Genomic DNA, 115343 nt, shown 5'->3' with positions numbered 1-115343 from the left:
CGCGGGACGACCGCCGCGACGAGCCGGGCAGTACCTTTATCGGCAACAAGACCACCTGGTACCTCGATGACGATTCGAGCATCCAGAGCGGCCTTGTCTACCACGACTACCCCATGGACTTGCGTGAGGGGCCCAACCGCCTGAAGGTGGCGTACACGGACGTCAGCGGCACGTTCGACTACAAGCGCCGCGACACCCTCTGGGGCCTGCAAAGCCAGAGCACCCTGGGCCTGCGGATGACCAAACACCTGCCCAACTCAGGCGCAAGCGAGTTCGTGCGCATCCCCACCGGCAACACCGCCGGTTACGCACCGGGCACGCTGATGCGCAACTTCACCTACCAGGGCTCGGACACGGTCCTGCATGTCGGCAACGACCTGGAGATCGCCGACGACCTGTGGCTGACCACCGGCCTGGCCGCCATTTACACCCGCCGTGAAAGCGACGTCACCTATCCGCAGGAAGGCGGCAAGACCAGCCTGCACGACTGGGACTATGCCCCGCGTGTGGGCTTGCGCTACCAGCTGACACCTGACCTGCAACTGTTCGGCAATCTCAGTCGCTCGGTCGAGGCGCCGCACCCCTGGTCGCTGATCTATAGCTCCAACATTCGCTTTCCCGCCGGCAGCGGCCCCGCCACAGGCGCCCAGCGCGATCCGGTCAAGCTGCAAAACCAGACCGCCACCACCCTGGAAATCGGTGGTCGCGGTGACAGTACCCTGGGCCAGTGGAGCCTGGCCTGGTACTACGCCCAGGTGCACCACGAATTGCTCTCGGTGTTGCCGGACGCCAACGCCACCACGCCGTACGAGCTCAACGCCAGCCCCACCGTGCACCAGGGCGTCGAAGCCAGCCTGCTGAGCCCGCTCTGGTCGCCGGGCGATGGCGGCCAGTTGAGCCTGCGCCAGAGCTATACCTTCAGTGACTTCCACTACCGCGACGATGACCGCTTCGGCGACAACCGCCTGCCCGGCCTGCCGATGCACTATTACCAGGGCGAACTGCGCTACGACTGGCCACAAGGCTTTTTCGCCGCGGTCAACACGCAATGGGTGTCCAAGGTGGCGGTCGATTACGCCAACAGCTACTACGCCGATCCCTACGCCCTATTTGGCGCGACCCTGGGCTACAACGCCCCCAAGGGCGACTGGCAGACCTGGCTGGACCTGCGCAACCTGACCGACAAGCACTATGCCGCCACGGTCACGCCGGGCTACGACGACAAAGGGCTGGACGCGGCACGCTCCACCCCCGGCGAGGGCATGGCGATGTACGTCGGGGTGTCGTGGAGCCTGCTCTGAGGCGTACCTCTACACGGACCTTGTAGGAGCTGGCTTGCCAGCGATAGCGATATGCCGTTCAACATTTCTGTTGAATATGTAAACGCCATCGCTGGCAAGCCAGCTCCTACAGGGGTTGCTGGTTGTTCACGGAATCGATTCACCTTGATTATTCGGCAAATATAGATAGCTGACTAATTACAAGCTCAACTATGATGAGCTAACTCCTCCGCAGCAGATTTCACCATGACCGACATATTGACCCTTGGTTTTGCCCTGCATGACAGCGCCCGGCTGATGCGCAAGCGGTTCGAGCAACGCGCGCGGCATGTCGGCCTCACTCGCTCGCAGTGGCAAGTGTTGGCCATGTTGTCGACCCATGAAGGCATCCATCAGAAGGGGCTCGCGGACCTGCTGGAACTGGAGTCGATCACCCTCGTGCGCCTGCTGGACAAGATGGCCGAGCGCGGTTTGGTCGAGCGACGTCGTCACCCCACGGACCGGCGCCTGTCCCTGCTGTTTCTGACGGAACAGGCTCACCCGCTTCTGGAGCTCATGCGCGACATGGGCCGAACGACTCGCCAGGAAGCCACCCGCGGATTCTCTGCCGAGGAGGAACAACTGCTGCTGCAGATGATGAAGCGGATGAGGTCGAATCTGATCGAGGCCTGCAGTCTTCCCGTCGAAGAGCCGGAGTCATCGTCATGATTGAGAGACGCCAGCTCGTGCGCACCACGCTCTTTGCCTTGTTGCCCATCGCGCTGGTGGTCGGCGGTTACCTGTATGTCACCGGCGGGCAGGTCATTTCCACCGACAACGCCTACATACAGGCCGATCATGTCGGCGTCTCCACCGATGTCTCGGGGCTGGTCGCCTCGGTGGATGTGAAGGACAACCAGCGAGTCGTCAAGGGTCAGGTCCTGTTCACCCTGAAGCCCGAGCCCTTTGAGATTGCGCTGGCCAGTGCCAGGGCCCAGTTGAACAACGTGCGCAATCAGATCCTCAATCTCCAGGCCAATTACAGGCAAGCCCAGGCCGAGATCGACCAGGCGCAAATCGACCTCGCCTACTACCAGGCCAGCTTCCAGCGCCAGCAAACCCTGCTCAGCGTCTCTGCGGTGTCCAGAACCAACTACGACGATGCCAAGCACGCGCTGGACAGCACCCGGCAGAAAATCACAGTGGCCAGGGCCACGGCGCAAATGGTGCTTGCGCAACTGGGCGGAACCATCGACACCCCCGTCGAGCAACAGTCCACGTATCTGATCGCCCAGGCCGCCGTCGACGAAGCCCGGCGCAACCTGGACAACTCGGTGGTCAGGGCTTCGTTCGACGGTGTCGTGACCAACGTCGATTCGCTGCAGGTCGGCTCCTACCTGCAGCCACCCCAGTCGGGCATCAGCCTGGTGTCGGCCGATCACCTGTGGGTCGCTGCGTCCCCCAAGGAAACCGAGCTGACCCACATGAAACCCGGTCAGCCCGTCCAGATCAGCGTCGACAGCTACCCCGGCGTGCAGTGGCACGGCACCGTCGACAGCATCAGCCCGGCGTCGGGTTCAAGCTTTTCGCTGCTGCCCGCGCAAAACACCACGGGCAACTGGGTCAAGGTCGTGCAACGGATTCCCGTGCGCATCAGCATCAATGATGCCGGGGAAAAACCGCCGCTGCGCACCGGCATGAGTGTGCAGGCCGAGATCGACACCGGCTCGGCCCGTGGCCTGCCGCACCTGTTCTCGGGGCTGCTGGCAAGCAAGGCCCCGGCCCTGGCTCATGAATAACCCGGCGCCGATCGAACCGGTGGCCCATCGCGCGATGATCACCGCCTGCGTCGTGCTGGCGGTGATCATGCAAGCGCTCGACACCACCATCGCCAACGTCGCCCTGCCCTACATGCAAGGCAGCATCTCGGCCAGTTCGGACCAGATCAACTGGGTGCTGACGTCCTACATCGTCGCCGCGGCAATCATGACCCCGCCGTCGGCCTTCCTGGCCCGGCGCTTCGGGCGCAAACGCGTGCTGTTGTGGGCGATTGTCGGTTTCGTGATCTCGTCGATCCTGTGCGGCCTGGCGCAATCGCTGGAAGAAATCATCCTCGCCCGACTGCTGCAGGGCCTGGCGGGCGCGGCGCTGGTGCCGCTGTCCCAAGGCATTCTGCTGGACATCTACAGCCTCAAGGAACGCGGTTCAGCCATGGCGCTGTTCGGCGTGTCGGTGATGGTCGGTCCGGTGCTGGGGCCGATGCTCGGCGGCTGGCTGACGGAAAACTTCAGTTGGCGCTGGGTGTTCTTCATCAATTTGCCCATCGGTATGCTCGCGCTGGCCGGCATCGTCTATTACGTCAGCGAAACCACCACCGACACCTCGAGCCGCCTGGACTGGCTCGGCTTCGGTTCGCTGAGCGTGGCGATCATGGCCCTGCAACTGTTTCTCGACCGGGGCGAACAACTGGGCTGGTTCGCTTCCGGTGAAATCCTCGTCGAAGCCATAGTGGCCGCTGTCGCCCTGTATGTATTTCTGGTCCACACCTTCACCACCGACACGCCCTTCATCAGCCCGAAGCTGTTCAAGGACCGCAACTTTTCGATCAGCGTCGTGTTTATTTTTATCGTCGGCATCACCTACCTGGCTTCACTGGCGCTGATGACCCCTTACCTGCAAACCCTGATGGGCTATCCAGTGCTGACCGCCGGCATGGTGATGGGCCCCCGTGGCCTGGGCACGATGCTGACCATGTTCCTCGCCGGCCGCCTGTTGGGCAAAGTCGATACCCGCCTGTTACTGCTGATTGGCCTGGGCTTGTCCGCCCTGTCGATGGGGCTGATGACCGGCTGGACACCGGATGTGTCGATGCAAACCGTGATCTGGGTCGGCTTCATCCAGGGCACCAGCCTGGGCATGCTGTTCGTGCCATTGACCACGGTTGCCTTCGCGACCCTGCCCGCCTCCTTGCGCGCCGAAGGCACCGGGCTTTACAGCCTGTCGCGCAACGTCGGGTCCAGTGTCGGGATCTCCATCGTCACCGTGCTGCTGACCCAGAACATCCAGGCCAACCACGAGCAGATCGGCGCCTACGTCACGCCTTTCAACCGCGCCTTCGATGCAGGGTCGATCAAGAACTACCTGGACCCGATGGCCGCCTCCGGCCGCGCCGCCCTGGACGCGATGGTCAATGTGCAAGCCAGCTGGATCGCCTACGTGAACGACTTCAAGCTGCTGATGCTGTTGTCACTGGCGGTCATGCCGTTGTTGCTGATCATCAAGACCCCAAAAGCCCAGGCACATGAAGAACCGGCACCGGTGATGGAGTAATCCCGGCTCAACACGCCACCGCCCGCGACGACTAAGCTTTTTGTAACCCCACCTCGTCCCTCAAGGAGCTATCCATGAGTGCCGCTGCCCTGTCCGAACTCGATGCCGCCCTGCCCGGCCTGACCCGCAAGATCCGCGTGCTCGATGCGCTGTCCTGGCCCGATGGCGTCGAGGAGGACTTCCTGGCGAAATGGCGCAGCGGACGTGCCACGCTGCCCGATGTCAAGTTGCAACCCCGCGACCACAGCGCTGACATCGCCGCCCTGGAAACCTTTATCAGCCATTGCGATGTAGGGCATCCGGCCGGGAATTTCCTGGCCCTGACCGCCCGTAGCTATGCCACGGCCGGGCACATGCTGGGGGCCATCGGGACTCCCGCCTTTACCCAATACTCGTCAGCGCTGTACCGGCGTCCGGACTTCTATTATTCGCGCCTGCAGCTGAGCATGCTCGACGCAGCCCGATTCTTCCTCCAGACCACCGACGCCCTGTTGGGGGGTGCACGCATTCCACCCAGCCCCGCCGAGATCCCGGCCAAGGTGTTCGCCGCCTGGATTCAACCGGAACTGGACCGTTTCTTCGGCGCCGGACAGATCACGGTCGTGCTCGATCCGAACCTGGCCGCCAAGGCCATCGCCGGATCGAGCCGCATTCGCCTGCGGGCCAGTGCGCTGTTCACGGAGCTGGACAAGCACCAGCTGTTGCAACACGAGGCCTTCGTGCATGTCGCCACCGCACAGAACGGCGCGCGACAGCCCAACCTCACAAGCCTGGGCCTGGGAGCGCCCCGCACAACCCAGACCCAGGAGGGCATTGCCACCCTGGCCGAACTGTTCACCGGCAGCATGGACATCAACCGCCTGCGGCGCCTGGCCCTGCGCGTGCTGGCCGTCCAGCAGGCGCTGGAGGGCGCCGACTTCATCCAGGTCTTCGAAGGTTTTCTGGCGGCCGGGCAGACGCAAGAGGAATCCTTCCGCTCAACCCAACGGGTGTTCCGCGGTGCCGATCTGCGGGGTGGCTCAGCGTTTACCAAGGATGCCGCTTACCTGACCGGGCTGCTCGGCGTCCACACCCTGCTGCGCATTGCAATCCGCGATAACCGGCCGGAACTGATCGGGCATTTGTTTGCAGGGCGCCTCAGCCTGGCGGATACCGTGCGCCTGGCGCCACTGTTCGAATCCGGCTGGCTCAAGGGACCGTCCTACCTTCCGGCCTGGGCCTCTGATCTGCGTCTGCTGGCGGCGAACCTGGCCTTCTCGGCGTTCATTTCCCGGATCAGGCTGGATGTGCTGGACCTGGACGTGTTCATGGCATTTGCCGAAGAACACGAAAGCGATGCCAGCGCACACTGATCGGAATCAGGACCTGGATCACAGCGTTTCAAAGCCAGCCGGGGTCCTTCAAATGAGCTGCTACCATTAGGAAGCGGTGTCGAGGCGCAGCTCTGTGGCTTGCAGGGTCGGCTCTCACCTGCCAGGGATTGATCCACTCATTTCAAGCCTGCCTGACCACATGGGGGGTGCAATGCACATTCCATTTCTTTACGCGTTGTCGGCCGTATTGTTGTTGAGCGGATCTTCCAGCCTGGCACTGGGTGCGAATGAGACCGCTGCCGCACCCGCCCCGATTCCGGCACCCGCCGCAGCCCCCGCACCGGCAAGCGCGGCCGATGCGGCGCCTGTCGTCCCGGCGACCAAGGATCCGGTGTTTAACCAGGAACAGCTGGATCAGATGCTGGCGCCCATTGCGCTTTACCCGGACCCTCTGTTTGCGCAGGTGCTGATGGCCACCACCTACCCCGGGGAAGTCGGCGAGGCCGTCAGCTGGTCCAAAGCGCACCCGGACGCCAAGGGTGACGACGCGGTCAAACAGGTTGCGAACCAGCCCTGGGACCCGAGCGTGCAGGCACTGGTCGCCTTCCCGCAGGTTCTGGCAACGCTGGGACAGGATCCCGTCTGGGTGCAACGCCTGGGTGATGCCTTCCTGGCGCAGCCCGACGATGTCATGGAAAGCGCGCAACGCTTGCGTCGCCAGGCACAGGCGGCCGGCAATCTGCAAAGCAACCAGTATCAGAACGTGACGATCCAGAATGTCGCGGCGCCAGCACCTGCAACCACGAATGCGGCACCGGCTCCAGCGCCAGCGCCTGCTGCGGAACCGGCGCCGGCCAGCAGCTCCACCATCATCATTCAGCCCGCCGATCCGCAGGTGGTGTACGTCCCCACGTATAACCCGACAACCACCTACGGCACCTGGCCCTACCCGGCGTCGCCGCCGGCGTACTATCCACCGCCACCGGCCTATTACCCGGGTCAGGCCCTGATGGCCGGACTCGCGTTTGGCGCCGGTGTGGCGATCGTTGGATCGTTGTGGGGTGAATGTGACTGGGGCAATAACGACGTCGACATCGACGTCAATCGCTACAACAACATCAACGGCAACAACCGGATCACCAACAACAAATGGCAGCACAACCCGGTGCACCGCAATGGCGTGCCCTATCGAGACAACGCGAGCCGCGCGCAGTACGGCCGCCAACTCAACGGTGCCAGTCAGCGTGAAGCCTATCGCGGGGACACTGCCCAGCGCGCCCAGGCCCGTGAAAATGCCCGCAGTTCAATGGACAAGCACGGTATCGAACGACCCGCCACCAGCAACCGCGAAGCCCGTGATCAAACGCGCAAACTCCAGTCCGCAGCGGCGGACGGCAATCGGTTGCAGGGCGGTGCGGACAGGCCCAAGACGGCTGACAGAGGCCAGGGTACCGCCAGAAATACCCGGGAAAATCAGCAGCCGAGGAACCAGGCCCGCCAGGAACCCAGAAACCAGACCGCCCAGTTGAATCAGCGCAGAGAAGGTGCGCCGAACAAACGGCCGGCCGCCAGTGCCGGCAGTGCCCGCAACAATGCCTTCGCCGGCGCACGCTCACCGTCCCAGGCCAACGTCCAGGCCAATCGTGGCCGGGCCAGCCAGGCATCCGCCCATCGCCCCAGTGCCGCCCGTTCGGCCGGTCACCAGGTCAGTCGGCCGTCCAATCCACCAGCGCGTCAAAGGGGGGGCCGTCGTTGAAAAACCATCCTCGAGTGAAAGGACTCATGGGCTTGCTGCCTCCTGTCCTTGCGGTAGCTGCCGGCTTGTTGTGGTCGTGCATGGCGACGGCGCAGCAGGCCTTTCCAACCCCGGAAAAGGCTGCAGAAGCCTTGGTCCAGGCACTGGGCACGGAACACGCCGACCAGGCACGCCTGACGGAACTGCTCGGCAGTGACTGGCACAACTACATCCCGCGTGAAGGCGTGCAGCGCAAAGACGTCGATGCGTTTTTGCAGCAGTACCGCGAGCAACACCACATTGAAAAAAGCGGTGACAACAAGGGCATCCTGGCGGTCGGCCCCGAGAACTGGACACTGCCGATCCCCTTGGTCAAAGTGGCGAGCGGCTGGCGCTTCGACATGAAGGCCGGCAGTGCCGAGATCCACGCACGCCAGATCGGCCGCAATGAACTCGACGCGGTGCAATCGGTGCTGGCCTATCACGACGCCCAGATGGACTATGCGTCAGTCGATCGGGACGGTGATGGCGCACTCGAGTATGCGCAGAAAATCTTCAGCACCCCCGGCAAGCACGACGGACTCTATTGGGCACCGGACGATAGCGGCCAGATCAGCCCGCTGGGGCCTTCGTTCGGCAAAGCCATTGCCGACGAAGAATGGCATGGCTACCGCTTCCGCATCCTTCATGGCCAGGGGCCGTCGGCACCGGGTGGTGCCTACAGTTACCTCATCGGTGACAAGATGAGCCGCGGCTTTGCCCTGATCGCCTGGCCGGCGAAATACAACGACACCGGGGTGATGAGCTTCATGATCAGCCACGAAGGCCAGGTGTTCGAAAAAGACCTGGGGCCCGAAGGTGAAAAACTGGCGCTGGCGATGAAGCGCTTTGATCCGGATGACAGCTGGCAAGAGGTGGCGGCAGATCAGGAGTAGCCCGCAGCAACCTGCTGCGGGCTTGCAGAACTATTGAAACGAAAGGACGAATCGCTCTTCCCTGCCCGTACTGTCGTCACGGCAAGGTTGCTCAAGCTTGAACCCGCACCGGTCCAGTACCTTTCTGGAGCCCAGGTTTTCCTTGTAGGCATAGGCCACCAGTTGCGCAAGTCCCCAGCGCACCCGTGCCTGCTGGATCAGATGCCTCAGCGCCAGAGTTGCCAGCCCCTGCCCGCACGCGCGCTGATCGATTCGATAGCCCACTTCGGCAGACCCCATCGCCAGGTCGATGCTTTTCAGATTGGCTCGACCAACGATTGTCTGGCTTGAGTCCTCGATGACAAACGGGTGCCAGGCGCCGCTGGCCAAACCCGACAGATAGCTGTCGATATGATCGACGACACCGCGCAACGAGTAAAACGAAGGGTCGCGCGCATCGATATGCGATTCGAACCATTCACGGTTGCGGATTTCGAACGCCAGTAAAGCTTCAGCGTCAGTGATTTTCAGCTCGCGAACGTTAAACGATTCCATGCACTGCATCTCCTTTGCCTTGTGTCGAAACAGCGCAAGTCTATCGCATACCTGAACAACCTTGCCCTTTTCGAGTACGAGCGACTTGCCTACAACATATGGATAAACGTATATTCGAATAACCATATGTACAGAGCCACGCCAATGCTCAACCCTGCCACCGTATTCAAATGCCTGTCTGACGAAACCCGCGCCCGGGCCACTTTACTCATCGCCCGTGAAGGCGAGTTATGCGTGTGTGAGCTGGTCTGTGCCCTGGACGATAGCCAGCCAAAAATTTCCCGCCATCTTGCCCAACTGCGCGGATGCGGCCTGCTTCTCGACCGCCGCCAGGGGCAATGGGTGTATTACCGGCTCAACCCCGATCTGCCCGCGTGGGTGCGTGATGTTCTGCAGACCACGCTGGTTGCGAACGCCGACTGGCTCGAGGACAACAGCACCCGCCTGAACGCCATGGGCGACCGCCCTCTCAACACTGCCGCCTGCTGCTGACCCTTCAACCGTCGAGAATCCACATGCTGACTGCGTTTTCCATTTTCCTGCTCACCATGGTGTTGGTCATCTGGCAACCCAAGGGCCTGGGCGTCGGTTGGAGCGCCGCCCTGGGCGCCGTTCTGGCCCTGCTGGCAGGCGTCGTGACGCTGCACGATATTCCGCTGGTGTGGGCCATTGTCTGGAACGCCACCGCGACCTTCATCTCGCTGATCATCATCAGCCTGTTGCTCGATGAGGCCGGGTTCTTCCAGTGGGCCGCCTTGCATGTGGCACGCTGGGCCAAGGGTGACGGGCGACGCCTGTTCGTCTTCACGATACTGCTGGGGGCCGGCGTCTCCGCGCTGTTTGCCAACGACGGCGCCGCCCTGATCCTGACCCCCATCGTTGTTTCAATCCTGCTCGCATTGCGTTTTTCGCCAGCGTCCACCCTGGCGTTCGTCATGGCGGCCGGCTTTATCGCCGACACGGCGAGCTTGCCCCTGGTGGTGTCCAACCTCGTCAACATCGTTTCGGCGGACTACTTCGACCTGGGGTTCAGCGAATACGCCGCCATCATGGTGCCGGTCAATCTGGTTGCCGTGGCGACCACCCTCGTGGTGCTGTACCGGTTTTTCCGCCGTGACATTCCCCGGCACTACGCGCTCGATGACGTGATGGATCCGCGACGCGCCGTGCGTGATCCCCTGACCTTCCGCGTCGGCTGGATCGTTCTGGCCCTGTTGTTGGTCGGGCTGTTTGCCCTGGAACCCCTGGGCATTCCGGTCAGCGCCATCGCAGCCGTCTGTGCCGCGCTGCTGTTCGCCGTGGCGGCGCGCGGGCATGTGATCTCCACCCGCCGGGTGCTGCGTGAAGCGCCCTGGCAGGTCGTGATCTTTTCCCTCGGCATGTACCTGGTGGTGTACGGGCTGAAAAACGCCGGACTGACCACCTACATGACCATGGCCCTGAACCGCATGGCCGAGTTCGGCGTCTGGGGCGCCGCGCTGGGCACCGGCCTGCTCACGGCCTTGCTGTCATCGGGCATGAACAACATGCCCACGGTGCTGGTGGGCGCACTGTCGATTCAAGCCAGTGACGCCACAGGCGTGGTGCGTGAAGCCATGATCTACGCCAACGTCATCGGCTCTGACCTGGGCCCCAAGATCACCCCCATCGGCAGCCTCGCCACCCTGCTCTGGCTGCATGTTCTGGAGCGCAAGGGCATCCGCATCACCTGGGGTTACTACTTCAGGATCGGCGTGATCCTGACGCTGCCGATCCTGCTTATCACCTTGTCTGCCCTGGCCTTGCGCCTGAGCGTCTAGCCCTGTGCGACCGCAAAGAGGAGTCACCATGCGCGTTCTGTTTATGTGTACCGCCAACAGCTGTCGCAGCATCCTGTCCGAAGCCATGTTCAACCATCTCGCGCCAGAGGGCTTCGAGGCGATCAGCGCCGGCAGTTTCCCCAAGGGACAGGTGCTGCCCCGCAGCCTGAGCACCTTGCAAGAGGCCGGCATTGCCATCGACGGCTTGAGCAGCAAAGGCAACGAGGCTTTCGAAGCCAACCCGCCGGACATCGTCATCACGGTCTGCGACAAGGCTGCCGGCGAGGCGTGCCCGGTGTACTTCGGACCGGCACTGAAAGCCCATTGGGGCCTGGAAGACCCCTCGGACATAAAGGGCGATGAGGCACGGATAGCGGCGGCGTTCCACTCAACCCTGGCGCGTATCGAAAGGCGTTGCCGGGCATTCCTCGAACTGCCTTTTGCACAACTTGACCGCGATGCATTGAAGCGCGAACTCGAACGCATCGGCACGCTTTGACCGGAGCCCTTATGACCCATTCCTTGCCCAATCTCGACACGGCACTGACCCAACCCATCGCCCATGGACGCAACGACCAGCACAAGCCGCGCATCCTGTTGTTATACGGCTCGACTCGTGCGCGGTCGTTCAGTCGCCTGCTGGTCGAGGAGGCAGCCCGGTTGCTCGAACACTTCGGCGCCGAGACGCGGATCTTCAATCCATCCGGCCTGCCGCTGCCGGACGACGCGCCCTCCGATCACCCGAAAGTCCAGGAACTGCTCGAACTGATGCAGTGGTCTGAAGGACAGGTCTGGTGTTCGCCAGAGCGCCACGGCTCGATGTCTGCAGTGTTCAAGGCGCAAATCGACTGGGTGCCGTTGGCGTTGGGGGCCATTCGCCCAACCCAGGGTAAAACCCTCGCAGTCATGCAAGTCTGCGGCGGCTCCCAGTCCTTCAATGTGGTGAATCAGCTTCGTGTGTTGGGACGCTGGATGCGCATGTTCACCATCCCCAATCAATCTTCCGTGCCAAAGGCTTTTCTGGAGTTTGACGACGCCAATCGCATGAAACCCTCATCGCTGTACGACAGGGTCGTAGACGTCATGGAGGAACTCGTGAAATTCACCCTGCTGCTACGGGATCGCCCCGATCTGGTTGACCGCTACTCGGAACGCAAAGAGTCCGCGCAAGCGCTGACTCAGCGCGTGAATCAGCGCTCGATCTGACTGTAGAAATGCTTGGCTCAATAGCCGAAAAAAAGTCGCAAACCCCATGACGTTCCAGGGCTTGCGACTCTTTGCCGATACGTCCCTCAAGCTCCCGGGACGATTTCTACGGTATGCCTGCTGTGTTCCTTGCCGAACGTGCAGGCTCAGTTCTCTACCTCAACCGCGTCGAAATCCGCTTCGTCCGGAGCATCCGCCACATCCGCTCTGGCGTCCTTCGCCTCAACTTTGGCGGCCTCTCTGGCTGCCTTCGCGTCGGCTTTGGCGGCGTCCCGAGCGGCATCCGCGGTAGCCCGGGCAGCATCCCTGGCGGCATCTGCGTCGGCCTTGGCCGCGTCCCGAGCGGCATCTGCAGCGGCACGGGCAGCGTCTCTGGCTGCGTCTGCGTCATCGTCCGCTACGCCAGCCGCTTTTGCGGCATCCCGGGCGGCATCTGCTTCAGCCCTGGCGGCGTCCCGGGCGGCATCTGCAGTTGCTTTTGCCGCATCCCGGGCGGCATTGGCATCAGCCCTTGCAGCGTCCCTGGCCGCATCCGCGGCATCGTTGTCCGCGTCGTCCGCGTCGTCCGCGTCGTTGTCATGGGCATTGCCCGGGCCTTTGTTCCCGGCTACACCACCATGGTCAGCGTCGCCGCGTCCCGGACCTCCATGACCGTCACCGTCATGGCCTGCAGCACCATGATCGGCACCCTCTCCACCATGGCCGCCGGCACCGTGACCGCCGTCACCACCACCGTGGCCGCCGCCGTCACCGCCACCGTGACCACCACCGCCTCCACCGCCTCCACCGCTGCCGCCATCCTTGGCATACACGCTGGAGAAACTACCGATGTAATCGGGCACCAGGACAGTCGATGCCGACAGGACGCCACCGATTGCCAGAGCCAATAAACATTTCTTGAGCAGCATGATGCACCTCCGCATGGAGTTGCGAACTCATCTCCGTATCGAACGCAATGTCCAGTGAGTTCCCGGCCGCCCATTGGAGCAGCCTGCCAACCGGCACGGCCATCAATCTGCAACATTGACGAGCTACTGCGGTATCCGCACGCTCCCTCAGAGCCAGTTGGCATCGTTGCGTGGGAAACATTCCCACATATTTTTTGGATAAGTGCTTTCAGCCCGAGTTCAAAAAAAATCAGCACTGACGCATGGGTTGAGCTAGCGCCTTGGGTGATTGACAGCCATGAGTCGAGAGCTGGCAAACAGCAACAGGCGGGTGCGATCAGCGAGTCGCAATGCGCTAGCCGGTGTCACCCCTTGGTCAGATCAACCAACGGCGTCTGCCGCACCTCAGTCTCCCGCCCGCCCTGAATCTCGCTCACCTGCTTCAAGGCCTTGTCCACAGCCACCTTATCCGCCAACAAGCTATAGCTGATGCGGAACTGCTTGTGTTCCTTCGGCCCAATTGTCGGTACCAGGTTCAGCGGCCGTTGATAACGGCGGTTGTAGGAAAAACTTGTCCCCGGTTCCAGCCCCGTGACATAGCCCTGGCCTTGGGTATCGGTGTTTTTCCACAGGGAAAACACGGGCAGTGTCTGAGTGTTGAAGCCGACCGAAACGCCCAGGCTGCCGGCCTTGTTATGCAACACGGTCAACGTATCGCCCTTGGCATCGGCATACGGCACCACGTTGTAAACCGTTTCGTCGTAGTCCTTGGTCGGTGCGCGGTAGGTTTGCCAGTCGGGCAGATCGCCCTTGGCCTTGTCGTTGAACGGCGACACCTGTTTCACCGGCGCGGCGAAACGAGCGCCCTGCTCCAGGAACGGAGTACTGAAGTTGCTGTGGTACAGCGCCTGGTATTCCTTCGGATAGTCGCCGTTGTTGGTCAGGGTGTCGTTGAGGGCGAACACTACGCTGCCAGGTTCGGTGACCAGTTCGGTCGCGACGGAGAAGTCGACCTTCTTGAACGCCTGCTCTTTCAGTTCGCCGCGCAGGGTGATGGCGTACGGTGGTTTTTCATCGATGTGCAGGGTGACTTTGTTCGCCGGAATGTTGGCGGCCCGACCGTGCAGGGTCAGCAGTTCGCCATTGTCGACGCCCGGGTGGCCGACCCATTCGTATCCGCAGCGGGTGACCAGTTCATTGAAACCTTCCAACCAGCCCAGACCACCTCGGCCATTGAGTTCGATGAAGGACGGATTGACCACTTCCTTGACCGGCGAATCCCAGCCCATGCGCACATTGCCGATCGAGGCCTGCAAGACGTTCATTCCGCGAGTCGGCACTACCGAAAGTTTCATCGTGCCGTTATCGATGTCGACGATGCTGACACCCTCCTGCCGACCGCCGTGCAAGGTGCGCAGGGTAACGCTGAAGGGTTTGTCGGTTGTTATGCCAAGTTGCTGGCTGGTGATCTGCCAGTTCTGGGCGGCTTTGTCGGTGTCGAGCAGAACATAGTCCCAGGCCATGGCGTGGGAGGCAGCGGACAGTGCGCTGAGGGCAACAAAGAGTTTGAGCGGGGTCATGGCAGCAGCCTTTCTTGGAGTTGTGCCAATTTTATAGACTTGATGAAACGTTTCAGCAAGCTTAAAAATCGCCACAACTGCCAGAAAAATTTGCAACAAATCGGAAAATCGAGTCGATGCCATCGCGCAGCCCGATGTCGCTTGGCAGTCTTCAAAATGATGTCGTAGTAAAGGCACCCCGCGCCAACAACCAACGCAGACACGTATCCACCCACAAATTCCCTCCTTGCCAGCGTGATAAATAGCCAGCTATTGGTTGAGGAAAGTCTGAAGTATTCATTTGAACTTTCGGATTCTTTCGCCACTCGGCCTGTGCCTAACATCGGCTCCACAGCGAACCAGCCTCGGCATCGCTCAGTGGGACCGAGTTACGCAGGGATCCAGATCCAAAGGCCTCTGCCACCACCGACCATTGATCGCTTCGCCGCCTGGTGCCGTCGAAGTGCTTTTGCAGCAGGCCCTGGGATTTTTGAGGATCACCGATGAAGCTGGAAATTTTCCGTACGCTGTGGGGTTACACCGCCAGCAAGGCTCAGGCGCTCGAGGAGTTGCTGCAAGCGGGCTTTGATGGCATGGAAGCGCGCCTGCCACTGGACGCCCGCGAACGGGCTGAGTTTGGCGCCTTTCTCCAGGCCAACCGCCTGGGCTATATCAGCACCGTCTTCAGCGCCTACGACGTGCTGCCGGATCAGTCGGCAACGCCTGCCGTCCACCTCAATGACCTCGACCAGAAGCTCGCCTGGGCTGCTGAACTCTCCCCGCGCTTCGTCAACGTGCTGGCGGGCAACGACCGCTGGTCCTTGGCGCAACAGGTGGAGTTTTTTGGCCAGGCGCTGGAGCTGGCGCGCAAACACGGTCAGGTCTGCAGTTTCGAAACCCATCGCTCGCGTTCGCTGTTCAACCCCTGGGTGACCCTGGAGTTGATTCGGCAACTGCCCGATCTGCTGTTCACCAGTGACATCAGCCATTGGGTCGTGACCTGCGAGCGACTGTTGAATGATCCGGCCGACGACCTGAGCGCGTTCATCGAGCGGGTTCACCATATCCAGGCCCGGGTCGGTTATGACCAGGGACCACAGGTTCCGCACCCGGCGGCGCCCGAATATGCAAAAGAACTGGCCTTTCATCAGCAGCACTGGGAAAGCATCTGGCGCTCGCAGCAGGCCCGCGGCTACCAGGTCAGCACCCTGACGCCGGAATTCGGTGCCGACGGCTACCTGCATCACCTGCCCTTCACCAATGTCCCGGTCGCCGACCTGTGGTCGTTGAACGTGTGGATGGGCCAGACCGAGCGCAAACACTTCGAGCGTTTCCACCACTCAAGCCATCCTTAGGGAGCCGATGCGTCATGCCTGACAATAAAAACAACAGCGCCAGCACTGACACACTCAAAGCCAACTTCAACAGCATCCCGGTGATCAACATCGCCGGTCTGTTCAGCTTTGAACTGGAACACCGCCTGGCCGTGGCCGAACAATTGGGGCGCGCCGCCAGCGAAGTCGGGTTTCTCTATATCACCAATCACGGTATCGACCCGCAACTGATCGCCAACCTGCGCAAGGCGGCCAAGGACTTTTTCGACCAGCCCCTCGACACCAAGATGCGCCACTACATCGGCACCTCGCAAACCCACAAGGGTTTTGTGCCCGAAGGCGAAGAGGTCTATTCCAAGGGCAAGCCGGACCACAAGGAAGCCTTCGACGTCGGCTTCGAAGTCCCGGCCGATGACCCGCTGGTGCTGGCCAACACCCCCTTGCTGGGGCCCAACGACTGGCCGCAGCTGCCAGGTTTCAAGGCGTCGGTGCAGGCCTACTATGAAGCGATCTTCGCCCTGGGCCGGCGTCTGTTCAGCGGCTTCGCCCTGACCCTGGGCCTGGAAGAAAACTATTTCGACAGCCTGGTCACCCGTCCGCCGTCCAAGCTGCGCCTGATCCACTACCCGTTCGACGGTGCCGCCCATGACGCACCGGGTCTTGGCGCCCATACTGATTACGAGTGCTTCACCATCCTCCTGGCCGACAAACCCGGCCTTGAGGTGATGAACAATCTTGGCCAATGGATCGATGCACCACCGATTGCCGATGCCTTTGTGGTCAACATCGGCGACATGCTGGAGGTGATGACGGCAGGCGCATTCGTTGCCACTGCGCACCGGGTGCGCAGCGTGAAGGAGGAGCGTTATTCCTTCCCGCTGTTTTATGCCTGTGACTACCACACCCAGATCAAACCGCTGCCCGGCTTCGCCCAGGCTGGTAACGACTACGAAGAGATCACGATCGGCGAACACATGTATGGCCAGGCGCTGCAGACCTATCAATATCTGCGCCAGAGGGTGGCCAACGGGGACGTTCAACTGCCAGGCAAGGCACGCAAGCCCGCCAGTTTCGGACATTTGAAAAATCAGGCGCAACCGTCCTGACTGAAGTTTTCAGCTAAACCCCTACCTACGCCGGAGTCAGTAAAAATGAAAAACAATAAAAAGAACCTCTTGTGCCTGGCTGTATTGGCAGCCGGCATGTTCGGTGCCTCGGTGAGCATGGCCGCGTCAGATACGTTCAAGGTCGGCATGGAGATCACCTACCCTCCTTTCGAATCCTATGACAAGGACAAGAATGTGGTGGGTTCGGACCCCGAACTGGCAACGGCACTGGCCAAGCACATGAACGCCAAGGTGGAGTTCGTCGACACCAAGTTCCCGAGCCTGATCCTGGGCCTGAACTCCGGCAAGTACGACGCGATCATTTCCGGCATGTACATCACCCCGGAGCGCCAGACCCAGGCGCAGACCATTGCGTATGCCAACACCGGCGCCGCGGTCATGGTGCCCCAGGGCAGCGAGATCAACGCGAAAAAACCTGAAGACCTGTGCGGCCTGAAGCTGGGCCTGGAACAGGGCACGACCTGGGTCAAGGAATTCAGGAAGCTGTCCGACGAATACTGCGTGCCGAACAACAAGGGCGCCATCACCGTCAGCGAGTACCCTTCGGCGCCCGAAGTGACCCAGGCCCTGCTGTCCAAGAACATCCAGGCCCAAGTTGAAATCGCCGGTGCTGCCAAGATGATCGCGGAAAAGACCAATGGCCGGGTCGTGATCACCACCGAGCACCCGATCTATCAGCAAACCCTGGGCATCTTCGTCAAGAAAGGTAACGACGCAACCTACCAGGCCGTGCAAAAGGCCTTCGAGGAAACGAAAAAGAGCGGAGAATACGCAGCAATCCTCAAGAAATACGGCCTGGAAGAACCGACCGCCAACTAAGAACCTGTCCTAGTAGTCTGGTTATCTGCCGCCCCTGCGCGGGGGCGGCAGATCGAGGTGTCCCATGCAATTCGATTGGTCGTATTTCTTCTCCCTGTTCTCCCTGCCGGACTTCTGGAATGCCTGCGTCACGGTCATCCAGCTCAGTGCCCTGGCCTGGTTCATCGGCATGTTGCTGGGTTTTGTCCTGGCCACGGCCAAGCTGTCCCAATCGCCCTTGCTGCGCATTCCCGCAGCGGTCTACATCTGGTTTTTCCGCAGCATCCCGTTGCTGGTGCTGGTGGTGTTCGTCTACAACCTGCCGCAGTTGTTTCCCGGTAGCGGACCGATTCTGTCCAACCCCTTCTACGCAGGGTTGCTGGCCCTGGTGGTCACTGAAGCGGCGTACATGGCGGAGATCCATCGGGGCGGCCTGATTTCCGTGGCCAAGGGCCAGAGGGAAGCCGGACGTGCGCTGGGTGTCGGCGTGCTCGGCATGCAACGCCTGATCGTGATCCCCCAGGCTTTCCGTATTTCGCTGCCCACCCTGATCAATGAATACATCACAGTGGTCAAGCTGACTTCGCTGGTCTCGGTCATCTCCCTGACCGAAATCCTCACGGTCGGCCAACGCCTCTATGCCACCAACTTCCTGGTCATGGAAACCCTGGCGGCGGTGGGTGTCTACTACGTGTTGATCGTCACCGTATTCGGCTATTTCCTGCAGCGCCTGGAGCGCTACCTGGACCTCAACTTCCGCAAGCCGCACACGCTCGACGCCGCCACTATTGCCAGGTTCAAGGCCAGCGCCGAAGCCTTGCCGGACATTGCGCGCAAAACCGCGGGCAACAACACCACGCCGATCCTGCAACTGAACAACATCCAGAAGAGCTATGGCACCCACAAGGTGCTGCTGGGTATCGACCTGAATGTCGATTACGGCCAGGTGGTCTCGATCATCGGCCCATCCGGTTCCGGCAAGACGTCGCTGATCCGCACCGTCAACGGCCTGGAAAGCATCGATACCGGCGACATCAAGTTGTTCGGCGAAACGTTCATCGAAGCCTCGGACAAACCCAACGGCTCGCGCCTGCGCAAAGGCGTGCGGCACATCGGCATGGTGTTCCAGAACTTCAACCTGTTCCCGCACCGCACCATCCTCGACAACATCACCCTGGCACCGCGGTACCACGGCCAGCCGGGCGAGCTGAGCGAGCATCGCGCCTATGCGCTGCTGGACAAGGTCGGCCTGCTGGCCCATGCCCACAAGTACCCGCACCAGCTCTCCGGCGGCCAGCAACAGCGCGTGGCGATCGCCCGGGCCCTGGCCATGGAGCCGCAGATCATGCTGTTCGACGAGCCGACCTCGGCCCTCGATCCGGAACTGGTCAACGACGTGCTCAACGTGATTCGCGACCTGGCCAGGGAAGGCATGACCATGCTGATCGTGACCCACGAAATGGACTTTGCCATGTCGATCTCCGATCGGGTGATCTTCATGGAGAACGGCAATATTCAACTCGATGCCGCCCCTGAAACCATTCGCTGCGAAGCTGAAGGTGAGAGGGTACGGCGCTTCATGGGCATCGGTGCCCGATCGCCAAACCTGTCTACAGTGGTGGATCACGCATGAATCTTGGCATTGCAGGACGTTGGGCGCTGGTGTGTGCCGCCAGTAAAGGCCTGGGTAAGGCCTGCGCACAGGCACTCGTCACCGAAGGCGTGAACGTGGTGATCACCGCACGGGGCGAGGACACACTGAATGAAACAGCCCGTCAGCTCAGGGCGATCAATCCTGAAGTGACGGTCATCGCCGTGGCTGGAGACATTTCCACGCCCGAGGGTCGGGCAGCAGCGCTCAAGGCCCATGAGCATTTCGATATCCTGATCAACAACGCCGGCGGCCCTCCTCCCGGGGATTTCCGCGAATGGAATCGCGACGCCTGGCTCAAGGCGCTGGATGCCAACATGCTGACCCCTATCGAGCTGATCAAGGCCAACGTAGACGGCATGGCGGCACGGGGATTTGGCCGGATCATCAACATCACCTCGAGCGCCGTGAAGTCCCCGATCGAAAGCCTGGGCCTGTCCAACGGCGCGCGCAGTGGTCTGACGGGGTTCATTGCGGGGCTGGCCCGGCAAGAAAACATTGCCAGCCGCAATGTGACGATCAACAACCTGCAACCGGGCTCGTTCGACACCGATCGACTGCGCGACAACCTGGTCGCCGCTGCCCACGAAATGGGGCAAGACAGTGAGGCATTCCTTGACGAATGCCGTCGCGAAATTCCTGCCAAACGCTTCGGCTCACCCGAGGAGTTTGGTGCGCTGTGTGCCTTCGTCTGCAGCAGCCATGCAGGCTACCTGACCGGGCAGAACCTGTTGATTGACGGAGGGGCCGTTCGCTCCAGCCAGTAATAACCGCCGGTACCCCGGGAGCGGATGGCACAGAGACTTTCGCCATCCGTCCCGCCCTCTCGACACCCCCCCTCCCCCCAAACAATCTTTTTTTGGTGCTTTCACTGGTTTGGAGGTCACTTCATTTTCTGCGTGGGCACGTTCCCTTGTGGGAGCTGGCTTGCCAGCGATGGTCTTCAACGATAACGCGTGCGAACCGGATAAACGCGGTCCCCTGTAGGAGCTGGCCTGAACTGGCCTAATGATCCCGGACACCTCTTAAGGGCGATATGATTCGTCCAATCAGGAGGTTCCATGCAAGAACGAAAGACCTACACCCGCGAGTTCAAGCAACGTGCTGCGAGCATGGTTCTTGATGACAACTGCTCAATTACTGATGTCTGTGCGTCGATGGATGTCGGCCCTACGGCTCTGCGCCGCTGGGTTGATCAGGTTCGCAAAGAGCGTCAGAAAGGCCAGCCACTAGCCGGTACCAAGGCCATCAGCGACGAACAGCGAGAGCTCCAACAGCTGCGAGCCAAGGTCAAGCGTCTGGAGACCGAGGCTGAAATCTTAAAAAAGGCTACGGCTCTCTTGATGTCGGATCCCGATCGTTTTTCCTGATCGAGGAGCTGAGGGAGTCAGGCTCGTATCCGACTAGCCTGCTTTGCAGTGCGCTGAACGTATCCCGTAGCGCGTTTTACGACTGGCTTCGCCGCCGTTCAGCGCCGAATACCAAGCGTGACGTGCTCAGAGCCAAAGTCGTGCAATTGCATATTGAAAGCCGGGGAAGCGTAGGCGCGAGAATGCTCTCTGAGCATTTGAAGGCCCAGCAGCTCAAGGTAGGACGGTATCTGGCCGGAAAACTCATGGAGGAGGCAAATCTGGCCAGCCGACAGCGCCGCAGGCATCAGTATCGCTCCAGAGGCGTCGAAGCTTTTGTGGTCAAGAACCTGCTCGAGCGCAACTTCGAGCCGACCTCAATAAACCAGGTCTGGTGCGGCGACGTTACCAGCTTGTTGGTCGCAAAGCGCTGGTACCACCTGGCAGTCGTGATTGATCTGTTCGCCCGCCGGATCGTTGGTTGGGCGTTTTCTCTGATCAATGACGCCAACCTGGTTAGCAGGGCGTTGAGAATGGCGGTGGGGGTTCGAGGCAAGCATACGGGCTTGATGTTTCATTCAGATCAAGGCTGCCAATACACCAGCCAGCGCTTCCAGTCCGAGCTGCTTGAGCACGGGATAACGCAAAGCATGAGCCGCAGAGGGCAATGCTGGGACAACGCTCCAACGGAGCGATTCTTTGGGACACTCAAGTCAGAGTGGGTACCCACCAAGGGCTACAAGGAAATTGAAGAAGCCAGGCGAGATATGACCAGCTTCTTCATGCGATACAACCGAATTAGGCTCCATAGCTACAACAAATACCTGTCGCCGATAGCCATGGAGCAGCAGGCGGCTTGATCACCGTAAATGGTGTCCGGCAAAACTTGACCAGAACAGCCTGCCAGCGATGGTCGTTAACGATAACGCGTGTGAACCGGTTAAACGCGGCGCACTGAAGTCCATCGCCAGCAGGCTGGCTCCTACAGTTTCAGTGTGAGCCCACCCCTTGTAGGAGCTGGCTTGCCAGCGATGGTCGTTAACGATAACGCGTGTGATCTGGATAAACGCGGCGCACTGAAGTCCATCGCCAGCAGGCTGGCTCCTACAGTTTCAGTGTGAGCCCACCCCTTGTAGGAGCTGGCCTGCCAGCGATGGTCGTTAACGATAACGCGTGTGAACCGGTTAAACGCGGCGCACTGAAGTCCATCGCCAGCAGGCTGGCTCCTACAGTTTCAGTGTGGACACACCCCTTGTAGGAGCTGGCTTGCCAGCGATGGTCGTTAACGATAACGCGTGTGAACCGGTTAAACGCGGCGCACTGAAGTCCATCGCCAGCAAGCTGGCTCCTACAATTTCAGTGTGGGCACACCCCTTGTAGGAGCTGGCCTGCCAGCGATGGTCGTTAACGATAACGCGTGTGAACCGGTTAAACGCGGCGCACTGAAGTCCATCGCCAGCAAGCTGGCTCCTACAGTTTCAGCGTGGGCACACCCCTTGTAGGAGCTGGCTTGCCAGCGATGGTCGTTAACGATAACGCGGGTGAACCGGTTAAACGCGGCGCACTGGAGTCCATCGCCAGCAAGCTGGCTCCTACAGTCACGACCGAAACTGATATGTTTTTTTTCAGTAATCTTGCATATAGATTTTTATTGTGTCATTTATAGCCTCGCCGATCACAGGACTGATCCACCGCGCCAACCCGGATGGCGGGCAACCGTTCCCCCCAATGCCCTCCAGGGAGTCAACAATATGAACAAGACAGAACTTCTAGGTGCTCTGGCGCTATGCGCTTTCAGCTTTCTGGCACACGCCGACGAAGACAGCCTGCGTATCGGTATCGAAGCCGCCTACCCGCCCTTTTCCTTCAAGACACCGGAGGGCAACGTCAGCGGGTTCGACTACGACATCGGCAACGCCTTGTGCGAAGAAATGAAGGTCAAGTGCGAGTGGGTCATTCAGGAGTTCGACGGCATGATCCCGTCGCTCAAAGTGCGCAAGATCGATGCCGTGCTGTCGTCGATGTCCATCACCGAAGACCGGATGAAATCCGTGGACTTCAGCAAAAAGTACTACCACACGCCGGGCAAGTTCGCGATGAAGGCCGGCAACGTGATCAACGACCCTCTGGTCGACCTCAAGGGCAAGAAACTTGGCGTGCAACGCGCCTCGACCTACGATCGTTTTGCCACCGAGCAACTGGAAAAAGCCGGCGTCGTCGTGGTGCGCTACTCCTCGCAGAATGAAGCCTTCCTCGACCTCGCCTCGGGTCGTCTGGACGCCACCCTCGCCGACATCGTCAACACCGACGAAAGCTTCATCAAGACACCGGCGGGCCAGGGTTTCGCATTGACCGGGCCCGACATCAACGACCCGAAATATTTTGGCCGGGGCGCCGGGATCGCCGTGCGCAAAGGCGACAGTGCCAACGTTGCGCGCCTGAGTGCCGCGATCGACGCCATTCGCGCCAACGGCAAGTACCAGCAAGTGATGGCCAGGTACTTCGCGTTCGATATCTACGGCGAGTAAGCCTGTGCCCTGAAACCTGAAACCTGAAACCTGAAACCTGACCCCGGCGCCGGCCCCTGCAGGCGTCTACCGGGGTTTGTCCTGCGCGCCTCGCGGCGCTCGCTTGAGGAACTTCATCATGCTCCACGGCTACGGATCGAGCATTCTCGATGGCGCCTGGCTGACCATCAACCTGGCCTTGACCTCCATGTCCCTGGCGATTGCCCTGGGCCTGATCGGTGCGGCCTTTCGCCTGTCACCGCTCAAATGGCTGGCCATGCTCGGAGAAAGCTACACCACCCTGATTCGCGGCATTCCAGACCTGGTGCTGATCCTGCTGATCTTCTACGGCGGCCAGGACCTGGTGAACCGCCTCGCCCTGGCGCTCGGTTACACCCGCTATATCGATATCAACCCCTATATCGCCGGCGTCTGCACCATGGGCTTCATTTTTGGCGCCTACCTCTCGGAAACCTTTCGCGGCGCCTTCATGGCGATCCCCAAAGGCCAGGCCGAGGCCGGCGTGGCCTATGGCATGGGCGGTGCGCAGGTGTTCTGGCGAATCCTGGTACCGCAGATGATTCGTTTCGCCATTCCCGGGTTCACCAACAACTGGTTGGTACTGACCAAATCCACCGCGCTGATCTCGGTGATCGGCTTGCAGGACATGATGTTCAAAGCCAAGAACGCAGCGGATGCCACACACGAGCCCTTCACGTTTTTCCTCGCGGTGGCGGCGCTGTACCTGATGCTCACCAGCCTGTCCTTGCTGGTGCTGCGCTATCTGGAAAAACACTATTCGGTCGGCATCAAAGCCGCCGAATTGTGAGGGGAGCCACCCATGATTCTCGACTACAACCTGATCTGGGAAAACCTGCCGCTGTACTTCAACGGCGCCTTGTTGACCCTCAAAGTCCTGCTCATTTCCCTGGCTCTGGGTCTGGTGTTGGCGATTCCGCTGGCGCTGATGCGGGTATCGCGATCGCCGCTGATCAACTTCCCGGCCTGGCTCTATACCTACGTGATTCGCGGCACGCCGATGCTGGTGCAGTTGTTCCTGATCTATTACGGCCTGGCGCAGTTCGAAGCGGTGCGCCAAAGCGTGCTCTGGCCGTACCTTTCCAGCGCCACCTTTTGCGCCTGCCTGGCCTTCGCGATCAACACCAGTGCCTACAGCGCAGAGCTGCTGGCCGGTAGCCTGAAATCCACCAACCATGGCGAGATCGAAGCCGCCAGGGCCATGGGCATGTCCCGCCTGACCCTGTACCGGCGCATTCTCATGCCGTCGGCCTTGCGCCGGGCACTGCCGCAGTACAGCAACGAAGTGCTGATGATGCTGCAAACCACCAGCCTGGCCTCCATCGTCACCCTCGTCGACATCACCGGGGCGGCGCGGACTGTCAGCTCACGGTTCTACCTGCCGTTCGAGGCGTTTATCACCGCCGGCCTCATCTACCTCGCCCTGACCTTCATTCTGGTGCGTCTGTTCAAGCTGGCCGAGCGCCGCTGGCTGGCGTATCAGGCACCGCGCAAGCACTAAGGAGCTGACATGGAGCACATTCAATACCTGTTGCCGTGGAGTGCCTCGGGCACCGAACGCACGCTGTCGCTGTTCCGCTTTGGCAGTGGACCACGCAAAGCCTACATACAGGCGTCATTGCATGCCGACGAGTTGCCGGGGATGCGCGTCGCCGTGGAACTCAAGCGCCGTCTGCTGGAACTGGAGACTCAAGGCCGCCTGACCGGGGTGATCGAGTTGGTGCCCATGGCCAACCCGATCGGTATCGCCCAGATGTTCCAGGCCACCCATCAGGGGCGCTTTGAGTTCTCCAGCGGCAAGAACTTCAATCGCGACTTCCCGGAGTTGGTCGATGCCGTTGCACCGCTGCTGGAAGGCAAATTGACAGACGATGCCGACGCCAACATCGCCCTGATCCGCCGCGCCATGGGCGATGCCCTCGCAGCCATGCCGGCACCGGCCTCGGAACTCGACGGCCTGCGCCGCCTGTTGCTGCAGCATGCCTGTGACGCCGATGTGGTGCTGGACCTGCACTGCGACTTCGAATCGATCATGTTGCTGTATGCGATGCCGCAACACTGGCCACGCTTGCAGTCCCTGGCCGCGCGCCTCGGCGCGCAAGTCACGTTGCTGGCCGAAGGTGCCGGCGGCAGTGCCTTCGACGAAGCCTGCGCCATTGCCTGGCTGCGCCTGGCCGAGCGGTTTCCCGAAGCCGATATTCCCCTGGCGTGCGCAGCCACCACCATCGAATTGCGCGGCATGGCTGACACCGGGCGCGAACAATGCGTCGACAGCGCCCAAGCCATTCTCGGCTATCTCGCCGAACAGGGCCTGATCAGCGGTGACTGGCCAGCGGCACCACCGAGCCGTTGCCAGGCCATGCCATTCGCCGGCGCCCAGTACGCCTGTGCGCCCCATCCCGGCGTGGTGAGTTTTCTGCAACCGCTGGGCGCCCAGGTCAAGGTCGGCGATCCGCTGTTCGAGGTCATCGACCCGCTGACCGACCGCCATAGCGTGGTAAGCGCCAGCACCGACGGCATTCTCTATGCCCGCGAACGCCTGCGTTTTGCCCAGCCTGGGTTGTGGCTGGCCAAAGTGGCAGGCGTCACCCCCATTCGCCAGGGTCGCTTGCTCAGCGACTGATTCCAGAGAGTTCAAACCATGTACAAACTTGAAGTTCAGGACCTGCATAAAAGCTACGGCGCACACCAGGTACTCAAGGGCGTGTCCCTGCAAGCGCAGGCCGGCGACGTGATCAGCATCATCGGCTCCAGCGGCTCCGGCAAGAGTACCTTCCTGCGCTGCATCAACCTGCTGGAGCAACCCAATGCGGGCGATATCGTGCTCAATGGCGAACCGCTCAAGCTGGTGGCCAACAAACTTGGCGGGCTGAAAGCGGCCGAACCCAGGCAGTTGCAGCGCATGCGTTCGCAGCTGTCGATGGTGTTTCAACACTTCAACCTCTGGTCGCACATGAGCGCTCTGGAAAACGTCATGGAAGCCCCGGTGCATGTGCTGGGCCAAGGCAAGAAAGAGGCACGGGAAAAGGCCGAGCACTACCTGGACAAAGTCGGTGTGGCGCACCGCATGCACGCCTGGCCAGCGCACATGTCCGGTGGCGAGCAGCAGCGCGTGGCGATTGCCCGCGCACTGGCGATGGAACCGCAAGTGATGCTGTTCGATGAGCCGACGTCGGCCCTCGACCCCGAACTGGTCGGCGAAGTGCTCAAAGTCATGCAGGATCTGGCACAGGAAGGCCGCACCATGGTGGTGGTGACTCACGAAATGGGCTTTGCCCGCGAGGTTTCCAACCAACTGGTGTTCCTGCACAAGGGTGTTGTCGAAGAGCGCGGCGACCCGCGTGAGGTGCTGGTCAACCCGCAGTCCGAACGCCTGCGCCAGTTTCTGGCCGGGAGCCTGAAGTAAGACCACCACCCGCCCTCTGCTCGGCGCTGCCCTGACCAGGCAGGCTTGGGATACACTCCGGCCAAACCTGTCAGGGCATCAGGCACAGCCCTTCTCTCACCTTCAGGAAACGTTGAGCCGGATATGCCAACCCCATCGAAAGACACCACCGTCTATGCCGCGCCGGTCATGCGCAAACTGACGGAAATCGTTTCCGAACTGCCACCGTCACTGCGCAAGGTGGCGGACTTCATCCTGCGCCATCCGCTCAAGGCTGCGACGCTGACCATCGAGGAGATGGCTCACGAAACATTGACCTCGCCCGCCGCCGTCAACCGCCTGGCCAAAGCGCTGGACCTCGGTGGCTACAGCGGCATGAAGGCCGAACTGGTCGCAACCTTGCAGCAGATGGTCTCGCCGGTGGACAAACTGCGCAACGAACTGGCCCATCGCCCGGGCGGCGCGTTTGGCCTGCATGAGCAACTGCAGAGCGCCAGCAGCAACCTGGCCACGGCGGTGGCCAACAACCACGCCGACACCTTTGAAGCCTTCGTCACTCGTCTGACCACGGCACGCAAAATCTACATCCTGGGGTTCGGCAACAGTGTTTACTTCGCCGGCCTCGCCGCATCGACCCTGATGCCCTTCTGTGCCGAAGCCACGGCCATCAGCATGGAGGGAGGCAACGAAAATGCCGCGTACCGCCTGGCCGCGATCACCGATCAGGACGTGTTGCTGGCGATCTCCCTGCCACGCTACTCACTCGACACCCTGCAACTGGCACGCTTCGCCAACGAACGCGGCGCCTCCGTGCTGGCAATCACCGACTCACCGGCCTCACCGCTCACCGGCATTGCCGAGCACACGCTGTTTGCCCCTTGCGACCACCCGGTGCTGACCAGCTCCAACATCGCCGTGCTGGCCCTGATCGAAGGCCTGGTGGCCGGTGTGATGGCGCGTAATAAGGAAGCGGTCAAACTGGCAACCGAACTGACTGAAAGCGTGATGTCGTACCTGCACATTCCAGCCAGCGGTAAACCTGCGAAGAAGTGATTACGTTGTGGATTTGCCTTGCAGACCTGGGCCGTCACTGACAGCCATGGGTTGAATCCACAGTGGTTTTCTGCGTCTCGCGACCGGTAGAAAACGGCCAAAAGCTGCCATTTGTAATGGCTAGCTATCGAGCAACATCAGGCGTTCAAATCATCCACTAAAGACCGTGCGCGGCGATGAACATGGCGACGGCCGACCGGCAATAGGATTCGATTTCGTTGTCGTCCTCTGCTCTCGCCTCATCGAAGCGCGCGATAATCAGGAGATCGGATCCTTTGAAAAGCGCGGCAAACAAGCGGGCGGACTGGAGAGGATCGGGCACGTTCAGAACCGCCTTCGCGTGCAACTGACGCAACAGGGCCTCGATTTGGGCGATGACATAGGCGGGGCCGGCTTCGTATTGGCGCTTGCTTAACGACTTTTGATTCGTCTTGTCGGCCATGATCATGGCTTCGACACTCCGCACATCCGGGCTCAACAGCGTGCGAAGCAGGGTTGATCCCACCGCCATGAGCTGATCTTCGGCCGAACCGTCGAAGCCTTCAAAAAGAGCCTGTGGTGCAAACTGCTGGCAGTGGGCCGCGATGGCCGCGCTGAACAGCGCCTCCTTGTTCTCGAAGTGCCGATAGATGCTTAGCTTGGATATCTTCGCCCGCTGGGCGACCTTGTCCATGGTCGTCGCTTGAAAACCCAATTCCACAAAAAGTTCGCACGCGGCGTCGACTATTGTTTGGCCAAGCGCCTCGTTGGCGGGCCGGCCGCGCCGGCCCTGACTGTTTTCGCTCATAAAAAAATTCCAGTACTTGACAGTATTCTAATTCTTGAATTATGGTACTTCAAAGTATCTTAAAAGTGCAAGCCAATCTCCCTTCATCCACAGACGGAGCCCATCACCATGAATGACGTCATCATCATCGGCGGCAGCTTTGCCGGGCTTGCCGCCGCCCTGCAGCTTGGCCGTGCCCGCCGAAAGGTCACCGTTCTCGATACCGGCCTGCCGCGCAATCGCTTCGCCGACCACTCGCATGGCCTGCTCGGCCACGACCACAAGCCACCGCTGGAGATCCTGGCAGAGGCGCGGCAGCAGCTGGCGCGCTATCCCACGGTCAGGCTGGTCACTGCCCGGGCCGAGAGCATCTCCGGCGCCATCGACGATTTCTCCGTCCTCACTGGCGATGGCGAAAGCCTCAAGGCGCGCCGCCTGATCCTGAGCTATGGCGTCGCCGACCAGATGCCTGAAGTTCCCGGCTTTGCCGAAGGCTGGGGCACCTCCATCGTGCCCTGCCCCTATTGCGACGGCTTTGAAGTTGCTGGCCGGCATTGGGGCCTCGTCTGGTCCGGCCCGCCGTCGCACAACTACGTCAGGCTATACCACGACTGGACCGACACATTGACGGTCTTCGCCAATGGTCACGACATTCCACCCGACATCCGGGCCGATCTGGCGCGCCGCGGCATCCCTGTCGTCGATGGCCGGATCACCGAAATCGACCATGACGAGAGCCATAACACCACCGTCAGGCTCGACGCCGGCCCCCCTGTCGCGGTCGACATTCTGTTCGCGCATCCGCGCAACAAGCCATCCGCAAGCCTGCATGAATCGCTGGGCCTCGCCACGGTCGATACGCCCCTGGGCATCGCCCTCAAGGTCGACGAGCGCCGCGAAACCAGCATGCCCGGCGTCTACGCCGCCGGCGACCTCGCCAATCCCCTCATGGCCTCGGTCACCACGGCATCATGGCAAGGCGCGATGGCGGGCATCTTCGCCCAGCAGTCGATGCTGGTTTGAGAGCACAGATTCCCTTCTTCGGTTGTCGCAGGCTTCTAAAGGTTGCGCCATTGTAGAGGCGGGTTTGGTCGAGACGATGCGCGCCTTGGCATCGGTTCAGCCTCCCCTTGCCTAGTTCAAAGGGTAGCTAGTTAGGAACGAATCAAAACGAGGAGATGTCATGACAGAGCAAAATGCCTATCAGGTCGCCGACTGGAATGGCCAAAGCGGAGAGTACTGGGCCGCCAATCAAGCCCGGCTCGACGCCATGTTTGCGGTGTTCGGCCAGGCCGCGATAGAAGCCGCCGCGCCCGCGACGGGTGAGCGCGTGCTGGACGTCGGCTGCGGCGCGGGCGCGTCGAGTCTGGCTCTGGCCGCCCGTGTCGGCCCGGGCGGCCATGTGCTGGGTGTGGACATATCTGAACCGCTGATCGGCCGAGCGTGCGCGCTTGCGCCACAGGATACCCCGGCCCAGTTCCAGGTAGCCGACGCCAGCAGCCTCGAACTGCCCGAGGGCGCGTTCGACATCCTGTTCTCGCGTTTCGGCGTGATGTTTTTCGACGATCCGACAGGGGCGTTCGCCCATATGCGACGCGCGCTCCGGCCGGACGGACGGGTCGCTTTTGTCTGCTGGCGCGGCGTGGCCGAGAACGATTGGGTCCGCCTGCCGATGGGCGCGATCAAGGGCATCGTCGCGCCGACCGCACCGCCCGATCCCGAAGCGCCCGGCCCATTCTCGTTCGGCGACCGGGGACGCGTGACACGCATCCTGACAGCGGCCGGCTTCACCGATATCGCTATCGCGCCCTTCGATGCATCCATCCCGTTCGGCGAGGGCGGGACACGGGAGGCTGCGATCGACGACGCGGTGAAAATGGCGTTCGAGGGCGGCCCGCTGTCACTTATGCTCGCTAATCAGCCCGACGACATCCGCGCCCACGCCTCGGCCGCGGTTCGCGCCGCCTTCGCGGGCCTCCCCGGCGAGCGGTCGGTGATGATCGACGGCGCGGCGTGGATCGTCATGGCACGCAATCCGGCAGCTAGCAGCTGTTAACAGGGATGACGCCCCCGCTCAGCGGAGTGGGGCAACTTTGGCTAATCAGATTGATGTCCCTTTTGGCTTGGTGATCCGTCCCTGGCAAAAGCGAGCACTCGCTAATGGCCCAAATCGGCCGATTCTGTCTGTCGCCACCGTCAGCTTTGGGTTGTGGATTGCGGCCCTTCGTGGCAGGCAGCAAGTGGCCGATTTCTGCCTGTCGCCACCGGCAGCTTAGGGTCGAAAGTAGCCCTTCGTGACAGGCAGCAGTCGGCCAAAAGCTGCCAGTGGTAACGGGCTGAAAACGGCCAAAAGCAGCCAGTCGGTTGCTGTACTGGCGTTAGTACTCGAAATTATTTTTCACGCCTGGAAAGTCGAATTACTCTCTCGGCACTGCTGTCAGAAATCCCCCTTGTGAAGTCTGTCTCCCCTGGGCACCCGCCATTGAACGCCGGTGCCTTTCTTTCGCAGATTAACGGGCAGCTACTTGAGACTTCCGGCCAGGAACTGCTGCAACCGCTCGCTTTGCGGCTGCTCCAGCAGCGTGCCTGGCGCGCCCGACTCCTCCACCCGCCCCTGATGCAGAAACATGACGTGGTTCGACACCTGCCGGGCAAACGCCATTTCGTGGGTGACGACCACCATCGTCCTGCCCTCTTCGGCCAGTTGCTGCATGACCTTGAGCACCTCACCCACCAGTTCAGGGTCAAGGGCGGAGGTCGGTTCGTCGAACAGCATCACCTCGGGTTCCATCGCCAGCGCACGGGCAATGGCCACCCGTTGTTGCTGGCCGCCGGACAAATGCACCGGGTACTGGGCCTCGACTTTTTGTGGCAGCCCCACCTTGGCAAGGTAATGACGCGCCCGCTCCAGTGCCTGCGCCCGACTGATACCAAGCACGCTCATCGGGCACTCGATGATGTTTTCCAGCACGGTCATGTGGCTCCACAAATTGAAGTGCTGGAACACCATCGACAACCGACTGCGCAGGCTCCGCAGCTGCCCGGGGTCAACCACACACAACTCACCCCTCGAGTTTCTGCGGGTGAGCAACTCTTCGTCATTGACGACAATGCGCCCGGCCGACGGTTGTTCAAGATGGTTGATACAACGCAGGAAGGTACTTTTCCCGGAGCCGGAGGAGCCGATGATGCTGATCACATCACCCGCCCTGGCCTTGAGCGAAACCCCTTTCAGCACTTCATGGTTGCCGTAGTTTTTATGGATATCTTCAACGATCAATTTATACATTCGAACAAATCCGATAGGGGTCAGTGCGTGCGCGGTTTGAGGTAGGCCAGCCAATGCAGTTCGCCGCGTCGAAACAGCCAGATCAGGAAAAAAGCACAGGCGGCGTACAACACGCCGGCAATGCCAAAAGCAGTGAAGGATGCATAGGTCGCCGAGTTGACATCCCGGGCGATCTTCAGCAAATCGGGCACGGTGGCGGTAAAGGCCACCGAAGTGGAATGCAGCATCAGGATCACTTCATTGCTGAAAAACGGCAGCGCGCGGCGCAACGCCGACGGCAGGATAATCCGCCGATAAAGCGTGAACCGGCTCATTCCGTAGGCACTGGCGGCCTCGACTTCACCATGGGCGGTCGCCCTGATAGCGCCAGCAAAAATCTCGGTCATGTAGGCGCAGGTATTGAGCCCGAACGCGAGCACCGTGCAGTTGAAGCCGTCACGGAAAAACGCGTTGAGAAAGTCCTGGGACCGCACCACATGCAAGCTGTACACCCCGGTGTAGAAAAACAGCAGCTGGATGTACAACGGGGTGCCACGAAACACGTAGGTGTAGCACCAGACCGGCAGGCGCAGCAGCGGGTTGCGGCTGACGCGGGCCATCGACAACGGCACCGCCAGCAAAAAGCCCATCGCCACCGCCAGAATCAGCAGCCACAAGGTCACCACCAGCCCGGAAAAGTGCGGTCCGTCACTCCACAGGTAAGCCTGCCAGTAACTTTCGAGAATGGCGGTCATAGCGCAGCCTTCCTGACGCCGACCGAGTAGCGGCGCTCAAGCCACAGCAACACGCCATTGGAGACCGTGGTAATGGCGAGGTAAATCAGGCCGCCGACCAGGGTGAAGTAAAAGAACTGCATCGAGCCCTTGCCCGCATCCTGCGTGGCCTTGACCACATCGGTCAGGCCGATGATCGACACCAGGGCCGTCGACTTGATCAGCACCTGCCAGTTGTTGCCAATGCCCGGCAAGGCGTGGCGCAGCATTTGTGGAAAGAGGACCTTGCGAAAGGTTTCCCCACGGGTCATGCCGTAAGCCCTCGCCGCTTCGATCTGCCCCGCCGGGACGGCCTGGAAGGCGCCGCGAAATGTCTCGGTAAAGTAGGCCCCGTAAATGAACGCCAGTGTCACGACACCGGCCAGAAACGGGTCGATGTCGATCTGGGTGATGCCCAGCCAATCGGTCATCCGGTTGAGCAACATCTGCAGGCTGAAGAACAGCAGCAACATGATCACCAGGTCCGGCATGCTGCGGATCACGGTCGTATACCCCGCCGCCAGTGCGCGCAACAATCGATTGGACGACAACTTGGAACTGGCGCCAATCAGCCCGGCCAGGACGGCGATCAGCAATGAACAAAGCGCCAGTTTGACGGTAGCCAGGGTGCCCAGCAGGATCTGCGGGCCAAAACCTTCCAGAAACATCTCACTCTCCTTGTTGTTAGGGTGAGGTGAAGGGCGCAACAGAGCGCTCGAACGAGCGCCCTGCTCAAGGTCACGACGACGCCTTACCTAGCGCCGTAGACGTCGAAATCGAAGTACTTGTCGTTGATCCGCGCGTAAGTACCGTTGGCGAGAATGGTTGCCAGGGCTTTGTTCAGGTCTTCGCGCAACGCGACATCTTCCTTGCGCAGACCAAGGCCATCGCCGACGCCGAAGAAGCCCGGGTCCTCCAGGGTGGCACCGGCAAACTCATAGTCCTGACCCGCCGCTGTTTTCAGGAAGCCGTAGCTGGCTTGAATGGCACCCTGCAACGAGGCATCAAGTCGCCCCACTACCAGGTCGGCGTACACCTGGTCCTGATTCTGATAGGAAAGAACGTCCACGCCCTTGGAACCCCAAACCGCTTTGGCATAGGACTCCTGGGTCGAGCCCTGCTCCACACCAATGCGCTTGCCCTTGAGCGATTCGAGGGTCGGCTGTAATCCCGATCCACGTTTGGCCACCAGGCGTGCCGGTGCATTGGACACCTTGTCGGTAAACGCAATCTGCTCAAGGCGTTTGGGGGTGATGGTCATCGAAGACGCCACCGCATCGAACTTGCGCGCCAGCAGTGCCGGGATCATCCCGTCCCAACTGCTTTCCACCCAGACGCAGCGGGCTTTCAGTTCGGCGCACAATGCTTCGGCGATATCGACCCCGAAGCCGGTCAGCGTGCCATCCTGGTTCTTGTATTCCAGCGGTGGGTACGTCGGGTCCACTCCCAGCTTCAACACTTTGCCGGACCAGTCGGCCGCCACCGCCAGGCTCGAGGCCGTCAGGAACACCAGGGAAACGGCTGCAATCATCTTGTTCATTTTTATGCCTCTCAGACCGTAGATTTTTTACCGACACAACGGGTGAACATGCGCCGTCTCAACTCAGAAAACGTTCGACCAACTTGACCCAATAGCTCGCGCCTACCGGCAGGCAGCCGTCATTGAAGTCATAGCCGGGGTTGTGCAGCAGGCACCCGCCTTCGCCCTCGCCGTTGCCGATCACCAGATAGCTGCCAGGGCACTTTTCCAGGACAAAGGCAAAGTCCTCGCTGGCCGTGAATGGCCGCAAGTCATCGATCAGGTGTTCATCTCCCAGCCACTCGCGGGCGACTTCATGGGCAAATGCCGTCTGTTCTGGATCGTTGATCAACACCGGATGGCAATGCTGGTAATCGATGTGGACCCGGGCGCCGAAACTCTCGGCCTGGCCCTTGACCAATTCGGTGATCCTGACCTCCAGCAACCGGCGAACCTCGGGGGTCAGGGCGCGTACGCTCAGGCTCAAATCGGCGCTGGACGGGATGACGTTCGAGGCGCTCCCGGCATGCAGGGAGCCCACGGTGATGATCGCCATCTCCTGCGGGTTGACGTTGCGCGAGACGATGCTTTGCAGGGCCATCACGATCGAGGCGCCGACCACCACCGGGTCGACGGCTTTGTGCGGCACCGCGCCATGGCCACCGTTGCCGATGATCTTGATGTTCACCGTGTCGGCAGACGCCATGAACGGTCCGCTGTAAAAACCCAAATGCCCGACGGGGTAACCCGGCACGTTATGCATGGCGAAGATCGCGTCACACGGAAACCGTTCGAGCAGCCCGTCTTCCAGCATTTTCCTGGCACCGCCCAGTCCCTCTTCCGCCGGTTGGAAAATCAGGTGCACGGTGCCGTTGAATGCCCGTGTCCGCGCCAGATACTGACCCGCCGCCAGCAGGATAGCGGTATGACCGTCATGACCGCAGGCATGCATGACACCGTCTATCCGGCTGGCATAAGGCAAACCGGAGGTTTCCTGGATCGGCAACGCATCCATGTCGGCGCGCAGGCCAATGGACCGACCCTCGCCATTTTTCAGGGTGGCCACGACCCCGGTCTTGCCTACCCCGGTGCTGACCTCAAAGCCCCACTGAGTCAGACACGCGGCAACCCGCTCACTGGTGGCGAATTCTTCAAAACCCAACTCAGGGTGCGCGTGAATGCTGTGACGTATCGCGATCATTTCATCTTGCGTCGCGGCAATACCAGGCAGGACCAAACCGGCATTCATGAGTGTTCTCCTTCGACAGGGTTGTGCGGCAGCGAAAGCGCTGTTGGGCTCGATCTTAGGGAACTGGCGCTGGGCTGGGGAGGCGCAGTTTGGTTATGATGACAACCATGAGTTGTCACCAGGGTGAGCAGATGAAACTGCATCAATTACAGGCGCTGATTGCCAGCGCCGAAACCGGCAGCATTCGCGCGGCCGCTCGTTCGCTGGAAATTTCCCAGGCTGCGGTGACCAAAGCGCTGCGCGAGCTGGAAACCAGCCAGCAGCTACCACTGTTTACCCGAACCTCCAGCGGTCTGAACTTCACCGAATACGGCAAAGTGCTGCTGACTCATGCCCGACTGGTGATCAAGCAACTGGAGCACGCGCAGACCGAGCTTGATCACATGCGCGGGAAGGCCCAGGGCCGGCTCTGCGTCGGGATCACCCCATGGGTCGCCCTGACCTTCCTGCCCGAAGTCGTATCGGTTTTTCGCGAGCGTATGCCACAAATCAGGCTGGAACTGTTCGAGAGTCTGATGGCCGTTGCCCAACCGCTGTTGCGCGACGGCAGCATGGACTTCGCGATTGGCCAACTCCATCCCACCCAATCGACCCAGGAGTTCGCCTGCGAAACCTTGCTCGATTACCAGACCTCGGTGCTGGTCCGCGAGGGTCACGCCCGACAGCATGCGCGATCGATCCACGAGTTACTGGAAGAAAACTGGACCCTGAACTACGCGCCGGACGGGCACGATGGGCTGATGCAGGAACTGTTCTGGAAACACGGCGCGCAGATTGACGAAAATCGAATTGTGCGTGCTCATTCACTGGCCATTTTGCAGATGATGGTCGAGCGGGCCGACATGTGCACCTGGGGGCCTTCGATCGTGAGCACAGCCCCGCCATTTCTGGGGCGTCTGGTATCCCTGGGGCTGGCCGAGCAGTTCGAGCCCCGGCAGCTGAGCATCGTGACGCGCCGCAATGGCGCACTGAGCAATCCGGCAGTCTGCTTCACCGAGTGCCTGTTGCAGGTCATTCGGCGCCATGCGCGCTCGGCCAAAAAAGAAGACCGCGCGCTGTTTGAAACCTTGCGGCTGCGGTGAGGTGAACCTGGCCGCGCTCAAGGCGTCATCGCAGACTATTCTTGATCTGGGTAACCAACCGGTCGCACCGAAGGAGGCCATTCGTTTATGCACTGTGTCCTTTTCAAAATCCGCTGATCCAACGGTCTGGGGCACGGCCCCAGGCACCTTTGCCTGCCCCCTGAAACGGAGACACCAGCATGAGCACCTTGCAACTTCACCCTGCACTGGACAATGGCATCCAGCCCGCCGCCGCGAATTTCACAGGCGGCACCCTGCAATGCCTGTGTGCGACCGACAAGGTCGAGGTCAGGATCGACGCACAAACCCTGCATAACCACGCATGCGGCTGCAGCAAATGCTGGAAACCACAAAACGCGATATTCGCCGTCATCGCCGTGGTGCCTCGAGATAAGGTCAGCGTCATTGCCCACAACGAAAAACTGGAGATTGTCGACGCAGCCGCCACCATCCAGCGCCACGCCTGCAAGCAGTGTCACGCCCACCTCTTCGGGCGCATCGAGAACAAGGACCATGCGTTTTATGGCCTGGACTTCGTCCACACCGAGCTTTCGCCACAGAGTGGATGGGCGGCGCCGGGATTCGCGGCGTTCGTGTCCTCCATCATCGAAACCGGCACACCGCCAGCGCAAATGAAGGCTATCCGCGAGCGCTTGCGCTCAATCGGCCTGGAACCCTACGACTGCCTGTCCCCGGACTTGATGGACGCACTGGCGACCCATGTCGCCAAACAGAGAGGCCTGCTGCCCGCCGCCTGATTGATGAGTCGCCGCGGTTTCTTTTCCGGACCGCGGCGCCGATTCACCTTGAGATTGAATCCTGCCCCCCCACCCCGGATGGACTCATTTATCGCCCCATCCGATGTAACGAACTATTTCGTGGATATTTACCTATAGAGAGGATCCTTATACGATGAGGCCCGCATCCACTGCTCTCCCTCAGGCGCGAGTAAGCCATCTAAATTTAGTGCATGACAAAGCGACTTGAAAATTGAGCTTTACAGACGAAAAACCTTGCGCGGGCAAATACGCGAAACCGGACACGGACTCAATCGCCCCCACCTATAAATACAATATCATTGAGCACCCGAACAATGAACAGTACTAGCCCTCCGACTGAATTCCCCAATAATTTCAGCATCGTCATAGTGAATTACAAGACACCGGAAATCACCAAGATATGCTTAGAGTTATTGCACCAGCACGTGGGTGGCCACAACGTCCCAATCTGGGTGGTCGACAACTACTCGGCCGATGAAAGCACTCAATACTTGCGAACACTGGACTGGATCAATTTAATCGAACGATCCGTTTCCGAACCGGAAGCAGGCCATATCGCGCACGGCAAGGCACTCGACATGGTGTTGGAGCGAGTCGAAACCGATTATTTAATCCTGATGCATACCGATACGTTTGTTTTCGATAAAAATATTTTTCCGATGATACTGAACAAGTGCATCAACAATAAAAAAGTTGTAGCCGTCGGGTGTGTAGAGCAATTAAATCGTGGCACCGCAAGAACGCTGTGGCGTTTTAGCTCGCGGCTGTTCAAACACCACTATCGACGCCTTAAAATCTCCATGGGATTACGCTCCAGAGAACCAAAACCCTACAAAGAAGTCTACTTGAAGAGCTTCTTTACATTGTGGAACTGCAAACTCGTCAAACAGCATGGCATGCACTTTTCGATGGATGATCGCGTACCTGGATATACACTTCAAGACCGAATGACCCAACTTGGTTATGTCGTTGAAACTTTATCGCCACGTAAAATCTTCAGCTATCTTGATCATATCCAGGCGGGGACTGTTGCAGCGGCTGGCGGCTATGGAAAGACTCATAGACGAACCAAAATGTACAATAATATACTTAAGCGCCTGAACAAGGGTGACGGCAAGGCCTAAGCTACGTCGACACGTATGAGCCCGTCACCCACAGGTCGTTATATCAAGTTATCGGAGCAATAATGGCAGTCATCACTCAGGCACTACCCATCACCCTCTCACCGGAGCTTGATTTCGACCAGAACGACGCCAGCGCCTTTGGTGAGTCATTGACTGGCCAATATGTTCAGGCTACGCCATTTCCGCACATCGTCATCGACAACTTCTTGCACGAAGACCTGATTGCAAGCATTTGCTCGAATTTCCCGGTCGAGCCAACCAACAACGAAATGCTCTACGAGCGCGGCTATAAAGGGCAACGAAAACGTCAAATCAGTCCAAACGAATGCTCTCCATTTTTGAAGACTGTTTTCAATGCTTTCAATTCGGCCCCCATGTTGCAGTTTCTTGAGAAGTTAACAGGCATCGAAGGCTTGATACCTGACCCCTACTTCACCGGTGGCGGCTTGCATGAAACGAAAAATGGTGGTTTCCTGGGGGTGCACTCGGACTTCAGGCTCAACAAAAAGCTTAACGTCGAGCGCAGGCTGAATATCATTATTTATCTAAACGAAGACTGGAAAGACGAGTATGGAGGCAACCTGGAACTTTGGGATGTCAACATGAAAACCTGTCTTAAAAAGATCTTGCCCATTTACAATCGCTGCGTCATTTTCAATACAGACAAAGACAGCAACCATGGGCACCCGGAGCCTTTGACGACCCCAGAGCACATCACTCGCAGGTCTATAGCGCTTTATTACTATACCGCCGGCACCTTGGCGATCGATCCTGCGCAAAGAAACAAAACCCACTACAAACCAAGACCCAAAGATCGTTTCAGCCTCAAGTACTACATGAACAAATTAATCAAGAAGAAAAACTGAGCCATACCGCCAGACGATTGAGTTCGTGCTTTTCAGGCTTTAGCTCAGTCGCGAGCAGCTCCGTCGGGCACCAGCACTTGGTGCACCGTCGCGCGCCGGCAAGCCGAAAGCCTCTGGATCGCACCTGCTGCAAGGGTAACGGAACGGAAACGCGAACGAGGGTGTCAGCTGTTTAGACACCCCTGTTTCTTCCCTCAACCCAAATGAAGCGGTGAAGTCATGAACAATATTATCTACCTCGTTGGCGCCGTCGTGATCGTCCTGTTTATCCTGTCGTTTGTCGGCATGGTCTGATCCAGCCAGCCGTGGTCAAAACAGATTGAGAGGGTGCGTTTGCCAGGAACGCCCCTCAAACGGCTGCGGTGTTCAGCCCTCCCGTCACCGCCCTGCATGACGTCTGTATGCATGGGGATGACCAGGCTGCCCGAGCGAAGATCGGCCTCCATCAGGAACTTGGGAACCACCACTACGCCTTGTCCACTGATTGCCGCTTCAATCGCCAGCAAACTGCTATCGAATCGCGGCGAGTGCTTTTGCACAAGGTTGGGAAGCCCGATGCTCTGTGCCCACATCAATCGCGGCGAATTGATGCAGATGGTCGATACCAACGCGCTCTTCGGTGCAGACCCGCAGTGCCGGACAGACGCAGGGCATCAGGCAGGGCCTGTGCTTCCTTGCCATTTCAATTGAGGGGCTGAAGCGCGAAAAAAGTCGGGTGGCGGCAGTCGCCTGGCTCGGTGCTCCAGCTTTCCCCGACGATGATCAGCCCCCAACAACTGTCTGGATTTCAGGGGCTGGACGTTAGCGTGAAAGTACAAGCTGAACCGCTGCAGAATAGCGCCCAACCCATCGGACATGCCCTTGAGCTCCTGGGTTGTTCGCACGATTCCACCTTGGGCTGCGGCGTTCTCCTCTACGCTTTGCGCCACTTCTTTCGACGTTGCAGGCGACCTGTTCACTGGCCGCGCGCTGCTCTTGCAGTGACAACGAAATGAAACTGACAGCCGCGAGGGATTCGCCCAGTGCGCCGTTGATCCTGCTCATGGATTGGCCAGCGCTTTCGACCAGTTTCTGTGGCGAGGGAGCTTGCTCCCGCTGGGGCGCGAAGCAGCCCTTCGTAAGCGGCTGTTTTATGGCACGTGGCTCAAACCCTTGCGGAAATCGTCCTCCAGCTTTCGACAAATCTCTGCAATTATGCTTTTTCCGACTGCAGGGCCGGAGTAGCTGTCTACTTCCTCGCGGCATTGTTCGGCGGCATCACGGGCCTGCATGCTTTCCTTGTCTTGCGATGTGTTGCTGACATAAAAGCCGACTGCCAGGTACAAGGTGATTGCGATAGTGATTCCGACGATGATCTTGCCGACCCGGCCAATTTTCTTTTGTGACAGTATTGGCCACCCGGGTGGGATTCTTATTTTTTGCCTGAGCTCAGATTGGCAGTGTTTACATAAAATGGCTTCAGCCATGACGACTTCCGCGCAATAGGGGCAACTCTTTTTTCCAGCCTCCACAGATGAAACTCCTTTTTCAAAACGAGATTCTATTGTGAAAGGCAGAAATCGGCCAGTAGCGGTCAGTCGCTCAAAACACTTCAAAACCACTGATCGCTAAAGTAATCAGGATCCGAAAATAGCTCACTCAGTCGAAGGGACGGAAGTTTTGCTGCCCAGGCGGATTAGTTCATTGGAGAAACACAAGCCGACGATGATCAGTGCCGCTCCCGCGTACAGGCTTTCGCGCGGTACTTCATTGAGCGCCACAAACGCCAGCAGCGCGGCGAACAGTGGCTCGGTCAGCTCCAGCGCTTGCACTTGGGATGGCTTGAGATACTCGATGGCCTTGGTGGTGCAGAAGAAGCCCAGGATTGTCGGCAGCGTGGCCAGCGCCAGCAGCACGGCAATCGCCAGCGGTGACAGCTCGCCTATCGCGAAACCATCGGCCGCAGCCGGCATCAACAGGTACAGGCTGCCAAAGAACAACAATTGTCGGGTGAAGTGCAGCCCCCCCGATACACCCATACGCTTCATGGCAACCGAAAAGGCCCCATAGCCGCAGCCGGCCATGGAGGCGAGCGCAGCACCTTGCAGGGTAAAGCCCTGCTGCAGGTCGCTGCCGAAGATCACCGAGATCCCAGCGATAGCCAGTGCGGCGCCAACGGTAGCGTTCGCGGTGATGGCATCCTTGAGGAAAATCCGCCCCAGAATGATCGAGGAAATTGAGGCACTGGCCATCAGCACCACCACCACACCTGCCGCAGCGTAGTGTCGATAGGCGGACGTTTCGAAATGGAACAGCACAAAGATGCCAAGGAATGCGCAGATAGCCGCCTGAGTCCATTTGGTCGACGCCGTCGGGCGCTTGAGGAAAAACAGTAAGATCGAGAGCAGCACGCAACCCAGTACGGTCTTGATGACAGCGACACTGCTAGCGGTGAAACCATTACTCATGAGTACTTTGCTGAGTACACCGATCGTTGCGTTCAGTGCCGCAGCGGAGAGTGCAAATATGACGCCTTTGCTGAAAGTAGATTGCATTGATGACGATCCCTGTCGCTGAATTGTCGTTCGATAGAATGCCGCCCTACATCGACGGCGCAAAGTTTGAGGATACGACGATCCCGCCAACCCCAGTATTTATTGTGGCATAAGCTGGATCGTCCAGTAGGATGCTATTCGCCTTCTTGTCGCCGCCAAGGGAGGAGTCAGAGGGCCTGGCCCCTGGTTATGCAATATGAGTTGACGAACGTTGCAGTGTGCTGCAAAGACTGGCGTATATCCGGTTTGGCTATTCCATGCCTGTTGGCAAATTGCTCGACCGCCGCTGTATCAAAACGAGTGGTCTGGATAAAGTCCAAGGCTTCGGGTTTTGTATTCAAAAAGCGCGCGACGGGAGGAATACTCAGTAGCAACTTGAGCAATCGGAGTGAAATGTAATGCTTGGGAGACTTTAAGCCCAAAGGTTGTGCCACCTGTACCAGGAGTTCTCGCAAGTTCGGTGTTTGGTCATCAAGCACCAGCAGTTCCTGGCCCACCATGGCAGGATCAAAAGCACACACCGCCACCAGTTCAACCAGGTGATCCACGGTGACCAGTGGCAGCCAGTGCTCGGCGGTACCGGGCACTGCAGTCAGCTTTCCCTGCACAAGGTTGCGTATCAGCTCCACCAGCGGCTGACCTTCAAGGATATGCCCCGTGCGGCTGTGACCACAAACCGTCGCGGGGTGGACAACGGTAATCTCCCCGCCCTTGGCGGACATGACCTCCAGGGTCGCAAAATGCGCCTCCAGCTTGCTCCCCTCGTAACCACCGACATGTCGGTAGACGGCAGGCCAATTCGTCAGCTCCGGATAACGAGGATCAATTCCGATGCGTTGCAGATGTTCATGATTTTTCAGCATGTAGCCGCCGATCATCACTAACCGGCTTTTTTGCTCAGCCGCCAACAGCGCCACGCGCTTCGCCCCTTCCACATTCACCGCACGAGAATGCGCCACTGAAAGCCCCCATGCGAAGTGGGCGCCTAAGTGGAATATGACTCTGGCGCGCCTTAACACTTCTCGGTCAACAAGACTCAGCCCGAGGTTGTCCCGTTCCAGATCGCCAGCTACGGCAAATACCCGGGTTGCACACCCTCCCAAATTGTCGACTTGCTCGCGCAGTGCAGCCAGTCGCTCTGGGCGACGCATTAACACCCGAATGGTGTGCCCTTTTGCACTCAGGTACGCCACCAAATGTTGACCGATGAAGCCGGTCCCCCCCGTGACAAAGCACTCCACGCTCATTTCCCTGCTCCTTGTTTAAGATGAAGAATCAAGCGTAAACTATCGACCCAACTCTATAGTCAAGCGGTGTTTTCATGAAAATCGGCGAACTCGAGGCCCGCAGCGGCGCCAGCCGCCATACGCTGCGTTACTACGAGCAAATCGGCCTGATCTCACCGCTGCGGCAAACTAACAACTATCGCGTTTACACAGGGCAAACTCTGCAGGATCTGGACTTTATCCAGCGCGCGCAAAGCATGGGGTTTTCCCTGGGGGAAATAGGCGAGATTCTGGATGCGCAGCGGAACAAGCTGATCGATTGTGCTGACGGCGCTAAGCTAATTGAAAAGAAGATGGCGGAAATCAAACAGAAAATTGCCAACTTCCAAAGCATTTATCAGTATCTGGACCAAGAGCGTGCAAACCTCGAAGCCAGTGCAGCCAAGCAACTTGAGCTTCAGCAGCTGAACAACTCTTCCAACGGAACTGTCATCATCTGAGTAACCGAAGCTGCAGCCTGCTTCCGGTTTCAAGCCCATCGCTTACGCAAATACGCATACGGAACATGGCCGTTAAACCGTGCCGACTGGTTCAAACCCATAATCGCAGTCGCACGTTTGCGGCGGCGTAAGGAGCCCGCGAATAGCCAGTTTGAACGCCCGAAAGCCCATGGCCGGATTGGATTTCCACATCAGTGAATCGCTGCGGATTTGCTAGACACATGATGTCTGCTTTGGGTCGTTTCCAACCCTTTGCGACGATCAGCAATCGGCCAATGGTGGCCTGCCTCGAATATCTGCCTTGCTCATCAGTCGCCCATCGACCCCAGGAGCCACTGGCGAAATATCTCGGCAGAGGCAGAACGCTTGCGATGCTTGAGCGACACCAGGAATTCGCCATTGCCCGTCACGCATTCGAATGGCGTCACCCGCTGCAATTCTCCCTTGGCCAGCGCCTCATCCGCCATGAACGTCCAGGCCAGGCCGATGCCCATGCCTTGTTGAACGGCCCGATACGCCAACGTCAGCTGGTTGAACACCGGGGCTTTGTCCCGCGCGACGAAGTCGATACCAAAGTGGCCGAACCATTGATGCCAGTCCAGACACTGCCAGGCGCAGGTGTCGATCTGCACCAGGTTGGCTTGCGCCAATTGTTCCAGTGTCTCAACCCCCGAGACATCCAGTGAAGGATGAGCCACGGCATAGACGATTTCCGGCAGCAGGAAATCGCTGTCCAGCGAGGGCCATTGGCCAGAACCATAGAGTACGCCCACGTCGAAATCATTGAGGCTGGCCTCATCGAACTCATTCATCGCGTGAACGTGCACGGCGATGTCGGGGTACGCCTTGTTGAATTCGATCAGTTTGGGGAACAGCCAGAATTGGGCCAGGGCATGGGTCGCCAGCACCGAGACGGCGTTGGATTGATGAACGTTGCGAATTCGCGTGACGCTTTGGTACATCGTGGTGAGGAGCACGTTGACCGTGATCAGCAGTTCATCCCCTGCGCTGGTCAACTTGACCCCTCTCGGTTTGCGCTCGAAGAGCGGGACGCCCATGCAGTCCTCAAGCTGGCGCATCTGTTTGCTCACGGCGCTCTGGGTCAGAAACAGTTCGCCGGCGGCGCCCGTGAAGCTGGCGTGTCGTCCCACGGCCTCGAACGTGATCAGGGTCTCCAATGGGGGCAAGGTACGCAGATAACGGTTGATGACGGCTCTCCGGGACTGGCGATTACTGCAAGACATTCCCCTGCGGAATGGGTGACCAACTTTATATCGCAGGTGGCGCTTATCTGCCATGGCTAGAATGCGGCTAAACAGCCTGCCAGAGCCGAGATGATGAACAGTGGAGTTGTATTTGCGATATTGGCGGGTGCCATCTGGGGTGGCGTGATTATCGGCCCTTCGTTGCTGCCGGAATTCAATGCCGTGCTGATCAGCAGCGTACGGTTTGCCCTGTACGGGATGATCTCGCTCCTCGTGGCGTTGCCCTTCGCGTCCCGGCTGCTGTCGCGTTTGACGCGCCGCGATGCCTGGATGCTGCTGCGTCTGTCACTGACCGGCAATGTCCTGAACTACGCGCTCCTGGGCGCTTCCGTACAACTGAGCGGGGTGACCGCGGCCGCCCTTATCAACGGCATGATGCCGGTCGCCATCACCTTTCTGGGGCGTAGCGATGCAGGGTCCCTGCCCCTGACCAGGCTCAAGCTCCCCTTGCTGCTGGTATTCCTGGGCATCGTATCGGTCAGTCTGGAACATACGGGCGCGCGGGCGGCGAGCACCTCATTGTCTTCCCGGTTGCTGGGCCTGGCCTGCGGGTTCAGTGCCGTGGCCTGCTGGTCGTGGTACGCCACCCACAACGCCCGTTATCTCAAACAAAGCCATTTCAACAGCAGCGAATGGTCGACGCTGACCGGCATCGTGACGGGCATCGTGGCGATCGTGTTCGGCATCGCGGCCTTGATGCTGTTCCCGAACCTGGTGCCCTCTGAAGTTGAAAGCAGCCGCTGGACGACTTTCCTGTGGGTTTGCCTGTTCCTGGCACTCTGTGGTTCATGGCTGGCCAATGGGCTCTGGAATGCTTGCTCGCGTCGAATGCCCGCGTCGTTGAGTGGCCAGATGATCGTGTTCGAAACGCTGTTTGCCTGCGTTTACGGTTTTCTGTTCAGCCAGCGAATGCCTGGCTTGATGGAAGTGGTCTCGATCGTGTTGCTGGTGGGCGGGGTCGTATGGGCGGCGAAACGTCATCGGATAATGCCGGTGAAACAGGCCGAACCCTGCGAGTGACAGCCAATACTGTGGCGCAAACGCTTTCAGCGACTTCGAGACGATGGTCAGGGCAGAGGTTGGAGGCTGGTCTTGAAGGCAGTGACCACACGGTTACGGCCTTGGTGTTTAGCGTGATACAGGCGTTGATCGGCGGTACGCAGAATGGCCTCGATGGTGTCGCCATCGCGACCGGATTGCGATACGCCGATGCTCACTGTGACCACGGTTGGCCGCTGCAGGCCATGAAAGGAACTATTGGCAACGGTACTTCGCAGACGCTCGGCGATTTCGTGCGCGCCTTCAAGTGACGTCTGAGGCAGCAGTATCATGAATTCCTCTCCGCCGACTCGGGCCACGCCGTCATACGGCCGGATCGAATCGAGGCATTTCTCCACGAAACTCTTCAGGATGTCATCGCCCACCTGATGCCCGAAGCGATCGTTGATGGACTTGAAATTATCCAGATCCAGTGCCAACACGGAGAACGGCGCATCGCCGCGTTTGGTCCGGCCGATTTCGCCTTCGACCCGCTCCATGAACCGACGCCGATTATCAGCGCCTGTCAGTGGATCGGTCGCCGCAAGGTGCCCGAGTTCTTGATTGGTGCGCTGGAGTTCCTGCAGGGCGCTCTCGGCATACGCCATCGCTTCGGCAAGACGCACCATCAACTCCTCCTGGCTGTAGATCCTGGAAAACGACCGCGTGGTAAGGAACGCTTGCCCGACCCCATAGCTCAACATGAAGAATCCACCGGCGAAGATCGCGTGAGCGAGCCACCACATATGGTTCCACGGACGTGCAAGGATGAAGGCAAGGGAGGACAGCGCGAACGCGGTGACCGAGATGATGAAAATGGTCATCAGTGGCGAACGGATACGGCGCAGCAGAAGTATGGTCACGGTCAATGTGGAAAGAACGAGGGCACCCCCCTCCATCGAGAGGCGCACCGCGAGATTGCCGGCGATCGGCAAATTCGCGACGTACGCCACTGCCAGGTCAACCACCAGGAACAGTCCTATCCAGGTCAACCACGGGCGGGCCTTCATTCGTTGGTCTGTGGCATCCGGCGGGCGGTGGTATGACAGCATTCCGACTAACAGCAGAACCGACATGACCAGTCGAGAGGCCGGTCCATAAAGCAGGAAGAGCCAGATATTGTGGTGTGCAAGCCCGGTGAACGCACCATGCAACGCGTAGATCACTACAAAGCCGAGAAATCCCAGCGTCATCCATCTCAGCAGGGGCTCTCCCGATGACTGATAGCAGCGCCACGTGACGTAAGTAACAAACAGGCCCGCCAGGGTGGCTGCCGTGATCGCAAAGATATGGAACAGGTGATTCTCGAATAAAAGCGTGGGGTCCTGAAAAAAGTACAAGTAGCCAATCAGATAGGCCGGAACAAGCGCAAACCCTGCGAGCAGCAAGCAGGCGTAAACCTTGACCATCAGGCGAACGGCTTCAGGTGGCTCGTCGGTGGCGATGAGATTGCTCATGGGGCCCTCCAGTTTCGATCCATTCATAATTTTTTCAGGAAGCCCAGTAGCAGCTCATTGACCTCTGTCGCGCGCTCTTGCTGTATCCAGTGGCCGGCACCTTCGAGGATATGACACCCGCGCAGTTCCGGCAGTGTCTGCGCGAAGGCTTCGATCTGCCGCGGGGAACTCGGAAACTTCAGCACGGCGTCGCGGCTGCCGGCAATGAACATCGACGGCTGCAGAATTTTGCAACCGCGCCAGGGTGCCAGCAGTGCCCATGAGCGCGTCATGTTGCGGTACCAGTTCAAGCCGCCGCGAAATCCGCTGCGGGTGAATTCGCGGGTGTAGTAGGCAATATCCTCCAGGCTTAGCCAGCCTGGCAGGGTTTCAGGCTCGATCATCGCGCCCAGGAAGCCCTGGCCCGGCTGCAGCCGGCCGAACACCAGCCCCTCGGGCCCGTCCCCCGAGCCACTGAAGTAGATGCGCCGGATCGACGACTCGACGTCCCTTTCCAGCTCGGCCTCGGCCACCCCCGGCGTCTGGAAATACTGGATGTAGAAGTCGCTGATACCCCGCGAGACCAGCGCACTGAGGACCTCCACGCGTGCCGGCGGCGAGAAGGGAACGCTCATGCCGACCACAGCGCGGAACAGATCGGGTCGCAGCAATGCGGCGCTCCAGGCCACCTGCGCGCCCCAGTCATGGCCGACGATCACGGCTTGCCGTTCGCCGAGTGCGTTGACCAACTCGACCATGTCGCCGACCAGGTGCAGCGTGGTGTAGGCGTCGGGTTCGGCCGGCGCATCTGTGCCGCCATAGCCGCGCATGTCGGGCGCTGCCGCCCTGTAGCCGGCGGCCGCCAGCGCCGCAAGCTGGTTGCGCCACGAGTACCACAGCTCCGGAAAACCGTGGCAGAGCAAGACCAGCGGGCCGCTACCTTGCGTGGCTATCTGCATGCGGATGCCATTGATGTCGAGCAGTTCGAGGTGTGGCTCGTTCATGTGCGCTTCCTGCGATTCAAGCGATGGCCCCCAGCAACCGTGGCAAGCTCGCCAGAGCCTGCTGCCTGCTGACTGAGAGCCGATGCAGCTGTGCCAGTTTCTCGGTGTCGGTGTCCTGCAGGCCCCTGACCACCGCCGTCATAAAGAACAAACGCGACTGCTTGACCCAGCGAGCCAAGCCTTCATGCTCTCCCCAGCGTAGCTGGTTACCCAGGTAGACGGCCCAGATTCTTATCCAGTCCGTGGGGATGTGAGGCGGCGGGACCATCCTGCACAGTGCGTTCATTTGCGCTTGATCGTCCAGGTGGCTTTCCACATAGGCGATCAAGGCCGCGCTGAACACGGGTTGGCAGCTGCTGACCATCAACAGGTTGATCTTGCCGCCGTCGAACACCTTCATTTCAGGCAGTGTCGGGATGGCGCTGGCGCTGCAATCAATGTGCAGAGCATGTGGGCTTGTGGCGATGCTGCCCTGCTCGAGCACGAGGCGCGTTGGCTCGATAACCCGCACTCTCCCCAGGCGCACGATGTTGTCGATACGTCGAAGCTCGCGTAATTCCGCTTGAGTGACGGTGGCGCAGCGGTAAGCAGTCGGTTCGACGGCCTTGTCCAGGCGCAAGAGCTGGCCCGTCGCCTCAAGCCTGGAGAACAGGTCCGGGATCGAGTCTGCGGCGGCGATGGCCTCGAACTGTGCCGTGAGGCCGCCGATTGTTTGTTCGAAGCGGTCGAGGCCGGGTTGCACGTTGGCCCGGTCGATCAACCACGGATCGTTCGGCATGATCCAGCGGATTGTTGCGGGCGCAACACCGTTTTGCAGCAACCACAGGCAAGCGTCGATCCCGGTCTTGCCCGCCCCCACCACGACGTAGCTGGCGTATGGGTGGCGGATTTTCGGCAAGTCGTTCAGTGGTACGCATTGCACGCCAGGCTCCACCCTGTAACGGGGTGGATGGGTCGAGGGCACCGCCGTCTGGGCATGGGTGGCGTCCACCACCTTTTTGCACACCCGCACCTGATGGTCTGCGCCGCTGACGAGCGAGGTAAACCGGTGGTCGTCAATGCGATCGCCGGTGTAGTTGCACATGGGGAAAAAACGGACTCGACCCGACGGCAGAAACTGCTGATTCATCACCTGATCGAAGTAGCTCACCACCTCGGCGCCGGAGGCTAGCTCATACAAGCCCTCGTTCAGTGCCGTCGTGTCTTTCGTTCCGCTGCCCAGTTCCCGTGAGTTGACGCCATAGCAGGTCGAGGGCTGGTGTAACCGTACGAACGGGTAGGCATCATTCCAGTGCCCGCCAGCCCGATCGTGTCGATCCACCATCACGATGCGTGCGTTCGTTTCCTTGAGTAACGTATCGACGAAGGCCATGGCCATCGCGCCAGCACCGATGACCAGATAATCGGTTTCGATCGGATTTTCGTCCATATGGCTGCACCTTCCTGAAGGTTGCCCTCCTTCAACCCCGTAGATTAGCCACCCATGCCACGGGCAATAGAACGAATGCTCCTCATCCCCATAACCAATGGAATTAATGGCTGCCGCCCCGCGCGCCAGACGGATGCTCCGCCAACCGCCGAGCTCTATTGTGGTGATCACCGGTTAAATCCACAGCCGATTGCTGCCTGTCACGAAGGACTCGGCCGACTGACTTGAAGGCACTGATTCACCTTGCGTAAAAATCCGTCATGACATGTTATGACCTCCTTCAAAAACGGACTTTAACCAACAAATTCAGGGGTTAAAGGACGAATGGTCGAGAGGCGTCAAGCGCGGGGAATTGCAGAGAGTTTGCAGCCACTACAGGCTTTTCAGACGGGCACGTTCGTCGTGGTGAAGTGAACTTCACTTTCATCACGTGTCACATTAAGTCCTTGTCAAGTGAACTTCAGTGGAGGTACAGCCTTATGAGCATGGCCACGATCGTCAGTGCCGTGATTTCCAGTCTCGCACCCAGTGTCTTTGACCAGAACAACCTGCAAGACCCCGGTGCGCATGTCTCAGCCGTCGAATACCACTACGGTATGGACATCGATGTGAAACGGGTGCTGCAGCGCACCGATACATCCGACAAGACCGGCGTCGTACCGGTGACCCTGGTCTACGAAGACAGCGAGGGCGAGGTTCACAAGATCCGTTTCCTCGAATGGGGTGGAAGCCCTGCCGACCCTACCAGCATTGCCTGATCAACTCGTCGATCGAGTTCCGGGCGTAGCCGCCCCCCAACAAGAAGCGGAAGTTAAACCTCCTGTGCACTCAGTGCGATTGAGGTTTTGTGTTACCTGAAAATGGACATATTCGAATGACTGAAAGTTCATTCGCGAAACTCACTATTATCTTGGCGGCGTATTGCCCCAGGATTAATTGATAACAATGGCTGGGTCTGAATGGCAGGCAGCAACGGTAAATTCCAATCAAGCCGTGCCGCGAGCCAAGTTGATTCACTATTGAATAAAAGAGGTCACCATGGAACTTAGTATGTTTTCTTCGTCCACCGTGGAATATGTGCGTTTGGGCGTTGTATATTTTCATCTTATCGCCTGTTGCGTGGCAATCGGGCTGGTCTTGACCAGTGACATTGCAATGGTCAAGCAACTCCTGAAGGGGGATGCGTCGGGTCACCACGATGACGCGCACATGGAAAGCCTTCAAAAAACCGTATCGCTTGCACTTGTAGCGCTTTGGATTACGGGCATTGGTATCGTCGGGATCGATTATGCCGGTAAGGGGATGGAGTATTTCCTCAATCCAAAACTGCAAGCCAAAATCGGCATCGTAGTGCTGTTGACCTTTAACGGCTTCCTGTTGCATAGCGCTGTATTGCCGGCGCTGAAAAAAGCCGGTTCGTTACTCAAACTCTCCTTCAGCCTGCGCATGCTGGCGCTGTTCTCCGGCGCTCTCTCCGCCGTGTCATGGTTCTATGCCGCCATGCTCGGTGTCGGTCGTCCGCTGGCCTGGAAATACTCGCTGGTCGAGTTGCTGGCAGCCTATCCGGTTCTCATCGTCGGCGGTTTCGGGATGATGGTCCTGCTCACTGCCTGGGCAAAAGACAGAGACACCGAAACGCGTATGGAGCAAGGCTTCAGGACTCCAGGAAACGCCGCCCTCGCTGGATGGTGAAGCCAGGCTGAGCAAGGAAGTTCGGCTTCAGCCAATAAAACCTGCTGTTAGCAGTGCGCAAACGGTGCTGCTAACGCCGGTTTAAACGAGATCCCGCGGCCTCTATCGCTTCCCCTTCATGCAGACTACGGAAAGATATGCGCCCCAAAGAACACCACATACGGCAAGTATCAACTCCGGATTGAAAATACTCTGATCGACCGGTGCCACCAGGATTTCGCTGTAAAGGCACAGGGCGCCCGCGATCAACGCAATAAAGTAGCCAGTCCGTGTTCTGGTTCGGCGCAGCAACAGAACCTTTTTCAGACCCTCTTCTTTCCATTCCTGACGGGGCATGAGTTGGATTTCCTCCAGCAACACCACACCCCACAGTAATGCGCATAACCCATAACCTATCATCTTGACTCCTTCCAGTTTGAACGTTGATTCAACCTGAATGCAGCGTGCATTCAGTACTCAACTTGTGAATATCCATTCCGGAGTCTTTTCTGACTCGTTGACGAAGACAACTCCATAGAGCGGACCAAAATTTTCCGAGGGGTAAATATGCTTGATTGGGACGGCCCCCGCTATCGACGTTAGCAGGAGTTCTTTGTGGAGATATCGACCGAAAGCTTGTAGTGATTCCACTACAAGCAGTCACCCTAGGTTAACAAGCCGTTTTCAAGTGCATAGCGGGCCAGTTTCGCGTTGCTGTCCATCCCGGTTTTTTCCAGGATGCGTGCCCGGTACGTCGTGACGGTACTCGGACTCAAATGCAGTATCTCGGCGATGCGCACAATTCTTTCGCCTGCAGCGAGAAGCTTCAGTACTTCAAGCTCCCGGTCGGATAGCGCTTCGTGGGGGGCCTCGTCGCCTCTGCCGATCGCGTGAACCAGTTTTTCTGCCAACTCAGGGCTGACGTGCTTGCCGCCTGAGGCCACCTTGCGAACGGCCGCCACCAGGGTCGCTGCGGAAATATCCTTGGTGAGGTATCCCGCTGCGCCGTGCTTGATTGCGCGTAACGCATAGGCCTCGACCGAATGCATGCTCAACATCAGAACGGCGAGCTTGGGCTTGTGCGCACGCATGAGTTTGAGGAGCTCGAGGCCGTTCTTGTCGGGAAGCTGAATATCGACCAGCGCCACATCGAAATCCTGCTCGCGGACCAGGAGCATGGCGTCTTGTGCCGTCTCGGCTTCACCGGTTACGTCGATCTCGCCGGCCGTCTCCAGCATGCGTCGCACGCCGCTACGCACGATGCTGTGATCATCCACCAGCAAGACTCTGATTTTGTGTTCAGTCATCTGTCTTTTCCATTCGCACCCGCAAGGCCCTGGCCATATCGTGTCTCGATGCACAGATGATGTTGAACCCGCCGGCCCCGCCGACACAGAGGCGCGCGCTCATGCATTCCCACACCAACCCTGCGGCCAGTGGGCCAGCAAGCCAGGGAATCTGCTGCCGGGTTCTACGTTAGCAGGTCGGGATTGCACTGCAAGATGACAATTTCCCCCGGGATCCGGGGCATTGCGCCAACCTTGCTAGTATTTCGTAAGCCAGCGCCCAGTTTTCAACAGGGTAAATACGGCAATGCCGGCTCCTGCGGCAAGGGGTAATGCCTTGCCCGCGGCATCCATTTTGACTGGACAAAGACATGGCCACAGTGACGACACCGATCGAAGTATTGGACATGAAGACATTGCTGGCAGCGCTGAAGTCGTTGCGCAAAGGTGACTTCACCACGCGTATGCCGGAAGACTGGACCGGCATGCCGGGCAAGATCGCCGACACGCTCAACGAGATCATCGACATGGCGGCCGAGACCACCACCGAATTCGAGCGCGTGGCGCAACTGATCGGCAAGCAGGGCAAGGTCGATGAGCGTATCGAATTGCCGATGATGAAAGGCTCGTGGCAAAAGATCGTCAACGCCAGCAATGCGCTCACCAGCGACCTCATCAGCCCGATGAACGAGATCATTCGCGTGGTCGGTTCGGTGGCCGAGGGTAATCTGAGCCAGCAGGTACCGCCGGTACTCGACGGCCTAAAACTGCGGGGCCAGTTCCTCAAATCCGCCGAGATCGTGAACACCATGGTGACGCGCCTGGGTTCCTTCGCTTCCGAGGTCACCCGCGTGGCGCGGGAAGTCGGTACTGAGGGGATTCTCGGTGGGCAGGCTAATGTCAAAGGGGTGTCCGGCACCTGGAAAGACCTGACCGACTCCGTCAACGACATGGCCGCCAACCTGACCACCCAGATGCGCAACATCGCTTACGTGACCACGGCTGTGGCCAAAGGCGATCTGGGCAAGACGATTACCGTCGAAGCCCGTGGTGAGATTCTCGAGCTGAAAAACACCATCAACACCATGGTCGGCCAGCTCTCGAGTTTCGCTGCGGAGGTGACCCGCGTGGCGCTGGAAGTCGGTACCGAAGGCAAGCTGGGCGGTCAGGCGGAAGTGCGCGGCGTATCCGGCACCTGGCGCGACCTGACCGAATCGGTCAACGGCATGGCGGCCAACCTGACCACCCAGGTGCGTAACCTCGCCCAGGTGACGACGGCGGTGGCGCGCGGCGACCTCGGCAAGAAAATTACCGTTGAAGCCAAGGGTGAGATTCTCGAACTGAAAAACACCATCAACACGATGGTCGACCAACTCTCCAGCTTCGCCTCGGAGGTGACCCGCGTCGCGCTGGAAGTCGGTACCGAAGGCAAGCTGGGCGGACAGGCCGAGGTGACCGGCGTGTCCGGTACCTGGAAGGACTTGACCAATTCGGTCAACGGCATGGCGGCCAACCTGACCACCCAGGTGCGCAACATTGCCGACGTGACGACGGCGGTGGCCAACGGCGACCTGTCGCGCAAGATCACAGCCGAAGCCAAAGGTGAAATTCTCCAGCTCAAGGAAACCATCAACACCATGGTGGACCAGCTCTCGACCTTTGCCGACGAAGTAACGCGCATGGCTCGCGAGGTGGGGACTGACGGCAAACTCGGCGGCCAGGCCAAGGTGACGGGCGTCGGTGGGACCTGGAAAGACTTGACCGACTCGGTCAACAGCATGGCGGCCAACCTGACCAATCAGGTGCGCAACATCGCCGACGTGACGACGGCGGTGGCCAAAGGCAACCTGGGACGCAAGATCACCGTGGAAGCCAAGGGCGAAATCATGGAGCTGAAGAACACCATCAACACCATGGTGGACCAGCTCAACAGCTTTGCCGCCGAAGTGACGCGGGTGGCGCGCGAAGTCGGTACCGAAGGCAAGCTCGGCGGGCAGGCACAGGTGCAAGGCGTGTCCGGCACCTGGAGGGATCTGACCGAAAACGTGAACTTCATGGCGGCCAACCTGACCAGCCAGGTGCGAGGCATCGCGAAAGTGGTGACCGCCGTCGCCAACGGCGACATGAAGAAGAAACTGACACTGGAAGCCAAGGGTGAGATCGCCGAACTGGCCGACACCATCAACGGTATGACCGATACGCTGGCGCTGTTCTCCGACCAGGTGACCTCGGTGGCACGTGAAGTGGGCGTCGAGGGCAAGCTGGGGGGCCAGGCCAACGTGCCGGGTGCTGCCGGCACCTGGCGCGACCTGACGGACAACGTCAACGGTCTGGCGGCCAACCTGACCAACCAGGTGCGTGCAATAGCCGATGTGGCGACGGCCGTGACCAAGGGCGATCTGACGCGTTACGTGGAGGTGGAAGCAAAGGGTGAAGTGGCGGAACTGAAGGACAACGTCAACGAGATGATCCGCAACCTGCGCGAAACCACGCGGCAAAACGCGGAGCAGGACTGGCTCAAGAGCAATCTGGCGAAATTCAACCGCCTGCTGCAGGGCCAGCGAGATCTGGCGGCAGTCTCCAAGATGGTGCTGTCTGAACTGGCTCCGCTGATCAACGCCCAGCACGGTGTGTTCTACATGATGGACGAGAACCCGCCGGATCCGGCGAAACTCAAGCTGCTGTCCGCTTATGCGTACAAGGGCAACATCAACGTGAACGATGAGTGGCGGCTCGGCGAGGGCCTGGTCGGGCAATGCGCCTACGAGAAGCGACGCATCCTGTTGACCGATGTACCGGCCAATTACGTCGCGATTTCATCGGGGCTGGGTGCTGCCGCCCCGCTGAATATCATCGTGTTGCCGATCCTGTTCGAGAACAAGGTCAAGGCCGTCGTCGAAATGGCTTCGTTCACGCGCTACAGCATCATTCATCAAACCTTCCTTGATCAGCTGGCCGAATCGATCGGTATCGTGCTCAACACGATCGAAGCCAATATGCGTACCGAAGAACTGCTCAAGCAGTCGCAATCGCTGGCGCACGAGCTGCAAAGGCAACAGGAGGAATTGAGACAGACCAACGAGGAACTGGAGGACAAGGCTGGCCTGCTGGCGGAGCAGAAAGCCGAAGTCGAGCGCAAGAACCGCGAAGTCGAGATCACCAAGCTGTCGCTGGAGGAGAAGGCGGAGCAGCTGACGCTGACCTCGAAGTACAAGTCCGAATTCCTCTCCAGCATGTCCCATGAGCTCAGGACGCCATTGAACAGCTTGCTGATCCTGGCCCGGCAGCTCAGCGACAACGCGGAACACAATCTCACCCCCAGGCAGGTCGAATATGCCAAGACCATCCGCAGCGCGGGCAAAGACCTGCTGGAGCTGATCGACGAGATTCTCTACCTGTCCAAGATCGAGTCGGGTACGGTCACCCTGGATCTCAATGAAGCACGGTTCGCCGATCTGCACGATCAGATCGAACGCACCTTCCGGCCGGTCGCCGAAAGCCGCGGCCTGACCTTCACGATCGAACTGGCGCCTACCCTGCCCCCCGTCTTGTGGACCGACGAAAAGCGTCTGCTACAGGTGGTCAAGAACCTGCTGTCCAACGCCTTCAAGTTCACTGAGCAAGGCAGCGTCAAGATCAGCATCGAGCCCGTTGTGTCCGGGTGGAGTGTGGATCACAGCGAACTGAATCGCGCCGATGCGGTGGTCGCCTTCGTGGTCACCGACACCGGCATTGGCGTATCGGCCGGCAAGCAGAAACTGATCTTCGAGGCGTTCCAGCAAGCCGATACCGGAACCTCACGAAAATACGGCGGCACCGGCCTCGGCCTGTCGATCAGCCGCGAGCTCGCGCACCGGCTGGGCGGTGAGCTGCGGCTGATCCCCGGTGAGATCGGCAAGGGCAGTACGTTCGCGCTGTACGTGCCCTTGCGTACGCAGGATGCCCAGCGTCAGACGCTGGACGAATCATTGACAGAGACAGTACCTGGCCAGGTCAGGCGCGACCTCATCTCAGGCCCGACTGCACAGATACTCGACGACCGCGAGTCGGTCCAACCCGGCGACCAGGTATTGCTGATGCTCGAGGGCGACGCCCGATTCGCCGGCATTCTGCTCGAGGCCGCGCACCAGAAGGGGTTCAGGGCAATCGTCACGACCCGTGGCGCGGATGCACTGGAGCTGGTCGAGCGCTTCAACCCCGCCGCGATCACGCTGGACCCGGGCCTGACGGACATCGATGGCTGGTTGCTGCTCGAGCAGTTGAAGGGAAATTTCGCCACGCGTCACATCCCGGTCCAGATCATCTCGAACACTGACGACCGCACACGCGGGCTGCGCTATGGCGCTTTCGACTATCTGCTCAAGCCGGTCACAGCCGACGAGATTCAACATGCGCTGGTCGGCATCGTCGCATTCGCAGGGCGCAACACCAGGAACCTGCTGCTGATCGACGGCGACGAAGCGAACCGCGCCCGCATCCTCGACCTACTCGGCAATACCGACGTGAAGATCGAAACGACCGCCAGCGGCGCTGAGGCCTTGAAGAAACTGGCAAAGAAACGCTACGACTGCATGGCAATCCATCTCGAACTGCCCGACGCATCCGGCATCAAGCTCCTCGAGGCGTTGCAGGAAGACCAGGCCAGGCGTGAATTGCCGATCGTCGTCTATGGTGCAGAGACACTGACCAAGCCGCAACACGAGCGTTTCCGGACACTGCTGGGCAAGGGCGTGATCAAGGCCGTTCAGTCTCCCGAGCGCATCCTCGACGAAACCGCACTGTTTCTACACCGTGTCGTCGACAGGCTGTCGCAGACCCAGCGCAGGATGCTGGAAAAACTCTATGAGGGCTCGGACAGCCTCGAGGGTAAAAAGGCCCTGGTGGTCGACGACGACGTGCGCAATATCTTTGCCCTGACCAGCGTGCTCGAGAGCAACAACATGCGGGTGGCCACGGCCGAAAACGGCCGGACCGCCATAGAACTGCTGCAGCAGCAGCCCGATACCGACATCGTGCTGATGGACATCATGATGCCCGAGATGGATGGCTTTGAAACCATGCGCCAGATCCGTACCTTCAAACGATTTGAAGCCCTGCCCATGATTGCGCTGACGGCCAAGGCGATGATGGGTGACCGTGAAAAGTGCATCGAGGCAGGCGCCTCGGACTATGTCAGCAAGCCGGTGGATACCGACCAGTTGCTGTCACTGATGCGCAAATGGCTCTATCGATGAAGCAACCTCCGGTATTCAAAGAGAGCGCCCAGGTGCGGCACCCTGCCCCGCCTGATGGCGTGCCAGCCTCCGTGTTACTGGTGGATGACAATCCCGCCAAGCTCACGGCGCTCGCCGCGGTGATTACCGACATGGGCCTCGATGTCGCCACGGCGAATTCCGGACGCGAGGCGCTGCGCCTGCTATTGCAGCGCGACTTCGCCGTCATTCTGCTCGACGTGAAAATGCCGGCGATGGACGGTTTTGAAACCGCTGCACTCATTCACGGCCGCCCGAAGTCGGCCCATACACCCATTATCTTCGTCACCGCGGAGGCCGACACGGATTCCGAGCGTTTCCGCGGTTATACGTCCGGCGCCGTGGATTACATCTTCTCGCCGATTGTGGCCGAAGTGCTTCGCGCCAAGATCCAGGTGTTTGTCGACCTGTTCTACTTGCAGCGCAAACTGACGATGCAGGCCGAAGAATTGCTGCAATCGAAGCGGCAGCTGCGTGAACTGGCCTCCTATCAGGAGCACCTCAAGGAAGAAGAGCGAAAGCGCATCGCACGCGACATCCACGACGAGCTGGGACAGAGTCTGCTGGCATTGCGCATCGATGTCTCCATGCTGCAGGCGCGCACCGCCACCCTGCACCCCAGGCTCAACGAAAAGGCCAGCGATGCGCTGAATCACCTCGATACCGCCATCCGCAGTGTGCGCAGTATCATCAATGATCTTCGGCCACCTGTACTCGACCTGGGATTGCAGGCCGCAATCGAGTGGCAACTTGAAGAGTTCCGGCAGCGCAGCGCGATCGATTGCACGATGTCGGCCAAAGACGAAAACTTCCGCTGCGACCTGAATGAAAAATCCGCCACGACGCTGTTCCGCATCGTGCAGGAATCACTGTCGAATATTGCCCGGCACGCGCAAGCGACACAGGTACACATCGAACTCTCCAGGGAGGGTCGCCGGCTATACCTGCAGATCAAGGACAACGGCGTAGGCATGACGGATCGCAAAAAACTGAACTCGTTCGGACTGGTGGGCATGAAGGAACGCATCAGCATGCTGGGCGGGGAGTTCACGATCGACAGCGCACCGGACAAAGGAACGAGATTGACCATATCGCTGCCCATCGACTGACCGGGATGGCGCTGAAAAGTTATGGCCCATGCCCATGTCCATGGCCGGTGTGCGTATCTCGTCGCAGGTGAGTCGCAGCACAACGTTGAGTCACTGCTAAAACGGGTCGAATTCTACCGGGCGCGACAGGCGGTAATCAGCCAATACGGACGCTGGCTGCCATTCCCGCCCAGTGTTCCCAGACAGGAACCCGACCCCGTCATTTCAACGGTTCATACGTGATCAACGTCTTCGGCTCCAGATACGCGCTCATCCCCCACCTCCCCATTTCGCGCCCAAGGCCTGAATGCTTGAATCCACCGAAAGGGGCACGAGGTTCGTGGGTCAGGGTGTTGATGAGCACGCGTCCCGAATCGATCTGACGGGCGACGTTCATACAGCGTTCGGAACTCTTTCCCAGCACCAGGGCGCTCAGCCCATAGTCCGTGTCGTTGGCAATGCGGATCGCATCAGCATCACCCTCGTAGGGGATGATAGTCAGCACGGGGCCGAAGATTTCCTCACGCGCGATGCGCATCCGGTTGTTGGCATCAGTGAAGATCGTGGGCTTCACGAACCATCCGGCGTGCAAGCCTTGCGGGCGACCTTCGCCACCCGCCAGCAACCTTGCGCCTTCTTCCTGGCCGATACGGATGTAGCGCTGCACCCGTTCCCATTGTTTCTGGCTCACCATCGGGCCGATGTCGGTGTCGGCGTTGCGCGGATCGCCCGATTGAACCTGTGAGACGCTCTGCTTCGCAATCCGCTCGAACTCTGCCAGCCGGCTGCGCGGCACAAGGATGCGAGTACCCGCAATGCAAGCCTGGCCGCTGTTGAGAAATCCGGCTTGCAGCACCAACGGCATGACCGCCTGGAAATCCGCATCGTCAAGCACCACGGTGGGCGACTTGCCGCCGAGTTCGAGCGTCACGCGCTTCATGGTGTCGGCACCGGTTTTTACCAGATGCTGGCCGACAGCGGACGAACCCGTGAAAGAGATCTTGGCAACGTCAGGATGACGGGCGATTTCCTCGCCGACCACCTCCCCCCGTCCGTTGACGATATTGAATACACCCGGTGGCAGCCCCGCTTCGTGCAACGCCCTGACCACGACCTGCGTCTGCAACGCGCTTATCTCACTTGGCTTGATGACGACGGTGCAGCCTGCCGCCAGCGCGGTGGCCAGCTTGTTACAGATGAAGCCCGCATTGCTGTTCCAGGGTGTGATCAGACCGCTAACGCCCACGGGCGTCAGAATGACCCTGGCAATGCCGACCTGTTCCTCGAAATCGAACGTCTGCAGTGCATCGATTGCTTGCGCAATCACGTCAGCCGGATAAGTCGCCATCCAACGCCCGCGGACCGCAGGTGCGCCGTACTCCACGAGGATGGCTTCCAGCAGTTCTTCTTCCCTGGCCGCCACGGCCCGGTACATGCGTTGCAGTGCCGCTATACGCTCCTCCCGACTGCTACGAGACCACGCCGGGAACGCAGCCTTGGCGGCTGCGATGGCACGCTGTGCGTCCAGTGCATCGCCCAGCCGAACCTGACCGATGACTTCCTCGTTGCTCGGGTTATGGAGGTCGAACCATTCCTGACCGTGTGGAATGACGAACTCGCCGTTGATGTAGATGTGTTCAATGCGTTGCATGGCGACTCCTCGCTCAAAATGACTCGCCTGAATCGAGCCTCTGTGATGCGAAGTCTAAGAGGGGATCATTGTTCCGATAAGCTATCCTGTGACTTATGAAACATCCGTATTTTCAGGACAATCCATGCACAGAACAGGAATGACCGAGCTGGAAGTGGTTCTGGCCGTTGCGCGCCGCAGCAGTTTTCGTGGCGCAGCACAGGAGTTGGGCATGTCCACCACCGCCGTGAGCAGCGCGGTGGCCGGCCTGGAAGCGCGCCTGAAGGTGCGCCTGTTCAATCGCTCCACGCGCAGCGTTGCCCTCACCGACATCGGGCAACGCTATGTGGAACGTATCGCCCCTGCGTTGGCACAGATCAAAAGTGCCGGCGAAGAGGCCAGCGTCGGCCCCGACGAACCCAGCGGCACACTGCGCATCAATGCACCGCATGGCGCGGCCTGCCTGCTGCTGGAGCCGCTCTTCAAGCAGTACGCTCAGCGCTATCCCGAGGTGCGCATCGACATCGTCAGCGAATCAAGCATGATCGACATCGTCGCCGGAGGCTTCGACGCAGGGATTCGCCTGGCAGAGTCCGTGCCGCAAGACATGATTGCCGTGGCACTGTCAGGTGACATCCGGATGCTCGTGGTGGCAACGCCCGAGTACCTCGAACGCCACGGCGTGCCCGAGCACCCGCGAGACCTACTGACCCACCAGAGCATCGGCATGCGCATGGCCCACGGAGGCCTCTACCATTGGGAATTGGAGCGCGACGGCCAGAAGCTGCAGATGGATCTGCCGGTGCGCTTGGCCTCCAACGAGCTGCCGGCCATCAAACAGGCCGTGTTGTTGGGCCTTGGCATCGGTTTCATTTCCGAGTGGTTCATCCACGAAGAACTGGCAAGCGGCGCCCTGGTGCCAGTGCTGATGCCGTGGTGCCCGTCGTTTGCCGGATTGAGGCTTTACTACTCGGGCCATCGCTTCGTGCCGGCGCGATTGCGCGCGCTGATTGAACTGGTGCACGAGTTGCGGCCCACTGTGGTTTGATCATGTTTCGCCCCTTATATCGTCGAAATCGTATCTGGAATACCCCGTGGAAACACGCCACCTGTGTCGCTTGCTCCAGGGAACAGCCGAGTGTGATTTCGCAGTCGAGCCACTCATTCTCATACTTGAGGCCGCCGTCGAACTGGCGCCGATTCCGGGGAATGATTTCTGCTGGTCGTATTGGGCTGATGAGTTCAAGACGAAAAGGGGGACAGCACACCGTTGTGGCGTTCATTCGTCCCGGTTTTATGGTGGTTATACACAAGGGGCTTTCGAGCCTGCCGGTCTCCTCGCGTCCTGGTCTACCAACCTGTGAATGCTGCCACCCTTCGGCCAAAAGTTGCCCATCAGAATGGACCGCTTCCGGCCAATAACAGTCGTTCGGCAGTTGAATCAAGGATGCTTGTCCATCAAATGCCCACGCGCTTCGGGGCTCTCGTTCGGTTGCAGTCATCACTTTTTCTCCAGACAAAAAAATCCCGCACCAGGCGGGACTCATGGCTAAGCTGCACGCTCTACGCATGGAGGCATTTATGAAGTACACAACAGTTTTACTGGCTGTCGCTTTGCTCGGTGGCTGCTCTTCGTACAATGAGCGCGGCACCGGTGAAGGCGGGAGAGAAATAGGCAACAAGGGCTACACCGTCCGCTGTGACGCGACACCCGCCAATCAGCCAGGCTGCTACACGCCGCCGCCATCGTGGACCTGGTGGCCCTCAGACAGTATCAAATTCAAGTTGGGCGCGAACTGACACGCCCCTTCGCAACTCAGGATGACCCTGCGCCAGCCTTGGGGCTCAGCTAGGTGTGCTTTTGGGGGCTTTCACTGGTTTGGAAGTCACGATCTCCTGTAGGAGCTGGCTTGCCAGCGATGGTCGTCAACGATAACGCGTGTGAACGGGATAAACGCGGTGCACTTGAGCCCATCGCCGGCAAGCCGGCTCCTACAATTTTCCGGGACAGACTATCTATATTGGGTTGTAGCCCTTCGGGACAGTCACCGCACCCAGCCAGTAGCGGTCAGGTCATTTCTGCCAGCCTGTCGACAAGCTCCGGGCCGCTGATGGAACTGTTGGCGGGTAGATGATCTCGGCGGCATCCCATGGTGCAACCTTCCAGGCCATCCACGAAACCTAAGTATGGTTGCGCGATACCCATGGACGATGGTGCGGACTATTGCCTGGGAATAGGGTTTGCGGACCGGTACTTCGGCCTCATCGCGAAAAGCCTTGCGCACTTCGCGAGACCGGTCGTACCGGTCCTCATTCGCCGCAACAGCGGTACCCAGACGAGAGCATTCACCATGACCGACGAAACCAAAGGAACCACCCGCCGCGCCCTGATGAACGCCGGCGTGGCGGCAGCCGCACTGGCAGTGGCCGTGCCTGCCCTGGCGGGTCAATCGAGCAAAGCCCAAACGCCAGCGAGTGGCAGTTCAAGCCGCCGGGATCAGGGCTCGGGATACCTCACGCTCAAGGACGGCACGCGTCTTTTCTACAAGGACTGGGGCACCGGCCAACCCATCGTGTTCCATCACGGCTGGCCGCTGTCCGGCGACGACTGGGACAACCAGATGCTGTTCTTCCTCGGCAAGGGCTATCGCGTGATCGCCCACGACCGGCGTGGTCATGGCCGCTCCAGCCAGTCCGCCGTGGGCAATGATATGGACACCTATGCCGCCGATTTTGCGGAGCTGGCAGCCCACCTGGACCTCAAGGGCGCCGTGCACATCGGCCACTCCACCGGTGGCGGCGAAGCGGCCCGCTACGTCGCGCGCCATGGCGGCGGTGGTCGTGTCGCCAAGGCGGTGCTGATCGGTGCCGTGCCGCCCATCATGCTGCGCACGGACAAGAACCCGGGCGGCCTGCCGCTGAAAGTGTTCGACGGCTTCCGCGAGGCGCTGGCGGCGAGCCGCGCGAAGTTCTACCGGGACGTGGCCGCCGGCCCCTTCTACGGCTTCAACCGGCCGGATGCCAAGGTATCCGAAGCGGTGATCGACAACTGGTGGCGCCAGGGCATGGATGGCGGCGCCAAGGCGCAATACGACTGCATCAAGGCCTTTTCGGAAACCGACTTCACCGAAGATCTGAAGATGATCGAGGTGCCAACCCTGGTCCTGCATGGAGAAGACGATCAGATCGTCCCCATCGACGACTCGGCGCGGCTGACCATCAAGCTGCTCAAGCACGGCACACTGAAAACCTACCCCGGCCTGCCCCATGGCATGTGCACCACCCATGCCGACATCATCAATGCAGACCTGCTGGCGTTCATCCAGGGCTGATGAATCGACCGTCGTAACGCAGTGCAGTTGCAAGTGAAAAGGTCCGGAGGCTGCTGCTCCGGACTTTTTCCCCGAATCACTTCACTCAAGGTCAGGCGCCGCGCTGAGGTTCAGATGCTTGTTGCGGGATGCGCCGGCAGCGTGAATTGCACCAGCGCACCACGCGGCAGGTTCGCGTTGGCCCACAGGCGACCGCCGTGGGTATCGATGATCGAGCGGCAGATCGACAAGCCCATGCCCAGGCCGGTGGCCTTGGTGGTGTAGAACGGCGCGAAGACCCGCTCGGCGCTCTGCGCGGCGAACCCTGGCCCGCTGTCGCCGACCGTCACCCGCATTCCGTCCGGCTCGTGCCCGGTACTGATGAGCAGGTGGCGCTCCCCTTCGGGCACGCCGCCCATGGCCTCGAGGGCATTGATGATCAGGTTGAGCAGCACCTGCTGCAGCTCGACCCGGTCTGCATTCACCTGCGGTAAACCGTCGGCGAGTCGAGTACGCACCACAGCGCCATGCTTGACGGCTTCGCCGCGGGTGAACTCGACCATCTCGCGCAGCGCCGCGTTGACGTCCACCGGCTGCTTCTGCGGCGGCGTCTTGCGGATCAGCTCACGGATGCGCCCCAGCACATCCGCCGCACGATTGGCATCCTTGATGATGCGCCCCAGCCCCTGGCCCACCTCGCCCAGTTCCGGCGGTTGCGCGTCCAGCCAGCGCAAGGCGGCGTTGGCATTGGTCACAGTGGCGGCGATCGGCTGGTTCACTTCGTGGGCGATGGACGCCGCCAGTTGTCCCATGGTGGCCACACGGTTGGCATGGGCCAGTTCCGCCTGCACCTCGCGGTAGCGCCGCTCGCCATCGCGGACCTGCTCCTCGGCCTGCTTGCGTTCGGTCAGGTCGAGCACGAAGGCCACCCCTTCCTGCACGCTGGCCTCGAAGGCAGCCAGCCGCCTGCGACGCCAGCAGCCGCAGAACGGCGATTCGCGCCGGGCTGAACACGCCGGCCGCGAGGTTGTTCTCCAGGTAGAGCGCGCCGGTAAGCTTGGCCTGATTCATCAGCGGCAGGCACAGGATCGACCGCGCCTCGCGCTGGTGGATGTAGGGGTCGGCGGCGAACGCGGGGTCGGTCGTGGCGTCCTCCAGGCACAGGTTCTCGCCGGTTCGCAGCACCTGGTAGAGCACCGACTCCGCCAGCGCGGCCGCGCTCACCGGCCCGTCGCGCAGTTGTGTGGTGCCATTACCGGTGTCGGCTTCCGCCGCGATGCGCGGTTCGCCGGCCTCGGCGAGAATGAGCAAGCCACGCTCCGCGCCGGCCTGCTCGATGGCCGTGCGCATGACCATGTCGATCAACTTTTCGAGGACGATCTCTCCCGAGGCCGCCTGGGAAACCTTGAGCACCGTGGCCAGGTCCAGGTGCTCCACAGGAGTGGCGATGGTAGTGGTCGGGCCGGGTGCTGGTTCCTCATTGCGCAGGTGCCGGTGGCGGCCCTCCAATTGCCGTACCTTGCCGTCGGCGCCCCAGCGCAGGTAGCCATAGCGAGCATCCTGCAGGTACAGCCGGGCGATCTTGCCGAGGCCGCGCGCGCCGTAGAAACGCGCCGCGAGCTCGTTGGCCAGCGCTTCCAGATGCACGAAGCCGCTATCCTGCGCCAACTGAATGGACTGCTCGTAGAGCATTTGCGCCTCGACCAGACGCCCCTCGATACGTGCGATTTCGGCGCCCACCAGTGCAACCCGGCAAGCGAAGGTTTCCGCGCACTGCTGCGCCCAGACTTGCAGCAGGCCATGGTGCTCGGCCAAAGCCTGCAGTTGCGCAGCCGGCTCCCCGGTGGAGTCGGGATCAAAACGGGCGGCCAGGGTCAGTGCCGCGTAGAAGTGATACTCGGCTTCCTCGAGGAATGACGAAGCGATCCACATCAGCGCCTTGGCCTGCGCCGCGCAGTCTGCCGCCACCGCATAGTCGCCGGCCAGGTAGCGTGCCTGCAGTTTGCGCACCCAGTACTTGCACGCCGCCAGCGCCAGGTCCGGCGTGCTGCCCAGGTGCGCCTCGAAGCGCGCTTCATCGAACTGGCCATCGTCGAAGCAGCCAAACACCGGAGTCTGTCCCCGCAGCATGCGAATCAACGCCAGCTGGGTGCTGATGAAGTCGATGACCAGGCCGAAGTGCACCTTCTGCGCGTAGGCCAGACCTTGCTCGGCTTCGCCCTGTACTTCCTGCAGCGGTTCGCCGATGAACAGGAGGTCGGAGATCAGACCATTACCGGCATAGGCGCCATAAGGCAGGTCGCCGACCCGGTTGGCCGCGACGAAGGCGCGATGCAGCAATTCCCGAGACTCGCACACCGGTCTCATCCAGCGCGCAACGAACATCGAGAAACACAGGTAGGTGCTCGCCTCGAATCGTGTCAGGCCACGCCGGTCGACCAATTCGCAGCCCAGACGACCGAATCGGTAGCCCGCCTGATAGTCGCCGAAGCGCCGACCGGCCACCCGCCCGACGTTGGCATAAAGCACGCAGGAAGCGTCGCAATTGCCGCGCTCCATACTCAGGCTGACCGCCTTGCAGATGGTCAGGCAGGCCAGGTTGGCGTCGGTCTGCAGAGCCGGTGCAAAAAGCTTGCTCAAGGCGTCGAGGGTGACCAGCGAGGCCGCGTCTTCCATCAGCGGCAGATCGATGAGTTGCTCGATGCTGCGCTCGCCCAGCTGTATCCAGATCTGCTCGTACTCGCGGCGCACCTCCTCGTCGTCCGGGTGGGATGACCAATCGATACCGACCTGGCGCAAATAGGCCAGGCACACCCCTACCGCACGGTCACTGCGATCGAGCAGCAGGCACACGTCCATTTGCAGACAGGCCACCGCCGCGCGATGCACCGTGGTCGTGGCGCGCTCTGCCAACGCGGTGAGGCGCTCGTCGGCCAGCACCAGTTGACCGGTCAGGAACTCGCACTCCGCGCGGTTGAGTTCCAGGGCGAAGCGCAGTTCGTGGCGGCGCTCCCAGCCATCCTCGTCGAGCAACTCCGCGCCGGCTCCCAGGTAAGCCAGCGCCGAGGCATAGGCAGTGGAGGCCTTGGCGCGCTGGCCGGCCAGCAGGTTGAACTCGGCCAGTTGCTCACGCTCACCGTGCGCGTTCATCAGACTGGCGCCACGGTTCAGTTGGCCGACGATCTCGAAGATGGCTTCCTCGCGCCGCTCCGTTGGCGTCTGCGCCGCCAGGATCCGACCGATCCGCAAGTGCGCCTCGGCCCGGGAAGTGTCAGCGATCAGCGAATAGGCGGCTTCATGGATGCGGTCGTGGGCGAACGCACAGGCACCCTCCAGTTGCACGACCAACTCCTGGCGCACCGCCGCCCACAGCACCGCATGGACCCGAACCGGCGTCAGGTCCAGCACGGTAGCCAGGGTGTCGATCTGCGCCACGCTGCCCAGGCACGCCAGCTGCTGAAGCGCCTGCCGGGTCTCCGCTGGCAGGCGCGCGAGCTTGCCGACCATGAGATCGACGACGTTGTCGGTGTACCCCTTGGCGTGGATGCGCTCCGGTTCCCAGCGCCACCGGCGCACCGTATGGTCGTAGCTCAGCAACTCCTCCTCGGCCAGGGCCTGAAGAAACTGGATGACGAAGAAAGGGTTGCCGGCAGTCTTGTCCTGCACCAGCCGGGCCAGGGCCACGATGCCGGGTGGAGGGCAACGCAGCGCCTCGGCGATCAGCTGTTCGATGTGCGCCCTGGCCAGCGGTACCAACCTGATCTCATCGACGCGCACGCCGGCATGGCGAATGGACTGGAGCTTGCGGGTCAGCGGATGGCTGGCATCGACCTCGTTGTCTCGGTACGCGCCCACCAGCATCAGGTGGCGCAGCTCCGAATGGGTCAGCAGGTCTTCGAGCAGGTCGAGGGTCGCCGCGTCCAGCCATTGCAGGTCATCGAGGAACAGCGCCAGGGGGTGATCCGCGCGGGCGAAGACACCGATGAATCGGCGAAACACCAGCAGGAAACGCCGCTGCGCCTGTTGCGGTTCCAGCTCCGGCACCGGCGCCGGTTCGCCGATGATCAGCTTCAGCTCCGGAATCAGGTCGGTCATCAGCCGGGCGTTGGGGTCCAGCGCCTCCAGCAACGTGCTGCGCCAGTCAGCCAGCACCTCGTCGCTCTTGCCCAGCAGCGTGCGGACCAGGCCCTGGAAGGCCTGCACCAGCGTCGAGTAGGGGATGTCGCGTTTGTACTGGTCGAACTTGCCGGACGCGAACAGCCCACGTGGCGGCACCAGTACCTTGTGCAGTTCGTTGACCACCGAGGACTTGCCGATTCCGGAGTACCCGGACACCAGCACCAGCTCCGGAGCGCTGCTATTGACGATGCGCGAGAAGGCCTCGACCAGGATTTGCACCTCGCGCTCGCGACCGTAGAGTTTCTCGGGGACCAGCAACCTGTCAGTCGCGCCCTGCTCGTCCAGGGAAAATGCTTCGATGTGCCCATCGCGCTGCCAGTCGGCCACGCACCGGCGAAGGTCGTGCTCGACCCCGGCGGCGCTCTGGTAACGCTCTTCGGCAGTCTTGGCCAACAGTTTCATGACGACTTGCGACAGCATGAGCGGCACACCGGACACCCGCTCGCAGGGTGGCAGCGGCTTGCGCGCGATGTGGCAGTGCACCCACTCCATCGGGTCATTGGCGCTGAACGGCAGGACGCCCGTGAGCATCTGGTAGAGCGTGATGCCGAAGGCGTAGAGATCGCTGCGCGAGTCGATGGAGCGATTCATCCGCCCGGTCTGCTCGGGCGCCATATACGCCAGGGTGCCGGCGATGGTCTCCGGTGGCTCGGGTGCCTGTCGTTCGCGAGGCAACCGGGAAGTCAGGCCGAAACCGGTCAGCCGTGTCTGGCCGTCGCGGCAATTGACCAGGATGTGATGGGGCTTGAGATCCTTGTGCACCAGACCACGCTGGTGCAAGTGGCGCAGCGCCTCGGCGATGCTGATGGCCAGGCGCAGACAGGGCGCTACCTCCAGAGGGGCCAGCAACAGGTGCGACAGTGGTTCGCCGCCTGGGTCGTCGAGCAGCAGACGCGTCTGCCCCCCTTCGCGCGTCAGCGCCTGTGGCCGCAGGGCCCAGGCGCTGTCCAGATCATCCTTGAGGCTGTATTCGTGAGCCAGCCGGTTGAGGGTCGCGGGAAGCGGTTGTTCAGCGGACGGCTGCACCAGCAACTCACTGTCACCGTCCCGCCCCAAGCGGTGAACGCGGGAGAACACCCGCTCGCCATCGTCCCACAAGATCTGCTGTCTGCTCGCCATCGGCACGGCACCGTCCATGAAGTTTCTGGTGCCGCTCGGAACTGTGGCCTGCGGCGTGTTTGGCTATTGGGCGCGCGCCCCGCTCAGGTTGCCCGGCGCGAAGGTTCGACGCCCAGCGTTTCGGCCATGCGCACGAGCTCGGCAACAGAACGCGCGCCCAGCTTCTTCATCACCTGGCCGCGGTGGACCTTCACGGTCACTTCGCTCAGGTTGAGCTCAGCCGCGATCTGCTTGTTCATCAACCCCGCCACCACGAAGCGCAAGACCTCGCGCTCTCTTTGAGTCAACGCCTTGAAAGAGGTGCGCAGGGCCGCGCCGGACTGTTCGGCGAGCAGGCGTTCGCTGTCACGGGCCAGGGCACTGGCGACGGCGTCAAGCATGTCCTGATCACGGAACGGTTTGGCCAGGAAGTCCACCGCGCCGGCCTTCATGGCCTTGACCGTCATGGCGATGTCGCCATGGCCGGTCATGAACACGATGGGAATGCGAACGCCGCTCTTCTCCATCTGCTCCTGGAATGCCAGGCCGCTTTCGCCGCGCAGGCGCACATCGAGGATCAGGCAACCGGGCACGTCGCGTTTGGCAAACGTGAGGAAATCCTGAGAGGATTCGAAGGTCTGGACCTGCAGACCGATCGAGCGCAGCAACCCATCGAGCGCAAGACGCATGGACTCATCGTCATCGACTACATAGACCACCGGCTCCTTGGGACCCCGCGGGCTTTGCGGCGGGTTGGGATTCGACCACGAAGTCATCTTGCCTCCTTAGCGGGACCGCACCATGCGCGGTGTGCAGGTCAAAAAAGATAGTCCATGATGACACCCGCAGCAATGCGCCAGCCAAACGGCCATCCACAACCTGGGCGGGTTTTTGGGGCGTCGACGTCAGCATGCGCGCGGTGGCGCAATGACTTGCGCTGCGAGCAAAGCTAGCATGCCGATGCAATCCGGCGTTAGGCCAGAAACCCCTGAAAAACGGCCAGTCGCGTGTGCTTGAAAACGCCCCGTGCAGGCCCCGGTTCAGCCACCATTCGAACAGACAGGATTCCATGACGAACGCCCCCACCCTGCACCGCTCGACACACCACCTGCCCTGGACGGGCCCGCGCGAGGTGGTGTTCGTCGCCTACCCGCAGATGGGCCTGCTCGATCTGAGTGGCGCACAGACGGTGTTCTGGGCGGCCAGCAAGGCGCTCTCCCAGCGCGGGTTGCCCGGCTACCGGTTGCGCACGGCGAGTCTCGACGGCGGCCTGGTGAGCACCGTCGAGGGTCTGGCGGTGGACACCTGTCCACTTGGCGAGCTCGATCTCGCAGCCATCGATACCCTCGTCGTTCCCGGTGCTCCCGATATCTGCCAGACCCTGGACAGCCACGTCGAGCTGGTGGCGTGGCTACATCGCGAAGCGCCCATCGCACGCCGCGTGGCCTCGGTCTGCAGCGGCGCCTTCCTGCTGGCCAAGGCCGGCCTGCTCGACGGCTGCCGCGCCGCCACCCATTGGGCGATGTGCGACGCGCTGCAACAGCGCTTCCCCGCCCTGGAGGTGGACGCCGACGCGATCTTCATCCAGCAGGGCGCGGTATGGACCTCGGCGGGCGTGACCGCCGGCATCGATCTGGCTCTGGCCCTGGTGGAGGCGGACTGCGGCCGCGAGGTCAGCATGCAGGCGGCCCGCGAGCTGGTGGTGTACCTCAAGCGTCCGGGTGGACAGGCGCAATACAGCACGCTGTTGCAGATGCAGGCGCAGGACAGTTCGGTGTTCGACGAGTTGCACCTGTGGCTGGCCGAGAACCTGGACGACCCGAAGTTGACCGTCGAGCGCCTGGCGAAACAGGCGAAAATGAGCCTGCGTAACTTCTCCCGGGTCTACAAGCGGCATACCGGGCGCCCGCCTGCCAAGGCCATCGAACTGTTCCGCCTGGAGGCGGCGAAACGTCTGCTGGAGACCTCGCCGCGCAACATTGAGCAGATCGCCCGCGCCTGCGGATTCGCCGACGAGGAAAGGCTGCGCACCACCTTCCAGCGTCACCTGAGGATTTCGCCGCGCGACTACCGCAGCCGGTTCACCCGCGAAAGCTGAAACCCCACCCTCAGGCCACCGCCAGCACCACCGGGCGCTCCGGCTGCTGCGCCAGATAGCGCGCGAAGCAGGCGCGCAACCAACGCTCGCGCGGGTCCGCATGGCTGGCGCCACGCCAGGCCATGGACAGGTCCGGGCTCGACAGGGGCAGCGGCGCGTAATCGACACGCATCCCTTCCAGGCGCACCATCGCCTGGGCCACATAGTCAGGCACGATGGCCAGCAGGTCGCTGTTGTCCAGCAGTGCGGGCAAAACGCTGAACTGGGGGACCGTCAAAACCACACGGCGCTGACGACCATGGCGAGCCAAGGCGCGGTCGACATCGTCGGTTACGTGTCCCTGCGTGGAGACCACCACATGCGGGCGCCGGCAGAACTCCTCCAGCGTTACGGGGCCGACCGCCGAGTCGGCACGCAGCAACATCGACTGCATGGGTCGCAAACGGCGGCAACGGGAGCTCGCCGGCAGGTCCCGGGTCAGACTGATGCCCACGGAGATGTCACCGCTGACCAGCAACTGCGGCAGCTGCCACTGATCCACCCGATGGACCACCAACGTGACGTTGGGCGCTTCGATGCGCAGGTGTTTCATCAACCCTGGCAGCAGCGCGTACTCGACATCGTCGGAGAGCCCGACATGGAAGGATGCTTCGCTGGTGCCCGGATCAAACGCCTGGCTGCAACTCAGGGCAAGGGCAATACCTTCGAGCGCAGGCGCCAGTCGTGCGTGGATTTCCTCGGCTCGGGCCGTGGGCTCCATCACCCGCCCGGTGCGGATGAACAGCGGATCATCGAACATGGAACGAAGCCGCCCCAACGCGCTGCTGACGGTGGTCTGACACAGGAACAGGCGTTCGCCCGCCCGGGTGACGTTGCGCTCACGCATCATGGTTTCGAAGACAACCAGCAAATTGATGTCGGCATGCCGCAGATCGTTTCTGTTCATTTGACCACCCGCCTGGTGAAGTTGGATTCGAACAGCGCCTCGTCGCACCCGAATATGAATTCGGGGTCTTCGATGTGTTTCCAGCGTATTCAGGCAAGCCGGGCGAGTCTTTAGTACATGAGGCAAATGAAAGCATCCCTTGGATGCTCGAACTTATACTTGCGTATTCTCCTCTCGAACTTTGCGCGACAGATCTCATGAGCACCCGACTTCCAGTCAGGATTTCCACACTCAGGTCTTGTTCATTTATACCTAGGTATACTTTTCCGACTCAGGCGACGGCGTATCTTGCAAGTACGGCAGGCGCCGCCACGAGTGCCCCACATGATGCAACAGACTGAAATCCGCAACAGGGCTGTCATTGCAGTCGTCGACGACGACGAATCCCTTCGCACTGCCCTGGAAGGCCTTCTACGCGCCACTGGTTACCAGGCGCGCACCTATGACGGGGCCCGCGAGTTCCTCGACTCCGACGGTCCGGCACTCGCCCACTGTCTGATCTCCGATATCCAGATGCCCGGCATGTGTGGCGTTGAGCTCTACGAGGCATTGCGCGCCCGCGGCCTGCACATCCCGGTGATCTTCATCACTGCCTACCCGGGCGAGAATCCGCGCATCACTTCGGGTTTGCCCGGGGTGATCGCCTGCCTGCCCAAACCATTCGCAGCCGAACAGTTACTGGCGTGTGTCGAAGCCGCCTTGGGACAAGTGCACTGAATACCCTGGCCAGGTTCCTGACCGATACCTTCGTATAACTTTCTTCAACGGATGCGTAATTCCCGCACACCGATGGAGAAGTGCAGCTCGAAGTTCGCTCCCATAGCATGAATCCACAGCGGACAACTGGAAACAGAACAACACCGCTTGTATTTCGCGGCGGCCATTCATTGTCACGCCGAGCTTGAAGCCACTGCTTCAAGTTTCATCCATTCGAGTCAGGAGCACATCATGAAACAGCAACTTCTGGTTATTGGCGCGGGGTTCGGCGGTCTGTGGAGTGCCTTGAGCGCCGCCCGCCTGCTGGACATGCATGACCGCCAGGATGTGGAGATCACCCTGCTGGCGCCGCAAGCCGAACTGCGCATTCGCCCGCGCTTCTATGAACCCGATGTGCATAGCATGTTCGCCCCGCTGGATGCCCTGCTCGACGCGGTGAACGTGCGCTTCGTCAAAGGCACCGCTGAACGCATCGACGAGCAAACCGGCCGCGTCGGCTACCGCGACGAGGCCGGCCGCCCTGCCGAACTGCCCTACGACAGACTGGTGCTGGCCTCCGGCAGCCAGTTGTCACGTCCCCCGGTGCCGGGCCTGAACGAGTACGCCTTCGACGTTGACCAGATCGAGTCTGCCGCTCGCCTGGAGCGTCATCTGATGTCGCTCGGCAACCAACCTGCCAGCCGCGCTCGCAACACGGTAGTGGTCGCCGGTGGCGGCTTCACCGGCATCGAGACAGCCACCGAAATGCCAGCCCGCCTGCGCGGCGTGCTGGGTGCCGACCAGGACGTACGAGTGATTATCGTCGATCGCGGTGAGCGCATCGCCGCCGCCATGGGCGACGGCATTCGTCCCTCCATCGTCGAGGCCTCCGAAGAGTTGGGCATCGAGTGGATCACCGGCGCAACGGTCGCTTCAGTAGATGCCAACGGCGTAACCCTCGCCGACGGCCGACACATCGAGAGTCACACGGTGATCTGGACCGTCGGTTTCCGCGCCAGTCGCCTCACCGAACAGCTCACTGGCGAGCGCGATGGCCAGGGCCGTCTGCACGTTGACGGCAACCTGAAGGTCCGTGGCCAGGGCAACGTGTTCGCCGCAGGCGATGTGGCCTACGCGGCCACCGACGATATCGGCAATTTCGCCGCGATGTCCTGCCAGCACGCGATCAGCCTGGGCCGCCACGCCGGCAACAATGCCGCCGCCGACCTGCTGGGCGTCCCCCCGACCCTCTACCGCCAGCCCAAATACGTGACCTGCCTGGACCTGGGTGCCTGGGGCGCGGTGTACACCGAAGGTTGGGATCGTCAGCTCAAGCTGGTGAAGGCAGAAGCCAAGGAACTCAAGACGCAGATCAACACCCTGTGGATCTACCCCCCGGCCGCCGACCGGCGCACCGCCCTGGCCGCAGCCGATCCGCTGATCCCGGTGGCCTGAACACCTCACGCCATTTTCCTGCCGTCGCGAGAGCGACATTCGCCTGATGTATTCGACCCAAGCAATAGGAGAACGACCATGACCATGCCTCTGAAATCCTTCACCCGGCAGCAAGCGGATGCCGAGGAACTGGTGCCTTCGCGCTACGCACTGCGGCTCGGCGAGATTGATGTACTGGTGGTCAGCGATGGCGTGCTGCCGCTGCCGACCGAGACCATGTCCACCAACGCCGACCCGGCTGCCCGCGCGGCCTGGTTCAAGGACATGTACCTCGGGCCGGACATGTTCGACTGGGCACTGAACGTGCTGGTGGTACGCAGCGGCGAGCAGACCGTCCTGGTTGACGCCGGGTTGGGCGGCCAGTTCCCCGGTTTCCCGCGAGCCGGGCAGTTCCCCAAGCGCCTGGAGGCCGCCGGTATCGACCTCGCGTCCATCACCGACGTGGTGATCACCCACATGCACATGGACCATATCGGCGGGCTGCTCGTCGATGAGGTGAAGAACCGCCTGCGTCCCGACGTGCGCATCCACGTCACGGCCACCGAAGTCGACTTCTGGACAACCCCCGATTTTTCCCAGACATCGATGCCCCAACCGGTACCGGACGTCCTGCGCAGAACCGCCAACCAGTTCATGGAGCAGTACCACAGCAAGCTGCACATCTTCGAGGATGAACATGAAGTGGCACCGGGCGTGGTCGCCAAACTCACCGGCGGCCACACGCCCGGGCACTGCGTGGTCTACGTGACCTCCGGCGGCGAGCGCCTGACCTTCGCCGGTGACGCCCTGTTCCCGGTGGCCTTCGACCATCCCGACTGGCACAACGGCTTCGAACACGATCCCGAGGAATCGGTTCGCGTTCGAGTTCGCCTGCTACAGGAAGCGGCAGCGAGCGGCGAGCTGTTCGTCGCCACTCACCTGCCCTTCCCCTCGGTCGGCCGAGTGGCGATCGACGGTGATGCTTTCCGCTGGATTGCGGCCTTCTGGGACTATTGATCGCCTGTTGGTACAAGGCCTGCGACTGGTCTGCTCAGACTACGCATTTGGATCGACTGAGACAGGCAAAAAAAAGGTTCATCACGCAATCCCGGGAAACTGTAGGAGCCAGCTTGCTGGCGATGGGCTCAAGTACGCCACGTTTATCCATTTTGCGCGTCATCGTTAACGACCATCGCGAGCAAGCTCGCTCCTACAGAAGAGCAAAAAAAGGCGCCATATTGGCGCCTTGACGGTATCAAGCAATTTTGATGACAACCTTTCCAAATGCTCCCTTCGCCAGATGCTCGTAGGCTTCTCGTGCTTGCTCGAACGGATACACCCGATCAATCACGGGACGAATCCTGTGTTCGTTGAGGAACGCATTCATCCGGTCGAACGATGAGCGCGGCGCCACGGCAATACCGCGAATGGTCGTCTGGCGAAAGATGAGTGGCATCAGATAGAGCTCAACGGTCTGCCCGGTCAAAAAGCCGATCTGCGCAATACGCCCGGATGCCCTGGTCGCTGCGACCGATTGATTGATGCCGCTGCCACCGGCCACATCGAGCAGCAGATCCACGCCTTTGCCCTCGGTCAACCTCAGCACTTCGTCTGCCCAGTTCGGAGTCGTTCTATAGTTGACGCCCGCTACGGCTCCCAACCTCTTCACGGCTTGCAGATTCTCGTCGCTACTCGAGGTTGCGATTACCTTCGCACCCAGCGCAGTCGCGATCTGCACGGCAAAGATGGACACACCGCCAGTGCCTTGAACCAGCACGGTTTGCCCGGGCTGAATGTGTCCAAAGTCTACCAGCGAGTACCACGCCGTGAGCGCGGCAATCGGCAGCGTCGCCGCCTCTTCATCGCTCATGTTATCGGGGGCGCCCACGGCGCTGTCTTCGTGGGCCTATTACCCGAACTCGATGTGGGCCAACATGCCGTGGCAAGGCGGTTTCAATTTTGAAACTCCGCCACCGTTGATTACCAAGGAAGGCTTGTTCAAGGCATTGCCACCGACTGGCGCGCGCACGCTTGATTCGCGCACGGCCTTCTACTACGGCTACACCATGGATTCGCCGGGCATGATCATGCGCCTGCCCAACGTGGGCTCGCAGTACCTCATGGGTTTCACTGACGCCGACAAGAACCCCTTCGATGGCGCAAAGACCTATAAGGTGACCCTGCCACCCAAGATCCCTGCGGCGAAATTCTGGTCCTTCACCGTCTACGACAACCAGACGCGCTCCATGCTCCAGACACCACAGCGCTACTCCCGTGCCGGCAGTCAAACCTACCCTTCACCGGCGGCCGTCGAAAACGCGGATGGTTCCATGACCATCTACTTCGGCCCTTCCAGACCTGCGGACGCCAAAGCCGGCAACTGGATACAAACCATGCCGGACAAGGGCTGGTTCATGCTCCTGCGCCTCTACAGCCCCCTTGAGTCGTTCTTCACGAAAGAGTGGCGCCCGAGCGAGGTCGAACTGGTTCGGTGAGATAAACACAGGCCGGTCAGCACTACTTCCCAGTTGGTGCTGACCGCCCTGTTAATGCCGACGCAATCAACTGTCCGGAATGTGCTTTTTTTCGAGGAAAAAATGGCAGTGCATTGACCTGGTTTTTTACCCCGACCAGGGCTTTTTTGATGGCTGATTGGCTTATAACCCCCGATTTTTACCCTGGAATATGGAAAAAAAGACGAAAAAATCGACGTGGCTCTCATCCGCCTCCCGACTCGCCGAAAGCCAGTCGTGGTGCTGGCTGCGCCCTCCAGTGATAGCAATATGCAACCAGTTTCGGCACTGCCGTTGGTCAGCAAAATTGATCAAAAAATGAACGGAGACGGCTTTTTTCGTTCAGAATACGCAACAAGTCACACGGGCTCCGATGCTCACCTGACTCAAGAAGCGGAAGTTAAACCTCATATAGACGCCCAGTGCGAATGAGGTTTTTTGTTACCTGAAAATGGAACTAACCGAATGATCCAAAGTTCATTCGCTAAACTCGCTTTTTTCTTCGCAGCAAAATGCCGCAAGATTAAATAATAGAAATTTCTGGATCCTGACTGCAGTCAGCAACGGATAAATTCAACTAGCCGTGCTGAAGTCATGTTGATCCACTAAGAGTACAAAGAGGTAATCATGGAACTTGGTATACTGACTTCGCCAGCGGCGGAATATATTCGCTTGGGCGTTGTATATTTTCATCTTATCGCCTGCTGCGTTGCAATCGGGCTTGTGTTGACCAGTGACATTGCAATGGTCAAGCAACTCCTGAAGGGGGATGTGTCGGGTCACCATGATGACGCGCATATGGAAAGCCTTCAAAAAACCGTATCGCTTGCACTTGTAGCGCTTTGGATTACAGGCATTGCTATTGTCGGAATAGATTATGCCGGCAAGGGGATGGAATATTTCCTCAATCCAAAGTTGCAAGCCAAAATCGGCATCGTTGTGTTATTGACCTTTAATGGTTTCCTGTTGCACAGCGCTGTATTGCCGGCACTGAAGAAAGCCGGTTCGATACTCAAACTCTCCTTCAACCTGCGCATGCTGGCGCTGTTCTCAGGCGCGCTCTCCGGTGTGTCGTGGTTCTATGCCGCCATGCTCGGTGTCGGTCGTCCGCTGGCCTGGAAATACTCGCTGGTCGAGTTGCTGGCGGCCTATCCGGTTCTCATCGTCGGTGGCTTTGGAATGATGGTGCTGCTCACCGTCTGGGCGAAAAACAAAAACGCTGAAGGCCGTATGGAGCAAGGCACCTGGGGAACCAGAAACGCCGCTCTGGCTGGCTGGTGAAGTCAGGTTGAACAAGCCCGTTCAGCCTCAGCCAATGAATTCCGTTTTTAACTATTTACCCATCTCACTTTCTCACTTGAGGATATCCAAATGAAATCCATGAAAGCTCTGTTCGTAATCGCCGCGCTGACCGCTTCTTCTCTGGCGATGGCCACCGGTGGTGGTGACAAGACATTCAATCGCATGGAGTCTGCCCGCAAGGTCTCGATGGAAGCCTTCCAGGTTGCGCAGAAGCAGAAGGCTGAAGCCGCTGTAGCTCAAAGCAAGGCCAAGGCAAGCAATCGCAGCAACGGCTGATCCGTGTAGCGCGACCGCGCAACACGATGGCAAAAAAAGTCGCAAACCCTGCAGGGATTGCGACTTTTTTTCGATACGTCCTTCAAATTCCCGGGACGTTTTCTACGGGTATGCCTGCCGTTATGTAGTGTGCAGGCTTAGTTCTGTACCTCAACCGCGTCGACATCCGGCGCGTCTGGGGCATCCGCGGCATCTGGAGCGTCTGGAGCGTCCGGGGCATCCGCCACATCGTCTCTGGCTTCCCTCGCCTCGGCCTTGGCCGCCTCTCTGGCCGCCTTCGCATCAGCTTTGGCGTCGTTCCGGGCAGCATCTGCAGCAGCCCGGGCTGCATCTCTGGCTGCATCTGCGTCTGCCTTGGCAGCGTCCCTGGCGGCATCTGCAGCGGCCCTCGCAGCATCTCTGGTTGCATCTGCACCCGCTACACCTGCAGCTTTTGCAGCGTCACGGGCAGCATCCGCCGCAGCTCTGGCGGCATCTCTGGTTGCATCTGCATCCGCTTTCGCAGCATCCCGGGCTGCGTCTGCATCAGCTCTGGCAGCGTCTCTGGCTGCATCTGCGTCATTTTTGGCAGCGTCCCTGGCTGCATCCGCGGCATTGTTGTCAGCCCTATCAACCTTATCGGCCTTGTCAGCCCTATCGGCCTTGTCAGCCCTATCAGCCTTGTCAGCCCTATCGGCCTTATCAGCCTTATCAGCCTTATCGCCACGTGCATTGCCTGGGCCTGCGTTTCCGGCAACACCACCATGGTCAGCATCGCCGCGCCCCATGCCGCCATGTCCTGCGGCACCATCACCGCCACCATCGCCATGGCCACCGCCAGCGTTACCGCCTGCGCCATTACCACCGTGACCACCGCCTCCGGAGCCTCCACTGCCAGAGCCACCGCCGCCACCGCTACCACCAGCGCCGCTGCCACCGTGGCCGCCTCCGCCGTCACCTCCATGACCGCCGCCTCCGGAGCCTCCGCCACCACCGTGACCGCCTCCGTTACCGCCACCACCACCGCTGCCGCCATCTTTGGCATACACGCTGGAGAAGCTACCGATGTAATCGGGCACCAGCACAGTCGATGCCGACAGGACTGCGCCAATTGCCAGAGCCAACAAACATTTTTTTAAAAGCATGATGCACCTCCGCTTGGAGTTGCGTAGTCATGTCCGTATCGAACGCAATGTCCAGTGAGTTCCCGGCCGCCCATTGGAGCGGCCAGCCAACCGGCACGGCCATTAATTTGCAGTAAAAACAAGCAACTGCGGTTTCCGAACGATCCTTCAGAGCCAGTCGGCATCCGTGCGTGGGAAATATTCCCACATCTTTAGAGTAGGCCTGTCAGCCCGTGTGTCAACGACCGACCATCCGGACTGAAGCAGGCGCAGGCCTGGGTTGAGACGACGAATCGCCTCCGGGCCGGGAAACAGGCGGGTATCAGTAGGTGTGGGTGAACACCAGTCCAGCCTCACCATCCGGGCTGGCGTCGGAAAACCCCTTGACGGCATACAACTGAAATTTCCAGTTCTGATTGAGCTTGTGGGTGAGGAAAAGAGTGAGTTCCTTGATCTGGTCGCCCGTGGATACGACTTTCTGCCGCCAGTCGTAGGACACCCCCGCCGTGGTGCGCGCGAACACGGGCATGGCGAAGCCCAGGCCGGCGAATATCGGGTTGTCGAAGTCGGAGCCCGACGGGTCGCCGAATTTTTTCCAGCCCAGCGTGGCGAACCCGGTCACCCGGCCGAAGGCTTTGGCGACATCGACCTGGGCGGAATAGTCGGTTTTGCCGGTGCCCAGGCACTTGTCTTCGTCGGCGGTGGGCAACTTGACCTTGCCGATCAAGTCCACGAACAGCCCGCCAATGTTGCCGTCAAGTACGGCATAGTCGGCACCGGCGACAGTGTCACCCAAACCGCTTTCCACTTTGCCGCAGCCGCCGGGCAACGGCTCGCCGTCAGGGCCCACCGAAGGATTGGTGATGCGCAGCCAGGGCACAGTGAGCTTGTAGGTCATGGGACCGGTTTCGTATTTGCCCACCAGCGGGACGTACCAGGTTTCGGAAGTAGTGCCGGTGCCATAATCGCCCCGGGAGTAGTCGGTACCGATCGAGGTCGAGAAGGTATCGGCCAGGGCCGGCAAGGCCAGGCTGGCCAGCCAACCGACGAGCAGGATGCGCTTGGGGTCCATGTTCACCTCGTGTCTTGCATCGAAGTCCACACGCAGGCTTTATTGCGTGACTTACACAGCCTAGTGACTTATGGCGCAAGTGCATCATGCCTTTAGGGTTTAACCCGACTTGCCAGAGCGGTCGACTTTTTCAACCTTCTCCACTTTTTCAACTTTGTCGACCTTCTCGACTTTTTCCGGCCGATCAACTTTGTCGACCTTCTCAACCTTTTCTGGCCGATCAACTTTTTCGACTTTCTCCGGACGTTCGACCTTTTCGACTTTCTCTACCTTCTCTACCCTCTCCACTCTCTCGACCTTGCCGGATTGCTCGACCTTCTCGACACGCTCTGACTTGCCGGACTTGTCCACGTTCACGTCCACACGTTCGATATTGTCGCCACCGCCATGACTGTCATTGCCCCCGTGGCGAGTATCGTCGACAACGCTCTCGGAGCGGCCACTCCTGTCACTGCCCGAGTTCCCCGAATCCCCCGAGTGGCCGGAGCCGTTGGAGTCGCTTGAGCCGCTCGAGTCGCCAGAGCTGTTGAAATCGTCCGAGCTGCCCGAATTGCCCGAGCCGCTTGAGTCGTCCGTGTTTTGCTCGCTGTTTCGAAGCCGCCCGTGCTGGTTGCTGGCGGGTGAATCGGAGCGCTCGCGGGGCAATTCGATACGCGTGGCCTGTACCTCCCGAGTGCCGCTGAACACGCCGGTGACCCGCACGCGTCTATCCAGCGTCAGCTGCGAAGACTGCACACCGACAAACTCGGTGTCGCTCGCCATCGTCACATTAAAGCCACCCACCACCAGGCGACGGTCCTGCCGGCCCTGTACCAGGCCCTCGATCACCGCATTGTGTGCCCGGCCAATGAAAGGCAGGCTCGGGTCGGGGCGACTCTGGCTCACCTCCAGTTCGCGGCCCGACCACTGGCCGCGCACCAGCATTTCCTGCGCCGGTCCCGGACGGTTGCCGAGTTTGAGCCCCTGCAGATAACCGCTGCGATCGACCGGGCCGATGGCGCTGGCCTCCTTGAGGCCGGGCGCGCGGTCGATGCGGCTGGCCACCACTTCACCCCGGGCATCGCGCAGCCCGCTGACCCGTACGGAATCACCCGCACGCAGGCCGGCAGCGACTTGAGCACCGTTGGCCAGGCGTACCGGTTGGCCCATGACGCGCATGGGCATGGAGTCTCTGGGCAGGGCTGTCAGCGGGCCTTCGTAGACATGCAGGATAGCAATGCGCCCGGCCTCCAGGCCGCGCCGGGAATTGAACGCTTCCACGGCCACCACCTGGCCTACTGCCAGGCGGGTGCTGGTGGCGACAATGCCGTTCTCGCTGACAGGGACGTTTTTGTTGAAGTGAACTTCCACGCCATTGACGCAGATCGAGGCGAACCCGGTGATGGTGCCGACAATGCCGGTGCCACCGATCCCGCCGTTGTCGTTGCTGATGCCCGTGCCACCCACGCCGCCAGCAACGGCACCGGTTCCGCCAATGCCGCCGGGGCGCTTGTTCAGCGGTGCGCCGGTACCGCCCACTCCGCCGTTGTCGGTGTCGATGCCAGTACCGCCCATGCCGCCAGGCGCCGCACCCGTACCGCCGGTGCCACCCGGAGCCTCTATGAGCGGCACTTCACTGTTGCCCGCCTCATTCTGGCTGACACAGGCCGGCGCGGCTTGCAACACAATCGGAAGCCCGAGGCCCAGAGCGAGGGCGGCTGCTCGAATCAGGCGCAGATTGACGGTCATGGCTTGGGAGCCGGCGGTGAGTTGGGATCGGAAGCTTCAGTGTAGAAGTACAGGCCGACCGTGATGCGCTGACGCGGTTCAGGGCTGGGCAGGTCGCGAAACTCCAGCTCGGCGGCGAGTCGGTTGAAGCTCAACAGGGCCTGCATCCCCTCGCTGGCAATGGCCTCGCGCAGCGCCTCGACGCTCATCGGGGCCAGTGCGTCATAGTGGACGCTGCGTTCAAAAAAGGCCGGACCTTCGCTGCTCAAGTTGTGTACCGCAGCGCAGGCATGATCGTGCAGGTTATGCCCCAGGTATGCCGCTTTCTCATCGAAGCCCTTTTGCGGCACGAAGGCCTGGGCTTCGAGGTGCACACGCTCCTGTTCGTCAAGGCGCACGACGCCCAGGCGCAACCACTCGTCCAGCACCACCCGCGCCCGGATATCCGTGCTGACCTTCGCCACCAGGGCATCAAAGGAACAGTCGCCGCCGACACTGGCCAAGCGAGGCAGCGCCAGTGGCTGGCCGGCGTCGTTGCAGAAGGGTGCGCGGGTCCAGGCGTTGACCAGTTGCGCACCGAAGGTGATGTTTTCCGGAAGCGTGGAAGTAGCGGAGTCGCCGGTGTTGCGCAAACGCCGTACGTCCTTGCGGTGCACGCCGGTGAGCAGGCTGATGCGGCTGTCGGTCGGAGCCTTGTCGTCCAGACGGAACTCACGGTCCGCCACATCGACGAACACCTCCTTGAGCAGGTCGGCGAAAACCAGGTACGTGACCCCTTTGCGCAGCATCAGGCGTACCAGCGGCCGCATGACATGGCGCAGGGCTTTGAGGAGCGAGGTGGGCAAGGTAGACGATTGCATTCAGCGCATTCCCGGACAGTTAACCCCAGTATAGCTGCGTGGGAAATAATCCCATGAATGCAGGCCGTATTTTTTGCGTGCCCCCATGCAAAACCAGTCTCCCGGGCTTTGCATGGGGCATCAGGCCGCTTCAGGTCCGGCTGTTGTCATTGTCGGGTTCGCCGCCGGTGTGGACGCCATTGTCGTCACCCGGCTCGCCGCCCGCGTGAACACCCTTGTCGTCACCGGGCTCGCCGCCGACGTGAACGCCATGGTCGTCACCTGGCTCTCCGCCAACGTGAACGCCATGGTCATCACCTGGCTCGCCGCCAACGTGAACGCCATGGTCGTCACCTGGCTCACCGCCGACGTGGACACCATGATCGTCACCCGCTTCTGCATGGGTGCCACTGCGACCGGAGTTCGAGTTTCCAGTACCGGCATGGCCTGAATTCCCATTGCCATTCCCATGGTCGCTGCCGCTATGACCGCTGTTGCCGCCATTGCCACCGCTGTTACCACCGTGGCCTCCACTGCCGCTACCGCCACCGCCGTTACCACCGTGGCCTCCGCCACCACCACCACCACCACCACCACCACCACCACCACCACCATCCTTGGCATAGGCAGTGGCGTCATGGGAAATGGTGTCCGGTACCAAAACGACGGAGGCCGACAGGACGCCACCGATTGCCAGCGCCAATAAACCCTTCTTGAAAAGCAGGTAAGTGTTCATCGTGCATTCTCCTGGTGATTTACCGCGAGCAGTGTCAACGCGATCCGCGTTGCAATCCGGGAGCGGCATGGGAGTAAGCGTTGTTATTTATCCTGAAATCTTGGCGTGGGATTTTTTCCCACTCGATGAAAGCTAGCCCTTTCTGGCTCCGGGTCAACCCGCGCAGCAGAAAGCCGACCGACGGTGGAACACGTCAGCCCCTGGCGTAAATGAATAACGCTGTGTGAAAGCAATCGAATGATCGGCAGAACGCCAATGGCTCATGGATAAAGGACGTGTGGGCGAGAGGCCTTTACCCCGGGTGATCACCGAGACGTCAAGGCGGCTCGGGCACGACCTGAAAGACCACCCATAAGGGGAGCGCCATGCCCGCCCCCCTTATGAAACAAAGCATTCCAAATGCTCTGTCTCGGCACCCGCGATCAGTCGTGATGTTTGTGTTTATGTTTGTTCTTGTGTTTATTCTTTTGCTTGTAGCCCGAATCGTGGTGGTCGTCGTCATCGGCCATATTGTTGCCGATCGCACCACCTGCTGCGCCGCCCAGACCCGCGCCGATCAGGCCACCGGTGGAACCACCGACACTGTTGCCGATGACCTGGCCACCCGCTGCACCGAGACCTCCGCCAATAGCCGACTCGGTCTTCTTGCCACTCTTGGCGGTCATTGCGCCCCCGGCCGCGCCACCGACGCCGGCTCCGATCGCAGCGCCAGTACTACCTCCCATAGCCTGACCGACCACGCTGCCCAGGGCGCCGCCGACACCGCCACCGATAGCCGTGTTGGTGGCTTCGCCGGCGAGGGCGTACTGCGATACAAGAAGACTTAATGCAACAACAGTGAATGACTTACGCATCAGACAGACCTTTAGGAACACACAAAAGGGGAAAGTCTGTTGGTACGAAACAGTCTGGTCAACAGATATTCGGCCGTATTCCGCGCAGCGTCATGGCCTTCAGTCCGCAACACCCTGGCGTCGCTTGCGGAACTCGGCGACCTTATGCCGGTTTCCGCACAGCGCCATGCTGCACCAGCGTCGTTTGTGCGATTTGGTGCGGTCGTAAAACATCAGTGAACATTCGGCGCTTTCGCATTTGCGTACCAGGTTGAAATCGCCTTCGGCCAGCAACTCCGCAGCGGCGTAAGCGAGCCTGCCCAGACGCTGGTGGCCGGCATCATCCTGATGCAAGCGATCCAGCACCGGCGCGCCCGCCTCCTCCCACACCAGTTGCGGCAGGACCCGCATCAGAAAGGCATTGAGCGCTGCCGGATCCGCCACGCGGTTCTCTCGACGGGCGGCGAGCAGGCGCTCGATGCAGTCGCGCAGCTTGCGCAAGCGGGCAAGCAACTGCCCGTCACCCACCGCCACTTCCGTCGCCAGACCGAAACCGATCTGCTCCAGCCAGCGCGCCGCGTCGGCATCGCTGTTGAGCAGGTCGCGCCGCTGGCCTTCGACCACCATTCGAGTGTTCAGCAGATCCAGCGCCGGATGGTCGGCCAGCACCAGCGGTAGGGGCAAGTCAGGCGTGGTGACGGCGTCAGTCATGGAAATCTCCCGGAAATCAATGCACGAATTGTAACCCACAAAAAAGATTTGACCAGTTACAAAGTCCGTGCAAAATGAAAACAGGTAACCAGCATAAATAACTTTAACAAGTTACATTGGAGATCCATCATGACCACGCTCCCGCACACCACCATTGCCTGCAAATTCGTCGACGCCGACGGCATCCGGGTTTTCTACCGCGAGGCCGGTGCTGCCGACGCTCCCGTACTCTTGTTGCTGCACGGCTTTCCCAGCTCGTCGCACCAATTCCGGGGCCTGATCCCGCTGCTCGCGCACAAGTACCGCTTGATTGCACCGGATCTGCCCGGTTTCGGTTTCACCGAAGTGCCCGCCGAACGCAACTATGTCTACACCTTCGATGCCCTCGGCGAGACGATCCGCCAGTTCGTCGATGTGCTGGGCCTCAAGCGTTATGCGATGTACTTCTTCGACTATGGGGCGCCGGTCGGCCTGCGCCTGGCGCTGGCGTACCCGGAGCGGATCAGCGCGATCGTTTCGCAGAACGGCAATGCCTATCTCGAAGGTCTGGGGGATGCCTGGGCGCCGATCCGCCAGTACTGGGACGAGCCGTCGCCCGCCAATCGCCAGGTGATCAACGATGCCATCCTGCACCTGGAAGGCACGCGCTGGCAGTATGTGGAAGGCGTGAGCAACCCCGATCTCATTGCCCCCGAGGGTTACCATCTGGACGCGCTATTGCTGGAACGACCCGGTAACAAGGACATCCAGCTCGATCTGTTTTATGACTATCGGAACAACCTGAAGCTGTACCCGGCGTTCCAGCAATTCTTGCGCGATGCCCAAGTGCCGACGCTGGCGATCTGGGGCAAGGGCGATCCGTTTTTCATTCCGCCAGGTGCCGAGGCGTACAAGCGTGACAACCCCAATGCGGTGGTCGAGATGCTGGACACCGGCCACTTCGCGCTGGAGACCCACGCCGTGCAGATTGCTCAACGGATGGTCGACGTGGTGGGCAGCTATCTCGACTGAGAGGGCACGATTCTCTGATTTTGATCCGGCTGCAGATTCGCTACTATGTTTGCCCGCCTTCCCTGCCTGCGGATTTCTTCATTCTGGAGCCCTAATGCCTAGTCAAAAGGACATCGCCGCCGAAAGCGGTGCACCGATGATCCCTGAACAGCGTCGTGAATTGATGCTGCGACAGTTGCGCAAGCATCAGGTGCTTAGCGTTCATCAATTGATGGAAATGTTCGACTGTTCGCACATGACCATACGCCGCGACATCGCGCTGTTGGAGCAGGAAGGTCGTGCTTATTCGGTAACGGGTGGGGTACGAATTGCCAGTCAGCTCCACAGTGAACCCAGCCATGAGCTCAAGGCCGTGGTCGAGTTGCCGCAGAAGCAGGCCATGGCCAGGCTCGCCGCGCGGCTATTGCATGCCGACATGACGATTTACCTGGATGCAGGCACCAGCACGCTGGAAATCGTCCCCTACATCAAGGCGCTGTCCGGCATGACTGTGGTGACCAACGACTTCGGCATTGTCCAGGCCCTGATTGAAGCGCCCCAAGTCACAGTGATTCACACCGGCGGGCAGCTGGATCACTCCAATCAATCCTGTGTTGGCGGACTGGCGGTGGCCACCTTGCGTCAGGTCGTCACCGATGTCGCATTCATATCCACCAGTTCATGGGATTTGCGTCGCGGCCTCACCACACCTTCGGCGCTGAAGGTGGAGGTCAAGCAAGCCGCCATGCAATCGGCTTCGCAAGTGGTGCTGGTGGCCAGCAGTTCGAAGTACGGCACGTTCAGCATGTACCGGATCGCCGGGCTCGAGCAGTTCGACATCATCATCAGCGACGACGCGTTGACCGCTGCGGCGGCCGATGGCATCCGCAAGCAGGGTGTCGAACTGTTGCTGCCGTCCGACAATACCCCGGTCTGAAACGGCGGGCTCCTGCATCCAGCGGAGCCCGCCACCCTCCGCTATAACGCTTGGCGCGCCTTCCAGTCCCGCAGCCACTGCAAGCCGGCAGACGTGTCACCTCGTGGCCGGTATTCACACCCTACCCAGCCGTCATATCCCAACTGGTCGATCAGCTCGAACAGATAGGGATAGTTGATTTCTCCCAGGTTGGGTTCATGGCGGTCCGGCACGCCGGCGATCTGGATATGGCCAATTCCGTCGAAATCCCGACGCAGTTTGGTGGCCAGGTCGCCCTCGACGATTTGGCAGTGATAACAGTCGAACTGAACCTTCAGGTTACTGGCGCCTACTTCCTTGCAGATGGCCTGGGCCTGATCTTGCCGGTTGAGGAAAAAGCCCGGCATGTCCCGGGTATTGATTGGTTCCAGCAGTACCGTGACACCGACTTTTGCCGCCTGGGCGGTGGCATGGGCGAGGTTCTCCAGATACACGCCGTGATGCCGTGGGCGGTCGCTTTCCGACGGCAACAGCCCGGCCATCACGTGAATGCGCGAGTTACCCAGCACGCTGGCGTATTCCAGGGCTCGATCAAAACCGCTACGAAATTCACTCTCCCGACCGGGCAACGACACCGTGCCCCGCTCGCCCTTTGCCCAATCACCGGGCGGCGCGTTGAACAGTGCCTGCACCAGGCCGTTGTCGCTCAAGCGTTGCTTGAGTTCTTCAGCGCTGTAGTCGTAGGGGAACAGATACTCCACCGCTTCGAAACCGTCGGCAGCCGCGGCCGCAAAGCGATCCAGAAACTCATGTTCCGGGTAAAGCATGCTGAGGTTGGCAGCAAAACGAGGCATGGTAGCTCCTGAGATAATGGGTTAGACAAAGGGCCAGATCAGCAGGGTAATACAGAAACCCAGGGTACCGAGCAAGGTGGTCAGCACCGTCCAGGTGCGCAAGCCGTCGGCCACGTTCAGTCCGGACAGCTTGGTGAAGATCCAGTAACCGGCATCATTGATATGGGACATGGCCAACCCGCCACCGCCCATGGCCAGGCAAAGCAAGGCCATGTGGTTCGGGGTGAGGTTGAGGGTCGCAATCAGCGGACTGATGATGCCGGCAGTGGTCACCAGCGCCACCGTGGTCGAACCTTGCACCGCGCGCAACAGCATGGTCAGTAGAAAGCCCAGCGCCAGTACCGGCAGACCGGTTGTGCGCAGCAAATCGGAGACCACGGCGCCGATGCCGGTGTCCACCAGCACCTTGCCGAACACACCGCCGGCGCCGGCAATCAGAATCACCATCGCGACGCCGGGCAAGGCCGAACCGATCACGTCAGACACCTGAGTGCGGCTCCAGCCCCGACGCGAACCGAGCAGCCAGGCACACAGCAGGGTGTCGATCAGCAGCGCTACCAGTGGTGCGCCGAGCACCGTCATGATGCCGCGCAGGGTCGAATCGGCAGGCAGCAACGAGGTGGACAGCGTCCCCATCAGAATCAGAATGATGGGCAGCAGGATCAGGCTGACGATCAAACCAAAACCGGGCGCGGGTGCCGGCGGCAATTTGGAAACGATGCTACTGGTGGACTCCTCCAGGCCCATGTGCGATGCGGCTTCAGCCGCTCGCTCAGGGTTCCTGTCGTTGCCATTGGTCCAGGCGAGCAGATCCTCGTTGGTGACATGCGGACCGTAGACTTCGGCACGAATATCGTCGGTCATCGGGTACGCCCGGCGGGTCATGCGCCCGGCCACACGGTAGCCGACATAGCAAAGGAATGCGGTGAGCGGCAAACCGAACATCAGCACACGGCCCAGGTCGGCGCCCAACTGACTGGCCGCAGCCACTGCGCCCGGGTGCGGTGGCAGAAACGCGTGTACGGTCAACAAGGCCGCGCACATCGGCAACGCGAACACCAACAGTGGCTTGCGCGCGCGCCGGGCAATACCATAGGCCAGCGGCATGAGGATGATCACACCGACCTCGAAGAACACCGGCACCCCGACCATGAAGCCGGCAATCGTCAACGCCAGAGGCGTACGCCGGTTGCCAAAACGGGTAATCAGCGTCTTGGCCAGCGCCTCGGCGCCGCCGGAGAGTTCGATGATCCGCCCGATCATCGCGCCCAGGGCAATGATGATCGCGATATGCCCCAGGGTCTTGCCCATGCCGCCTTCAATGGTGGCGACCAGATCGGCCGGTTTCACCCCCGCCACCAGCGCCACCAGAATGCTCACCAGCATCAAGGCCACGAACGGCTGGAACTTGTACTTGAGCACCAGGAACAACAGCAGTGCAATGCCTGCCCCAGCGGTAATCATCAGGATAAACGGGCTCATTTCACCCACCCTCCACGCCGGGTCAATGAAAGGGTACTGCCAATGGGTCTGGACTTGTCGCGGTGAAGGTGAGTCATGCTTGGATTTCCTGTTGTTATTGTTTTTTCAGGCAAGCCGGGGCCGTCGGGAGTCGCTGTGCGTCTCCCGGGCAGAGCCTGCATTATCGATCTGTCGTGTTAAGCCAGCGCGTTACCAGTGCGCACCAAAGGTGTCTCGCAATTCGTCCAGCGCCGCCTGATCGAGCGGTTCAGGCCTGGGATTGCTCATCAGCCAGAGCTGTGCGGTTTCCTCGAGCTCTTCCAGGGCGTAGCTGGCCCTGGATACCGAACTCTCCCAGACCACCGGACCCAGCCGTTCGAGCATCACGCCACGAACACTGTTGGCCAGACGGGCGACTTGCTCGGCAACCTTTGGCGAACCGGGTCGCTGGTAGCCGATCAACGGGATATGCCCGACTTTCATGACCTGATACGGCGTCAGCGGCGGCAGGATGTCGTCTGCCTGCCAGACACCGGCCAGCGTCAACGCCACCAGATGGGTCGAGTGGGTATGCACCACGCCGCCGACATTCGGATTACGGTCGTAGACCTGACGATGCAACGCCAGGGTCTTTGACGGTTTGTCACCGGATACCCATTCGCCAGCCAGATTGACCTTGGCGATGGTCGCCGGATCGAGGCGCCCGAGGCAGACATCCGTGGGCGTGATCAACCAGCCGTCGTCCAGGCGCGCGCTGATATTGCCGGCGCTGCCGACGGTGTATCTGCGCTGGTAAAGGCTGTGGCCAACCTCACAGATTTCTTCGCGCAAAGCGTTCTCGTTACTCATTGCACATCTCCGGCCCGGGCGAGTTGGTTCAAGGCTTTGCTGAAGAAATCCCGGCCACCGAAGTTGCCCGATTTGAGTGCCAGCGCCAAAGGTTCGTCAGTGCTGCTGACGGTCGCCGGTACACCCGGGTCGATCTGCGCGCCAATCTGCAACAGCTGCACACCCAGCGCCTGAACCACCGCGCCCGAAGTTTCGCCACCCGCGATCACGAAGCGGCGTACACCGTTCTGGCGCAGACCTTGGGCAATTTGGCCAAGGGCGTTTTCCACTAGGCTACCAGCCTGCTCGACGCCCAGTTGCTGTTGCACCAACTTGACCTCTTCCGGTGAGCTGGTGGCGTAGATCAATACGGTTTGTGGGTTGTCGCGGGCAAAGGCCAAGGCTTGCGCCACCACCGGTTCACCCGCCGCCAGGGCCAACGGATCAATCCGCAAGGCTGGCCGGCCGGCTTCAAGCCAGGCGGCCACTTGTCCATTGGTGGCGATCGAAGCGCTGCCGGCCAAGACCACTTCCCCGCCGAGCACGGCCGGGAGCTTCGAGGCGTCGAGGTCGCGCAACTTGCCGGCGCGACGGAAATTTTCCGGCAGGCCCAAGGCCAGCCCCGAACCACCGGTCAACAACGGCAAATCAGCACAAGCGGTACCGAGGGTATACAGATCGCTGTCCGACAAGGCATCGGCGATGGCCATGCCGACACCCTGGGCCCGCAACTCGGCGATTCGCGCCCGCACCTGCTCAGCGCCCTGGGCAATCGTGTCGTAGCGCAACAGACCGACATTCAGACGGGTCTGCGATTGCAGTACCCGAACCAGGTTGGCATCGCTCATAGGCGTCAATGGGTGATGCTGCATGCCCGACTCGTTGAGCAGTTGATCCTGCACAAACAAGTGGCCGCGAAAGATCGTCCGACCATTCTCCGGGAACGCCGGGCACGCAAGGGTAAAGTCGCTCCCCAGTGCAGCCAGCAGTGCTTCGCTGACCTGGCCGATATTGCCCGCCGCGGTGGAGTCGAACGTCGAGCAATATTTGAAAAAAACCTGCTCGCAGCCCTGCTCGCGCAACCAGGCAAGCGCCGCGAGGGATTGCTCGACCGCTTCGGCGACCGGCGTGGTACGCGATTTCAAGGCAATCACGATCGCATCGGCATTCAGCCCGGCGGCCACTTCCGCGCTCGGGATACCGATGCTTTGCACGGTGCGCATACCGCCGCGCACCAGCATGTTGGCCAGGTCCGTGGCGCCAGTGAAGTCGTCGGCGATGCAGCCCAGCAGCGGGCGTGCGGTGGAGGTAGTCATGGGGGTGTTCCTCAAACAGGCTCAGGCTTGGCAGTCGGCAATTCGATGCCCGGGAAAATCTTGATCACCGCCGAGTCGTCCTCACGGCCGAAGCCGGCACTGGATGCCTGCATGAACATCTGGTGTGCGGTGGCCGACAGTGGCAGCGGGAATTTGCTGGCCCGGGCGGTATCCAGCACCAGGCCCAGGTCCTTGACGAAAATATCCACCGCGGACAATGGCGTGTAATCAGCCTTGAGAATGTGCGGCACGCGGTTTTCAAACATCCAGGAATTACCCGCGCTGTGGGTGATCACTTCATACAATGCATCGGCGTCGACCCCTTCACGAAGGCCCAGCGCCATGGCTTCGGCAGAAGCGGCAATATGCACCCCGGCGAGGAGCTGGTTGATGATCTTGACCTTCGAACCCAGGCCGTGGAGGTCACCCAGGCGATACACCTTGCCGGCCATACCCGCCAGGATCGACTCAGCCTTGGCGTAGGCGTCGGCCGGGCCCGAGGTCATCATGGTCATCTCGCCAGCGGCGGCCTTGGCCGCGCCGCCGGAAATCGGCGCATCCAGGTACAGCAGGCCCAACGCAGCCAGGCGTTGCCCCAGATCCACGGCGTATGTCGGAGCGACCGTGGCGCAGCCGATCACCAGGCTGCCCGGCCGCAAAGAAGCCACCACCCCACCCTCACCAAACAATACGGTCTCGGTCTGCTCGGCGTTGACCACGACGGTAATGATCACGTCACACTCAGCGGCCATGTGCGACGGTGACGGGCACGCCACGCCGCCCTCCCCGGCAAACTGCTCTGTTACGGCAGTGCGCACGTCACAGGCATGCACATTGAAACCGCTGCGCAGCAACGAGCGGGCAATGCCCAGCCCCATCGCGCCCAGACCGACAACACCGACATTCTTGTTATTCATGGGGTACTCCAGAGGGAAGCAGCGACTGCATAAACGTCTGCAAGGCGCAGACGTTGGCTGCGTTGCAGGTGGGGCTTCGGCAGACAGGAAGCGGATAAACAGGCTGAGCGGCACGGTCGTTCAGGACGTGAGCCCGGGGGCTCATCAACATCAAGGCAGTCCTGAAGTTGTCGTGTTATCAGGTTGTCATACCGGCTGGACAGATAATCCACCAATGAGCGGATTATGTGAAGTATTTTTTCGAAATAACATTTTTTAACATCGCTTTCATCACACAACACCAACCCGATTCTCGATGAAGACTCACCGCAACGGGCGGAGCTGGATCGCGCCAGGTTGAAGTGGCGTATGACGGCATGAGTATTGTGCTGTAGCTGATGGCCCCATCGCTGGCAAGCCAGCTCCCACAATGTTCTGTGGCGCACATAAAACCTGTGGGAGCTGACTTGCCAGCGATGATGTCCGACCAGACACCAAAGATTTCAACGGTTGTTCCCCGGAGAACCCCGATGACCGACACCCCGATATCCCCCGCCGAATTCTCATCGAGCCGTGCATCGCACTGGAAGCGGACTTCGTCGAGCTCGCCACGTGGCACAGCTCCCCCTCAGGGTGACGGCAGATAGCTCATCACACGTGACTCGCCCATCAGCAGCGGACGATTCAGTTCCGAGCAGGCGCGCAGGTACTCGGCCACCAGGGTGATCCGTTTCAGCTTGCGCAGATCTTCGCTGTAGTACATCCAGAATTGCCGCGTGATCTCCACTTCACCGGGCAGCACTTCGCACAGGCGGGGATCGGGGCCGGCGAGGAAGCAAGGCAGGATCGCCAGCGCCCGTCCTTCCAGGGCTGCGTGGTAATGGGCCACCACGCTGGTGCTGCGCAGGCGGCTGTTGGCTCCGGGCATCAGGTCGTTCAGGTAGAGCAGTTTGAAACTGAAGGCCAAGTCCTCGACGTAGGTCACGAACGGGTGGCCGTCCAGGTCCTCGCGGCAACCGATCGGCGGATGGTTCGCCAGGTACTCCGGCGTCGCATAAAGGCGCAGGCGGTAGTCACACAATCGCGAGCACACGTAGGGACCGCGCTCGGGCCGCTCCAGGGTGATGGCGATATCCGCCTCGCGCCGTGACAGGTTGATGAAATGCGGGACCGGCAAAATGTCCGCCGAGATGTTCGGGTAGTGCTCAAGGAAGTGGCTCATCTGCGCCGTGATGAAACAGGTTCCGAAAGCTTCGGTACAGCCGATGCGCAGATGCCCGGCGAGCCCCCCGGTGGTGCCGAAAACCTGCTCGCAGGCTACCAGCAGCGTACTTTCCAGGGATTCGGCGTGGCCGACCAGACGCTGCCCCTCCACGGTCAGGACAAAACCGGACGTTCGCGACTTCTCGAACAGCAGGGCACCCAGGCACTGCTCCAGGGCGCGGATGCGCCGCGACACCGTGGTGTAGTCCACTCCCAGACGGCGGGCCGCACCGCTGGCGGTGCGAGCACGGGCCACTTCGAGGAAGAAGCGCAAGTCGTCCCAGTTCAGTGGGGGCTGCGTTGTGCATTTTTGCATATCCATCGGGCTTTTCCGCCAATACATATGGGAAATATGCACTTATATACTCGCATCTCACCCAACTTGGCCAGCATCGTTTTCAGGCCAGGAAAGCCCCCCACCCGAATAATAAATATCGAGGGCTGACAGCATGAGCGCACGGATAAACATCGGCTTGAACGCCGGACACAAGCAGCTGCGCAACAGCGCAATCGCGGTCACGGTTCTTGTCTGCCGTTGGCCCGATCCGTGGCACCCCGCTTCCCTCCCACACCGCCCCCTCGCCACTGGAAGGTCATCCGGGCGGCAATAACTCCAGCACATCAGCATTCAGGTGGCGTCCCGCATCGGGTCGCTGCCCGGGTACCCGTACGCCCCTCAAAAGGCGAACAACAAAAACAACTAGAAATGCGGAGCCTCACCATGACGACCGACCATCCGAACCACGTCCAGACCTGTGCACGGGTCAGGGCCAACCCCAAGTTCCAACGCCTGGCGCGCCAGCGTGCACTGCTGGCCTGGACACTGAGCGGCGCGGTCCTGGCGATCTATTACAGCTTCATCATGGTGGTGGCGTTCGCTCCCGCCTGGCTGCACCTGCCGCTGTACGACGGCAGCCACCTGAGCCTCGGCATGCCCATCGGCGTGACGATCATCCTGTTGTCCTGGCTACTCACCGCCTGGTACGTGCACAGCGCCAACACCCGCTTCGACGTGCTCAGCTCGCAGATCCTCCAGGAGTCCCGCGCATGAAACGCCTGCTCGCCCTTCTCGCCCTCAGCCCTGTGCTGGCCCATGCCGAACCCATCATTGCGCAGAAGCAACCGCTCAACCTGCACGCCATCGGCATGTTTTTCGTCTTCGTCCTCGCCACCCTGCTGATCACCTGGTGGGCGGCACGGCGCACCCGCTCTGCCGCCGATTTCTACAGCGCCGGCGGCGGTATCACGGGCTTTCAGAATGGCCTGGCAATCGCCGGTGACTACATGTCGGCGGCCACTCTGCTGGGCCTGTCGAGCCTGGTCTTCGCCAAGGGCTACGACGGTTTCGTCTACATCATCGGCTTCTTCGTCGGCTGGCCGATCGTCACCTTCCTGATGGCCGAGCGCTTGCGCAACCTGGGGCGCTACACCTTCGCCGACATTGTCTCCTACCGGCTCGATCAGACCCGCGTGCGCAGCTTCGCCGCCCTCGGATCGCTGACCGTGGTGTGCTGCTATCTGGTGGTGCAGATGGTCGGTGCCGGTCAACTGATCAAACTGTTGTTCGGTCTCGACTACCGCACAGCGGTGGTGGTCGTCGGACTGTTGATGCTGGTCTATGTGATCTTCGGCGGCATGCTCGCCACCACCTGGGTACAGATCACCAAGGCGGTCCTGCTGTTGGCGGGCGGCACCACCCTGGTGCTGATGGCCCTGAGTCGCTTCGACTTCAGCTTCGAGACGCTGGCCGCCCAGGCGGTGGCCGTGCATGCCAGCGGCGTGCAGATCATGGGCCCGGGCACCTTGCTGGCCGACCCGATCAACGCGGTGTCCTTGTCCCTCGGCCTGGTCTTCGGCATTGCCGGCCTGCCGCACATCCTGATGCGCTTCTTCACGGTGCCCAATGCCAAGGAGGCGCGTAAATCGGTGCTGTTCGCCACGGTGTTCATCGGCTTCTTCTTCCTGGTGGTCTGCGTCCTGGGCTATACCGCCATCGTCATCGTCGGCACGGATCCGCAGTACTACGTCGATGGCAAGCTCGGTGGGGCCATGATCGGCGGCGGCAACATGGTGGCCATGCACCTGGCGAAGGCAGTGGGCGGCAACCTGTTTCTCGGCTTCCTCTCTGCCGTGGCGTTCGCCACCATTCTCGCGGTGGTGTCCGGCCTGGCCCTGGCCGGTGCCTCGGCCATCTCCCATGACCTTTACGCCTCGGTATTAAAGAAAGGCTGCGCCGACGAGAAACAGGAAATGCGCGTGTCGCGCATCGCCACCGTCTGCCTGGGCATCGTTGCGATTGCCCTCGGCATTCTGTTCGAGGGCCAGAACATCGCCTTCCTGGTCGGCCTGACGTTCGGCATCGCCGCCTCGGCGAATTTCCCGGTGCTGATCATGGCCATGTACTGGAGCGGCCTGACCACACGTGGCGCCCTCTACGGCGGCCTGACCGGCCTGCTCAGCGCACTGGCCCTGGTGATCGGCTCGCCGTCGGTGTGGGTCGGCGTACTGGGGCATGCCCAGGCACTCTTCCCTTACGACCAGCCGGCGCTGTTCTCCATGCCACTGGCCTTCCTGGTCATAGTGGTCGCTTCCCGGCTTGACCGCAGCGAACGCGCCGACCGCGAACGCGCTGCCTATGCCGACCAGTTCGTGCGTGCCCAGACCGGCCTTGGAGCCGCCATGGCCAGCAGCCACTGACGCTGACTTTCCGGGGCTGACGCCCCGAGCGCGAGTCCGCTCCTTTGCTTCGCGCTTTTTTACGCCCGTCCTGCGTCGCTCGGCGCAGGACACCCCGAAAGCGCCCTTCCCTCGCCAACCCGAAACGGCGCGGTAGCGGCTTGTCGACAACAAAAACAACAAAAGGCCTCCAATGAAACCCACCACCCTCACCCTGTTCCTGGCCGGCAGCGGCCTCGCCGCCCAGGCTCACGCCGACTTCCTCGCAGACAGCACGGCCAGACTGGAAACGCGCAACTTCTACTTCAACCGCGACTTCCGCCAGGCCAATGCCGCGCAGTCCAAGCAAGAAGAATGGGCCCAGGGTTTCCTGCTGCGCTACGAATCCGGCTATACCGACGGCATGATCGGCGTCGGTATCGATGCCCTGGGCCAGCTCGGCGTCAAACTCGACTCCAGCCCCGATCGTGCCGGCTCCGGCCTGCTCAAGCGCGACAGCCAGGCGCCCAGGCGCGCCAAGGACGAGTATGGCGAACTGGGCCTGACGGCCAAGATCAAAGCGTCCAACAGCGTGCTCAAGCTCGGCACCCTGGCCCCGAAGTTGCCGGTGCTGCTGGCCAATGACTCGCGCCTGTTGCCGCAAACATTCCGCGGTGGCCAGTTGAACGTTCAGGAAATCAAAGGCCTGAGCGTCGATGCGGGGCGCGTGGATCGGGTCAACCAGCGCGACTCCTCGGACTACGAGAAAATGACCATCACCACCACCGGCGCCAAGGGCATTGTCAGTGGCCAGGCCCGCAGCGACGCCTTCAATTTCGCCGGCCTGGCCTACCAGTGGAACGACCGGCTGAACACGGGCTACAACTACGGCGGCCTGGACGATTTCTACCACCAACACCAGTTCAGTCTGGTCCACGTGCTGCCGCTGGGCGCAGGCCAGACGCTCAAGAGCGACCTGCGCTACGCCCGTTCCACCGACGATGGCAACAGCAACGTCGACAACAATGCCCTCGGCGCCATGTTCACCTATGCCCTCGGCGGCCATGCCTTCGGTCTCGGTTACCAACGCATGAGCGGCGACACCGGCTTTGCCTACGTCAATGGCAGCGACGCCTTCCTGGTCAACTTCGTGCAGATCAACGATTTCGCCAACAAGGACGAGCGTTCCTGGCAGGCGCGCTACGACTACAACTTCGCGGCGCTCGGCGTTCCTGGCCTGACCTTCATGACCCGCTACTTGTCCGGCGACAGCATCGACCTGGGCGTCGGCAAGCCCGACGGTCGCGAATGGGAGCGCGACACCGACATCGGCTACGTGGTGCAGAGCGGCCCGCTGAAAAACCTCGGTCTCAAGTGGCGCAACGCATCGGTGCGCACCGCCCACTTCGGTAACGATCTCGACGAGAACCGCCTGATCCTCAGCTATACCCTGGCGCTCTGGTAAGCCCCGTACAAGGCGGGTGCCGCTCACATCGCCTGTCGGTGCGAGCAGCACCCGCCTTGTGCATTTTTGGCGCATCCGGGATGCCGCAGCCTGTGCTTTTTTGCACAACGCACGGGACTTTTTGAGCATTCTTATTTGATTTATGCCTGCCTATACTCGATTCAACCGCTTGGTCATGAACCAGGTCAGTCCCAATAAAAATAAACAGGGCACCCATCGTGAAGCCATCCTTGCTTGCCGTCGTCTCCCCACTTTCAGGTACCCGCGCGCGCCTCGGGAGACTCCAATGAACAACCACTGCCAACCCTTCCTGGCCGCTCGTGACTTCCTGCTGGCCCACCGTACCGACTACGCCACCGCCGTACGTGACTTCCGCTGGCCGCAGCTGCACGAATTCAACTGGGCGCTGGATTACTTCGATGCCATGGCTGAGGGCAACCAGGCCAATGCCTTGTGGATCGTCGAAGAGGACGGCAGCGAACAACGCTACAGCTTCCAGCAACTGGCCGCGCGCTCCAACCAGGTGGCCAATCACCTGCGTGCCTTCGGCGTGCGCCGCGGCGAACGCATCCTGCTGATGCTCGGCAACGACGTCGCCCTGTGGGAAACCATGCTGGCCGCCTTCAAGCTCGGTGCCGTGGTCATTCCCGCCACCGCCCTGCTGACCCCCGATGACCTGAGCGACCGCATCGAGCGCGGCCATGTTCGCCACCTGGTGGTCGGTAGCGCCCATGTCGACAAGTTCGTCGGGCTGGGTGAAGGCTGCACCCGCATCTGCGTCGGTCCGTCCCCCGCCGGCTGGACCCCGCACAGCGCCGCCAGCGAGCATTCCGAGCAGTTCGAATCAGAGGGTCGCACGCTGGCCACCGACCCGATGCTGCTGTACTTCACCTCCGGCACCACCTCCAAGCCGAAGATGGTGTTGCACAGTCACCAGAGTTACCCGGTCGGCCACCTCTCGACCATGTACTGGATTGGCCTGCAGCCGGGCGACCTGCACCTGAACATTTCGTCCCCGGGCTGGGCCAAGCACGCCTGGAGCTGCCTCTTTGCACCGTGGAATGCCGGTGCCTGCATCTTTATCCACAACACCGCACGCTTCAGCGCGCCAGCCCTGCTCGGCGTGCTCGAGCGCTACGGCGTCACCAGCCTGTGTGCGCCGCCCACCGTGTGGCGCATGCTGATCCAGGAAGACCTGGCCAGCTACAAGACTCGCCTGCGCCTGCGCGAACTGGTGGGCGCCGGTGAGCCGCTCAACCCGGAGATCATCGAGCAAGTACAGCACGCCTGGGGCCTGTTGCTGCGCGACGGCTTCGGCCAGTCGGAAACCACCGCCCTGGTCGGCAACACGCCTGGCCAGCCGCTCAAGCCGGGGTCCATGGGCCGTCCGCTGCCGGGCTACCGGGTGACCATGCTCGACCCTGATGGCGTACCGGGTAACGAAGGCGAAGTGGCCCTGCCGCTGGACGTACGCCCGCTTGGCCTGATGCTGTGCTACGAGGACAGCCCGGAAAAGACCGCCGAAGTGATGCGCGACGGCTTTTACCGCACAGGGGACACCGCGCAGATCGACGACGAGGGCTACATCACCTTCGTCGGCCGCGCCGATGACGTGTTCAAGGCCTCCGACTACCGCATCAGCCCCTTCGAGCTGGAAAGCGCACTGATCGAGCATCCGGCGGTGATGGAAGTGGCCGTGGTGCCAAGTCCCGACCCGGTGCGCCTGGCAGTGCCCAAGGCCTATCTGATCCTGGCCCATGACGCACAGGGCAGTCATGAACTGGCCGGCAGCATCCTCGCGTTCGCCCGAGAGCACCTGGCGCCCTACAAGCGGGTACGGCGCATCGAATTTGTCAGCGAGCTGCCCAAGACCATCTCCGGAAAAATCCGCCGGGTGGAACTGCGGCAAATGGAAGTGCAGCGTCGCCAGGGCGACGCACGTGGCCCGCAGGAATACTTCGAAGAAGACTTCCCGCAACTCAAAGGCTGAACCCCGGGCCGGCATGCCGGCCCTCCCCAATCCAAATCCGACCGCTCGGCCAACCTCGCCGAGGGGACTCATTCGACCCAAAGAAAGCAGGCAGGCCCCGCAAATGACCTCTTCCATCGTTCCCAGCGTCAAGCTTCTCATCAACGGCGAGTTCGTCGAATCGCGCACCAGCCAGTGGCGCGACGTGGTCAACCCGGCCACCCAGGAAGTCCTGGCCCGCGTCCCCTTCGCCACCGCCGAGGAAATGAACGCCGCCGTGGCCAGCGCCAAGGATGCCTTCAAGACCTGGCGCAAAACGCCGATTGGTGTCCGCTCCCGGATTTTCTTCAAATATCAGCAACTGATCCGCGAAAACATCAAAGAATTGGCAGCACTGCTCACCGCCGAACAGGGCAAGACCCTGCCGGATGCCGAAGGTGACGTGTTCCGCGGCCTGGAAGTGGTCGAGCACGCCGCCAGCATCGGCAACCTGCAGATGGGCGAGTTGGCCAACAACGTGGCCAATGGCGTCGACACCTACACCCTGCTGCAGCCGCTGGGCGTGTGCGCCGGTATCACCCCGTTCAACTTCCCGGCAATGATCCCGCTGTGGATGTTTCCGATGGCCATCGCCACCGGCAACACCTTCATCCTCAAGCCATCCGAGCAGGACCCGCTGGTGACCATGCGCCTGGTGGAACTGGCGCTGGAGGCCGGGGTACCCAAGGGCGTGCTCAACGTCATCCACGGCGGCGTCGATGCGGTGAACCTGATCTGCGACCACCCGGACATCAAGGCCGTGTCCTTCGTCGGCTCGACCAAGGTCGGCACCCACGTCTACAACCGTGCCACCCAGAATGGCAAGCGCGCGCAGTGCATGATGGGTGCGAAAAACCATGCCATCGTCCTGCCCGATGCCAACCGGCAGCAGACCCTGAACAACCTGCTGGGTGCCTCCTTCGGCGCTGCCGGCCAGCGCTGCATGGCCCTGCCGGTGGTGATCCTGGTCGGTGAAGCGCAGACCTGGCTGCCGGACCTGATCGAACGGACCAAAACCCTCAAGATCAATGGCGGCACCGAGCCAGGCACCGACATCGGCCCGGTGATTTCCTGCGCCGCCCTGGAGCGCGTCAACGGCCTGATCGCCAGCGGCATCGAAGAAGGCGCAAAGCTTGAACTGGATGGGCGCAACCCGAGCGTGCCGGGCTATCAGGACGGCAACTTCGTCGGCCCGACCATTTTCTCCGGCGTCACTGCGCAAATGTCGGTGTACCGCGAAGAGATCTTCGGCCCGGTGCTGTGCGTCATGCACGCCGCCAACCTGGACGAGGCAATCGAGATCATCAACGCCAACCCGAACGGCAACGGCACTGCTTTGTTCACCCGTTCCGGCGCTGCCGCGCGGCACTTCCAGGAAGAGATCGACGTCGGCCAGGTCGGTATCAACGTGCCAATCCCGGTACCGGTCCCGCTGTTCTCCTTCTCAGGTTCGCGCGCCTCCAAGCTGGGCGACCTGGGCCCCTACGGCAAGCAAGTGGTGACCTTCTACACCCAGACCAAGACGATCACCCAGCGCTGGTTCGACGAGGACGACACCGGCGGCGCGGTGAACACCACCATCACCCTGAAATGACCGTTGCCGGCCGGCGCCTTGCGTCGGCCGACGACAAGCGCGCGCAGGATTTCCTGCGCCACTGCCCCCTATCGTAAAAGGTAGCCAACATGCATATCGGATTTCTCGGCCTGGGCAACATGGGCGGCCCAATGGCCCGCAACCTGCTCAAGGCCGGCCACAGCCTGACCGTCTTCGACCCCTTCCCGCAGGCGGTCGCCGCCCTGGTGGAGGCCGGCGCCAGCGCCGCCGACTCACCCGCCGCCGTGGCCAAGGCCAGGGTTGAGGTGATCATCACCATGCTGCCGACCGCCGAGCACGTGAAGCAGGTCTATCGCGGCAAGGATGGCCTGCTGGCCAATATCGGCCCGGGCGTGCTGTTGATCGACAGTTCGACCATCGACCCGCTGAGCACCCGCGAGGTGGCCAAATACGCCCTTGCCCAAGGCAACCCGATGCTCGACGCGCCGGTATCCGGCGGCACCGGCGGTGCAGCGGCGGGCACCCTGACCTTTATGGTCGGTGGCCCGGACAGCGTGTTCGACCAGGCCCTGCCGATCCTCTCGGCCATGGGCAAGAACATCGTGCACTGCGGCGCGGCAGGCAACGGCCAGGTGGCCAAGATCGCCAACAACATGCTGCTCGGCATCTCCATGATCGGCGTCGCCGAAACCATGGCCCTGGGGGTGGCCCTCGGGATCGACGCCAAGGTGCTGGCCGGGATCATCAATACCTCCACCGGTCGCTGCTGGAGCTCGGAGGTCAACAATCCGTTCCCGGGCGTACTGGAAAACGCGCCGGCCTCACGGGGCTACAGCGGCGGGTTTGGCAGCGACCTGATGCTCAAGGATCTGGGCCTGGCCACCGAAGCGGCCAGGCACGCGCGTCAGCCGGTCGCACTCGGTGCCGTAGCCCAGCAGCTGTACCAGACCTTCAGCCTGCAAGGTCATGGCGGCCTGGACTTCTCCGCCATCATCAACCTGTTCCGCGGAGAAGCCTGAGCATGAGCGAGCAGCAAGCCCCGGTGCTGGCCAGCGTACGCAACCGTGTCGGCCACCTGACACTGAATCGGCCAAGCGCGTTGAACACCCTGGACCTGCCCATGGTGCGCCTGCTCTGCCGGCACCTGTGGGCTTGGGAGCAGGACCCGGAGATCGTCGCCGTGACCCTTCGCGGCGCCGGTGAAAAGGCCTTCTGCGCCGGCGGCGACATTCGAATGCTGTACGACAGCTACAAGGCCGGCGACAACCAGCACGAACTGTTCCTCGAGGAAGAGTACGCCCTCGACGAATACCTGCATGGCTACACCAAGCCAGTGTTGGCACTGCTGGATGGATTTGTCCTCGGTGGCGGCATGGGCCTGGCCCAGGCCGCCTCGTTGCGGGTGATCACCGAGCGCACGCGGATGGGCATGCCGGAAGTCGCCATCGGCTTTTTCCCCGATGTCGGTGGCAGCTATTTCCTGCCGCGCCTGCCGGGTGAACTGGGAACCTATCTGGGTATCACCGGCTGCCAGGTGCGTGCCGCCGATGCCCTCTATGCGAACCTTGCCGACTACTACCTGCCCAGCGAGCGGCTGGCCGAGCTGGATGCCTGCCTCGACCACCTGAACTGGACCGCTGCGCCCGTCGAAGACCTGCAGGACCTGCTCGCCGACATGGCCACCGAGCGACTTGCCGGTTCCGAGCTCAAGGCCTGTCGCCAGGCGATCGACGAGTATTTCGCCTTGCCCGATGTCCCGGCCATTCGCACCGCGCTGCAACGCGAACAACGCCCCGAGCTGCAAGACTGGGCCGAGCAGACGGTGAAGCTGCTCGACAGCCGCTCGCCATTGGCGATGGCCACGACGCTCGAGTTGTTGCGCCGTGGTCGTTACCTGAGCCTTGCCGAGTGCTTCGCCCTTGAATTGCACCTGGACTACCAGTGGTTCGACAGGGGCGACCTGATGGAGGGTGTGCGCGCCCTGATCATCGACAAGGACAAGTGCCCACGCTGGAACCCGCCAACCCTGACAGAGCTGGCACCTGCCCGCGTGCAAGCCTTCTTCAATGACTTTGAACGCGCCTCCGGCAAGCCCGTTCGCACCGCCTGATTGGCAGGAGACTTTGCAATGCACGATATCGAATTGACCGAAGAACAACGCATGATCCGCGACATGGCGCGCGACTTCGCCCGCAGCGAAGTCGCGCCGCATGCCCAGGCCTGGGAGAAGGCCAGCTGGATCGATGACGCCGTGGTGGCGCAGATGGGCGAGCTGGGTCTGCTGGGCATGGTCGTGCCGGACACCTGGGGCGGCAGCTACACCGACTATGTGGCCTACGCCCTGGCCGTGGAAGAAATCTCGGCCGGTGACGGTGCCCTCGGCGCGCTGATGAGCATCCACAATTCGGTGGGCTGCGGCCCCCTGCTGAAATACGGCACCCCCGCGCAGCAGGACAGTTGGTTGCCGCTGCTGGTCAGTGGTCAAGCGATCGGCTGCTTCTGCCTGACCGAGCCACAGGCCGGTTCCGAGGCGCACAACCTGCGCACTCGTGCCGAACTGCGCGACGGCCAATGGGTACTCAATGGCGCCAAGCAGTTCGTCAGCAACGGGGAGCGGGCCAAGCTGGCCATTGTCTTCGCCGTCACTGATGCGCAACTAGGTAAGAAAGGGCTGTCGGCCTTCCTGGTACCCACCGACAACCCCGGATTCGTGGTCGACCGACGCGAACACAAGATGGGGATCAAGGCCTCCGATACCTGCGCGGTGACCCTGAACAACTGCACCATTCCCGAAGCCAACCTGCTGGGCGAACGCGGCAAGGGCCTGGCCATTGCCCTGTCGAACCTGGAAGGCGGCCGCATCGGCATCGCCGCCCAGGCCCTGGGTATCGCCCGCTCCGCCTTCGAGGCCGCCCTGGGCTATGCCCGCGAACGCGTCCAGTTCGGCAAGCCGATCATCGAGCACCAGAGCGTGTCCAACCTGCTCGCCGACATGCACACCCGGCTCAACGCCACCCGCCTGCTGATCCTGCATGCGGCGCGCCTGAAAAGCGCCGGGCAACCGTGCCTGTCCGAAGCCTCCCAGGCCAAGCTGTTCGCCTCGGAAATGGCCGAACGCGTGTGCTCCAGTGCCCTGCAGATCCATGGCGGCTACGGTTACCTGGAAGACTACCCGGTAGAGCGCTACTACCGCGACGCGCGCATCACCCAGATCTACGAAGGCACCAGCGAGGTCCAGCGCCTGCTGATCGCCCGCGAACTGAGCCACTACGCGCTCTGACCTCCTCCAGCCGGGCACGACTGCCGCGTCCGGCTTTTCCCTGTCTTGCCCGTTGTGGAGTTGCTCATGCTCGGCTTGCGCAATATTTCCATCAGCCGCCGTCTGTGGCTGATTTTGCTGACCTCCATCCTGATGCTGCTGATTCTCGCCGGCCTGATGCTCAAGCAGAGCCATGACGACCTTTATACCGCCAAGGCGTTGAAAACCCGCCACGTGGTCGAGACCGCCGGCAGCATCCTGCGCCACTTCCAAGGCCTGGAAGGCCAGGGTCTCAGTCGTGAGCAGGCGCAGCAGCAGGCCATCGCTGTCATGCGCGACTTGCGCTACGACCGCGAGGATTACTTCTGGCTCGAAGACCTCGACACGCGAATGGTCATGCACCCCAATGCCAAGCTCGAGGGCAAGCGCATGGCCGGTACCCTCGATCCGGACGGCAAGGCGCTGTTCGACGAAATGGTCGCCACGGCCAAACGCGATGGCGCCGGACTGGTGCGCTACCGCTGGCCCAAGCCGGGTTCCGACGCGCCGGTGGAGAAGGTTTCCTACGTCGAATTGTTCAAGCCCTGGGGCTGGATTGTCGGCTCGGGCATCTACATAGACGACGTGCAAGTCGAGTTCCGCCGCCAGCTGATTCAGGCCTTCGTCATAGTGCTGACGATCGCCCTGCTGCTCAGTGCGCTGATCTTGCTGATTGCCCGCAGCATCGCCTCGCCACTGGCGCGGGTGGTCGATGCGATGGAGAACATCGCCAGTGGCGAGGCCGACCTGACCCGCCATCTGGATAACCGCTGGCGCGATGAACTGACCGAATTGAGTGGCCATTTCAACGTGTTCACCAACAAGCTGCGTGGCGTGATCGGTCAGTCCATACAGTCCGCCGACAGCCTGGACCAGGCTTCAAAGTCGCTCAGCGAAATCGCCGCCGAGAGCCAGAACCACAGCCAGCAGCAATCGCAGCAGATGGAGCTGGTCGCCGCCGCCATCCACGAAGTCTCCTACGCCGTGCAGGATGTGGCCAGGAACGCCGAACACGCTGCCAACGAAGTTAGCCAGGCCGAAGAGCAGGCACGTCGGGGCCAGAACAACATCGACACCAGCCTGCGCCAGATCGATCAGTTGTCCGATACCATCGGCCAGGCCGTCGAGGTGATCCAGAGCCTGGCCCGGGAAAGTACCCAGATCGGCAGCGTGCTGGAAGTGATCCGCGCCATCGCCGAGCAGACCAACCTGCTAGCGCTGAACGCCGCCATCGAGGCGGCGCGCGCTGGTGAACAGGGTCGCGGCTTCGCTGTGGTAGCAGACGAAGTGCGCCTGCTGGCCCAGCGCACCCAGCAGTCCACCGCGCAAATCCAGGACATGATCGAGCGCCTGCACGGCAACTCGCAAGCCGCAGTGGATGTCATCAATGCCAGCAGCCAGGCCGCTCGACAAACCGTGGAACAGGCCCACCAAACGGCTGAAAGCCTGCACCACGTAATCGGCGCACTGCGCAATGTCACTGAACTGAACGCCTCGATCGCCAGCGCCACCCTGGAGCAGTCACACGTGGTCGAAGACATCAACCAGAATGTGTCCCGCGCAGCCTCTCTGGCTCATGAAAATGCCCAGGCAGCAGACCGGTCCAGCGAGGCGAGCCAGGAACTGGGTCAACTGGCGGGTCGGCTCAATCGGCTATTGGGACAGTTTCGCGTATGAGGTGGATGAGCAACATGCAGCCCTCCAAAACCCTTTTTGCCGTGCCTGTCGACGAAGCGCGCAACACGCGTTACCTGGAAACGCGGCACAAGGCTGTCGAGCTGTTCGCCAGGCATGGTTTCAGCCGAGTCAGCATGCGCGACCTGGCCACTTGCCTGGGGATCACGGCCGGCTCCCTCTACAACCACATCGATAGCAAGGAGGCACTGCTGTGTGAATTGATCGAGGAGCTCTACGAAGCGTTGCTGGACGGCGCCAGCCTGGTGACCCGTCGCAAATCCGCCCCCACTGTACGACTGCAGGGCCTGCTTGAGGCGCACCTGAAGCTGCACGAGCGTATGGCCGCGCATTTCCGTCTGGCTGAGTACGACCTCCATTGTTTGAGCGACGAACAGCAAGACTCGATTCTGGCCCTGCGCCGACGCTACGAGCAGCACCTGGTGGAGGCCATAGAGCAACTCACCGGAAAACCGGCGGGCGCCACCCGACGCGCGACCGTAAGCGGCATCGTTTCCCTGCTCAATCAACTACCGGCCTGGGTTGGGCAGCCCAAGGCCGGCATCGGAGCACGCCGCAAGCTGCTGCATGAGATGGTGATGAGTACGCTGCAGGGCGCATTGCGGGCAACCGAGGCCGCAGACCTGGCGGCACTCGTTCACCCATCGCCCTCCCCCTTGGCACTTAAATAAGTACCTGATTCCGATACCCTCTGCCGGCAGCCGACAAACCCTCGGATTTTATTTTCTTACTCTCCCCTGGCCCCGATGTTCAGCGCTTCACGTCGGGCCAATCAGTCCTGCCACTGCACACCCCACCATAAGCTCCAGCCCTGCGGGCTTTGGGTCGGGTGCAAGGAGAATAAAAATAATGAATCCAGGTTTTACATCATCACTCAACCACTTGCTCGATGCTGCCACGGCTGGATCGCAGCGCGTCCCAGGCGTCGTCGCGGCCATAGTCGGGCGTGACGGTCTGGTCTATGAGGGTGCGTCAGGTCAAAGGACGCTCGGTCAAGCCCCCGCCATGACCACCGACAGCGTTTTCGCCCTGTTTTCCACGACCAAAGCGATAACCGCCACGGCGGTGCTGCAGTTGGTCGAGGAGGGTCGACTGGATCTCGACGCGCCTGCCAGGAACTATGTGCCGATGATCGGCGAATTGAAGGTACTCGAAGGGTTTGATAGCGACGGAACGCCTCGCCTTCGCGCCCCCAAAAAGCACATCACCACCCGAATGCTTCTGCTTCATACGGCAGGCCTGGGCTACGAGTTCTTCAACGAAAACTACAACAGACTCGCCCAGGAACAAGGACAGCCCAGCGTCATCAGCGGGTCGTTGGCGGCGCTTGAAACGCCCTTGCTGTTTGAGCCTGGTGAACAGTGGGAATACGGCTCCAACATGGATTGGGCTGGCCTGGTGGTCGAGGCCATCACCGGCAAACGTCTGGGTGAAGTCATGCAACAGCGTATTTTCGAGCCGCTGGGCATGACCGATACCGCCTTTACCATGACCCCGTCGATGCTCCAGCGCCGAGCCAGCATCCACCAGCGCGCAGAGGATGGATCGCTGAGCGCACTCGAGGATTTCATCCTCCCACAGGCCCCTGAAGTGCACATGGGAGGCCACGGCCTGTACTCGACCGTGAAGGATTACTGTCAGTTTATCCGTGCCTGGCTTAACGATGGACAAGGTGAACACGGACGGATCCTCAAACCGGAAACGATTCGGTTCGCGGAGAAAAATGGTCTCGAAAACCTGAAGGTAAAAGCCCTTCCCAGCGTTATCCCCAGTCTCTCCAACGCCGCAGAGTTCTTCCCGGGCATGCCCAAGTCGTGGGCGATGAGTTTCATGGTCAACGATCAAGACGCCCCCACCGGTCGCCCTGCAGGCTCCCTGGCGTGGGCCGGGTTGGCCAATCTTTTCTACTGGATCGACCGCAAGAACGGCATCGGTGGTTTTTGGGCCACCCAGATATTGCCCTTCGCCGATCCCGTTTCGGTCAAGGCGTATCTGGATTTCGAAACGGCGGCCTACCGCCATCTGACCCGCTGACCCACCCCCGATTCGATTCGGATCGCATGGAAGCCCCCCGGGGCTCCAGGCGACGGTGCAAGAAAACAATCCCTCTCCAAAAACCAACAAAAACAAAACAGGTGACTCATGGAGATCTCCACACGTACCCCTGCGCGCGTTCGGCCCCTGGTGCGCGCACTCGACACGTCAACGATCGGTGTCGGCCTCGCGCTGGCGATTCTGGCGGGCAACGCCCAGGCCATTGATGTGGACGCCGGCGAATACACCGCTGCGCTTCCAGCCGGCAGCAATATCGGTTTGCTTTACCTGCAGCATGCCCAGCGGCGGTCGCTTTACAGCGACGGCCACAAGGTGGCGATCAAAGCGGGGCTCGACTCGGATATCGGCATACTGCGCGCCGCGCATTACCAGCAACTGGGCGACTACACGCTCAATACGCAGTTTCTGTTGCCCTTCGGTCGCCTGGAAGGAACACGCGACAACGACTCGCTGGGACAAACCAGTGGCGTCGGCGATCTGATTCTGGCGTCCACTCTGTGGCTCGTGAATGACCCGGCAAAAAACCGCTACTGGGGCATTGCACCCTACCTGCACGTGCCGACCGGCAACTATGACCGCAACGATGCACTCAACCTTGGCGAAAACCGTTGGAAGTTGACGTTGCAGACCGGCTATGTAACCGGGCTCACTGAAAATTTTTCCCTGGACCTCACCGCGGACGTGACCTTCTTTGGCAAAAATGACGACCTCACGAGTCAAGACCTGACGTTGCGCCAGAAGCCGCTGTGGCAAGGCCAGACCTACCTGAGGTACGCGGTGACACCCAAGCTTTCGGTGCATGTCGGTGCGTCTCGACTCTGGGGTGGTGAGACGCGCATTGACGGGCAGGATCAGAACGATGAACCCGACACCGGTAAATACCGTGTCGGCTCATCCTACTGGATAACCCCGACCTTCCAGGCCCTGCTCAACTACGGGCAGGATGTCTCGGTCGACAACGGTTTCAAGGAAAACCAGCGAGTTAACCTAAGGCTGTTGTGGGTGTTCTGACCCACAGTGAATGGCACCGAGAGCCGGCTGGACACCGCTCCCGGTGCCCTCGTACCCCTCGAATCGCTAGCGCAGCCGGCGGTGCAAGGTCTGGGAGGGTAATTCACTGAAACGCTTGCGATAGATCCCGGCAAATTCACCCAGGTTCAGATACCCCCAGCGAAAGGCGACGGCCGAAACGGTGGTTCCCGATTGCGGATCCGCCGCCAGCAAATCGCGGTGCACGCCCTGCAATCGCTGCTCGCGCAGGAACGCACCGGGCGTCATGCCGCGAAAACGCGCGAAGGCACCACTCAATGTCCGCACACTGGTCCCTACCGCACTGGCCACCTCACCCATGGTCGGCAGGCACGCCGCATTGGCACTCATGAACTCTTCGGCAGCCCTGACATAACGGGGTGCAATCCGGTTCAGTGGACTATTCAAATCAAGCCCTGCCCGCCCGGCGCGGCCAGCCCATTCCTGCAGCATATGAACGCAAAGGCTTTGCTCCAGGTGAGTGCCCATTCGCCCTTCAGCCATGTGTTCGGGCGCCTCGGCAATACAACGAACCGTGTACTCCAGCAGACTCAGCCAGCTCGAACCCACTCCGCCGATGACGCACTTGTGTCTCCAGAACTGATCATCGGGCACGAACCCGAACCACTGCTGTGCCATCCGCTCCAGGACGGCATGAGGAATGGTCAGATTCAGTTGCAGGTGATCAGGGTCGAGGTCGACCCGGTAATCGACACGACTGCAATCGGCAACGAATGATTCACCCGTTGCCGTATCTTCAGTGACCGAACGCCGGCTCCAGTGCCGGGCATTGCCGCGAATGGTGGTGAGCAGCAGCGCATTCCCCGCTTCGGGCGAAAATTCATCGACGCTCACCGGCACGCCGTAGGCAAAACGAGTCAGCGTCAGCTCGCCAATCCTGGACGAATGCATGGTCGCGTGCGGCTTGATGGCCTGCCCTTTGGGTACCACACGGTAGGGCATATACATGCGATCCGACCAGTCGCTGATTTCATCCCACTCGGTTGAAAAACATTTGTGATGCGGGTGAATCGGCTTGCCGCTGGCATCGGCTAACAACGCATGTTCGAGAAGCATGGAGACACCTGTTTTTTATTTTTTTAGGGTCCATTTGATGCCCAGGCCTGCCACTCAGATCGACGGCAGGTAGGCCATCTCGTGTGACTCGCCCATCAGCAGCGGACGATTGAGTTTCGCACAGCTGCGCAGGTAGTCGGCCACCAGGGTAATCCGCTTGAGGTTGCGCAGGTCCTCACAATAGTACAGCCAGAACTGCCGGGTGACCTCCACCTGATCCGGCAGCACCTCGCACAGGCGCGGGTCGGGGCCCGCGAGGAAGCAAGGCAGGATCGCCAGCGCGCGCCCTTCCAGGGCCGCATGGTACTGAGCGACCACGCTGGTGCTGCGCAGGCGGCTGTGCGCGCCGAGCATCAGGTCGCTCAGGTAGAGCAGCTTGAAGCTGAAAGCCAGATCCTCGACGTAGGTCACGAACGGGTGACCGGCCAGGTCCTCGCGACAGCCGATCGGCGGATGATTGGCCAGGTACTCCGGCGTCGCATACAGGCGCAGGCGAAAGTCGCACAGCCGCGAGCACACATAAGGACCGCGCTCGGGCCGTTCCAGGGTGATGGCGATGTCCGCCTCACGCCGTGACAGGTTGACGAAGTGCGGGACCGGCAGAATATCCGCCGAGATATGCGGGTAGTGCTCGAGGAAGTGGCTCATCTGCGCTGCGATGAAACAGGATCCGAAGGCTTCGGTACAGCCGATGCGCAGGTGCCCGGCGTGCCCCCCGGTGGTGCCGAAAACCTGCTCGCAGGCTACCAGCAACGTACTTTCCAGGGATTCGGCATGGCCGACCAGACGCTGCCCCTCCACGGTCAGGACGAAGCCTGCGGTTCGCGATTTCTCGAACAACATGGCGCCCAGGCTCTGCTCCAGGGCGCGGATACGTCGCGCTACCGTGGTGTAGTCCACCCCCAGGCGGCGGGCTGCACCGCTGGCGGTACGGGCACGGGCGACCTCAAGGAAGAATCGCATGTCGTCCCAGTTCAAGTGACCTTGCGTTGTACTGATTTGCATATTCATCAGGCTTTCCTGCCGTACTTTGAGAGGGCCAGTGAATAAAAGCGCGGGCCAGATAGCGGGCAGGCGCCGCGCAACGCTCAATCGTCAGAACTGTTCGTCAGCAAGGCCATACAGCGGCGCACTGCCGGCGCGGATGCTGGCTTCCAGACTCAGCGTCCGTGGCAGCAGGCGGGCGAAGTAGAACTCGGCGGTGGCCAGTTTGGCAGCGTAGAACGACGGGTCCTGGTCGCGTCTGGACCGGGCCACGGCGGCCATGCGCGACCACATGTAGGCATAGGCGACATAGCCGAACAGGTGCAGGTACTCCACGGAGGCTGCGCCGACTTCGTTGGCATTGGCTTTGGCCCGCTCCATCAGCCAGCTGCTCAGGCCCTCAAGACGCTCCAGGGCCTGCAGCAGCTCGCCGCCATAGGCACTTTCGTGGTGCAGGGCGAAGTGGCGGACTTCCCGGGCGAACAGGTGCAGCGCAGCACCTTCGTTGGCCAGCACTTTGCGTCCGAGCAGGTCCAATGCCTGGATGCCATTGGTGCCTTCGTAGATCTGTGCAATGCGCACATCACGGACCAATTGTTCCTGGCCCCATTCGCGTATGTAGCCATGGCCGCCGAAAACCTGTTGGCCATTGATGCAGCTTTCCAGGCCGGTGTCGGTAAAAAACGCCTTGGCCACTGGCGTCAGCAGCGCAACCAGGATCTGCGCGCTATCGCGCTCGCTGGCATCGTCGGAAAACTTCGCCAGATCCAGTTGTTGCCCGACATAGCTGGCGAACGCGCGACCGCCTTCGGTCATGGCTTTCATGCCGAGCAACATACGCCGCACATCCGGGTGAGCGATGATCGGGTCGGCCGGTTTGTCCGGGGCCAAGGCACCGGTGGGAGCCCGCCCCTGGATGCGGTCGCGGGCATAGGCGACGGCGCTCTGGTAGGACGCCTCCGCGCAGCCGATGCCCTGAATGCCAATCGACAGGCGTTCGTAATTCATCATGGTGAACATCGCCGCCAAGCCTTTGTTCTCCTCACCGACCAGCCAGCCACTGGCGCCGTCGAAGTTCATCACACAGGTGGCCGAGGCCTTGATGCCCATCTTGTGTTCGATCGAACCGCAACTCACGGCGTTGGCCGCGCCGAGGGAACCGTCGGTATTGACCAGGACTTTCGGCACGACAAACAGCGAAATGCCTTTCGGGCCCGCAGGCGCGTTCGGCAGTTTGGCCAGTACCAGATGAACGATGTTCTCGGTCAGGTCCTGATCGCCCCCGGTGATGAAAATCTTGCTGCCGGTGATCTTGTAGCTGCCGTCTGCCTCAGGCTCGGCGCGGGTGCGGATGAGCCCGAGGTCGGTACCGGCATGGGCCTCGGTGATGCACATGGAGCCGGCCCAGCGGCCTTCATACATCGGTGGCAGATAGAGGCTTTTCAGGGCGTCGCTGGCGTGGGCGTCCAGCGCCAGGCAGGCACCGGAACTCAATGCCGAGTACAGTGCAAAACTTGAGTTGGCGCCGTAGAGCATCTCTTCGAACTGCACGCCCAGCATTTTCGGCATGCCCATGCCACCGAACACAGTGTTGCCGGACAGTCCCACCCAACCGCCTTCGATGTAGGTCGCGTAAGCCTGTTTGAAACCGATGGGGGTGGTGACCCGGCCCTCATGCCACTGCGCGCCCTCTTCATCGCCACTGCGATTGAGGGGCGCAATCAGGTGCGAGGTGACTTTTGCCGCCTCCTCAAGAATGGCGTCTGCCGTATCCGTGTCGATGCTGTCGGCCAACGCCGGCAGGCGCGCCCACATGGCCGGCGCATCGAACACTTCGTGCAGCACAAAGCGCATGTCGCGCAGCGGGGCTTTGAATTCGGGCATAACGTAAACCTCGTTGGGACGGTTGTGTCATGGGCAGGGCAGAGCCGAATTCGGCCTGCACGAACCCGCAGCAGCAGGTCAAACACCTGCTGCTCGATGGATGCAATGTCAGATGGGGTTAGAGCGCCTTGGCCCGGTCGCGCAACACATACTTCTGGATCTTGCCTGTGGAAGTCTTTGGCAAGAGCGTGAAGATCACTGTGCGCGGGACTTTGAATCCGGCCAGGTGCTCACGGCAGAAGCTGATGATGTCAGCCTCGCGAACGCCCTGGTGATCAGCCTTCAAGGTGACGAAGGCGCAGGGCGTTTCGCCCCATTTCTCATCGGGACGGGCGACCACGGCAGCTTCCATCACACCCGGGTGGCGATAGAGCACCCCTTCAAGCTCGATGGTGGAAATGTTCTCACCGCCCGAGATGATGATGTCCTTGAGCCGGTCCTTGATTTCGACGTAACCGTCAGGATGCCAGACTGCCAGGTCACCGGTGTGGAACCAGCCGCCTTCGAACGCTTCGGCAGTGGCGGTCGGGTTCTTCAGGTAGCCCTTCATGACGGTGTTACCGCGCAGGAAGATCTCGCCGATAGTCTGGCCGTCACGCGGGGTGGGCTCCAGCGTTGTGCAATCGCCGACCATCAAGCCCTCCAGCGTCGGGTAGCGCACGCCCTGTCGCGACTTGATCTGCGCCCTCTCCTCCAGAGAAAAATCATCCCATTCGGCGTGCCAGGCGCAGACCGTCACTGGGCCATAGGTTTCGGTCAGGCCAAATACGTGAGTGACCTTGATGCCCATCTCTTCGACGGCACCGATGACTTTGGCCGGTGGAGCAGCGCCCGCGACCAAGGCATTGACCGGGTGATCGATGGCCGCTTTCGCCGATTCGGGCATGTTCACCAGTGCATTGAGCACGATTGGTGCGCCGCACAGGTGAGTGACCTGATGCTCGCGGATCAGCGTGAGGATTTTCTGCGGATCGACCCGGCGCAGAAAAACGTGCACACCCGCCAGCGCAGTGATGGTCCATGGGTAGCACCAGCCATTGCAATGGAACATCGGCAGGGTCCAGAGGTACACCGGATGGTTGCCTATGGCCCAGGTCATCTGGTTGCCCAATGCGCTCAGGTAAGCGCCGCGATGGTGGTAGACCACGCCCTTGGGGTTGCCGGTGGTGCCTGAAGTGTAATTCAGCGAAATGGCCTGCCACTCGTCGCCCGGCCATTGCCAGTCGAATGCCGGGTCGCCTTCGGCCAACAGCGCTTCGTAGTCCAGGTCGCTCGCGGCCTGACCTTCACCGTACTCCGGGTCATTGACGTCGATCACCAACGGCGGGTGATCGAGCATGCCAAGCGCCGCCTGGATCACATCATGGAACTCGCGGTCGGTAATCAACACCTTGGCTTCGCCATGCTGCAGCATGAAAGCGATCGCTTCGGCATCGAGGCGGACGTTGAGCGGGTTGAGCACGGCGCCGATCATTGGCACACCGAAATGCACTTCAAGCATCTCGGGAATGTTGGGCAGCATCACCGCCACCGTGTCGTCCTTGCCGATACCGCGACCGGCCAACGCCGAGGCCAGGCGTCGGCAACGGGTGTAGGTCTGCGCCCAGGTACGGCGAATCGAACCGTGGATTACGGCGAGGTGATCGGGGTAGGTGCTGGCGGTGCGCTCGATGAA

At 60.9% G+C, this 115343-nt stretch carries 98 protein-coding genes and 3 pseudogenes (2 of these 101 only partly in view); 60 read left to right on the top strand and 41 right to left on the bottom strand.

Annotated features, from left to right (window positions below; translation table 11 throughout):
- From AB7M25_RS13255 to AB7M25_RS13225, 7 genes are all read left to right on the top strand, one after another.
- A protein-coding gene (locus AB7M25_RS13255; RefSeq protein WP_454237425.1) for a TonB-dependent receptor family protein crosses the window boundary here: on the top strand, positions 1 to 1301 show its 3' portion. The gene continues 826 nt to the left of window position 1, outside the view; the window shows 1301 of its 2127 coding nt (coding positions 827–2127); the start codon falls outside the window, past its left edge; its stop codon occupies positions 1299 to 1301.
- Between the two features lie 225 nt (positions 1302 to 1526).
- On the top strand, positions 1527 to 1988 hold the full coding sequence (locus AB7M25_RS13250) for a MarR family winged helix-turn-helix transcriptional regulator (RefSeq protein ID WP_429384446.1): 462 nt from the start codon (positions 1527 to 1529) through the stop codon (positions 1986 to 1988).
- Positions 1985 to 3058, top strand: a complete 1074-nt coding sequence (locus AB7M25_RS13245) for an HlyD family secretion protein (RefSeq protein ID WP_454237424.1) — start codon at positions 1985 to 1987, stop codon at positions 3056 to 3058. Before AB7M25_RS13250 ends, AB7M25_RS13245 begins: the two co-directional genes overlap by 4 nt.
- Positions 3051 to 4589, top strand: coding sequence for a DHA2 family efflux MFS transporter permease subunit (locus AB7M25_RS13240; protein WP_454237423.1), 1539 nt, complete (start codon positions 3051 to 3053; stop codon positions 4587 to 4589). The genes AB7M25_RS13245 and AB7M25_RS13240 overlap by 8 nt, the downstream gene beginning before the upstream one ends.
- A 74-nt stretch (positions 4590 to 4663) precedes the next feature.
- Positions 4664 to 5941: a tyrosine/phenylalanine carboxypeptidase domain-containing protein gene (locus tag AB7M25_RS13235; RefSeq protein ID WP_454237422.1), complete on the top strand. Its 1278-nt coding sequence runs from the start codon at positions 4664 to 4666 to the stop codon at positions 5939 to 5941.
- A gap of 172 nt (positions 5942 to 6113) precedes the next feature.
- Complete coding sequence (locus tag AB7M25_RS13230; RefSeq protein ID WP_454237421.1) at positions 6114 to 7658, top strand: DUF3300 domain-containing protein; 1545 nt, start codon at positions 6114 to 6116, stop codon at positions 7656 to 7658.
- Between the two features lie 26 nt (positions 7659 to 7684).
- The gene (locus AB7M25_RS13225) at positions 7685 to 8572 is read left to right on the top strand and encodes a DUF2950 domain-containing protein (RefSeq protein WP_454237420.1); all 888 of its coding nucleotides are present in this window, start codon (positions 7685 to 7687) and stop codon (positions 8570 to 8572) included.
- Between the two features lie 30 nt (positions 8573 to 8602).
- Here AB7M25_RS13225 and AB7M25_RS13220 read toward each other — a convergent pair whose 3' ends face one another.
- On the bottom strand, positions 8603 to 9106 hold the full coding sequence (locus AB7M25_RS13220; RefSeq protein WP_454238353.1) for a GNAT family N-acetyltransferase: 504 nt from the start codon (positions 9104 to 9106) through the stop codon (positions 8603 to 8605).
- A gap of 144 nt (positions 9107 to 9250) precedes the next feature.
- Between AB7M25_RS13220 and AB7M25_RS13215 the strand changes: the two genes are divergently transcribed.
- Genes AB7M25_RS13215 through arsH form a run of 4 tightly spaced genes read left to right on the top strand, consistent with a single transcriptional unit; the run spans position 9251 to position 12111 of the window.
- Entirely contained in the window at positions 9251 to 9598 is a 348-nt protein-coding gene (locus AB7M25_RS13215; RefSeq protein ID WP_429384463.1) for a metalloregulator ArsR/SmtB family transcription factor, read from the top strand.
- Between the two features lie 23 nt (positions 9599 to 9621).
- Positions 9622 to 10905, top strand: a complete 1284-nt coding sequence (locus AB7M25_RS13210) for an arsenic transporter (RefSeq protein WP_454237419.1) — start codon at positions 9622 to 9624, stop codon at positions 10903 to 10905.
- A gap of 28 nt (positions 10906 to 10933) precedes the next feature.
- Positions 10934 to 11404: an arsenate reductase ArsC gene (locus AB7M25_RS13205; protein WP_429384467.1), complete on the top strand. Its 471-nt coding sequence runs from the start codon at positions 10934 to 10936 to the stop codon at positions 11402 to 11404.
- Between the two features lie 11 nt (positions 11405 to 11415).
- Positions 11416 to 12111 carry an arsenical resistance protein ArsH gene (gene arsH, locus AB7M25_RS13200; protein WP_429384469.1) on the top strand — a complete coding sequence of 232 codons (696 nt, stop codon included), beginning with the start codon at positions 11416 to 11418 and terminating at the stop codon, positions 12109 to 12111.
- A gap of 146 nt (positions 12112 to 12257) precedes the next feature.
- On the opposite strand, the gene AB7M25_RS13195 is transcribed toward arsH, so the two are convergent.
- The gene (locus AB7M25_RS13195; RefSeq protein WP_429384471.1) at positions 12258 to 13019 is read right to left on the bottom strand and encodes a hypothetical protein; all 762 of its coding nucleotides are present in this window, start codon (positions 13017 to 13019) and stop codon (positions 12258 to 12260) included.
- Between the two features lie 344 nt (positions 13020 to 13363).
- Positions 13364 to 14578: an aldose 1-epimerase family protein gene (locus tag AB7M25_RS13190; RefSeq protein ID WP_429517318.1), complete on the bottom strand. Its 1215-nt coding sequence runs from the start codon at positions 14576 to 14578 to the stop codon at positions 13364 to 13366.
- Positions 14579 to 15060: 482 nt separating this feature from the next.
- Here AB7M25_RS13190 and AB7M25_RS13185 point away from each other — a divergent pair, with 482 nt between their 5' ends.
- The 13 genes from AB7M25_RS13185 (at position 15061) to AB7M25_RS13125 (ending at position 27800) form a co-directional block, all read left to right on the top strand.
- Positions 15061 to 15912, top strand: coding sequence for a sugar phosphate isomerase/epimerase family protein (locus AB7M25_RS13185; protein ID WP_217838090.1), 852 nt, complete (start codon positions 15061 to 15063; stop codon positions 15910 to 15912).
- Between the two features lie 14 nt (positions 15913 to 15926).
- Positions 15927 to 16997, top strand: a complete 1071-nt coding sequence (locus AB7M25_RS13180) for an isopenicillin N synthase family dioxygenase (RefSeq protein ID WP_429384477.1) — start codon at positions 15927 to 15929, stop codon at positions 16995 to 16997.
- Between the two features lie 45 nt (positions 16998 to 17042).
- Positions 17043 to 17837, top strand: coding sequence for an ABC transporter substrate-binding protein (locus AB7M25_RS13175; protein ID WP_007978291.1), 795 nt, complete (start codon positions 17043 to 17045; stop codon positions 17835 to 17837).
- Positions 17838 to 17901: 64 nt separating this feature from the next.
- Positions 17902 to 19449 carry an amino acid ABC transporter permease/ATP-binding protein gene (locus AB7M25_RS13170; protein WP_429384480.1) on the top strand — a complete coding sequence of 516 codons (1548 nt, stop codon included), beginning with the start codon at positions 17902 to 17904 and terminating at the stop codon, positions 19447 to 19449.
- Positions 19446 to 20234 carry an SDR family oxidoreductase gene (locus AB7M25_RS13165; protein ID WP_454237418.1) on the top strand — a complete coding sequence of 263 codons (789 nt, stop codon included), beginning with the start codon at positions 19446 to 19448 and terminating at the stop codon, positions 20232 to 20234. Before AB7M25_RS13170 ends, AB7M25_RS13165 begins: the two co-directional genes overlap by 4 nt.
- Before the next feature lie 294 nt (positions 20235 to 20528).
- Entirely contained in the window at positions 20529 to 20837 is a 309-nt protein-coding gene (locus AB7M25_RS13160; RefSeq protein ID WP_007981026.1) for a transposase, read from the top strand.
- Positions 20834 to 21676 carry an IS3 family transposase gene (locus AB7M25_RS13155; protein ID WP_429561740.1) on the top strand — a complete coding sequence of 281 codons (843 nt, stop codon included), beginning with the start codon at positions 20834 to 20836 and terminating at the stop codon, positions 21674 to 21676. Before AB7M25_RS13160 ends, AB7M25_RS13155 begins: the two co-directional genes overlap by 4 nt.
- Positions 21677 to 22567: 891 nt before the next feature.
- The gene (locus AB7M25_RS13150) at positions 22568 to 23344 is read left to right on the top strand and encodes an ABC transporter substrate-binding protein (protein WP_104448456.1); all 777 of its coding nucleotides are present in this window, start codon (positions 22568 to 22570) and stop codon (positions 23342 to 23344) included.
- 118 nt (positions 23345 to 23462) lie between these two features.
- Entirely contained in the window at positions 23463 to 24152 is a 690-nt protein-coding gene (locus tag AB7M25_RS13145) for an ABC transporter permease (protein ID WP_429384486.1), read from the top strand.
- Positions 24153 to 24164: 12 nt separating this feature from the next.
- A complete protein-coding gene (locus tag AB7M25_RS13140; RefSeq protein WP_015094766.1) occupies positions 24165 to 24863 on the top strand; it encodes an ABC transporter permease in 699 nt (232 codons plus the stop codon).
- Between the two features lie 9 nt (positions 24864 to 24872).
- A complete protein-coding gene (locus AB7M25_RS13135; RefSeq protein ID WP_429393039.1) occupies positions 24873 to 25985 on the top strand; it encodes a succinylglutamate desuccinylase/aspartoacylase family protein in 1113 nt (370 codons plus the stop codon).
- Positions 25986 to 26003: 18 nt separating this feature from the next.
- Complete coding sequence (locus AB7M25_RS13130) at positions 26004 to 26768, top strand: ABC transporter ATP-binding protein (RefSeq protein ID WP_454237417.1); 765 nt, start codon at positions 26004 to 26006, stop codon at positions 26766 to 26768.
- A 123-nt stretch (positions 26769 to 26891) separates the two neighbouring features.
- Positions 26892 to 27800: a MurR/RpiR family transcriptional regulator gene (locus AB7M25_RS13125; RefSeq protein WP_454237416.1), complete on the top strand. Its 909-nt coding sequence runs from the start codon at positions 26892 to 26894 to the stop codon at positions 27798 to 27800.
- 157 nt (positions 27801 to 27957) lie between these two features.
- Here AB7M25_RS13125 and AB7M25_RS13120 read toward each other — a convergent pair whose 3' ends face one another.
- Complete coding sequence (locus AB7M25_RS13120; protein ID WP_429384496.1) at positions 27958 to 28587, bottom strand: TetR/AcrR family transcriptional regulator; 630 nt, start codon at positions 28585 to 28587, stop codon at positions 27958 to 27960.
- A 108-nt stretch (positions 28588 to 28695) separates the two neighbouring features.
- Here AB7M25_RS13120 and AB7M25_RS13115 point away from each other — a divergent pair, with 108 nt between their 5' ends.
- Together AB7M25_RS13115 and AB7M25_RS13110 are read left to right on the top strand one after the other, a co-directional pair.
- A complete protein-coding gene (locus tag AB7M25_RS13115) occupies positions 28696 to 29589 on the top strand; it encodes an NAD(P)/FAD-dependent oxidoreductase (protein ID WP_429384498.1) in 894 nt (297 codons plus the stop codon).
- Between the two features lie 160 nt (positions 29590 to 29749).
- Positions 29750 to 30622, top strand: coding sequence for a class I SAM-dependent methyltransferase (locus AB7M25_RS13110; protein ID WP_429384500.1), 873 nt, complete (start codon positions 29750 to 29752; stop codon positions 30620 to 30622).
- 465 nt (positions 30623 to 31087) lie between these two features.
- Here the strand turns inward: AB7M25_RS13110 and AB7M25_RS13105 are convergent, their stop codons facing one another.
- The 5 genes from AB7M25_RS13105 to AB7M25_RS13085 form a co-directional block, all read right to left on the bottom strand.
- Positions 31088 to 31855: an ABC transporter ATP-binding protein gene (locus tag AB7M25_RS13105; RefSeq protein WP_150716988.1), complete on the bottom strand. Its 768-nt coding sequence runs from the start codon at positions 31853 to 31855 to the stop codon at positions 31088 to 31090.
- Positions 31856 to 31875: 20 nt separating this feature from the next.
- The gene (locus tag AB7M25_RS13100) at positions 31876 to 32589 is read right to left on the bottom strand and encodes an ABC transporter permease (protein WP_429384505.1); all 714 of its coding nucleotides are present in this window, start codon (positions 32587 to 32589) and stop codon (positions 31876 to 31878) included.
- On the bottom strand, positions 32586 to 33275 hold the full coding sequence (locus tag AB7M25_RS13095) for an ABC transporter permease (protein ID WP_429384507.1): 690 nt from the start codon (positions 33273 to 33275) through the stop codon (positions 32586 to 32588). Before AB7M25_RS13095 ends, AB7M25_RS13100 begins: the two co-directional genes overlap by 4 nt.
- An 83-nt stretch (positions 33276 to 33358) precedes the next feature.
- Positions 33359 to 34138: an ABC transporter substrate-binding protein gene (locus AB7M25_RS13090; RefSeq protein WP_454238352.1), complete on the bottom strand. Its 780-nt coding sequence runs from the start codon at positions 34136 to 34138 to the stop codon at positions 33359 to 33361.
- A 67-nt stretch (positions 34139 to 34205) separates the two neighbouring features.
- A complete protein-coding gene (locus AB7M25_RS13085; protein WP_454237415.1) occupies positions 34206 to 35375 on the bottom strand; it encodes a M20 aminoacylase family protein in 1170 nt (389 codons plus the stop codon).
- Positions 35376 to 35506: 131 nt separating this feature from the next.
- Between AB7M25_RS13085 and AB7M25_RS13080 the strand changes: the two genes are divergently transcribed.
- The 4 genes from AB7M25_RS13080 (at position 35507) to AB7M25_RS13065 (ending at position 39226) form a co-directional block, all read left to right on the top strand.
- The gene (locus AB7M25_RS13080; protein WP_429384515.1) at positions 35507 to 36457 is read left to right on the top strand and encodes a LysR substrate-binding domain-containing protein; all 951 of its coding nucleotides are present in this window, start codon (positions 35507 to 35509) and stop codon (positions 36455 to 36457) included.
- A 179-nt stretch (positions 36458 to 36636) separates the two neighbouring features.
- On the top strand, positions 36637 to 37215 hold the full coding sequence (gene gfa, locus AB7M25_RS13075) for an S-(hydroxymethyl)glutathione synthase (RefSeq protein ID WP_454237414.1): 579 nt from the start codon (positions 36637 to 36639) through the stop codon (positions 37213 to 37215).
- A 335-nt stretch (positions 37216 to 37550) separates the two neighbouring features.
- Positions 37551 to 38360, top strand: a complete 810-nt coding sequence (locus AB7M25_RS13070; protein WP_429384520.1) for a glycosyltransferase family 2 protein — start codon at positions 37551 to 37553, stop codon at positions 38358 to 38360.
- Between the two features lie 62 nt (positions 38361 to 38422).
- Entirely contained in the window at positions 38423 to 39226 is an 804-nt protein-coding gene (locus AB7M25_RS13065; RefSeq protein WP_429560666.1) for a 2OG-Fe(II) oxygenase, read from the top strand.
- Positions 39227 to 39459: 233 nt separating this feature from the next.
- On the opposite strand, the gene AB7M25_RS13060 is transcribed toward AB7M25_RS13065, so the two are convergent.
- From AB7M25_RS13060 to AB7M25_RS13045, 4 genes are all read right to left on the bottom strand, one after another.
- Positions 39460 to 39834, bottom strand: a complete 375-nt coding sequence (locus AB7M25_RS13060) for a type 2 periplasmic-binding domain-containing protein (RefSeq protein WP_429384525.1) — start codon at positions 39832 to 39834, stop codon at positions 39460 to 39462.
- Positions 39835 to 40356: 522 nt separating this feature from the next.
- Positions 40357 to 40692 carry a hypothetical protein gene (locus AB7M25_RS13055; RefSeq protein WP_429560667.1) on the bottom strand — a complete coding sequence of 112 codons (336 nt, stop codon included), beginning with the start codon at positions 40690 to 40692 and terminating at the stop codon, positions 40357 to 40359.
- Between the two features lie 168 nt (positions 40693 to 40860).
- Positions 40861 to 41760: a DMT family transporter gene (locus AB7M25_RS13050; RefSeq protein WP_429384532.1), complete on the bottom strand. Its 900-nt coding sequence runs from the start codon at positions 41758 to 41760 to the stop codon at positions 40861 to 40863.
- A 167-nt stretch (positions 41761 to 41927) separates the two neighbouring features.
- Positions 41928 to 43007, bottom strand: coding sequence for an SDR family oxidoreductase (locus tag AB7M25_RS13045; protein ID WP_429519271.1), 1080 nt, complete (start codon positions 43005 to 43007; stop codon positions 41928 to 41930).
- A 74-nt stretch (positions 43008 to 43081) separates the two neighbouring features.
- On the opposite strand from AB7M25_RS13045, the gene AB7M25_RS13040 reads away from it, so the two are divergent.
- Positions 43082 to 43486: a MerR family transcriptional regulator gene (locus AB7M25_RS13040; protein WP_429384538.1), complete on the top strand. Its 405-nt coding sequence runs from the start codon at positions 43082 to 43084 to the stop codon at positions 43484 to 43486.
- Between the two features lie 308 nt (positions 43487 to 43794).
- Here AB7M25_RS13040 and AB7M25_RS13035 read toward each other — a convergent pair whose 3' ends face one another.
- On the bottom strand, positions 43795 to 44730 hold the full coding sequence (locus AB7M25_RS13035) for a LysR substrate-binding domain-containing protein (protein WP_429384541.1): 936 nt from the start codon (positions 44728 to 44730) through the stop codon (positions 43795 to 43797).
- A 90-nt stretch (positions 44731 to 44820) separates the two neighbouring features.
- Between AB7M25_RS13035 and AB7M25_RS13030 the strand changes: the two genes are divergently transcribed.
- On the top strand, positions 44821 to 45771 hold the full coding sequence (locus AB7M25_RS13030) for a DMT family transporter (RefSeq protein WP_429384543.1): 951 nt from the start codon (positions 44821 to 44823) through the stop codon (positions 45769 to 45771).
- Positions 45772 to 45818: 47 nt separating this feature from the next.
- Here AB7M25_RS13030 and AB7M25_RS13025 read toward each other — a convergent pair whose 3' ends face one another.
- The 3 genes from AB7M25_RS13025 to AB7M25_RS13015 are packed head-to-tail and all read right to left on the bottom strand — an operon-like array spanning position 45819 to position 49658.
- Positions 45819 to 47246 (bottom strand): GGDEF domain-containing protein, encoded by a 1428-nt coding sequence (locus AB7M25_RS13025; protein ID WP_429384546.1) that lies wholly within the window; start codon positions 47244 to 47246, stop codon positions 45819 to 45821.
- 23 nt (positions 47247 to 47269) lie between these two features.
- Positions 47270 to 48229 carry an alpha/beta fold hydrolase gene (locus AB7M25_RS13020; RefSeq protein ID WP_429384548.1) on the bottom strand — a complete coding sequence of 320 codons (960 nt, stop codon included), beginning with the start codon at positions 48227 to 48229 and terminating at the stop codon, positions 47270 to 47272.
- 16 nt (positions 48230 to 48245) lie between these two features.
- Positions 48246 to 49658: an NAD(P)/FAD-dependent oxidoreductase gene (locus tag AB7M25_RS13015; protein ID WP_454238351.1), complete on the bottom strand. Its 1413-nt coding sequence runs from the start codon at positions 49656 to 49658 to the stop codon at positions 48246 to 48248.
- A gap of 479 nt (positions 49659 to 50137) precedes the next feature.
- Between AB7M25_RS13015 and AB7M25_RS13010 the strand changes: the two genes are divergently transcribed.
- Positions 50138 to 50416: a DUF2790 domain-containing protein gene (locus AB7M25_RS13010; RefSeq protein WP_429384550.1), complete on the top strand. Its 279-nt coding sequence runs from the start codon at positions 50138 to 50140 to the stop codon at positions 50414 to 50416.
- A gap of 280 nt (positions 50417 to 50696) precedes the next feature.
- Positions 50697 to 51350, top strand: coding sequence for a hypothetical protein (locus AB7M25_RS13005; RefSeq protein WP_116583110.1), 654 nt, complete (start codon positions 50697 to 50699; stop codon positions 51348 to 51350).
- Between the two features lie 102 nt (positions 51351 to 51452).
- On the opposite strand, the gene AB7M25_RS13000 is transcribed toward AB7M25_RS13005, so the two are convergent.
- Positions 51453 to 51686 carry a hypothetical protein gene (locus tag AB7M25_RS13000; protein WP_429384554.1) on the bottom strand — a complete coding sequence of 78 codons (234 nt, stop codon included), beginning with the start codon at positions 51684 to 51686 and terminating at the stop codon, positions 51453 to 51455.
- 308 nt (positions 51687 to 51994) lie between these two features.
- Positions 51995 to 52636 (bottom strand): response regulator, encoded by a 642-nt coding sequence (locus AB7M25_RS12995; RefSeq protein ID WP_429384556.1) that lies wholly within the window; start codon positions 52634 to 52636, stop codon positions 51995 to 51997.
- Between the two features lie 350 nt (positions 52637 to 52986).
- On the opposite strand from AB7M25_RS12995, the gene AB7M25_RS12990 reads away from it, so the two are divergent.
- Together AB7M25_RS12990 and AB7M25_RS12985 are read left to right on the top strand one after the other, a co-directional pair.
- Positions 52987 to 57849, top strand: a complete 4863-nt coding sequence (locus tag AB7M25_RS12990; protein WP_454237413.1) for a response regulator — start codon at positions 52987 to 52989, stop codon at positions 57847 to 57849.
- On the top strand, positions 57846 to 58976 hold the full coding sequence (locus tag AB7M25_RS12985; RefSeq protein ID WP_429519276.1) for an ATP-binding response regulator: 1131 nt from the start codon (positions 57846 to 57848) through the stop codon (positions 58974 to 58976). Before AB7M25_RS12990 ends, AB7M25_RS12985 begins: the two co-directional genes overlap by 4 nt.
- A gap of 199 nt (positions 58977 to 59175) precedes the next feature.
- On the opposite strand, the gene AB7M25_RS12980 is transcribed toward AB7M25_RS12985, so the two are convergent.
- A complete protein-coding gene (locus AB7M25_RS12980) occupies positions 59176 to 60606 on the bottom strand; it encodes an aldehyde dehydrogenase family protein (RefSeq protein WP_429560671.1) in 1431 nt (476 codons plus the stop codon).
- 124 nt (positions 60607 to 60730) lie between these two features.
- Here AB7M25_RS12980 and AB7M25_RS12975 point away from each other — a divergent pair, with 124 nt between their 5' ends.
- The gene (locus AB7M25_RS12975; RefSeq protein WP_429560672.1) at positions 60731 to 61633 is read left to right on the top strand and encodes a LysR family transcriptional regulator; all 903 of its coding nucleotides are present in this window, start codon (positions 60731 to 60733) and stop codon (positions 61631 to 61633) included.
- Between the two features lie 1303 nt (positions 61634 to 62936).
- Positions 62937 to 63917, top strand: coding sequence for an alpha/beta fold hydrolase (locus AB7M25_RS12970; protein ID WP_454237412.1), 981 nt, complete (start codon positions 62937 to 62939; stop codon positions 63915 to 63917).
- 110 nt (positions 63918 to 64027) lie between these two features.
- On the opposite strand, the pseudogene AB7M25_RS12965 reads toward AB7M25_RS12970, so the two are convergent.
- A pseudogene (locus AB7M25_RS12965) lies at positions 64028 to 69194 on the bottom strand (trifunctional serine/threonine-protein kinase/ATP-binding protein/sensor histidine kinase).
- 83 nt (positions 69195 to 69277) lie between these two features.
- Positions 69278 to 69949: a response regulator transcription factor gene (locus AB7M25_RS12960; RefSeq protein WP_429384570.1), complete on the bottom strand. Its 672-nt coding sequence runs from the start codon at positions 69947 to 69949 to the stop codon at positions 69278 to 69280.
- Between the two features lie 293 nt (positions 69950 to 70242).
- Here AB7M25_RS12960 and AB7M25_RS12955 point away from each other — a divergent pair, with 293 nt between their 5' ends.
- Positions 70243 to 71271, top strand: coding sequence for a GlxA family transcriptional regulator (locus tag AB7M25_RS12955; protein WP_429384572.1), 1029 nt, complete (start codon positions 70243 to 70245; stop codon positions 71269 to 71271).
- 10 nt (positions 71272 to 71281) lie between these two features.
- Here AB7M25_RS12955 and AB7M25_RS12950 read toward each other — a convergent pair whose 3' ends face one another.
- The gene (locus AB7M25_RS12950; RefSeq protein ID WP_429519280.1) at positions 71282 to 72217 is read right to left on the bottom strand and encodes a LysR family transcriptional regulator; all 936 of its coding nucleotides are present in this window, start codon (positions 72215 to 72217) and stop codon (positions 71282 to 71284) included.
- A 324-nt stretch (positions 72218 to 72541) separates the two neighbouring features.
- Between AB7M25_RS12950 and AB7M25_RS12945 the strand changes: the two genes are divergently transcribed.
- From AB7M25_RS12945 to AB7M25_RS12935, 3 genes are all read left to right on the top strand, one after another.
- A complete protein-coding gene (locus AB7M25_RS12945; RefSeq protein WP_429384576.1) occupies positions 72542 to 72934 on the top strand; it encodes a response regulator transcription factor in 393 nt (130 codons plus the stop codon).
- 231 nt (positions 72935 to 73165) lie between these two features.
- The gene (locus AB7M25_RS12940) at positions 73166 to 74368 is read left to right on the top strand and encodes an NAD(P)/FAD-dependent oxidoreductase (RefSeq protein ID WP_429384578.1); all 1203 of its coding nucleotides are present in this window, start codon (positions 73166 to 73168) and stop codon (positions 74366 to 74368) included.
- 78 nt (positions 74369 to 74446) lie between these two features.
- On the top strand, positions 74447 to 75364 hold the full coding sequence (locus tag AB7M25_RS12935; protein ID WP_429384580.1) for an MBL fold metallo-hydrolase: 918 nt from the start codon (positions 74447 to 74449) through the stop codon (positions 75362 to 75364).
- Positions 75365 to 75602: 238 nt separating this feature from the next.
- On the opposite strand, the pseudogene AB7M25_RS12930 reads toward AB7M25_RS12935, so the two are convergent.
- Positions 75603 to 76250 (bottom strand): annotated as a pseudogene (locus AB7M25_RS12930) (zinc-dependent alcohol dehydrogenase family protein); the annotation flags it as partial.
- 31 nt (positions 76251 to 76281) lie between these two features.
- Here AB7M25_RS12930 and AB7M25_RS12925 point away from each other — a divergent pair.
- The 3 genes from AB7M25_RS12925 to AB7M25_RS12915 all read left to right on the top strand — a co-directional run bounded on the left by AB7M25_RS12925 (position 76282) and on the right by AB7M25_RS12915 (position 78438).
- The gene (locus AB7M25_RS12925; protein WP_454237411.1) at positions 76282 to 76842 is read left to right on the top strand and encodes a DUF1214 domain-containing protein; all 561 of its coding nucleotides are present in this window, start codon (positions 76282 to 76284) and stop codon (positions 76840 to 76842) included.
- A 645-nt stretch (positions 76843 to 77487) separates the two neighbouring features.
- Positions 77488 to 78141: a hypothetical protein gene (locus AB7M25_RS12920; RefSeq protein ID WP_104448502.1), complete on the top strand. Its 654-nt coding sequence runs from the start codon at positions 77488 to 77490 to the stop codon at positions 78139 to 78141.
- A 90-nt stretch (positions 78142 to 78231) separates the two neighbouring features.
- A complete protein-coding gene (locus AB7M25_RS12915; protein ID WP_007971248.1) occupies positions 78232 to 78438 on the top strand; it encodes a co-regulatory protein PtrA N-terminal domain-containing protein in 207 nt (68 codons plus the stop codon).
- 418 nt (positions 78439 to 78856) lie between these two features.
- On the opposite strand, the gene AB7M25_RS12910 is transcribed toward AB7M25_RS12915, so the two are convergent.
- The 7 genes from AB7M25_RS12910 to AB7M25_RS12880 all read right to left on the bottom strand — a co-directional run bounded on the left by AB7M25_RS12910 (position 78857) and on the right by AB7M25_RS12880 (position 85439).
- The gene (locus AB7M25_RS12910; protein ID WP_429519285.1) at positions 78857 to 79462 is read right to left on the bottom strand and encodes a hypothetical protein; all 606 of its coding nucleotides are present in this window, start codon (positions 79460 to 79462) and stop codon (positions 78857 to 78859) included.
- 401 nt (positions 79463 to 79863) lie between these two features.
- Positions 79864 to 80613, bottom strand: a complete 750-nt coding sequence (locus AB7M25_RS12905; RefSeq protein WP_429384585.1) for a hypothetical protein — start codon at positions 80611 to 80613, stop codon at positions 79864 to 79866.
- A gap of 99 nt (positions 80614 to 80712) precedes the next feature.
- Positions 80713 to 82341, bottom strand: a complete 1629-nt coding sequence (locus AB7M25_RS12900; protein ID WP_429384587.1) for a DUF5666 domain-containing protein — start codon at positions 82339 to 82341, stop codon at positions 80713 to 80715.
- Positions 82338 to 83180 (bottom strand): DUF6502 family protein, encoded by an 843-nt coding sequence (locus AB7M25_RS12895; RefSeq protein ID WP_429384589.1) that lies wholly within the window; start codon positions 83178 to 83180, stop codon positions 82338 to 82340. The genes AB7M25_RS12900 and AB7M25_RS12895 overlap by 4 nt, the downstream gene beginning before the upstream one ends.
- A gap of 130 nt (positions 83181 to 83310) precedes the next feature.
- On the bottom strand, positions 83311 to 83895 hold the full coding sequence (locus tag AB7M25_RS12890) for a hypothetical protein (RefSeq protein WP_454237410.1): 585 nt from the start codon (positions 83893 to 83895) through the stop codon (positions 83311 to 83313).
- A 422-nt stretch (positions 83896 to 84317) separates the two neighbouring features.
- Positions 84318 to 84749 (bottom strand): glycine zipper domain-containing protein, encoded by a 432-nt coding sequence (locus AB7M25_RS12885; RefSeq protein ID WP_429384593.1) that lies wholly within the window; start codon positions 84747 to 84749, stop codon positions 84318 to 84320.
- Positions 84750 to 84848: 99 nt separating this feature from the next.
- On the bottom strand, positions 84849 to 85439 hold the full coding sequence (locus tag AB7M25_RS12880) for a CGNR zinc finger domain-containing protein (RefSeq protein WP_429560680.1): 591 nt from the start codon (positions 85437 to 85439) through the stop codon (positions 84849 to 84851).
- 129 nt (positions 85440 to 85568) lie between these two features.
- Between AB7M25_RS12880 and AB7M25_RS12875 the strand changes: the two genes are divergently transcribed.
- Positions 85569 to 86450 (top strand): alpha/beta fold hydrolase, encoded by an 882-nt coding sequence (locus AB7M25_RS12875; RefSeq protein WP_454237409.1) that lies wholly within the window; start codon positions 85569 to 85571, stop codon positions 86448 to 86450.
- 94 nt (positions 86451 to 86544) lie between these two features.
- The gene (locus AB7M25_RS12870; protein ID WP_454237408.1) at positions 86545 to 87366 is read left to right on the top strand and encodes a DeoR/GlpR family DNA-binding transcription regulator; all 822 of its coding nucleotides are present in this window, start codon (positions 86545 to 86547) and stop codon (positions 87364 to 87366) included.
- Positions 87367 to 87407: 41 nt separating this feature from the next.
- On the opposite strand, the gene otnI is transcribed toward AB7M25_RS12870, so the two are convergent.
- The 5 genes from otnI to ltnD all read right to left on the bottom strand — a co-directional run bounded on the left by otnI (position 87408) and on the right by ltnD (position 92721).
- Positions 87408 to 88199, bottom strand: coding sequence for a 2-oxo-tetronate isomerase (gene otnI / locus AB7M25_RS12865; protein WP_454237407.1), 792 nt, complete (start codon positions 88197 to 88199; stop codon positions 87408 to 87410).
- A 21-nt stretch (positions 88200 to 88220) separates the two neighbouring features.
- Complete coding sequence (locus AB7M25_RS12860; RefSeq protein WP_429384603.1) at positions 88221 to 89681, bottom strand: GntT/GntP/DsdX family permease; 1461 nt, start codon at positions 89679 to 89681, stop codon at positions 88221 to 88223.
- Positions 89682 to 89870: 189 nt separating this feature from the next.
- A complete protein-coding gene (otnC, locus tag AB7M25_RS12855) occupies positions 89871 to 90509 on the bottom strand; it encodes a 3-oxo-tetronate 4-phosphate decarboxylase (RefSeq protein WP_429384605.1) in 639 nt (212 codons plus the stop codon).
- Entirely contained in the window at positions 90506 to 91804 is a 1299-nt protein-coding gene (gene otnK / locus AB7M25_RS12850; RefSeq protein WP_429384607.1) for a 3-oxo-tetronate kinase, read from the bottom strand. Before otnK ends, otnC begins: the two co-directional genes overlap by 4 nt.
- An 11-nt stretch (positions 91805 to 91815) precedes the next feature.
- The gene (gene ltnD, locus AB7M25_RS12845; RefSeq protein WP_429384609.1) at positions 91816 to 92721 is read right to left on the bottom strand and encodes an L-threonate dehydrogenase; all 906 of its coding nucleotides are present in this window, start codon (positions 92719 to 92721) and stop codon (positions 91816 to 91818) included.
- Between the two features lie 273 nt (positions 92722 to 92994).
- Between ltnD and AB7M25_RS12840 the strand changes: the two are divergent.
- A pseudogene (locus tag AB7M25_RS12840) lies at positions 92995 to 93095 on the top strand (pyrroloquinoline quinone biosynthesis protein PqqB); the annotation flags it as partial.
- Between the two features lie 233 nt (positions 93096 to 93328).
- Here AB7M25_RS12840 and AB7M25_RS12835 read toward each other — a convergent pair.
- Positions 93329 to 94279, bottom strand: coding sequence for a LysR family transcriptional regulator (locus AB7M25_RS12835; RefSeq protein ID WP_429384887.1), 951 nt, complete (start codon positions 94277 to 94279; stop codon positions 93329 to 93331).
- Positions 94280 to 94684: 405 nt separating this feature from the next.
- Between AB7M25_RS12835 and AB7M25_RS12830 the strand changes: the two genes are divergently transcribed.
- The 12 genes from AB7M25_RS12830 to AB7M25_RS12775 all read left to right on the top strand — a co-directional run bounded on the left by AB7M25_RS12830 (position 94685) and on the right by AB7M25_RS12775 (position 109705).
- Complete coding sequence (locus AB7M25_RS12830) at positions 94685 to 95014, top strand: DUF485 domain-containing protein (RefSeq protein WP_008050941.1); 330 nt, start codon at positions 94685 to 94687, stop codon at positions 95012 to 95014.
- Positions 95011 to 96660 carry a cation acetate symporter gene (locus AB7M25_RS12825; RefSeq protein ID WP_429384611.1) on the top strand — a complete coding sequence of 550 codons (1650 nt, stop codon included), beginning with the start codon at positions 95011 to 95013 and terminating at the stop codon, positions 96658 to 96660. The genes AB7M25_RS12830 and AB7M25_RS12825 overlap by 4 nt, the downstream gene beginning before the upstream one ends.
- A 172-nt stretch (positions 96661 to 96832) precedes the next feature.
- Entirely contained in the window at positions 96833 to 98083 is a 1251-nt protein-coding gene (locus tag AB7M25_RS12820; RefSeq protein WP_429384613.1) for an OprD family porin, read from the top strand.
- Positions 98084 to 98369: 286 nt separating this feature from the next.
- A complete protein-coding gene (locus AB7M25_RS12815; protein ID WP_454237406.1) occupies positions 98370 to 100073 on the top strand; it encodes an AMP-binding protein in 1704 nt (567 codons plus the stop codon).
- A 103-nt stretch (positions 100074 to 100176) separates the two neighbouring features.
- On the top strand, positions 100177 to 101685 hold the full coding sequence (locus AB7M25_RS12810; protein ID WP_429384617.1) for a CoA-acylating methylmalonate-semialdehyde dehydrogenase: 1509 nt from the start codon (positions 100177 to 100179) through the stop codon (positions 101683 to 101685).
- A gap of 89 nt (positions 101686 to 101774) precedes the next feature.
- Positions 101775 to 102665: a 3-hydroxyisobutyrate dehydrogenase gene (gene mmsB, locus AB7M25_RS12805; protein WP_429384619.1), complete on the top strand. Its 891-nt coding sequence runs from the start codon at positions 101775 to 101777 to the stop codon at positions 102663 to 102665.
- A 2-nt stretch (positions 102666 to 102667) separates the two neighbouring features.
- Complete coding sequence (locus AB7M25_RS12800) at positions 102668 to 103756, top strand: enoyl-CoA hydratase/isomerase family protein (protein ID WP_429560683.1); 1089 nt, start codon at positions 102668 to 102670, stop codon at positions 103754 to 103756.
- 18 nt (positions 103757 to 103774) lie between these two features.
- The gene (locus tag AB7M25_RS12795; protein WP_454237405.1) at positions 103775 to 104926 is read left to right on the top strand and encodes an acyl-CoA dehydrogenase family protein; all 1152 of its coding nucleotides are present in this window, start codon (positions 103775 to 103777) and stop codon (positions 104924 to 104926) included.
- Between the two features lie 66 nt (positions 104927 to 104992).
- The gene (locus AB7M25_RS12790; RefSeq protein ID WP_454237404.1) at positions 104993 to 106621 is read left to right on the top strand and encodes a methyl-accepting chemotaxis protein; all 1629 of its coding nucleotides are present in this window, start codon (positions 104993 to 104995) and stop codon (positions 106619 to 106621) included.
- 5 nt (positions 106622 to 106626) lie between these two features.
- Positions 106627 to 107310, top strand: a complete 684-nt coding sequence (locus tag AB7M25_RS12785) for a TetR/AcrR family transcriptional regulator (RefSeq protein WP_454237403.1) — start codon at positions 106627 to 106629, stop codon at positions 107308 to 107310.
- Positions 107311 to 107488: 178 nt separating this feature from the next.
- Positions 107489 to 108673, top strand: coding sequence for a serine hydrolase domain-containing protein (locus tag AB7M25_RS12780; RefSeq protein WP_429560687.1), 1185 nt, complete (start codon positions 107489 to 107491; stop codon positions 108671 to 108673).
- A gap of 108 nt (positions 108674 to 108781) precedes the next feature.
- Complete coding sequence (locus AB7M25_RS12775) at positions 108782 to 109705, top strand: transporter (RefSeq protein ID WP_429384632.1); 924 nt, start codon at positions 108782 to 108784, stop codon at positions 109703 to 109705.
- A 66-nt stretch (positions 109706 to 109771) separates the two neighbouring features.
- Here AB7M25_RS12775 and AB7M25_RS12770 read toward each other — a convergent pair whose 3' ends face one another.
- From AB7M25_RS12770 to AB7M25_RS12755, 4 genes are all read right to left on the bottom strand, one after another.
- On the bottom strand, positions 109772 to 110800 hold the full coding sequence (locus AB7M25_RS12770; RefSeq protein ID WP_429384634.1) for an AraC family transcriptional regulator: 1029 nt from the start codon (positions 110798 to 110800) through the stop codon (positions 109772 to 109774).
- Between the two features lie 54 nt (positions 110801 to 110854).
- Entirely contained in the window at positions 110855 to 111811 is a 957-nt protein-coding gene (locus tag AB7M25_RS12765; protein WP_104448525.1) for a LysR family transcriptional regulator, read from the bottom strand.
- An 84-nt stretch (positions 111812 to 111895) separates the two neighbouring features.
- The gene (locus tag AB7M25_RS12760) at positions 111896 to 113668 is read right to left on the bottom strand and encodes an acyl-CoA dehydrogenase C-terminal domain-containing protein (RefSeq protein ID WP_429518700.1); all 1773 of its coding nucleotides are present in this window, start codon (positions 113666 to 113668) and stop codon (positions 111896 to 111898) included.
- Positions 113669 to 113786: 118 nt separating this feature from the next.
- Positions 113787 to 115343, bottom strand: partial view of an acyl-CoA synthetase gene (locus AB7M25_RS12755; protein ID WP_429518702.1) — the 3' portion only. It continues 66 nt past the right edge of the window; only the last 1557 of its 1623 coding nucleotides appear in the window; its start codon lies beyond the right edge, outside the window; the stop codon is at positions 113787 to 113789.

The organism is Pseudomonas sp. AP3_22 TE3818 (genome assembly GCF_053628995.1).
This window is presented reverse-complemented; position numbering and strand designations above follow the sequence as displayed.

Bases quoted from the DNA above. Each gene is read 5' to 3' on its own strand.
- AB7M25_RS13250 (WP_429384446.1), top strand. From the start codon at position 1,527: ATGACCGACATATTGACCCTTGGTTTTGCCCTGCATGACAGCGCCCGG.
- AB7M25_RS13245 (WP_454237424.1), top strand. From the start codon at position 1,985: ATGATTGAGAGACGCCAGCTCGTGCGCACCACGCTCTTTGCCTTGTTG.
- AB7M25_RS13240 (WP_454237423.1), top strand. From the start codon at position 3,051: ATGAATAACCCGGCGCCGATCGAACCGGTGGCCCATCGCGCGATGATC.
- AB7M25_RS13235 (WP_454237422.1), top strand. From the start codon at position 4,664: ATGAGTGCCGCTGCCCTGTCCGAACTCGATGCCGCCCTGCCCGGCCTG.
- AB7M25_RS13230 (WP_454237421.1), top strand. From the start codon at position 6,114: ATGCACATTCCATTTCTTTACGCGTTGTCGGCCGTATTGTTGTTGAGC.
- AB7M25_RS13225 (WP_454237420.1), top strand. From the start codon at position 7,685: ATGGGCTTGCTGCCTCCTGTCCTTGCGGTAGCTGCCGGCTTGTTGTGG.
- AB7M25_RS13220 (WP_454238353.1), bottom strand. From the start codon at position 9,106: ATGGAATCGTTTAACGTTCGCGAGCTGAAAATCACTGACGCTGAAGCT.
- AB7M25_RS13215 (WP_429384463.1), top strand. From the start codon at position 9,251: ATGCTCAACCCTGCCACCGTATTCAAATGCCTGTCTGACGAAACCCGC.
- AB7M25_RS13210 (WP_454237419.1), top strand. From the start codon at position 9,622: ATGCTGACTGCGTTTTCCATTTTCCTGCTCACCATGGTGTTGGTCATC.
- AB7M25_RS13205 (WP_429384467.1), top strand. From the start codon at position 10,934: ATGCGCGTTCTGTTTATGTGTACCGCCAACAGCTGTCGCAGCATCCTG.
- arsH (WP_429384469.1), top strand. From the start codon at position 11,416: ATGACCCATTCCTTGCCCAATCTCGACACGGCACTGACCCAACCCATC.
- AB7M25_RS13195 (WP_429384471.1), bottom strand. From the start codon at position 13,019: ATGCTGCTCAAGAAATGTTTATTGGCTCTGGCAATCGGTGGCGTCCTG.
- AB7M25_RS13190 (WP_429517318.1), bottom strand. From the start codon at position 14,578: ATGACCCCGCTCAAACTCTTTGTTGCCCTCAGCGCACTGTCCGCTGCC.
- AB7M25_RS13185 (WP_217838090.1), top strand. From the start codon at position 15,061: ATGAAGCTGGAAATTTTCCGTACGCTGTGGGGTTACACCGCCAGCAAG.
- AB7M25_RS13180 (WP_429384477.1), top strand. From the start codon at position 15,927: ATGCCTGACAATAAAAACAACAGCGCCAGCACTGACACACTCAAAGCC.
- AB7M25_RS13175 (WP_007978291.1), top strand. From the start codon at position 17,043: ATGAAAAACAATAAAAAGAACCTCTTGTGCCTGGCTGTATTGGCAGCC.
- AB7M25_RS13170 (WP_429384480.1), top strand. From the start codon at position 17,902: ATGCAATTCGATTGGTCGTATTTCTTCTCCCTGTTCTCCCTGCCGGAC.
- AB7M25_RS13165 (WP_454237418.1), top strand. From the start codon at position 19,446: ATGAATCTTGGCATTGCAGGACGTTGGGCGCTGGTGTGTGCCGCCAGT.
- AB7M25_RS13160 (WP_007981026.1), top strand. From the start codon at position 20,529: ATGCAAGAACGAAAGACCTACACCCGCGAGTTCAAGCAACGTGCTGCG.
- AB7M25_RS13150 (WP_104448456.1), top strand. From the start codon at position 22,568: ATGAACAAGACAGAACTTCTAGGTGCTCTGGCGCTATGCGCTTTCAGC.
- AB7M25_RS13145 (WP_429384486.1), top strand. From the start codon at position 23,463: ATGCTCCACGGCTACGGATCGAGCATTCTCGATGGCGCCTGGCTGACC.
- AB7M25_RS13140 (WP_015094766.1), top strand. From the start codon at position 24,165: ATGATTCTCGACTACAACCTGATCTGGGAAAACCTGCCGCTGTACTTC.
- AB7M25_RS13135 (WP_429393039.1), top strand. From the start codon at position 24,873: ATGGAGCACATTCAATACCTGTTGCCGTGGAGTGCCTCGGGCACCGAA.
- AB7M25_RS13130 (WP_454237417.1), top strand. From the start codon at position 26,004: ATGTACAAACTTGAAGTTCAGGACCTGCATAAAAGCTACGGCGCACAC.
- AB7M25_RS13125 (WP_454237416.1), top strand. From the start codon at position 26,892: ATGCCAACCCCATCGAAAGACACCACCGTCTATGCCGCGCCGGTCATG.
- AB7M25_RS13120 (WP_429384496.1), bottom strand. From the start codon at position 28,587: ATGAGCGAAAACAGTCAGGGCCGGCGCGGCCGGCCCGCCAACGAGGCG.
- AB7M25_RS13115 (WP_429384498.1), top strand. From the start codon at position 28,696: ATGAATGACGTCATCATCATCGGCGGCAGCTTTGCCGGGCTTGCCGCC.
- AB7M25_RS13110 (WP_429384500.1), top strand. From the start codon at position 29,750: ATGACAGAGCAAAATGCCTATCAGGTCGCCGACTGGAATGGCCAAAGC.
- AB7M25_RS13105 (WP_150716988.1), bottom strand. From the start codon at position 31,855: ATGTATAAATTGATCGTTGAAGATATCCATAAAAACTACGGCAACCAT.
- AB7M25_RS13100 (WP_429384505.1), bottom strand. From the start codon at position 32,589: ATGACCGCCATTCTCGAAAGTTACTGGCAGGCTTACCTGTGGAGTGAC.
- AB7M25_RS13095 (WP_429384507.1), bottom strand. From the start codon at position 33,275: ATGTTTCTGGAAGGTTTTGGCCCGCAGATCCTGCTGGGCACCCTGGCT.
- AB7M25_RS13090 (WP_454238352.1), bottom strand. From the start codon at position 34,138: ATGATTGCAGCCGTTTCCCTGGTGTTCCTGACGGCCTCGAGCCTGGCG.
- AB7M25_RS13085 (WP_454237415.1), bottom strand. From the start codon at position 35,375: ATGAATGCCGGTTTGGTCCTGCCTGGTATTGCCGCGACGCAAGATGAA.
- AB7M25_RS13080 (WP_429384515.1), top strand. From the start codon at position 35,507: ATGAAACTGCATCAATTACAGGCGCTGATTGCCAGCGCCGAAACCGGC.
- gfa (WP_454237414.1), top strand. From the start codon at position 36,637: ATGAGCACCTTGCAACTTCACCCTGCACTGGACAATGGCATCCAGCCC.
- AB7M25_RS13070 (WP_429384520.1), top strand. From the start codon at position 37,551: ATGAACAGTACTAGCCCTCCGACTGAATTCCCCAATAATTTCAGCATC.
- AB7M25_RS13065 (WP_429560666.1), top strand. From the start codon at position 38,423: ATGGCAGTCATCACTCAGGCACTACCCATCACCCTCTCACCGGAGCTT.
- AB7M25_RS13055 (WP_429560667.1), bottom strand. From the start codon at position 40,692: ATGGCTGAAGCCATTTTATGTAAACACTGCCAATCTGAGCTCAGGCAA.
- AB7M25_RS13050 (WP_429384532.1), bottom strand. From the start codon at position 41,760: ATGCAATCTACTTTCAGCAAAGGCGTCATATTTGCACTCTCCGCTGCG.
- AB7M25_RS13045 (WP_429519271.1), bottom strand. From the start codon at position 43,007: ATGAGCGTGGAGTGCTTTGTCACGGGGGGGACCGGCTTCATCGGTCAA.
- AB7M25_RS13040 (WP_429384538.1), top strand. From the start codon at position 43,082: ATGAAAATCGGCGAACTCGAGGCCCGCAGCGGCGCCAGCCGCCATACG.
- AB7M25_RS13035 (WP_429384541.1), bottom strand. From the start codon at position 44,730: ATGTCTTGCAGTAATCGCCAGTCCCGGAGAGCCGTCATCAACCGTTAT.
- AB7M25_RS13030 (WP_429384543.1), top strand. From the start codon at position 44,821: ATGATGAACAGTGGAGTTGTATTTGCGATATTGGCGGGTGCCATCTGG.
- AB7M25_RS13025 (WP_429384546.1), bottom strand. From the start codon at position 47,246: ATGAGCAATCTCATCGCCACCGACGAGCCACCTGAAGCCGTTCGCCTG.
- AB7M25_RS13020 (WP_429384548.1), bottom strand. From the start codon at position 48,229: ATGAACGAGCCACACCTCGAACTGCTCGACATCAATGGCATCCGCATG.
- AB7M25_RS13015 (WP_454238351.1), bottom strand. From the start codon at position 49,658: ATGGACGAAAATCCGATCGAAACCGATTATCTGGTCATCGGTGCTGGC.
- AB7M25_RS13010 (WP_429384550.1), top strand. From the start codon at position 50,138: ATGAGCATGGCCACGATCGTCAGTGCCGTGATTTCCAGTCTCGCACCC.
- AB7M25_RS13005 (WP_116583110.1), top strand. From the start codon at position 50,697: ATGGAACTTAGTATGTTTTCTTCGTCCACCGTGGAATATGTGCGTTTG.
- AB7M25_RS13000 (WP_429384554.1), bottom strand. From the start codon at position 51,686: ATGCCCCGTCAGGAATGGAAAGAAGAGGGTCTGAAAAAGGTTCTGTTG.
- AB7M25_RS12995 (WP_429384556.1), bottom strand. From the start codon at position 52,636: ATGACTGAACACAAAATCAGAGTCTTGCTGGTGGATGATCACAGCATC.
- AB7M25_RS12990 (WP_454237413.1), top strand. From the start codon at position 52,987: ATGGCCACAGTGACGACACCGATCGAAGTATTGGACATGAAGACATTG.
- AB7M25_RS12985 (WP_429519276.1), top strand. From the start codon at position 57,846: ATGAAGCAACCTCCGGTATTCAAAGAGAGCGCCCAGGTGCGGCACCCT.
- AB7M25_RS12980 (WP_429560671.1), bottom strand. From the start codon at position 60,606: ATGCAACGCATTGAACACATCTACATCAACGGCGAGTTCGTCATTCCA.
- AB7M25_RS12975 (WP_429560672.1), top strand. From the start codon at position 60,731: ATGCACAGAACAGGAATGACCGAGCTGGAAGTGGTTCTGGCCGTTGCG.
- AB7M25_RS12970 (WP_454237412.1), top strand. From the start codon at position 62,937: ATGACCGACGAAACCAAAGGAACCACCCGCCGCGCCCTGATGAACGCC.
- AB7M25_RS12960 (WP_429384570.1), bottom strand. From the start codon at position 69,949: ATGACTTCGTGGTCGAATCCCAACCCGCCGCAAAGCCCGCGGGGTCCC.
- AB7M25_RS12955 (WP_429384572.1), top strand. From the start codon at position 70,243: ATGACGAACGCCCCCACCCTGCACCGCTCGACACACCACCTGCCCTGG.
- AB7M25_RS12950 (WP_429519280.1), bottom strand. From the start codon at position 72,217: ATGAACAGAAACGATCTGCGGCATGCCGACATCAATTTGCTGGTTGTC.
- AB7M25_RS12945 (WP_429384576.1), top strand. From the start codon at position 72,542: ATGATGCAACAGACTGAAATCCGCAACAGGGCTGTCATTGCAGTCGTC.
- AB7M25_RS12940 (WP_429384578.1), top strand. From the start codon at position 73,166: ATGAAACAGCAACTTCTGGTTATTGGCGCGGGGTTCGGCGGTCTGTGG.
- AB7M25_RS12935 (WP_429384580.1), top strand. From the start codon at position 74,447: ATGACCATGCCTCTGAAATCCTTCACCCGGCAGCAAGCGGATGCCGAG.
- AB7M25_RS12925 (WP_454237411.1), top strand. From the start codon at position 76,282: ATGCCGTGGCAAGGCGGTTTCAATTTTGAAACTCCGCCACCGTTGATT.
- AB7M25_RS12920 (WP_104448502.1), top strand. From the start codon at position 77,488: ATGGAACTTGGTATACTGACTTCGCCAGCGGCGGAATATATTCGCTTG.
- AB7M25_RS12915 (WP_007971248.1), top strand. From the start codon at position 78,232: ATGAAATCCATGAAAGCTCTGTTCGTAATCGCCGCGCTGACCGCTTCT.
- AB7M25_RS12910 (WP_429519285.1), bottom strand. From the start codon at position 79,462: ATGCCAAAGATGGCGGCAGCGGTGGTGGTGGCGGTAACGGAGGCGGTC.
- AB7M25_RS12905 (WP_429384585.1), bottom strand. From the start codon at position 80,613: ATGGACCCCAAGCGCATCCTGCTCGTCGGTTGGCTGGCCAGCCTGGCC.
- AB7M25_RS12900 (WP_429384587.1), bottom strand. From the start codon at position 82,341: ATGACCGTCAATCTGCGCCTGATTCGAGCAGCCGCCCTCGCTCTGGGC.
- AB7M25_RS12895 (WP_429384589.1), bottom strand. From the start codon at position 83,180: ATGCAATCGTCTACCTTGCCCACCTCGCTCCTCAAAGCCCTGCGCCAT.
- AB7M25_RS12890 (WP_454237410.1), bottom strand. From the start codon at position 83,895: ATGAACACTTACCTGCTTTTCAAGAAGGGTTTATTGGCGCTGGCAATC.
- AB7M25_RS12885 (WP_429384593.1), bottom strand. From the start codon at position 84,749: ATGCGTAAGTCATTCACTGTTGTTGCATTAAGTCTTCTTGTATCGCAG.
- AB7M25_RS12880 (WP_429560680.1), bottom strand. From the start codon at position 85,439: ATGACTGACGCCGTCACCACGCCTGACTTGCCCCTACCGCTGGTGCTG.
- AB7M25_RS12875 (WP_454237409.1), top strand. From the start codon at position 85,569: ATGACCACGCTCCCGCACACCACCATTGCCTGCAAATTCGTCGACGCC.
- AB7M25_RS12870 (WP_454237408.1), top strand. From the start codon at position 86,545: ATGCCTAGTCAAAAGGACATCGCCGCCGAAAGCGGTGCACCGATGATC.
- otnI (WP_454237407.1), bottom strand. From the start codon at position 88,199: ATGCCTCGTTTTGCTGCCAACCTCAGCATGCTTTACCCGGAACATGAG.
- AB7M25_RS12860 (WP_429384603.1), bottom strand. From the start codon at position 89,681: ATGAGCCCGTTTATCCTGATGATTACCGCTGGGGCAGGCATTGCACTG.
- otnC (WP_429384605.1), bottom strand. From the start codon at position 90,509: ATGAGTAACGAGAACGCTTTGCGCGAAGAAATCTGTGAGGTTGGCCAC.
- otnK (WP_429384607.1), bottom strand. From the start codon at position 91,804: ATGACTACCTCCACCGCACGCCCGCTGCTGGGCTGCATCGCCGACGAC.
- ltnD (WP_429384609.1), bottom strand. From the start codon at position 92,721: ATGAATAACAAGAATGTCGGTGTTGTCGGTCTGGGCGCGATGGGGCTG.
- AB7M25_RS12835 (WP_429384887.1), bottom strand. From the start codon at position 94,279: ATGCAAAAATGCACAACGCAGCCCCCACTGAACTGGGACGACTTGCGC.
- AB7M25_RS12830 (WP_008050941.1), top strand. From the start codon at position 94,685: ATGACGACCGACCATCCGAACCACGTCCAGACCTGTGCACGGGTCAGG.
- AB7M25_RS12825 (WP_429384611.1), top strand. From the start codon at position 95,011: ATGAAACGCCTGCTCGCCCTTCTCGCCCTCAGCCCTGTGCTGGCCCAT.
- AB7M25_RS12820 (WP_429384613.1), top strand. From the start codon at position 96,833: ATGAAACCCACCACCCTCACCCTGTTCCTGGCCGGCAGCGGCCTCGCC.
- AB7M25_RS12815 (WP_454237406.1), top strand. From the start codon at position 98,370: ATGAACAACCACTGCCAACCCTTCCTGGCCGCTCGTGACTTCCTGCTG.
- AB7M25_RS12810 (WP_429384617.1), top strand. From the start codon at position 100,177: ATGACCTCTTCCATCGTTCCCAGCGTCAAGCTTCTCATCAACGGCGAG.
- mmsB (WP_429384619.1), top strand. From the start codon at position 101,775: ATGCATATCGGATTTCTCGGCCTGGGCAACATGGGCGGCCCAATGGCC.
- AB7M25_RS12800 (WP_429560683.1), top strand. From the start codon at position 102,668: ATGAGCGAGCAGCAAGCCCCGGTGCTGGCCAGCGTACGCAACCGTGTC.
- AB7M25_RS12795 (WP_454237405.1), top strand. From the start codon at position 103,775: ATGCACGATATCGAATTGACCGAAGAACAACGCATGATCCGCGACATG.
- AB7M25_RS12790 (WP_454237404.1), top strand. From the start codon at position 104,993: ATGCTCGGCTTGCGCAATATTTCCATCAGCCGCCGTCTGTGGCTGATT.
- AB7M25_RS12785 (WP_454237403.1), top strand. From the start codon at position 106,627: ATGAGCAACATGCAGCCCTCCAAAACCCTTTTTGCCGTGCCTGTCGAC.
- AB7M25_RS12780 (WP_429560687.1), top strand. From the start codon at position 107,489: ATGAATCCAGGTTTTACATCATCACTCAACCACTTGCTCGATGCTGCC.
- AB7M25_RS12775 (WP_429384632.1), top strand. From the start codon at position 108,782: ATGGAGATCTCCACACGTACCCCTGCGCGCGTTCGGCCCCTGGTGCGC.
- AB7M25_RS12770 (WP_429384634.1), bottom strand. From the start codon at position 110,800: ATGCTTCTCGAACATGCGTTGTTAGCCGATGCCAGCGGCAAGCCGATT.
- AB7M25_RS12765 (WP_104448525.1), bottom strand. From the start codon at position 111,811: ATGAATATGCAAATCAGTACAACGCAAGGTCACTTGAACTGGGACGAC.
- AB7M25_RS12760 (WP_429518700.1), bottom strand. From the start codon at position 113,668: ATGCCCGAATTCAAAGCCCCGCTGCGCGACATGCGCTTTGTGCTGCAC.